The 81,453-nt window shown below is 47.6% G+C and carries 78 protein-coding genes, 1 tRNA gene and 1 other annotated feature (1 of these 80 cut by a window edge); of the genes, 52 read left to right on the top strand and 27 right to left on the bottom strand.

Going from position 1 to position 81,453, the window contains the following annotated elements:
* The first annotated feature begins 204 nt into the window (after positions 1–204).
* Genes phnD through A0U42_RS11140 form a run of 3 tightly spaced genes read left to right on the top strand, consistent with a single transcriptional unit; the run spans position 205 to position 3,170 of the window.
* Positions 205–1,125 carry a phosphate/phosphite/phosphonate ABC transporter substrate-binding protein gene (gene phnD, locus A0U42_RS11150; protein WP_065361030.1) on the top strand — a complete coding sequence of 307 codons (921 nt, stop codon included), beginning with the start codon at positions 205–207 and terminating at the stop codon, positions 1,123–1,125.
* 1 nt (position 1,126) lies between these two features.
* Positions 1,127–2,569: a sensor histidine kinase gene (locus tag A0U42_RS11145; RefSeq protein ID WP_065361029.1), complete on the top strand. Its 1,443-nt coding sequence runs from the start codon at positions 1,127–1,129 to the stop codon at positions 2,567–2,569.
* Entirely contained in the window at positions 2,550–3,170 is a 621-nt protein-coding gene (locus A0U42_RS11140; protein WP_065361028.1) for a response regulator transcription factor, read from the top strand. The genes A0U42_RS11145 and A0U42_RS11140 overlap by 20 nt, the downstream gene beginning before the upstream one ends.
* Positions 3,171–3,239: 69 nt before the next feature.
* On the opposite strand, the gene A0U42_RS11135 is transcribed toward A0U42_RS11140, so the two are convergent.
* The gene (locus tag A0U42_RS11135; protein ID WP_065361027.1) at positions 3,240–4,193 is read right to left on the bottom strand and encodes a LysR substrate-binding domain-containing protein; all 954 of its coding nucleotides are present in this window, start codon (positions 4,191–4,193) and stop codon (positions 3,240–3,242) included.
* Positions 4,194–4,417: 224 nt separating this feature from the next.
* On the opposite strand from A0U42_RS11135, the gene dinB reads away from it, so the two are divergent.
* The 3 genes from dinB to nagA all read left to right on the top strand — a co-directional run bounded on the left by dinB (position 4,418) and on the right by nagA (position 7,508).
* Positions 4,418–5,593, top strand: coding sequence for a DNA polymerase IV (gene dinB / locus A0U42_RS11130; RefSeq protein ID WP_044505281.1), 1,176 nt, complete (start codon positions 4,418–4,420; stop codon positions 5,591–5,593).
* A 16-nt stretch (positions 5,594–5,609) separates the two neighbouring features.
* On the top strand, positions 5,610–5,897 hold the full coding sequence (locus A0U42_RS11125; RefSeq protein ID WP_044505282.1) for a hypothetical protein: 288 nt from the start codon (positions 5,610–5,612) through the stop codon (positions 5,895–5,897).
* A gap of 453 nt (positions 5,898–6,350) precedes the next feature.
* A complete protein-coding gene (nagA, locus tag A0U42_RS11120) occupies positions 6,351–7,508 on the top strand; it encodes an N-acetylglucosamine-6-phosphate deacetylase (protein WP_065361026.1) in 1,158 nt (385 codons plus the stop codon).
* 72 nt (positions 7,509–7,580) lie between these two features.
* Here nagA and A0U42_RS11115 read toward each other — a convergent pair whose 3' ends face one another.
* Positions 7,581–8,459 carry an ROK family protein gene (locus A0U42_RS11115; RefSeq protein WP_065361025.1) on the bottom strand — a complete coding sequence of 293 codons (879 nt, stop codon included), beginning with the start codon at positions 8,457–8,459 and terminating at the stop codon, positions 7,581–7,583.
* A gap of 125 nt (positions 8,460–8,584) precedes the next feature.
* On the opposite strand from A0U42_RS11115, the gene A0U42_RS11110 reads away from it, so the two are divergent.
* Positions 8,585–10,429, top strand: a complete 1,845-nt coding sequence (locus tag A0U42_RS11110) for an alkaline phosphatase (RefSeq protein ID WP_176698869.1) — start codon at positions 8,585–8,587, stop codon at positions 10,427–10,429.
* 97 nt (positions 10,430–10,526) lie between these two features.
* Here A0U42_RS11110 and A0U42_RS11105 read toward each other — a convergent pair whose 3' ends face one another.
* The 3 genes from A0U42_RS11105 to A0U42_RS11095 form a co-directional block, all read right to left on the bottom strand.
* On the bottom strand, positions 10,527–11,363 hold the full coding sequence (locus tag A0U42_RS11105; protein ID WP_065361024.1) for an Mrp/NBP35 family ATP-binding protein: 837 nt from the start codon (positions 11,361–11,363) through the stop codon (positions 10,527–10,529).
* Positions 11,356–11,721, bottom strand: coding sequence for a DUF134 domain-containing protein (locus tag A0U42_RS11100; RefSeq protein ID WP_083122555.1), 366 nt, complete (start codon positions 11,719–11,721; stop codon positions 11,356–11,358). The genes A0U42_RS11105 and A0U42_RS11100 overlap by 8 nt, the downstream gene beginning before the upstream one ends.
* 157 nt (positions 11,722–11,878) lie before the next feature.
* Positions 11,879–12,646 carry an SDR family NAD(P)-dependent oxidoreductase gene (locus A0U42_RS11095; RefSeq protein ID WP_065361023.1) on the bottom strand — a complete coding sequence of 256 codons (768 nt, stop codon included), beginning with the start codon at positions 12,644–12,646 and terminating at the stop codon, positions 11,879–11,881.
* A 326-nt stretch (positions 12,647–12,972) separates the two neighbouring features.
* Between A0U42_RS11095 and A0U42_RS11090 the strand changes: the two genes are divergently transcribed.
* The 7 genes from A0U42_RS11090 to A0U42_RS11060 all read left to right on the top strand — a co-directional run bounded on the left by A0U42_RS11090 (position 12,973) and on the right by A0U42_RS11060 (position 19,035).
* On the top strand, positions 12,973–13,992 hold the full coding sequence (locus A0U42_RS11090; protein WP_218055551.1) for a TRAP transporter substrate-binding protein: 1,020 nt from the start codon (positions 12,973–12,975) through the stop codon (positions 13,990–13,992).
* Between the two features lie 14 nt (positions 13,993–14,006).
* A complete protein-coding gene (locus A0U42_RS11085) occupies positions 14,007–14,510 on the top strand; it encodes a TRAP transporter small permease (protein ID WP_065361022.1) in 504 nt (167 codons plus the stop codon).
* Between the two features lies 1 nt (position 14,511).
* Positions 14,512–15,786 carry a TRAP transporter large permease gene (locus tag A0U42_RS11080; RefSeq protein ID WP_044505289.1) on the top strand — a complete coding sequence of 425 codons (1,275 nt, stop codon included), beginning with the start codon at positions 14,512–14,514 and terminating at the stop codon, positions 15,784–15,786.
* Positions 15,787–15,807: 21 nt separating this feature from the next.
* Positions 15,808–16,584, top strand: a complete 777-nt coding sequence (locus tag A0U42_RS11075) for a 5-deoxy-glucuronate isomerase (RefSeq protein WP_218055550.1) — start codon at positions 15,808–15,810, stop codon at positions 16,582–16,584.
* Between the two features lie 17 nt (positions 16,585–16,601).
* On the top strand, positions 16,602–17,570 hold the full coding sequence (locus tag A0U42_RS11070) for a C-terminal binding protein (RefSeq protein WP_065361020.1): 969 nt from the start codon (positions 16,602–16,604) through the stop codon (positions 17,568–17,570).
* A gap of 21 nt (positions 17,571–17,591) precedes the next feature.
* The gene (locus tag A0U42_RS11065; protein WP_065361019.1) at positions 17,592–18,197 is read left to right on the top strand and encodes an AAA family ATPase; all 606 of its coding nucleotides are present in this window, start codon (positions 17,592–17,594) and stop codon (positions 18,195–18,197) included.
* A 139-nt stretch (positions 18,198–18,336) separates the two neighbouring features.
* Complete coding sequence (locus tag A0U42_RS11060; RefSeq protein ID WP_065361018.1) at positions 18,337–19,035, top strand: FadR/GntR family transcriptional regulator; 699 nt, start codon at positions 18,337–18,339, stop codon at positions 19,033–19,035.
* Positions 19,036–19,138: 103 nt separating this feature from the next.
* Here the strand turns inward: A0U42_RS11060 and A0U42_RS11055 are convergent, their stop codons facing one another.
* The 9 genes from A0U42_RS11055 to A0U42_RS11015 form a co-directional block, all read right to left on the bottom strand.
* Positions 19,139–20,584, bottom strand: coding sequence for a sigma-54-dependent Fis family transcriptional regulator (locus A0U42_RS11055; RefSeq protein ID WP_065361017.1), 1,446 nt, complete (start codon positions 20,582–20,584; stop codon positions 19,139–19,141).
* A 159-nt stretch (positions 20,585–20,743) separates the two neighbouring features.
* Positions 20,744–22,015, bottom strand: a complete 1,272-nt coding sequence (gene rpoN / locus A0U42_RS11050) for an RNA polymerase factor sigma-54 (RefSeq protein WP_044505295.1) — start codon at positions 22,013–22,015, stop codon at positions 20,744–20,746.
* A gap of 4 nt (positions 22,016–22,019) precedes the next feature.
* On the bottom strand, positions 22,020–23,444 hold the full coding sequence (locus A0U42_RS11045; protein WP_065361016.1) for an AMP-binding protein: 1,425 nt from the start codon (positions 23,442–23,444) through the stop codon (positions 22,020–22,022).
* An 11-nt stretch (positions 23,445–23,455) separates the two neighbouring features.
* Positions 23,456–24,643 (bottom strand): acyl-CoA reductase, encoded by a 1,188-nt coding sequence (locus A0U42_RS11040; protein ID WP_065361015.1) that lies wholly within the window; start codon positions 24,641–24,643, stop codon positions 23,456–23,458.
* A complete protein-coding gene (locus A0U42_RS11035) occupies positions 24,630–25,703 on the bottom strand; it encodes an acyl-protein synthetase (protein ID WP_255304180.1) in 1,074 nt (357 codons plus the stop codon). The genes A0U42_RS11040 and A0U42_RS11035 overlap by 14 nt, the downstream gene beginning before the upstream one ends.
* A complete protein-coding gene (locus A0U42_RS11030) occupies positions 25,687–26,391 on the bottom strand; it encodes an MBL fold metallo-hydrolase (protein WP_255304179.1) in 705 nt (234 codons plus the stop codon). The genes A0U42_RS11035 and A0U42_RS11030 overlap by 17 nt, the downstream gene beginning before the upstream one ends.
* Entirely contained in the window at positions 26,345–26,581 is a 237-nt protein-coding gene (locus A0U42_RS11025; protein WP_044505299.1) for a hypothetical protein, read from the bottom strand. Before A0U42_RS11025 ends, A0U42_RS11030 begins: the two co-directional genes overlap by 47 nt.
* The gene (locus tag A0U42_RS11020) at positions 26,578–27,303 is read right to left on the bottom strand and encodes a MaoC family dehydratase (RefSeq protein ID WP_065361013.1); all 726 of its coding nucleotides are present in this window, start codon (positions 27,301–27,303) and stop codon (positions 26,578–26,580) included. Before A0U42_RS11020 ends, A0U42_RS11025 begins: the two co-directional genes overlap by 4 nt.
* A gap of 3 nt (positions 27,304–27,306) precedes the next feature.
* The gene (locus A0U42_RS11015) at positions 27,307–27,606 is read right to left on the bottom strand and encodes a NifU family protein (RefSeq protein ID WP_065361012.1); all 300 of its coding nucleotides are present in this window, start codon (positions 27,604–27,606) and stop codon (positions 27,307–27,309) included.
* A 603-nt stretch (positions 27,607–28,209) separates the two neighbouring features.
* Between A0U42_RS11015 and A0U42_RS11010 the strand changes: the two genes are divergently transcribed.
* The 7 genes from A0U42_RS11010 (at position 28,210) to A0U42_RS10985 (ending at position 34,864) form a co-directional block, all read left to right on the top strand.
* On the top strand, positions 28,210–29,661 hold the full coding sequence (locus A0U42_RS11010) for a 4-hydroxyphenylacetate 3-hydroxylase family protein (RefSeq protein WP_065361011.1): 1,452 nt from the start codon (positions 28,210–28,212) through the stop codon (positions 29,659–29,661).
* Between the two features lie 152 nt (positions 29,662–29,813).
* Positions 29,814–31,118: an acetyl-CoA hydrolase/transferase family protein gene (locus tag A0U42_RS11005; RefSeq protein WP_065361010.1), complete on the top strand. Its 1,305-nt coding sequence runs from the start codon at positions 29,814–29,816 to the stop codon at positions 31,116–31,118.
* Between the two features lie 125 nt (positions 31,119–31,243).
* Complete coding sequence (locus A0U42_RS11000) at positions 31,244–32,692, top strand: hypothetical protein (protein ID WP_044505304.1); 1,449 nt, start codon at positions 31,244–31,246, stop codon at positions 32,690–32,692.
* Between the two features lie 33 nt (positions 32,693–32,725).
* A complete protein-coding gene (locus A0U42_RS10995) occupies positions 32,726–33,340 on the top strand; it encodes a hypothetical protein (RefSeq protein ID WP_044505305.1) in 615 nt (204 codons plus the stop codon).
* 82 nt (positions 33,341–33,422) lie between these two features.
* On the top strand, positions 33,423–34,103 hold the full coding sequence (locus A0U42_RS11875; protein ID WP_255304178.1) for an iron-containing alcohol dehydrogenase: 681 nt from the start codon (positions 33,423–33,425) through the stop codon (positions 34,101–34,103).
* An 8-nt stretch (positions 34,104–34,111) separates the two neighbouring features.
* The gene (locus A0U42_RS11870) at positions 34,112–34,513 is read left to right on the top strand and encodes an iron-containing alcohol dehydrogenase (protein WP_255304177.1); all 402 of its coding nucleotides are present in this window, start codon (positions 34,112–34,114) and stop codon (positions 34,511–34,513) included.
* A 9-nt stretch (positions 34,514–34,522) separates the two neighbouring features.
* Entirely contained in the window at positions 34,523–34,864 is a 342-nt protein-coding gene (locus A0U42_RS10985) for a CC/Se motif family (seleno)protein (protein WP_255304176.1), read from the top strand.
* A 102-nt stretch (positions 34,865–34,966) separates the two neighbouring features.
* On the opposite strand, the gene A0U42_RS10980 is transcribed toward A0U42_RS10985, so the two are convergent.
* Genes A0U42_RS10980 through yedE form a run of 3 tightly spaced genes read right to left on the bottom strand, consistent with a single transcriptional unit; the run spans position 34,967 to position 36,517 of the window.
* Positions 34,967–35,209, bottom strand: a complete 243-nt coding sequence (locus A0U42_RS10980) for a DUF3343 domain-containing protein (protein ID WP_065361036.1) — start codon at positions 35,207–35,209, stop codon at positions 34,967–34,969.
* Positions 35,210–35,217: 8 nt separating this feature from the next.
* Positions 35,218–35,427 carry a sulfurtransferase TusA family protein gene (locus tag A0U42_RS10975; protein ID WP_044505307.1) on the bottom strand — a complete coding sequence of 70 codons (210 nt, stop codon included), beginning with the start codon at positions 35,425–35,427 and terminating at the stop codon, positions 35,218–35,220.
* 13 nt (positions 35,428–35,440) lie between these two features.
* Positions 35,441–36,517 (bottom strand): YedE family putative selenium transporter, encoded by a 1,077-nt coding sequence (yedE, locus tag A0U42_RS10970; RefSeq protein ID WP_065361009.1) that lies wholly within the window; start codon positions 36,515–36,517, stop codon positions 35,441–35,443.
* 344 nt (positions 36,518–36,861) lie between these two features.
* Here yedE and A0U42_RS10965 point away from each other — a divergent pair, with 344 nt between their 5' ends.
* The 7 genes from A0U42_RS10965 to A0U42_RS10935 all read left to right on the top strand — a co-directional run bounded on the left by A0U42_RS10965 (position 36,862) and on the right by A0U42_RS10935 (position 44,919).
* Positions 36,862–38,010, top strand: coding sequence for an aminotransferase class V-fold PLP-dependent enzyme (locus A0U42_RS10965; protein ID WP_065361008.1), 1,149 nt, complete (start codon positions 36,862–36,864; stop codon positions 38,008–38,010).
* A gap of 438 nt (positions 38,011–38,448) precedes the next feature.
* On the top strand, positions 38,449–38,817 hold the full coding sequence (locus tag A0U42_RS10960; protein WP_065361007.1) for a nucleotidyltransferase substrate binding protein: 369 nt from the start codon (positions 38,449–38,451) through the stop codon (positions 38,815–38,817).
* 171 nt (positions 38,818–38,988) lie between these two features.
* Positions 38,989–39,873 (top strand): LysR family transcriptional regulator, encoded by an 885-nt coding sequence (locus A0U42_RS10955; RefSeq protein ID WP_065361006.1) that lies wholly within the window; start codon positions 38,989–38,991, stop codon positions 39,871–39,873.
* 311 nt (positions 39,874–40,184) lie between these two features.
* Positions 40,185–41,600, top strand: a complete 1,416-nt coding sequence (locus A0U42_RS10950; protein WP_065361005.1) for a GntP family permease — start codon at positions 40,185–40,187, stop codon at positions 41,598–41,600.
* Positions 41,601–41,634: 34 nt separating this feature from the next.
* Positions 41,635–43,176 (top strand): acyl CoA:acetate/3-ketoacid CoA transferase, encoded by a 1,542-nt coding sequence (locus A0U42_RS10945; protein WP_065361004.1) that lies wholly within the window; start codon positions 41,635–41,637, stop codon positions 43,174–43,176.
* Positions 43,177–43,200: 24 nt separating this feature from the next.
* Positions 43,201–43,617 carry a MaoC family dehydratase gene (locus tag A0U42_RS10940; RefSeq protein ID WP_044505314.1) on the top strand — a complete coding sequence of 139 codons (417 nt, stop codon included), beginning with the start codon at positions 43,201–43,203 and terminating at the stop codon, positions 43,615–43,617.
* Positions 43,618–43,959: 342 nt separating this feature from the next.
* Positions 43,960–44,919 (top strand): 3-hydroxyacyl-CoA dehydrogenase family protein, encoded by a 960-nt coding sequence (locus A0U42_RS10935; RefSeq protein WP_065361003.1) that lies wholly within the window; start codon positions 43,960–43,962, stop codon positions 44,917–44,919.
* 126 nt (positions 44,920–45,045) lie between these two features.
* Here A0U42_RS10935 and A0U42_RS11685 read toward each other — a convergent pair.
* A tRNA-Sec gene (locus tag A0U42_RS11685) sits at positions 45,046–45,142 on the bottom strand.
* 113 nt (positions 45,143–45,255) lie between these two features.
* Here A0U42_RS11685 and A0U42_RS10930 point away from each other — a divergent pair.
* Entirely contained in the window at positions 45,256–46,368 is a 1,113-nt protein-coding gene (locus A0U42_RS10930) for a 4-hydroxybutyrate dehydrogenase (protein ID WP_065361002.1), read from the top strand.
* Between the two features lie 58 nt (positions 46,369–46,426).
* Here A0U42_RS10930 and A0U42_RS10925 read toward each other — a convergent pair whose 3' ends face one another.
* The 3 genes from A0U42_RS10925 to A0U42_RS10915 all read right to left on the bottom strand — a co-directional run bounded on the left by A0U42_RS10925 (position 46,427) and on the right by A0U42_RS10915 (position 49,832).
* Entirely contained in the window at positions 46,427–48,586 is a 2,160-nt protein-coding gene (locus tag A0U42_RS10925; RefSeq protein ID WP_065361001.1) for a PTS transporter subunit IIABC, read from the bottom strand.
* A 261-nt stretch (positions 48,587–48,847) separates the two neighbouring features.
* Positions 48,848–49,261, bottom strand: coding sequence for a flavodoxin (locus A0U42_RS10920; RefSeq protein WP_044505318.1), 414 nt, complete (start codon positions 49,259–49,261; stop codon positions 48,848–48,850).
* Between the two features lie 13 nt (positions 49,262–49,274).
* Entirely contained in the window at positions 49,275–49,832 is a 558-nt protein-coding gene (locus A0U42_RS10915) for a DUF3793 family protein (protein ID WP_044505319.1), read from the bottom strand.
* A 198-nt stretch (positions 49,833–50,030) separates the two neighbouring features.
* Here A0U42_RS10915 and A0U42_RS10910 point away from each other — a divergent pair, with 198 nt between their 5' ends.
* From A0U42_RS10910 to A0U42_RS10900, 3 genes are read left to right on the top strand one after another with little or no spacing between them, the layout of a single operon-like run.
* Positions 50,031–50,429, top strand: coding sequence for a PaaI family thioesterase (locus A0U42_RS10910; RefSeq protein ID WP_044505320.1), 399 nt, complete (start codon positions 50,031–50,033; stop codon positions 50,427–50,429).
* 11 nt (positions 50,430–50,440) lie between these two features.
* Positions 50,441–51,085 carry a lactate utilization protein gene (locus A0U42_RS10905; RefSeq protein WP_065361000.1) on the top strand — a complete coding sequence of 215 codons (645 nt, stop codon included), beginning with the start codon at positions 50,441–50,443 and terminating at the stop codon, positions 51,083–51,085.
* A 30-nt stretch (positions 51,086–51,115) separates the two neighbouring features.
* Positions 51,116–51,529, top strand: a complete 414-nt coding sequence (locus tag A0U42_RS10900) for a SoxR reducing system RseC family protein (RefSeq protein ID WP_065360999.1) — start codon at positions 51,116–51,118, stop codon at positions 51,527–51,529.
* A 79-nt stretch (positions 51,530–51,608) separates the two neighbouring features.
* On the opposite strand, the gene A0U42_RS10895 is transcribed toward A0U42_RS10900, so the two are convergent.
* The 5 genes from A0U42_RS10895 to thiS form a co-directional block, all read right to left on the bottom strand.
* Positions 51,609–52,130: a cysteine hydrolase family protein gene (locus tag A0U42_RS10895; RefSeq protein WP_065360998.1), complete on the bottom strand. Its 522-nt coding sequence runs from the start codon at positions 52,128–52,130 to the stop codon at positions 51,609–51,611.
* A gap of 18 nt (positions 52,131–52,148) precedes the next feature.
* A complete protein-coding gene (locus A0U42_RS10890; protein ID WP_065360997.1) occupies positions 52,149–52,739 on the bottom strand; it encodes a thiamine phosphate synthase in 591 nt (196 codons plus the stop codon).
* Between the two features lie 219 nt (positions 52,740–52,958).
* On the bottom strand, positions 52,959–54,125 hold the full coding sequence (gene thiH, locus A0U42_RS10885; RefSeq protein WP_065360996.1) for a 2-iminoacetate synthase ThiH: 1,167 nt from the start codon (positions 54,123–54,125) through the stop codon (positions 52,959–52,961).
* Positions 54,126–54,139: 14 nt separating this feature from the next.
* Positions 54,140–54,910, bottom strand: coding sequence for a thiazole synthase (locus A0U42_RS10880; RefSeq protein WP_065360995.1), 771 nt, complete (start codon positions 54,908–54,910; stop codon positions 54,140–54,142).
* A gap of 50 nt (positions 54,911–54,960) precedes the next feature.
* Positions 54,961–55,155 (bottom strand): sulfur carrier protein ThiS, encoded by a 195-nt coding sequence (thiS, locus tag A0U42_RS10875; RefSeq protein WP_044505327.1) that lies wholly within the window; start codon positions 55,153–55,155, stop codon positions 54,961–54,963.
* A 257-nt stretch (positions 55,156–55,412) separates the two neighbouring features.
* Here thiS and A0U42_RS10870 point away from each other — a divergent pair, with 257 nt between their 5' ends.
* The 10 genes from A0U42_RS10870 (at position 55,413) to A0U42_RS10825 (ending at position 69,224) form a co-directional block, all read left to right on the top strand.
* Positions 55,413–56,684 carry a hexokinase gene (locus A0U42_RS10870; protein WP_065360994.1) on the top strand — a complete coding sequence of 424 codons (1,272 nt, stop codon included), beginning with the start codon at positions 55,413–55,415 and terminating at the stop codon, positions 56,682–56,684.
* A gap of 149 nt (positions 56,685–56,833) precedes the next feature.
* On the top strand, positions 56,834–58,231 hold the full coding sequence (locus A0U42_RS10865) for a PLP-dependent aminotransferase family protein (protein ID WP_065360993.1): 1,398 nt from the start codon (positions 56,834–56,836) through the stop codon (positions 58,229–58,231).
* 2 nt (positions 58,232–58,233) lie between these two features.
* A complete protein-coding gene (locus tag A0U42_RS10860) occupies positions 58,234–59,499 on the top strand; it encodes a DNA repair exonuclease (protein WP_065360992.1) in 1,266 nt (421 codons plus the stop codon).
* Between the two features lie 4 nt (positions 59,500–59,503).
* Positions 59,504–62,491: an AAA family ATPase gene (locus A0U42_RS10855; RefSeq protein ID WP_065360991.1), complete on the top strand. Its 2,988-nt coding sequence runs from the start codon at positions 59,504–59,506 to the stop codon at positions 62,489–62,491.
* Between the two features lie 205 nt (positions 62,492–62,696).
* On the top strand, positions 62,697–64,115 hold the full coding sequence (locus tag A0U42_RS10850) for a sigma-54-dependent Fis family transcriptional regulator (RefSeq protein ID WP_065360990.1): 1,419 nt from the start codon (positions 62,697–62,699) through the stop codon (positions 64,113–64,115).
* Between the two features lie 283 nt (positions 64,116–64,398).
* Entirely contained in the window at positions 64,399–65,757 is a 1,359-nt protein-coding gene (locus tag A0U42_RS10845; protein WP_065360989.1) for an acyclic terpene utilization AtuA family protein, read from the top strand.
* 4 nt (positions 65,758–65,761) lie between these two features.
* On the top strand, positions 65,762–66,082 hold the full coding sequence (locus A0U42_RS10840) for a hypothetical protein (RefSeq protein WP_065360988.1): 321 nt from the start codon (positions 65,762–65,764) through the stop codon (positions 66,080–66,082).
* 47 nt (positions 66,083–66,129) lie between these two features.
* Positions 66,130–67,389, top strand: coding sequence for a hydroxymethylglutaryl-CoA reductase, degradative (locus A0U42_RS10835; RefSeq protein WP_065360987.1), 1,260 nt, complete (start codon positions 66,130–66,132; stop codon positions 67,387–67,389).
* A gap of 18 nt (positions 67,390–67,407) precedes the next feature.
* Positions 67,408–67,851, top strand: coding sequence for a hypothetical protein (locus A0U42_RS10830; protein WP_065360986.1), 444 nt, complete (start codon positions 67,408–67,410; stop codon positions 67,849–67,851).
* Complete coding sequence (locus A0U42_RS10825; protein ID WP_218055549.1) at positions 67,848–69,224, top strand: tripartite tricarboxylate transporter permease; 1,377 nt, start codon at positions 67,848–67,850, stop codon at positions 69,222–69,224. Before A0U42_RS10830 ends, A0U42_RS10825 begins: the two co-directional genes overlap by 4 nt.
* Before the next feature lie 175 nt (positions 69,225–69,399).
* Here A0U42_RS10825 and ygiD read toward each other — a convergent pair whose 3' ends face one another.
* Positions 69,400–70,173: a 4,5-DOPA dioxygenase extradiol gene (ygiD, locus tag A0U42_RS10820; protein WP_044505332.1), complete on the bottom strand. Its 774-nt coding sequence runs from the start codon at positions 70,171–70,173 to the stop codon at positions 69,400–69,402.
* Positions 70,174–70,452: 279 nt separating this feature from the next.
* Here ygiD and folP point away from each other — a divergent pair, with 279 nt between their 5' ends.
* The 10 genes from folP to A0U42_RS10770 all read left to right on the top strand — a co-directional run.
* Complete coding sequence (gene folP / locus A0U42_RS10815) at positions 70,453–71,289, top strand: dihydropteroate synthase (protein WP_065360985.1); 837 nt, start codon at positions 70,453–70,455, stop codon at positions 71,287–71,289.
* 121 nt (positions 71,290–71,410) lie between these two features.
* Complete coding sequence (locus tag A0U42_RS10810) at positions 71,411–72,652, top strand: ATP-binding protein (RefSeq protein ID WP_065360984.1); 1,242 nt, start codon at positions 71,411–71,413, stop codon at positions 72,650–72,652.
* A 141-nt stretch (positions 72,653–72,793) separates the two neighbouring features.
* Positions 72,794–73,034, top strand: a binding site (T-box leader).
* A gap of 90 nt (positions 73,035–73,124) precedes the next feature.
* Positions 73,125–74,135 carry a ketol-acid reductoisomerase gene (gene ilvC, locus A0U42_RS10805; protein WP_044505335.1) on the top strand — a complete coding sequence of 337 codons (1,011 nt, stop codon included), beginning with the start codon at positions 73,125–73,127 and terminating at the stop codon, positions 74,133–74,135.
* A gap of 55 nt (positions 74,136–74,190) precedes the next feature.
* The gene (ilvB, locus tag A0U42_RS10800; RefSeq protein ID WP_065360983.1) at positions 74,191–75,888 is read left to right on the top strand and encodes a biosynthetic-type acetolactate synthase large subunit; all 1,698 of its coding nucleotides are present in this window, start codon (positions 74,191–74,193) and stop codon (positions 75,886–75,888) included.
* Complete coding sequence (gene ilvN, locus A0U42_RS10795) at positions 75,885–76,388, top strand: acetolactate synthase small subunit (protein WP_065360982.1); 504 nt, start codon at positions 75,885–75,887, stop codon at positions 76,386–76,388. The genes ilvB and ilvN overlap by 4 nt, the downstream gene beginning before the upstream one ends.
* Before the next feature lie 44 nt (positions 76,389–76,432).
* Positions 76,433–78,085, top strand: coding sequence for a dihydroxy-acid dehydratase (ilvD, locus tag A0U42_RS10790; protein WP_065360981.1), 1,653 nt, complete (start codon positions 76,433–76,435; stop codon positions 78,083–78,085).
* Positions 78,086–78,193: 108 nt separating this feature from the next.
* A complete protein-coding gene (locus A0U42_RS10785; RefSeq protein ID WP_065360980.1) occupies positions 78,194–79,207 on the top strand; it encodes a bile acid:sodium symporter family protein in 1,014 nt (337 codons plus the stop codon).
* A gap of 101 nt (positions 79,208–79,308) precedes the next feature.
* The gene (locus tag A0U42_RS10780; RefSeq protein ID WP_065360979.1) at positions 79,309–79,986 is read left to right on the top strand and encodes a DUF554 domain-containing protein; all 678 of its coding nucleotides are present in this window, start codon (positions 79,309–79,311) and stop codon (positions 79,984–79,986) included.
* Between the two features lie 63 nt (positions 79,987–80,049).
* A complete protein-coding gene (locus A0U42_RS10775; RefSeq protein WP_065360978.1) occupies positions 80,050–80,622 on the top strand; it encodes a uracil-DNA glycosylase family protein in 573 nt (190 codons plus the stop codon).
* Between the two features lie 129 nt (positions 80,623–80,751).
* On the top strand, positions 80,752–81,453 hold the 5' portion of the coding sequence (locus A0U42_RS10770; RefSeq protein WP_065360977.1) for a helix-turn-helix domain-containing protein. 180 nt of this gene lie beyond the right edge of the window; the window shows 702 of its 882 coding nt (coding positions 1–702); the start codon lies at positions 80,752–80,754; the stop codon falls past the right edge of the window.

The following is an 81,453-nucleotide window of genomic DNA, read 5'->3' as shown; positions in this document are numbered from 1 at the left end:
AATAGAATTGTGATTGCCAGACTTTTATTCAGTGCACTCTTTAGAGTGCAACCACAAGAGATAGGCCCTTATAGGGCCTGAGCAAACCACCAGTTAAACTGGTGGTTTTGATTCGCATAGCCTTGCGGCAGATTGTAAAACCCTACTCAGCCGGGCCGATTCAGGGTATAATAAATGATATAAATTATATGCAGGGGAGGCATTATGAAACGGGTTATTTCTATGATGCTGCTGACCTTAGCCTGTCTTTTCAGTGCGGCCTGCGCCCATCCTCAGGGCTATATCGACTTTACGCAGCCTGAGGGCGCTCGCCCGGCTGTAGAGCAGTCCGGTGTAAAACCGCTTCGCATCGCCTTTGCGTCGGTCATGTCGCCGAGGGAAACGCGGCAGGTATATCAGCAGATCGTTACTTATATTGCTCAAAAGCAGCAGCGGCCGGCTGTTCTCATCCAGCGCCGGACCTATGAGGAGTTGAATGCCCTCTTGGCCAATGGCGACGCCGATATTGCCTTTTCCTCGACAGGCGCTTATGCTGCCTATCAGGGGCAGGTTCCGATTGAACTGTTGGCTATGACCGAGACCAATGGCACGTCCCATTACCAAACGTATATTATCACGGCTGTTGACAGCGATATCCATGATTTTAGTCAGCTTCGGGGCAAGGTTTTTGCTTTTACGGACCCTTTGAGCTATTCTGGCTGTCTGGCCATTAAATTTTTGCTGGCCCGAGATGGAACGACGCCGGAAATCTTTTTCAACCGCTTTTTCTATACCCACGGTCATGACAAATCACTGTGGTCGGTCGCCAATCACTTGGCCGATGCAGCCGGTATCGACAGCCAAATTTATGAGCTCATGGCGGATACCAATCCGGCCCTTGCCAAGGAAGTCCGTATCATTGAAGCCTTGCCGGAAGCGCCGACCGGACCGATTGTCGTCCGCAGTGATTTGGATCCGGAGGAAAAAGAAGAGCTCCGCCATATCTTTTATACGATGCATGAAGATGCGGATTTAGCCAAGGCCATGAAGAACATCGTCATCGACCGGTTTATTCCGCCGGATTCTGAGGCCTATGAAGCGTTCAAACAGCAGTATCAGGCACAAAAACGATTGGCAGGAACGTAAGATGAGAAACTACACGCTATACGTAAAATTTAATGCCCTCATCGTCGGCACGATTTTTATCTGCGGACTGCTGACGGCGTCGCTGTTCCTCTATTCGACGAGTGAGTACATGAGCCACGAACTCGAGGCATCCGGGAAGGAACTGGCCGTGTCCATCGGACAGGTCGTCAGCAATGACATCCTCGTCGATGACCGTTTTGATATGACCGAGCAGCTGCTCCATGCTCAAAAGACGAACGACCAGGTCCGCTACATTCTGGTGACCTATCCGGACGGACGTATTCTGGCCAGTACTTTTACGGACGGACTGCCGAAGGGCCTTCCGGAACGCCGGGATATGACTACGGAAGGAGTCGGGCAGGCAGTGACTTTTGACAGCACTGAAGGCTATATCCGAGAAATTCTCGTTCCCATCGACGGCGGTTTAGTCGGATATTTTCGAGTCGGTCTGTCCGAGCGGCCCATGATGCAGCTCATGTGGAAGCGCTTTGTCGAGACGATGCTGATTATCCTGGCAATCTGTCTGGTGGCCTCTGCTTTGGCTACGCGATATGCCCGGGCTTTTCTGCGCCCCGTTCAAGCTTTGGCGAAAGCCATTCGTCAAATCGGCCGCGGGAATTACAATGTTCGCGTTTCCGTCGAAACGAAAGACGATGTCGGCCAGTTGGCTAAGGCGTTCAATGTCATGAGCAACCGTCTGTCGGTCAAGGATCGGGAAAACTCGAAACTTTTGACGGCCCTTCGGGAAAAGGAGAAGACTCGAGTTTGGCTCATCGATCAGCTGTTTTCGGCTCGTGAAGATGAACGGCGCCGTATTTCACGAGAGCTCCACGATGAAACGAGTCAGTCTATGGTATCGATCTTAGCCTACCTGCGGCTCATTCAGGACCGGACTGAAAGTCCCGACGTGCGGGAATTGGTGACCGGTGTCCGTGAATTGACGAGAGAGACTCTGGAAAGCCTGCGCCATTTGGCGGTTAACCTCCATCCGCCGCTCCTCGACGATTTAGGCCTCATCGTAGCCATTGAAAAATATCTCGATACGTATCGGCAGACCCAGCCAAATCTTTCCGTGTCTTTCTGTCATGACGGCGATATTGCTAAAGTGTCGCGGCCAGTTGCTTTATTTTGTTACCGCATGGTGCAGGAAGGGCTGACCAACATCGCTCGCCATGCCCAAGCTCATACAGTGACGATTGAACTGAACATTCTGCCGTCGTCCTTGTCGTTGCGCATTGCCGATGACGGCGTCGGCTTCAGTGCCGCCCGGGCTGAGCAGGCACGGCTTGATAATCACTTAGGGCTGGTCAGCATGCAGGAACGGACTGACGTGTTGAATGGCACTTTTTATATCGACGGCCGACCGGGGAAGGGAACGACCCTTACCATAATGCTGCCGTTACATCTGAGTGAGGAGATAGAAGATGAACATACTATTGGCTGATGACCACCGCATTTTGCGGACGGGCCTCAAATTATTGTTAGCTTCGCAGGATGACTGCAAGGTCGTTGCCGAGGCCTCGAACGGACAAGAAGTCCTCGATATACTGGAAGAGACAGACGTCGATGTCGTCCTCCTTGATCTATCGATGCCGGTCATGAACGGTATCGACTGTTTACGGGAAATCCGTCGCCGCCATTATGAAGTGAAGGTCCTGGTCCTTACCATGTACAGCGAGCAGGAGTACGTGACTGAATTGATGCAGCTCGGTGCTGACGGGTACTTGTGCAAAGATACCCTTGATGCAGAGCTCTTTAAAGGCCTTCGTGCCGTCGCTTCCGGCGAGCGTTATCTAAGTGAACGCGAAGCCCGGAGTCTCCTTAACGGAGTCTTAGCAGAGAAAAAAGATATGCCGACCTTGTCGGAACGGGAGCAGGAAGTCCTCGTCGCCTTAGTACACGGCCATTCGCTATCGTCTATCGGGGATACGCTGCACCTTTCGGTAAAGACCGTGTCGACGTATAAAACGAGGCTTATGCAAAAACTCAATTGTAAGACGAAGTCAGAGCTTGTAGATTATGCCTTAAAACACCACTTGATGTAAGTCTTTTGGGCATAAAGAAAGCATTGCCCGCAGGCAATGCTTTCTTTGTTGATATTTACGGCAGACAGCTCAGTCTTCACTAGGCGTGTCCGACAGGAAAGGCTGGTCGGCAGCTTCATTTTGAATCATCGTACTGGCATCTTTGAAATACTCTTTAAAGGATTGGACCCAGGTCCGGGACGGATGGGAGAGGTATCCCTTGCTTTTCCAAATGAGGGCCAGCGTCCAGTACAGGTGTGGTTTGACCAAGGGAACGGATACAGCAAGATCCGGCGAAATGCGCTGACAAATGGTGTGCGGCATGAGGGAAATGCCCAGCTTGCCCGATACCATCTGGGCCAGGAAGTCCCAGTTGCTGGAACGGCAGACGATTTTCGGATGGGCCATGATTTCCTGAAATGCTGAGCGCAGATAGGGATTCAGTGAGAATCCATTCGGATAAAAGACGAAGGTTTCGTCTTTGATATCGGATAGGGTCAGGGACGGACGGGAGGCCAGGGGATGATCCGGCCAGAGGACGACGTCGAGAGGCTCTTCATGGAAAATGAAGAATTCATAAGAGATTTCCGTCGTAATCGGCAGGGCGACGAAGCCGACCTGGATGAGCCCGTCGTCGATGGCTGAGACGACGTCTTGGGAGCCGACTTCCTTCATTTCCAATTCGATTTTGGGATAGGTATTGATGAAATGAGCGATAAACGGCGCGATGACGGAGGAGCCGATCATGGGCGGGACCCCGACGGACAACTTGCCGGAATTGAGGAGCTGCGGCGATTCCATTTCTTCATTCAACTGGGTAAAGCCCTTGATGAGTTCTTCGATTTTAGGAAGCAAATAGGAACCCGTTTCCGTCAGCTCTACATTTTTACCCTTGCGGTCAAATAATTGCACACCCCAATGTTCTTCCAGGGCCTTGATGCCCTTGCTGATAGACGGCTGGCTGATGTGCAGGGATTTTGAAGCTTTGGTAAAGCTCTTTTTGTGAGCGACTTCGATGAAGTATGTCAATTGGAATAAATCCATAATATACTATTTCACCTCTCTTTAGTATTCTTATAGTTTACCATATTACGGATTGAAAATCCAATGATGTGCAGTCTCGTTAATTAGCGTAATGACGCCATTTTTACAGAAAATTTGATTTCCCGCACCGGTCCCAAAGTCTTGCGGCCGAGCCGTACCGGGAAGCGCCGTATTTACAAGATGTCTCTCGTGTATCATAATAGAGAGTATAAAGGAGGGAGCTTATGGCAACGCGATGGATTATGCACGTCGATATGGATGCGTTTTACGCGTCTATTGAACAAAGAGACAATCCGGCCTTGAAGGGTCTGCCCGTCGTTGTCGGCGGCCTTATGGACCGCGGCGTCGTAGCAACTGCATCCTATGAAGCGCGGCGCTATGGCATCCATTCGGCCATGAGCATGAAGGCGGCACGGAGACGCTGCCCGAACGGCGTCTTTTTACCGGTACGGATGGCGGCTTATCGACGGGTGTCGCATCAGATTCGCTTGATTTTATCTCACTATTCCCCCTATATTGAGCCCTTGGCTCTGGATGAAGCTTTTTTGGACGTATCCGGCATGGAACGCCACTATCCTAATATCGTCGATATCGGAAAAGCCGTCAAAGATGAGATTTTTCGGACGACGGGCCTCGTTGCCTCGGCAGGGATTGCACCCAATAAATTTTTAGCGAAACTGGCCTCGGATTTACGAAAGCCTGACGGACTGGTTTGGATTCCCTATGGGACGGAACAAGCGGTATTGGCGCCGCTGCCGATCAGTCGATTATGGGGCGTCGGCAAGGTGACGGAAGAAGCTTTAAAGAAGGGCGGATACCATCGGATCGGCGATATTTCGGCGTCCAGCCCAGAGGCCTTAAAACCCCTCTTAGGCAATCAGGCCGAGCGCATTTACCGATTATCTCTCGGTCAGGATAAGCGACCTTTGGAGGTGCGGCGGCGGCCTCAGTCGGTTGGAAATGAGCATACGTACAGCCGTGATTTGACCCTGCCTTCTGAAGTCGATGAACAGTTCCGCCTCTTAGCCAATGAAGTGGCCTGGCGGCTGCGTCAGAGCCGGCTCATGGGACGGACGATTACGATCAAGATCCGCTATGCGTCCTTTAAGACCGTTACCCGGTCGCTGACTCTTAGCGATATGGGGACGGCGTCGGAAGAACAGTTATATTTTTCGGCAAAAAGATTGTATAATAAGGATAAAGGACATGAGCCAATCCGACTGCTGGGTCTCACCGTCAGCCAGCTTCAGCCGTATCAAGTCCAGGGCGATTTATTTTCCGAAGACGAGGAAACGAAGGAGAAAGTCATCGAGGCCATCGATAAACTGCAGCAGCGATTCGGCCGTACGGCCATTATGAAAGGGTTTTTGTGGGAAATGTCCCATGAGAAGGATACGTAAAAAAGGAGTTTTAGCCATGGCAATTTTTAAAGTCGTCGCCCATACCGGTGACAATAACAACGGGTATATCGAGTATAATACGGAAACGAAGGAACTGGGCGTTCATCTGAATGATGAAGCGGTCAATGAACGAGCCCGGGAGTATTTGACGACCGAGCGGGTTCTGCATCAGTATACGGACCTTTCGCAGTATAAAACCATCAGTGCCGTTCCGACGTCGAGCTTGGAAACGTTGAAATTGGCCATGTGTTATATGTGGCGGGCGACAGGTGTCCACATCGATTGGAGCCGTCCCGTCGAATAAGACAGCTTTAAAAGCATTCACAATGTATCCACATTTTCTGTGTACAACAGTGACAGAAATGTGGATATTTTTTTGGAATCCGCATAGTTGCGCTGATTTTTTTCAGTGGATACTTATATCAAGTGATGTTGGAAAATGTGGATAAGTCGCGTGGATAAATATATATCCCCAGAGGAAACACACCAATAACGGCATGGTTAAGCGATTGTACGTGGGAGAACAAATGAATAAAGTGATGTGTATAATTCCTGTAGAAATGTGGATAAGTCGATCCGGAGATTTACGCACAATATGTGGATAAATTGTGGAAAGATATCCACAGGAGGACAAAGCATAAAACCGCCATTTACGGACCTATTCACAAGTTATCCACTTTACATATCCACAATTTCCACAGATTTTACGTTTGTGGTATACTGGAAATAGTGAATACGATTTTAGGAGGAATTTATTATGAAAGCAATTTTCGACGGACTGATTGTCCTGCCGAATGAAATTGTCAACGGACATGTTATTCTGTATGAAAAGGATATATGGCGCATCGTCCCGCGTAAGCAGTTCAGAGCCGGCATGTGCTCGGAATTCATCGATGCCAACGGCGGCTTCGTCGTTCCCGGTTTTATTAATGAACACATTCACGGCTGTGCCGGTGTCGATGTCATGGATGACGATGAACAGGCCTTACCGGCCATGCAAAAGGCTCTGCCGGCGACGGGGGTGACCTCCTTTGTGGCGACGACGATGACTATGGAACAAGCGGCTATCGAAAAGGCCTTGCAGAGAATTAGAACGGCAAAGGAAAATTACGCCGGTGGAGCACAGGTCCTCGGAGCCCATCTGGAAGGGCCCTTCATTAGTCCCCTCTATAAGGGGTCACAGGCCGAGGAAAATATACAGAATCCGGATTTTTCCTGGTTGGAACCCTATGGGGACATCATTAAAATCATTACCCTGGCTCCGGAACAGTTAAAGAATAAGCAGTTCTTAAAGGCCTGTAAGGATAAGGGAATCGTCGTATCTCTCGGTCATTCTGGCGCTTCCTTTGAACAGGCCATGGATTGTATGGACACCATCGGAAACTGCCATGTCACCCATCTGTATAATGCCATGACCCCCTTCCGCCATCGGGAACCGGGCCTTGTCGGAGCGGCTCTTCTCCATAAAAACGCCTGCTGCGAATTGATTTGTGATGACCTCCATGTTCACCCGGCGGCACAGAAGTTGGCCTATCAGATGAAAGGCCGCGACGGAATCATCTTGGTCACCGATTCGATGCGGGCCTGTCTCCAAGGCGACGGTGAATCGAGTCTTGGCGGCCAGAAGGTCTTTGTAAAGAATGGTGAAGCCCGATTGGCTGACGGGACTTTGGCTGCTAGTGTGGCCCCCATGAACGAAGTTGTTCTCCATTTCCTTATCAATTCAGGGGCATCCCTTCCCGATGTCGTAGCTATGGCTACCATCAACCCGGCGAAAGCCCTCGGGGTATACGATCGGCTCGGCTCTCTGGAAGAAGGCAAACAGGCCGATATCGTCGTCTTGGACAGCAACGACTTCCATGTAAAATCGACGGTCGTCGCCGGTGAATTGGTTTATAACGAACCGATACAATAAAATCTATTATATGTAATGAAAAGAAGGCCAAGGTACTTTGTTCCCTTGACCTTCTTTTTTGTCGGAAAGAATCTATCCGAGCGCTGATTTTTTATTTTTCAATACATATAGAGCGCCTAACAAGCCGGCGTCGTTTTGGAGTCTTGCAAAGGCGAGGCCTTTTGGGGGAAGCATCCGTTCCGGCAGACGGTCTGACAGGGCCTGTTCAAGGGGCTGGCGGATGATGGATTCCCGGTTCATGATGCCGCCGCCGAGGATGATTCGTTCGGGATTGAAGAGACTGATGATATTGGTGAGGCCGTCGGCCAGATTCTGACAGAAGATATGAAAACAGCGAAGGGCCTGGGCATCGTCGCTTTCAATCAGTTGGAAGGCCCGGTAGCCGTCCATTTCTTTGGGAGGAATGCCTTTTTGGCTGGCGATTTCACGGCAGAGAAAGGACGCCGAGGCGACGTCGTGGAACCGGCCTGCCGGGAGGCACATATAGGCGATTTCTCCGGCAGCATGAGTGGCGCCGTGGAGTACTCGACCTTCTTCGATGATGGCTCCTCCGATGCTGGTGCCGACGGTTACGGCAAAGAACGACAAGACGTCTTTTCCGGCTCCGAGCCAATATTCGCCGAGGGCGGCACAATTGGTATCGTTTTCGACGCTGACCGGGAGTTTAAATTCTTCCTCTAACATCGTTTTCCAAGGCGTACCTGTATAGCCGGGGATGGAGAGGGCGTACTCTACCGTGCCGGATTCCGTATTTACAATACCTGCCGTCGACAGGGCGATGCCGGCAAGAGATACTTCTTTCTGCTGCTGTCGGACAAGGTTTCGGACCGCAGCGACGATGGAAGGGCCGTCTCCGGAGGGGATGAGACCTCTTTTGTGGAAGCGGCCCCCTTCATCGATGAGCCCGAATTTGATTGCCGTTCCGCCGACATCGAAGCAACTGTACATCATTATAGTTCACATCCTTTTTACGAGAGAAAGTTAACTTATACAAATATTATACATGGATTTGACAATTTCTATGTATAAGCCTCCTATACTGTTCTTATCAATGTAGTCTTTTAGGAGGTCATGATATGAAACGACAATGGTTAAAAAGAGCAATTCTTTCTATGGTAGCTTGTGGTTCCCTGTTGGGCGTCGTCCCGGGCGTACAGGCAGCCGATGTCCGGATTTTACCGGTAGATACGGCTAAATTCTTGGCAGGTGCTAAATTCGACTTTGATGTTGAAGTTTCTAACGCGAAAGACTTGAAGAACGTCGATATTACGATTAATGGTCAGAATGCCAATCAATTTTTCGGACAGAAAGTAGAAGGAAAAGATTTGGGCAACGGTGTTGTTTCTTATCGTGTCAATCAGGTAAATTTCCCGAAGACCGGTAAATATACGGTCCGTGTTTCGGCTACCGATGCTGACGGCACGAATTCTGCCGATGCACGCTATACGGTTGTTCAGGAAAAAGCTCAGAAACAGGCTAAAAACGTCATCCTCTTCGTCGGTGACGGCATGTCCTTGCAGGCTAGAGAAATGGCTCGTATCATTTCCAAAGGCCTGACCAACGGGAAATACAACGATCTCTTGGCTATGGAAAAAATGCCCCATAACGCACTGATCACGACCAGCGGATACGATTCCTTGACGACGGACAGCGCTAACTCGGCATCGGCTTATGCTACGGGTCATAAATCGGTCGTCAACGCCATGGGCGTTTATGAAGACTCGACAAAGGATCCTATGGATGATCCCCGCGTTGAAAACGTTGCCGAAATCCTGAAGCGTACGCGCGGCATGTCCATCGGTGTCATCACTCAGGCTGAATCTACAGATGCTACGCCGGCCGCTATGATTGGTCATACGCGCCGTCGTGCTAACCAGGATTTATTAGCTTCTCAGTACTTGGAAGACTATCATCGTCCGGACGTCATCATGGGTGGCGGTTCCAGCCGTTACATTCCGCAGACGGAAAAAGGTTCCAAACGCCATGACAATGAAAACGTCATCCAGGAATTCAAAAATAAAGGCTACACCTTCGTTACGAACTCGAAGGAAATGATGGCTGCCGACAGCAATAAACCGCTCTTGGGCCTCTTCCATCCGAGCACGATGAATGTTTATATCGATCGTGAAATGCTCAAGAATCCTGAAGTATTAGGTAAATATACGGATCAGCCGAACCTCATCAACATGACGAAAAAATCCTTGGATATCCTCAGCAAGAATCCGAAGGGCTTCTTCGCTATGATCGAAGGCGCATCCATCGATAAACAGCTCCATGCCATGGATTGGCAGCGTGCTACGTACGATACGATCGAATTCGATAAGGCGATCGAATATGCTCAGAAATGGAATAAAGAACACGGCGATAATACCTTGATCATCGTCGTTGCTGACCATGCTCACGGTGCTTCCATTACCGGTACCTACCATGAACACGACGGCAAGAAGGGCATTGAAGCTGTCCGCACCTATGCCGATTCCATCTTCCCGACCTTCAAGGATGCCGACCATGACGGTTTCCCTGACAATCCGGATCCCGATGTAACCTTGGCTGTTCAGTATGCTAACCATCCGGAATATTATGAAAACTACCACTTCCAGCAGAAACCGACCTATCCGACGATTTCGCAGACGGTTACCAAACAGGAAGCTCAGGTTGCCGGCGATAAGACCGAATACCATCAGGTTTCGACCGTCGTTGCGAAAGGCAATCCGGCTCGTCACCACGCAGGCGATCCCATGGAACTCGTTCCGGCCAACATCCCCGCTACCATTGGTGATGAAACTCACGCAGCCGATGATGTCCCGTTGAATGCAGAAGGCCCGGGTTCCGAATACTTCAAAGGTGTCATGGACAACACGGAAGTATTCTTCGGTATCATGCGTGCCCTTGGCGTCGACGCTACGAAAAACGCAAAATAAAAACGGACTACGATAGCAAGGCTTATCTTGCTCGGTTACACCGCCGTTTCATAAAAAATGCTGCCGCAATTCATATTGCGGCAGCATTTTTTTGTGGTTACTGACCGAGAACGCTGTCGAGGTAGGCAGCGGTATCCGATAAGAAGCTGGCCAGATAACCTTCGATATCGCCCTTATCGCAGTGGGCTGCGAATTCCGGATCGATGGGCAGTTTTGCCGTATGAGGAATCGAATATTTCTGGGCCGATTCTTCGACATGGCTGTGTCCGAAGATTTCGTGTTTTTCCTGGCAGCTGGGACATTTGAAGTAGCTCATGTTTTCAATCAGGCCCAAGACGGGAACGTGCATCATTTCCGACATGTTCAAGGCCTTTTCAACGATCATGGAAACGAGTTCCTGAGGAGACGTGATGACTAAGATGCCGTCGACGGGTAAGGACTGGAAGACCGTCAAGGGGACGTCGCCCGTTCCCGGCGGCATGTCGACGAACATGTAGTCGATGTCGCCCCAGATGACGTCGGTCCAGAACTGTTTAACGGCGCCGGAAATGACCGGTCCGCGCCATACGACCGGAGCCGCGACATCTTCCAACAGCAGGTTCATGGACATGACTTTGATGCCGGTCTTGGTCGTAACGGGGTTGATGCCGTCATCGTTGCCCGTGGCATGACCGGTCAAGCCGAAGACTTTCGGGATAGACGGGCCGGTGATATCGGCGTCGAGGATTGCAGTTTTAAAGCCGCGGCGCTGCATTTCTACAGCCATCAGGGACGTCACCAAGGATTTACCTACGCCGCCTTTGCCGCTGACGACGGCAATGACGTGCTTGATGTGAGAACCTTCGTGAGGCGCTGCCTGGAGGCTCTGAGGCTGGTTGCGCTGTGCGCAGGAGCTGCCGCAGCTGGAACAGTCGTGTGTACAATTTTCACTCATTGGGATCATTCTCCTTTGAACTTTTCTTTCCGGCACGGCAACAGTCGTGACGGCACGAGCCGGAACGTTCACAAACTTGAATATGGCCGCCTTCGATGACGAGGTCTTTGCCATGAATGAGGGCGTCGGCCAGTTTGTGGCGGGCCGAATTATAAATACCGGTCACCGTCGTGCGAGCTACATTGATCTGAGCGGCACACTCTTCCTGTGTCAGTCCGACCCAGTCGATGAGGCGGATGACTTCATATTCATCGATTCCCATGGCAACCGTATCATCCGACTGACGTCGGTCAACCGGTCCGAAGGCTGATGAAACAGGCAGTGAACAAACACGTCGGCACCGCGGTGGTCTCGGCATAAAATCCCTCCTTTACGCTATTTATTATAGTTAGATAGCTGACATATGTCAAATTATGTCAAGGAGGGATTTGGCGGCATCCGATGAGGAAAATAATCATAGGACGAACGTATTTAGTATTGTAAATAAAGGCTGAATCGACAGGTGATTTGGCTCCCTAGCGGACGAGATAAGCCCCGTCGACGGGGATGATGGCCCCGTTTAAATAATTCGAAGCGGCACTGGCCAGGAATACGGCAATACCCTTCATATCGTCGGCTGTTCCCCAGCGTTTGGCCGGGATGCGGTCTAAGATTTCCTTTTGACGGACTTCGTCTTCAATCAGCTTGGTGTTCATTTCTGTGTCCATGTAGCCCGGCGCGATGGCATTGATGTTGAGCCCTTTACCGGCCCATTCGTTGGCCAGGGCTTTGGTCAGCTGGGCGACGCCGCCTTTACTGGCAGCATAAGCCGGGACGGTGTACCCGCCAAAGAAGCTCAGCATGGAGGCGACGTTGATGATCTTGCCGGACTTTTGGGCCAGCATCTTGCGGCCGGCGAGCTGGCACAGTTGAAATACCGTGTTTAAATTGAGGTTCAGGACGTCATGCCAATCGCTGAGAGGGAATTCTTCACAGAAGTGACGGCGCTGCATGCCGGCGTTGTTGACCAGGATGTCGATGCGGCCGTCTAAGGCAGCCAGGGCCTTTTCGAAAATAACCGGGACCTGTTCCTGATCGAGTAAGTTGCCTTGTAAGGCCAGCATGGAAAGGCCTTTTTGCCGACATTCGGCAGCCGTTTTTTCGGCACTGGAACTCGAACCGATGATCAATACCGTAGCGCCGGCTTCGGCTAACCCTTCTGCCATACCGCGGCCTAGCCCGCGACCGCCGCCGGTTACAATAGCTGTTTTTCCTGTTAATGCGAAATCGTTTAAGATAGACATAAGATATTCCTCCTATAAATGATATGATGAAAATATTGGTTAATAATTGAAACATGATGTAATCATCATATGAATTATCAGCGCTTGTAACTCTATTTTATAAGATAATCGCAGAAAACTCAAGTGAAAATATGGCTTCATTTGATTCGATTCTCGGACATATAATGATATATTTAATAAATATAGGTGAAAATACAGATAAATCATAAAGTTAACAACGTCTATTACAATATAGCAAGAATTCTATCTTTATATTGACACCGTATATTCATCCGATGTATTATTAAAACACAGAGAGAAACGTCGGATGAAAAGGAGGGGTTCTTGTGAGAAAGTTTTTATGTATTTTTATTACCGGTCTGATGCTTATGACCTTGAGCGGATGTGCGGGACAAAAAGAAGCGCGGGTTTATACCAAAGAAAAGCCGTTGGTCCTTCGCATGTCTCTGACAGATGGTGAAGCTACTTGTTACTACCAAGGGGCTAAAGAAGTTTCAAAGCGGGTCTATGATAAGACGGGCGGCAGAATTCAGATTAATGTCATTCCCGGTGCTGCCTTAGGCGGTGAACGAGGGACTACAGAGTTGGCTATGAATGGGGATTTGGATATTGCTACTGCGGCAAACTCGGTCCTGAGCAACTGGATTCCTGAAATGGCAATTCTGGATCAGGCCTATCTTTGGAAAAACAGCAAAGAAGCCCATGCTGCTGTAGACGGAGATATCGGTAAGCTGATTGAACGGGAAGCGAAAGAACGGATGGGAATCCATGTTATCGGGTATATGGAATCGGGGTTCCGCGACGTATTTTCTGTGAAACCGATTGAAAAACCGGAAGATTTCAAGGGCGTAAAGATTCGGACGATACAGAATCGGTATCATATGGCGGCCTTTAAATCTTTTGGGGCTATGCCCATTGCCTTGCCGTTTGGTGAACAGTTTACGGCACTGCAGCAAGGCACCATCGACGCTTGTGAAAACGGTGTCAGCGGATGCTATACCAATGGTTTTTATGAAGTTACCAAGAATATCACCAATACACATCATGTCTTCGTATATATTTTGCTGTGCATGTCTGATAAATCGTGGAATGCCATTCCGGAAGATTTGCGCCAACCCTTCTTGGAAGGTGTCAAAGAAGGCTGTGATGCAGAACGACAATTCTTAGTTGAAGCCAATGCAGATGCAACGGAAAAACTGAAGGAAAAAGGCGTTGTCTTCCACGACATCGATCGGAATCAGTTGAAGGCTCTTTATCAGAAAGAAGCAGCCGCGGAAGGATTTACCTTCGATCCCGTATGGCAGCAGGCTGTTGACAAAGCCATCGAAGATGCAAAATACATGTAGGCGGAGGTGTGATCATGAATGGAGTATTGAAAAAGCTGCAATCTATTGAAAATTTGATTATCGTCATTTCTTTTGCCATAATGGTTATTTGTTCTTTTTCATCGGTCATCAATCGTAACTTTATCAAGCTGTCTCTGCCGTGGCTCGATGAACTGTCAACCTTTGCTATGATTTACATGGTTTTGCTGGGAACAGAAGCCGGTCTTCGTGATGGTTCACAGATTGCTGTCACTGCCGTGGTGAACCACTTCAGCGGCTTGTCAAAGGCCTTGATACAGATTCTTGCCAAAATCGTCACGACGATTTTTTCCGCTGTTGTGCTGTACTACAGCTGTTATATGACAGCCGTACAAGCCCAATCCGGTCAGGTAACGGCAGCCTTACACGTTCCGATGGCCATTCCTTATTTTGCACTGGTAATCAGCTTTGCCATCATTACCTGTGTACAGGGAGTCAGTGCTATTATAATGATTACCCGTCTCAGGGCCTCCGGCGCTGATGTGAAGGGAGGAGAATAATATGGTAACAGCCTTACTGTTTGGTGGGATGATTCTGTTTTTGGCCATGGGCGTACCTATTTCGTTTACCTTAGGCGCAGCCGTCATGGTGACGATTTTCTTGGCACCTGATTTTATGGTCACGCCGGGCATTATCCCTCAGCGTATTTTTGGCGGTCTTGAATCGACGTCTATCATGGCAATCGCCTTTTTTATACTGGCCGGCAATATCATGACGAAAGGCGGTATTTCAAGCTGTATCGTAGATTTCTGTAATTCTATTATTGGGAATATCCGCGGCGGCATGTCCTTTGTATTGGTCTTAGCCTGTGCATTTTTTGCGGCCTTGTCAGGATCGGCGCCGGCAACGGTCGTCGCCATTGGCGTCATGCTTTATGCCGACATGGTTAAACTGGGGTACCCAAAAGAACGCGTAGCCGGTCTCTTGGTTGTATCCGGCGGGTTAGGGCCGGTTATTCCGCCGAGTATCATCATGATTGTCTATGGTACGATTACCGGGGCCTCTATCAGCAAAATGTTTAAAGCAGGGTTAGGCATCGGTATCCTCATCATGGCTATTTTGATGGTCGTCTGTTTCGTATATTCCCATAAAGAAAAGTGGCCTAAAAATGCCAAGCGCGTCAGCTTGAAAGAAGTATGGGGGTCCTTTATCCATGCGATTCCGGCCTTACTGCTGCCGGCTATTATTTTAGGCGGGATTTATTCCGGCATTATGACGCCGACCGAATCGGCTTCAGTTGCCGTCGTCTGGTCCCTGATCGTCAGCTTCTTCGTATATAAAGAAATGACAATCAAAGACTTATGGCCCATTTTTCTGGATTCTGCAAAAGGGTCGGCGATGATTTTATTTATCATCGCGACTTCAACGGCCTTCTCTTGGATTTTTGCTTATTCCGGTATTTCCGGTGAGATGGTTGATTTTATCCGCAGCCTGAATCTCAATCCGACGTTGTTCTGTATTCTCGTTGCCTTGTTGCTGCTGGCATTCGGTACTTTTTTGGAAGGCACCGCTATTTGCGTCCTCTTAGTGCCTATCCTTTGGCCATTGGCCCATGTCGTAGGGGTCGACATCATTCACTTCGGCATGATTGTTTGCATTGCCAATGTCGTCGGCACGATGACTCCGCCTGTTGCCGTCAATATCTTTGCAGCGGCATCTGTAACCAAGCTTGATATGGGCAAGATTGTCAGTGGTGAAATTCCTTTCTTCATTGGCTATGTCGCGGTTTATTTTGCGGTCGTACTATTCCCTGTATTTACGACACTGTTTTTATAAGGAAAGGGGATTATAATGAATATGAATGAGATGATGTCTTGGCGTGTTCAATCGCCGGACTCGATGGGTTTCCATTCGGTTATTACACCGGATACGGCAGCTTGCCGGGTTGCCCAAATGTTTCGCTTGAACCTTCCTAAGGGGGCCTCCTATCATCTGAAGGATGATAAGCGGGAATTGCATGCTGTCTTGATCCAAGGTCGGGCCGTGATCGAACAAGAAATACTGGGAAAGGTGCAGTTGGAAAAATTAGATTCTTTCTATATTCCGGCGCAGCATTCCATTCAAATCACGGCGCTTGAAGAGTGTATTTTCTATATTGCCGGGGCTGTTTTTGATGGAATCGGTGAACCTCTCGTCCGTAAGTTCGACCGATCCCTTCCCATCGGCGATATACATCAGATTCATGGAGAAGGCCCGTGCCGCCGGGAAGTCATGTTTACCCTGGCTCCGACCGATAAGGCGTCACGGTTGATTTGTGGTCTCACCTGGGGCGGTGACGGTTCATGGACGAGCTGGCCGCCGCACCAGCATGAAAAATATTTAGAAGAAGTCTACTGTTACTTTGATATGCCGAAACCTAAATTTGGTTTCCATATCAGTTATAAGAACAGCGGCGACGTCGATGATATGGTCGTCCATCCCGTTTATTCGGGGACGATGGTCCAGGCGCCTTGCGGATATCATCCGACGGTCGGCTGCCCGGGCTGTCAAAATGCTTATTTCTGGGTTTTGGCAGCCTTTGACCCGATGGTACGCAAATATGATTTAGCAGAATCTGATCCTATGAGAGTTTAAGAAAGGGTGTTGAAATCATGGCATTTAAAGTGTATGTAACCGATTATGATTATGGAACGTTGGATCCCGAAAAAAACGAAGTCGCTAAAATCGGAGCCGTCTTAGTTCCGACTCAGTCTAAAACGGAAGACGCGATTATTGAAAACTGCAAAGACGCAGATGGCCTGCTCAATCAATATGCACCGATTACCCGTAAAGTTATGGAATCGCTACCGAACTTGAAGGTCGTCGGCCGCTATGGCGTCGGCGTCAATACCGTCGATCTTGAGGCTGCGACGGACCTGGGGATTCAGGTTGTCAATGTACCGGATTTTTGTATGGATGAAGTGTCGAATCAGGCGATTACCTTGATGATGGCCTGCCATCGGAAATTAAACATATTGAATCATCAGACTCGTCACGGCGGCTGGGACTACCAGATTGCCAAACCGATTCACCGCCTCAACGGACAGACACTGGGACTTTTAGGATTTGGTCGTATCCCCAGAATGGTTGCTCAAAAAATGAAGGCTTTTGGCTTGAAAATTTTGGCTTACGATCCCTATGTTTCCCCCGAAGCGGGAGCCAAGGAAGGCGTTGAAATACTGCCTTTGAAGGATGTTTTGATGCAGTCGGATATCGTTTCGGTTCATGTACCCTTGACGAAAGACACGGAAAATCTGTTGAATGACGAAACCCTTTCCTGGATGAAACCGACGGCCATTGTCGTCAATACGTCGCGCGGACCTTTGATTGATGAAGCCGCGTTGTATCGGGCTTTGAAGGATGGAAAAATCGGCTATGCCGGATTGGATGTTACGGTCCATGAACCGATTGAAAAAGATAACCCCTTGCTGACCTTGGATAATGTCATCATTACGCCGCACATTGCCTGGTATTCCGAAGAATCGGAAATCGATTTGAAAACGAAGGCTGCACGAGGCGTCGCCAAGGTTTTGAATGGCGAAAAGGCAAAGTATCTCGTCAACAAGGATGTTCTTAAATAACAGCCGGGAGGAGATGAGACCATGAATGCAGGTACGGTGATTGCCATCAGCCGCCAATATGGGAGCGGAGGCAGAGAACTGGCGCAGATTCTGGCAAAAAAATTGGGGATTCCCTTATACGACCGCCAATTGATTCATATCGCAGCTGCTAAAATTGGTATCGACGATATGAAAGAAGGGGACTTAAAACAGCTCGAAGAAGAAATCCCGCCCCTTTCCTTGAAATTTATGCCTTTCTATATCTTTGGCATGCAAGGCGAGAAGCCTTTAAATAATCAGATGTTTGAGGCTGAATCCGAGGCCATCCGGCAATTGGCCAGAGACGGGTCCTGCATTATTTTGGGACGGTGTGCAGACTACGTTTTAAAAAATTTCCCCAATACCTATTCCTTTTATATCTGTGCCGACGATGCTTATCGGGCCGAGCGCGGGAAAAGCATATATGATGGAAAGACGCTGCGGGAATTAAAAGAAGAAGACCGCAAGCGCGGTCAATACTATACGTACTATACGGGAAATCTGTGGGGCGATCCGGCCAACTATACGGCTGCCATGAATACCAGCCGCATTACCTTAGACAAAGGCGCGGATTTAATCATCAACTATATTGAGACCTTACAGCAATAAGGTCATATGAGAAAAAGCTGCCGCAAGGCAGCTTTTTTCACAAAGTCTATGGATTTTTCTTTTTCTACTGTTTTTTGTCTGATGTATCTGTTATCCTATAGATATTAATCAGTGAGTGCATGCCAGTAAGGAGTTTTATATGGTTAATTCTAAGTCCTCAAAATCTAAAATTGAAGAAACGGCTAACAATATCATCGATTTTATTACGTCGCGACAAATGCTTCCCGGGGATAAAATGCCGACGGAGCCGGTGTTGATGGAAGATTTGAATGTCAGTCGTTCGACTCTGCGGGAGGCGATTCGAGCATTAAGCGCCCGCAACATCCTGGAAGTACGTCAAGGTTCAGGCACCTTCATCGCCAAACGCTGCGGCGTTCCCCTGGATCCCCTGGGACTGACTTTTATCTATGATGATGACCGCCTGGCCATCGACCTGCTCGACGTTCGCTTGATGATCGAGCCCCAGACGGCCTTATTAGCGGCCCTCCATGCGACAGAAGAACAGTGCCGGGCATTAGTGGAACAGTGTGCCTTGGTTGAAGACCTTATCAAGGCCAATAAAGATTATGAAAAGGAAGACACAGCCCTGCACATGATGATTGCTGAGGCCAGTGGAAACCGGGTCCTGAGTAATTTATCCTATATCCTTCATACGTCCGTTAAAAAGAATATCGTATCGACGGAAGATGCCCTGAGGGATAATAATACCCTCGTTTACCATCGCCGTCTTGTCGATGCCATTGTCCGCCATGATGCAACCGGGGCTTATAACGCCATGACGATTCACGTAACGATGCTGTGGGAATTTATTTCGGCTAAATTAAATTCAAAGGAATAAATGGGCTTTAACTAATGATTAGCCGCCCTCAACTTTTTGAATCGGACAGACGGCCAGCGTTTTTCTTTTTACGATTGATTTTGTCATGGGAAGACCTCCTTTCCTAATGTTGATCCTCATATTGCTTTCGTTTTCTAACAAAGGTTGAGGGAGTTAATCCTAGGTTTTTGGACGCTGTTCGGACGTTTCCGAACATTTTATATGCATTTTGAATATAATTATATTCAATCTTTTCCAGTACCTCTTTTAAATTGATTGGAAATTGAATGGGCGGTGCGGCAAAGTCGGCTGGTTCATTTTCAACTTCCTTTTCTTTGATGATTACAATGGGTTTGCTGGCCGGGTGAATGTGGAGATCTTCTGGTTGTATGGCGTCGGAAGAACTGATGATGATGGCCCGTTCGACAATGTTTTTTAGTTCGCGAATATTTCCCGGCCAATCGTACTCATGGAGCAGCTGCATCGATAAAGGGGTCAAATACTTTTTCATTTGATACTTTTGATTCAGCTTTTCTAAAAACGATTTTGCTAAAGGCTCGATGTCTTTTTTTCGCATTCGCAGTGGCGGAATCGAAATTGGAAAAACGGTGAGTCGGTAATAGAGGTCTTCCCGGAATGTTCCATTTTTTACCATTTCTTCGAGATTTCTATTGGTTGCGGCAATGATCCGGACGTCGATAGTTATGGGCTTTGTGCCGCCTACTCGCATGATTTCCTGCTCCTGTAGGGCACGCAACAGCTTTACCTGCATATCTTTCGGGAGTTCCCCGATTTCGTCAAGAAATAAGGTCCCATTATTGGCGAGTTCGAAGAGGCCGATTTTACCACCTTTATTGGCACCGGTAAAAGCGCCGCCTTCATATCCGAATAACTCGCTTTCAATGAGGTTTTCCGGGATTGCGCCGCAATTTACCTTTATGAAACTTCCTTTTGATCGCAGGCTGTGCTGGAAGATATATCGCGCCATGACTTCTTTACCGACCCCGGTTTCACCGAATAGGATGACCGAGGTGTCCATTGAAGCGACTCGATTGGCCAGCAGCATAGCGGCTAAGGTTGTTTCATCTTTTGCGATGATTTCGTGAGTTTCTTCTGCCGTCGTCTGTAAATGTTCCAGCTCTAAAGCTAAACGGTCCATAGCGGCCGTTTTTTCTTGTACAACGGCTTTCAAATTGTAAATTTCGGTTAAATCTCGGACATTGGTCACGACCATGATAAAGTTTTCGTCTTTATCAAAAATGGGAGAGCTTGTTACCAGCGCTTCTTTTCCGGAACGAAAACATTGTTGCAAGGTAACGGGCTGCTTGGTTTTGATGACTTGGAGCGACCCGGACTGAGATATCAATTTATCGCGGACCAAGTCGGCCATATTTTTCCCGATGACTTCCTCTTGCTTTAATCCGGTAATGATTTCATAGGCATGGTTGATGCGGAGTACGTTGGCTTTTGCATCAGTAATGAATATACCGTCAAAGGAATGCTCTATAATTGCGTTTAAACGCTCCTGGGCCTCTGAGAGCGTGGAAAAAATTTTAGCGGTAGTTGTCATAACTATTGTCTCCTTTAAAATGGGTAATAAAGGAGTCCCAATGGGGCTTCTATAATTTACATGATAAATATGCAGACATGATATAATTATAACAATTTTTGGTTATAGTAACAAGGCTGATAGTATTGAGAGAATCAACGTCGATAGATGAAAAATGGACTATTGATGACGAGAATAGGAGTTAGAAATATGCAGTATTTCTCGATATTTTTGAATTAATCTTCTTGAAAAGGAGTATTCGAACTGGTCCGTCAACAGTGCAGTTAATTGGGCATCACTGTACGGATGTTTGACGTCTTCGTTTTCAATCAGCCGAGCGAGAGACTGTTGTACGGCATCTTTCGAAATGGTTTCTTTTGTCTTAGGAAAAGGACGCTGAAATAAATGTTTGAAGGAAATGGTTTTATGCGGCGTTTGTAGATACTTGTCTTTTATAGAACGACTGATGGTAGAGGGATGAAGGCCTACTTTTTTGGCAATATCTGACAGCGTCATCGGCTGCAGTGGTCCTTGGTTCTGTAAATAGTCTTGCTGACAGTTCCAAATGGCATCGGTTAAGGCATGCAGCGTTTTACGGCGGCGTTCAATATTATAAAACAGTAGGCGACAGCGCGTATATTTGGTTTGGAAATATTCCTTTACACTTTCGTCGGTCGTTGTCCGCATCATCCGGACGTAGTAATCGCTCATGGAATAAGAGGCTGACCAGGAGTCGTTTAAAATAACTTCGTGGTCGGTGCCCGTGAATTGAATGATGACATCGGGAATAATATAGGAGGCTTCTGCTTCGAAGATGCCGCTAAGTGGTGCCGGATTTAATTTCTTGATGAGAGCTATGGCGGCATCGATCTTTGTTTTGGGACCCTTTACAGATTGGTAAATTTGTGAGCGTTTTTGTTTTCCTATATCTGAAAGATGATGGTCAATCAGTTTTTCCAATAGCGGGGTTAACTTGTGATTGCGACGTAGCTGCAATTTTAGACAGTCCTTGAGTGACGTCGCGCCTATACCGGCAGGATCCAGTTCTTGGAGACGGCATAGGCAGAAGTCAAAAAGGCCTGCCGGCAAGGGCAATTTTTCGGTTATTTCTTCTTCGGTTATGGTCAAGTATCCTCTGCTATCGACATAGTCGGCCAAATACGAAAACAGGGCCCACTGGGGTTTTGTAAAATTCGCGGAATTTACTTGTTCCAAAATAAATTGTTTGACGCTGCGCTCTTCTGGAGCTGCTACAAAATCTAAAAAGGAAGTATCGTTGTGGGCTGACGATCTTTGATTTGGGCTATACTCCATGAAGGGGTTTTCTTCGGATTCTTTTTGAAGCAGGTTGTACAGAGATTCTGTGGATAAGGCGAGAATATTCAACGATTGAATTTGATTGGTTGAAAGTTTTTGAAGCTCTTTCTGACTCAGTGTTAAGTTGGTGTCCATTGTTTCACCTTCCGTCCTTTTCGGCCAGGTCGTTCAAAATTGGGTACTGGGTTTTCCCCGACGTATTTTTGGGGATTTGTTCTATTTGATGGATACTGAAGCAGTGGATATGAAGGCCGAGTTTTTCGATTAAGAAATCTTCTATTTCTGGTTGTTTGTCTGTGGTGCCCGTCATAAAAATATGCAGGTCATCATCTTTTCCGGTACAAGCAAAGTCGCTAACGTCAAAGGTGTTTTTTAAGAGTTCTTCTACTTCATCCATATTTACGCGCTTCCCCATTATTTTTAGGAAGCGTTTTTTTCGACCTGTAATATAGTAGTATCCGTCTTGATCGACATAGGCCATGTCTCCTGTATAAAGCCGTCCATGTCGTAAGTCTCCTAAGGATAAATCCTCTGCTTTTTGAGCGTACCCCATCGTTACATTCGGACCGTCATAACAAAGTTCGCCGGTTACCTTCGGCGTCGTGATTTCTGTTTTTTCATCTTCCATGATGTGGAAGGTCCCGCCCGGTATTGCGATGCCGATACTTCCCAATTTTTCCAAGGCTTTATCAAATGGCAGATAGGACATGCGTGCCGTTGCTTCTGTTTGACCATACATGACGATAAAACGCTTTCCTGTTCGGTGCGCAAATTCAAGATATTCCTTTTGCAGCCGTGTCGATAGATGGCCGCCGGCTTGAATCATCAGCTTCAATTTTGGTAAATCCATAGACATGATTCCGATACGCTTCAAACACTCAAAGGTGAAGGGAACACCTGCCAGTGAGGTGATAGATTCTTTTTTACAGATGTTCCAGAATTCTTTATCGAATACCGTGTTTTCTGTCAGACATTCGCAGGCACCTTGGAGGACATGGCTGTTTATTACTGACAGACCGAAGGTGTAGTGCATCGGGAGAGATGAAATCGGATGATCTCGCTCGGTGATTTTTAGATATTCGGCGATAGAGGTCGCATTTGATTGAATATTTTTATAGCTTTGTCGGACTAATTTCGGGCTTCCCGTACTTCCGGACGTCGTTAATAACAGGGCTAAATCCGGATGAATATGGTGGTTGATTTCATTACTATGGTATAGGCCGTAATCATATAGTGTATATATTGGTTCTTCTATATCATCTACGGGCTTAAACAGGTAGTTGGGCTGATAACGCATCAATAATTGCTGCTGTAATTCTTCATCCATATCGTGATCGATGAGAAGGGGGACGATATGGTTTTGCAGGCAGCAAAGGTAGGATAGTGCAGAGCCTATTGTGTTATGGCAGATAATGGCCGCTAATTGTTTGGGTTTATTTTCGATTAGTTGATGTACTTTTTTGCTGTGAACATACCAATCGCCATAGGTAATGGAATGGTCCATTCCATCAATAAATAAGAGATGATCTTGGTATTTCGGGTTTTCATCAAAGAAACACAACATATGTATCCCTCCTAACGAATGATGCGGGTCAGTGATTCCAGTAGATTGCGGCCATCCCAAATTATATCCATATCCATGGCTTGCCCGATTGGTACAACTCGGTCTACACCGGTTACCTGAGCTTGGATGAGCTGGTTTCGAACTTCAGTTGGGGATATATTTAAGGTCGTGATAGTCTGGACTTTAGCCGTAAGGTAGGGGAATATGTCCGATAAATCTTGTAATGGATATTGAAAAAATTGACCAAAAGTTCCTGATAATTGAGTTATATCGAAGGGCAAGTCAGATAATGTATAGACATAAAGTCGGTTGTTGTCATATGCGATGGATTGAATTTCAGCTTCATGCATTGCAAATTTCCAGGCTTCGGTGAATTTTCGACTTACTTTAATGGGCGCCAGGTCGTATTTCTGTATTTCATGGACAACGGCTTTCCACCATCGCTGCTGCGCATCGATGAAGGCGCTTTTTGGTCCAAGCCAAAAAATAAGTCTTGGAGAGGAGCAGGCATTTTGATCTACTTCATAGGTATCTAAATAAAAATGATGAACTTTTTCTTTTAATTCTTCATCTGAACAAGTAACGATATAATTGCTATCGAAGACCGACAGTGAGTAGCGATCGGGAAACGGAATGTCGATAGCCTTGGGAGATAAAGGGGATTTTCTGATTTCGAGAATTGTTTTGTCTCCGCCCCAAATTATGCGGCTGTCACAGTGTTTTGAAAACGAGTCTGTTACTTTTTTTTCGTGATCATAGGTGATGATTGCGTTTTGTTCCCATAGGCTTCGGTATGAAGGGGCCTGTAAAAGATGATCAAGCAGGTTGCAAATTGGGGTGATTGTCGGGAGGAGTTTGGGGGAAATCCGGACGATGTTGGCATTGCCGGCCAATAATGAGATAAATAAGCTGTATAAAAACATGACGGGCATGTTGGCTGGGGCAATATGAAAAGTTAAGCCGCGTCCCAATCGATTTTCGATGTAGGGGAGTAATTTTTTATATTCTTCTATTTTCCTTGGACGAAGCCAGAAGCGAAAAGCGGCCCATTCCGGATTGTCTTTTGTCAGCGGATGGTTTTGCAAATGGCGAGAGAAATCTTTACAGAATTGCACGATTAAAGGTGAAAATGGGGGGGACGGAATTATTTTTTCTGGAATCGTTCCTGCAATTGTTGTGACTTTTTTAGTTGTGCGCATCACTGCACCCCCTTATCTCCGCCTTGGCAATACGACCGTCAATGCGAAAATATTTGCCTAAACGACCACAAGGGCAATCATCAATGCCTAATAATGTCCCCATGTCTTCTGTCAGAATAGAATGCCCGGGATAGGATGTTGCCAGCGGCGTTAATACTTGAACTATTCCAGATTCACCAATGGCGCAAGGGGAAAAGTCCTCAGGGTTACGGATAATGATATCTGAAAAAATACTGGCATGAAGGTGCCCTTGTTCACACTCCATATAAATACATCCGGTTTGCTCAGCCATACCATAGTAATTGTGGACCTTGCTGATTTTAAACTGCTCGAATAGACGCTGCTTATAAACAGTGGGCGAAACGGCTCTATCTTGCATCTTTTTCCAGCCACCGCCATGGATGAGAATCGCATTGGATAAATCGAGCATGCCCGGGTAATCTGCCAGCGCTTCGCATAAATACTGCCAAATCATGAAAGTGAACCCGAAAATGAGCACCGGTTGATCATGATAGATTTGGATAAAGGTTCGGATGCTCTCTAGGTCTATCGATAAATCAGACTTTAGGGCATAATATTTTCGTTTGGCAAAGATAGAAAATCCTAAAACGGCAGCTCCTCTCGCATTGAAGGCATTGCGGTTTTTTAATAAGTCCGGCGTGTCGACAATGAGCATCGGCAATCGAGCGGAGCCGATAAAGTTTTCTACAATATGGTATAAGGCAAATTGTTGATTGCTTGCTGTTGTAGTATCGAGATATAGGTGGGAAGCTATACCGGATGTTCCGGACGAGGTAATCACTTTGAAAACGTCCTGGTCGCTGATGCTTTTTAACTCTTCTGTTTTAAAAAGAGCTATAGGGAGCATGGGAATGGTTGAAATTTGGTTATAACGATTGCGTTTGAGTCTTAAGGTGTTCAATGCCTGTCCGTACGGTGGGCAAGCCTTGCTGTGTTGAAGTGTTAATTCGGATAAGAGGTGTATATAATGGTGCTCTTTTTCGGATTGGGTCCAAGCAAATGGCGGCTGGTCAAGCCAAGTATTATAGTCCATAGGCATCCTTCACCTCCTTTGTCAATATAAAGGGTGCTCTGTGACCGGGATAGGTTTTTATTGGTGTGGGTAAACTCCGTAAAACGGGCTTACCCAATTTTTCATAGGCCTGTTCATCCCCGCCAGGGAGTCGTGTGATGACATTTTCGTTTGGAATGAAGTAGTCTCCTGAAAACAAGAGCGCTTCATCGACGATGATACAACTGCTGCCGGGAGTATGGCCGGGGGCGGATTGGCATAAAATTGTATGCTGTCGCCAGGTCGTCGTGTAACCTTTTTCAAAGGTAATATCTGCCGGTTGGCAAGTAAAAGGTGGGTATGAAACTCTCATTTTTCCATTGCTCTTAAAATATAAGTACGTTTCCATAATTCTTGTCATATTTAAGGTAGTACTTTGAATTCCCAGGCTGCAGGCGGCACTGCATAAAACTTTTACCGGATACTGTTTTCTGAGGTCGTTGAGGGCCGCTATATGGTCGCAGTGTTCATGTGTTAAAATGACAAGTTCCGGAGTTAGATTTTTCTCGGTAAGATAGGAATGGATTTTTTGAAAATTATTTGGATCGACGATGAGAACGCGATCCCCGGAGACTAACAGATAGCAGTTGCTGTCAGTCAGGGGATCGACAATTATTTTTTCGAGCATTTTAAATATCGACGCCGTATTTTCGTAAAATATCCATTCCCTTTTCATAAGAGCTGAATGCCAGCACATCGGGGGTATCAATGGAAATATCGAAGGTATCTTCCATTTCCTCCATTAATGTCATATGGCCCATAGAGTCCCATAGCTTAATACTGCGATACTTTAGACCGGGGAGGTCTTCTTTTTTTAGTTTGAAATTATTCATAAAAAGCTGTTCGTATTTTTCTAAGTTTGTCATGATTTATTCTCCTGTTCTGTGTTGTGATAGATAAATAATGTTTTCATCATCAATTGATGGATATTGCCTTCTACGACTATGGTTCCATCTGCTTTTTGGCAAATTCCTCGAAATTTGCCAATGTACCAGCGTTTTTTTTCTTCGACATGAATTAGTTCTATCGACGCATTAATGGTGTCGCCGGGATAAACGGGAGCGGTAAAGGATAATTGTTCATCCATTAAAATCGTTCCATCGCCCGGGAAAATAGTTCCCATGATAGAAGATAAGAGGCTGGCGGTCAGTACCCCGTGAACAACGGGGCGGCCAAATCCATGGAGGGCCGCAAAGGTCGGATCGGTGTGCAGCTTTCCGGAATCTCCGGTCAGTGCAGCGAATTGATAGATGTCTTCATCGGTGAATGTTTTGGTCATGGCGGCAGTTGTGCCTACCCGTATTTCTGTTTTTGCTGTTGGGTCCTGTTGAGATGAAGCCTCCATTTCTTTTGAAAAGTCTTTAAATTGTTGCGGTGTGAGGAGTTGGCGAAACTGTCGCGCTGCGATACCCGTTTTATCTGCACAGGCCGTCATACAGCCACACACGAGCAGACAGATATCACAGACTGTATTTTCCACATCATATGTAAACATATGTTGAGGAAATTTTTTTTTCAGCTTTTCTACTTCGCGGCTGCGATCGTAGCGAGGGTTGCAGCCTCCGCAATATTTTATGCCTATTTTCATAGCTTACCTCTGCATATGACGCATGCGTAATATATCCTTCGCTTGAGCAATGAGGGAGTCGCTGACCCCGGTTACCAGGATAATGTCTTGGACCTCGGGAATGGACTCACGAATCTTATTTCCGATGAGTTCTTCTGTCGTTAATTGGGCTGACGGACAGCCGCTGCATTTTCCGGTTAGGCGGATTCGTAAAATGTGATTAGTGTAGTCGACGATGGCGACATCCCCTTGGTGTTCGGCTAAGATGGGTCTAATTTCTTTTTCTAATACAGATTCAATTTGTTGTTTTATAGAATCATTCATTGTATTCACATCCTATCTGATTAATTTAATTATTTATATGAAATTATCGTGCCAAAATTAAAAAGGATAATGTGTGATAAATAATAGTTCTTAATTTCACGATTTTGAAGAGGAAAAATAGGTGTATAAGTGGATATATTTTTAAATATAAAATATATCCGATATAAGCAAATACATAATGCGCGTGTGTAATGTAATGAGACAAAAATAAGATAAAATGTTTTACTGACTAAAAGCAGGAAAATATAGAAATAAACCAAGATTAACAATGCGTTTTGACGAATTTGCTGAACCAAAAATGAAACAAAATAAATTTGTTCCAAAATTAAAACAACATACTGTTACAAATGTGCTAAAAGTGAAACGAATAAATGCTATAAATATAAGTAAAGCTAAATGTGAAATAGTGAACGATGTTGATTGAAAAAAATAAAAATTTATCTGGATGAGATAATTACTATGCTTTTAAAGAAATAAACGCTATATTTTTTTTCATGATCATTTACTTGGCATGATTTTTGCTCTTACTATAGGCAAAGCACGTTATCGTGTGAACCAATTACTCAAAATTTATTATAAGATAAGTAGAAAGGATGATTTATTATGGCATTAATGACAGGCGAACAGTATATCGAAAGTATGAGAAAGAAAAATTTACAGGTCTATATGTTCGGTAAGAAAGTTGCATGTCCTGCTGATGACCCGATTCTCCGTCCGTCCATGAATTCCGTTCGCATGACCTATGATCTGGCTCAGCAACCGGAATATCAAGAACTGATGACGGCCGTTTCTCCCTATACCGGTGAACGCGTTAACCGCTTTACCCATATTCATCAGAGCACAACGGACTTAATGAATAAAGTAAAAATGCAGCGCCTTTGTGGTCAGAAAACGGCTTCTTGCTTCCAGCGTTGTGTCGGGATGGACGCTTTTAACGCTGTATTCTCGACGACCTTTGATACGGACAAGAAATATGGAACAAAATATCATGAAAATTTCATAAAATTCTTGAAACGTGTACAGGAAGAAGACCTTACGGTAGACGGGGCTATGACAGACCCTAAAGGTGACCGTGGCTTGGCTCCGCATGCTCAGGCAGATCCTGATATGTATCTTCATGTTGTAGAACGTCGTCCGGATGGCATCGTCGTCCGTGGTGCTAAAGCACATCAGACTGGTTTTATTAATTCCCATGAAGTTATCGTCATGCCGACCATTTCCATGGGGGAAGATGATAAAGATTATGCAGTATGTTTCTCTTGCTCTACGGATGCTGAAGGCATTTTCATGATTGTTGGTCGTCAGTCTTGCGATACCCGTAAAATGGAAGGCGCTCCTATGGATACGGGCAATCCTGAATTCGGTGGGACAGAAGCTCTGGTCATCTTTGATAACGTATTTATCCCGAACGAAAACATCTACCTCAATGGTGAATATGAATTTGCCGGCGTCTTGGTTGAACGCTTTGCCGGATATCATCGTCAATCTTATGGCGGATGTAAAGTTGGTGTTGGCGACGTCCTCATCGGTGCCGCTGCCGTAGCAGCCGACTACAATGGTTGCCCGAAAGCTTCTCATGTTAAGGATAAGATTATCGAAATGCAGCACCTCAATGAAACCCTCTTTGCCTGCGGGATTGCCTGCTCGGCCCTGGGAACGAAAACTGAAGCTGGCAACTATCTTATCGATTTGCTCTTAGCGAACGTCTGCAAACAGAATGTAACTCGTTTCCCCTATGAAATCGTTCGGTTGGCTGAAGATATCGCCGGTGGTCTGATGGTTACGGCTCCGTCTGAAAAAGACCTTCGTGATCCGAAGATTGGGCCGTATGTCGACAAATACCTCAGAGGTGTCAACTCTGTATCGACTGAAAATCGTCTCAAAATTTTACGCCTGATTGAAAATCTCAGCTTAGGTACTGCTGCTGTCGGCTACCGTACTGAATCGATGCATGGCGCCGGTTCGCCGCAGGCACAGCGTATCATGATTTCACGCCAGGGCAACTTGCGCATGAAGAAAGAATTGGCTAAATCTATTGCACAGATCGAAGAATAATGCTTGATGAAAGCTGCTTACCATCTTTTCGATAAGGTGAACAGTTGGAATAATATAGTAGAGTAGATGAGATATTGACTGGTGCCTGCAACTGGGCTACTCCTCCTTCGTTGCAGGCCGTCAGTCGATTTATAAGAAAGTAGGTGTGTGTGATGGATTGGAGAAAAGAATATGCCAGCAAGATTGTATCTGCTGAAGAAGCGATAAGCCACGTCCAGTCCGGCAACCGTATTGTCTTTACCCATGCTTGTGGTGAATCACAAGTTTTAACCGAAGAATTGGTTCGCCAGGCCGATCGTCTTGAAAACGTAGAAATTGTCCACATGGTTGCAATGGGACAGGCTCCCTATTGTCAGCCGGAGATGGAAAAGCATTTTAAACATAATGCCTTGTTTGTCGGCGGTTCTACACGAAAAGCTGTTGAAGAAGGCCGCGCAGACTATACGCCGTGTTTCTTCCATGAAGCTCCTCAACTTTTTGCGGATGGAACATTGCCGGTCGATGTCGTTTTCCTGCAACTTAGCGAACCCGATGAAGACGGAAATTGCTCTTATGGCGTATCTGTTGACTATACGCAGCCGGCAGCAGAAGTTGCAAAGTTGGTTATTGCTCAGATTAATAAGAATATGCCTTATACTTATGGGAATGGCATCAACCTTAAAGATATTGACTATATCGTAGAGAAGGACGAAGATCTTATTGAACTCCAGCCGCCTAAAATTGGCGAAACGGAACGTAAGATTGGGCAATATATTGCTTCCTTGATTCACGACGGAGATACGTTGCAGCTCGGTATTGGCGCGATTCCGGATGCAGTACTGTCTTTCTTGGGCGATAAAAAGGATCTCGGTATCCATTCAGAAATGTTCTCTGACGGCGTCGTTGATTTAGCCCGTAAAGGCGTTATTACCAATAAAAAGAAGACGGTTGATCCGGGAAAATTCGTTTCTTGTTTCCTCATGGGGACCAAAAAACTATATGACTTTGTAAATAACAATCCGGATGTTTTGATGAAACCCGTCGATTATACCAATGATCCCTTTGTAGTCGCCAAAATCGATAATATTATTTCGATTAATTCGGCCGTGCAGGTCGACTTGATGGGCCAAGTAAATGCTGAAATGATCGGATATAAACAGTTCAGTGGTGTTGGTGGCCAGGTCGATTTTGTTCGCGGTGCATCGCGGGCTAAAGGTGGGAAGGCCATCATTGCGATGTCCTCTACTGCCGGTCACGGTAAAATTTCGAAAATTGTTCCATTGCTGGATGAAGGTGCTGCTGTCACAACGTCTCGTAATGATATCGACTATGTCGTTACTGAATTTGGCATTGCCCATCTTAAAGGGCGCACCTTACGGCAGCGTGCTATGGAACTCATTAAGATTGCCCATCCGGATTTTAAACAAGATTTAATTGCAGTATTTGAACAGCGGTTTCATTGTAAGTATGAAGGATAAAAACAATACTTCTTGACATCCATGCGCCATAGCAACGATTTGGGTTATCGATAATTTCATACCGAATTGCGTTGCTTTGGCGCTATTTTTGTCTAAATTTAAAAGAGAAAGAAGGGAACAAGCTTATGTTCGGTCCTGTTTATAAACGTAAAGAAGGCGAACTTCAACCAGGGATTAATTTGCATATCTTTAATTTGGTCCTGCGTTTGCCTTTTATCCACTATCGTTTTGAATGGCCTGATTATGTTCAGGGGTTACTCCTCTGTGCTGTTTGTCTCGGCATTATTCCGGTTTTACAGGAATATTTAGGGATGCCTTTTGAAATTGCGATTACTATCGTTATCATGAACGGCTTTTTGTATACTTGGCATGCTCATTTGGGGGACCCGGTTGTCCCTGGGTGGATTACACCGGCTATTCCTTTGCTTTTATTATGGTTAGGTGAATTTCCGAATGATACGGCAGAACGTATGCATGCACTCATTGCCTTTGAGTTTGAGTTGGGGTTGCTTACTTTCTTCTTAGGGGCGACTGGATTAGCTAAACGTGTTGTCGATTTAGTTCCAGATGCCTTAAAATCAGGGATTCTGATTGGCGCTGGCATTGCAGCTGTCCGATTAGTATTCAATACCGGCGGTAATTTTGATAAATATCCATTTACCATTGCTATTGCCGTAGGCTTTGCTTTCTATTGCTCTTTTAGCAATCATTTTAAGAGCATCATGAATAAGAATAAAGTTTTCCGTGTTATTTCTGATTTAGGTTTATTGCCGGCAATGGTCTTGGCGGTTATTATTGCTCCTATTGTAGGCGAATTACCGTGGCCTACGATTGAAATGGGCTTTACTCATCCTCACTTTGTAGAAGTCTTTACTCAGTGGAGTCCTTTTGCGGAACGAATTGGATTCCCTGCGATGTCTTATTATGTCCAAGCAATGCCTCTGGTTGTTGCTACCTATGTTGTTCTCTTTGGTGAATTGATTCAGGCAGATGCTTTGATTGATGAAGCCCGCGAATTTCGTCATGGGGACGAAAACATTCACTTTGATGCCAATCGTAACAACGTTATCGTTGGTGTTCGTAACATGACGATGGCTATGTTAGGTCCGGACCTGTCGATGTGTGGTCCGTTATGGGCTGCTATGCAGGTTGTTATTTGTGAACGATATAAACACGGGCGTGAAGCAATGGACAGCTTGATTGGTGGGGTAGCTTCCTTCCGATTGGGGACTTTTACCGGGTACTGGTTGTCGCCTATTGTAAGCTTCGTAAAACCTGTTCTGCCAATTGCCTTAGCTTTGACCATGTTGATTCAAGGCTATGTAGCTGTTCGCGTTGGCGTTCTTCGTGCTAAGACCTTTAATGATCTTGGTGTTGCCGGCATTATCGGTGGTGTCCTCGTATCTCGTGGTGCTGCAATGGCTTTAGGTGTTGGGATTGTTCTTTGCCTGCTTGTATTTGGTAAAAATTTCTTCAAACGTAAAATGTCCCTGTATAATACCAAAGCAGATCCGATTTTCAATACAGCTGCCTTGAAAGAGCTGAATATTGAAAAAGAAGGCGCAGAAAAATAAGTAGTAGAATTTTGATATCCGGAGGTTTGTGCTATGCAGTATTATGGCGATCTGTTACGGAAAATGACAAAATCGAATACAACAGAAGTTTGTGAGTTTTTTGTGAGAAAATGTTTGATGAATGCGAAAAGCAGATCGACAAATGAAGGCATGAAACGTTTTTTCATGATTTGCGGAGTATCAGCTAATGATGGAATCAAAAATCTTCTGGAAAAAAATGAATTGACTTTTAATGGATATTGGTCCCACCGGCGGTATTTTGCGAAAATTAAATCCCAGGTTCCATTGGTGGTAAAGTCATATTTATCCTGTTTACTACTTTTATTATCTTCTCAGAAAACCCTGATTTTTCAAAAGACAGGGTTGAATGAATCCGACCTTTTGGCATATTGGTGTACTATTTTTAAATACGATGACCAGGACAAGGTTTATTTTAATGATCTTCTAAAAACAGTCAGCCAAGATACGGACGGAATCCTAAAGGTCTTTGAAGATTTAAATCGCATTTGCCATGATAATTTGAATGGTGGGGTTGAAACGAATATCCCCTGTACAAATGCAAACCGGGATATGTTGATTTGTCAAATAGAGGAAGATGTATATGTTCTTGCTCGTAGATTGGCAGATTTGCCGGATTTGTATTCATAATTTAGTGTATATTTTTATAGGCTCTCTTTTTGCAAGGAGAGCCTAGTTTTTTCTATGGAACATTTAAAGGTGGGGATTATCTATGTCTATTGGCATTAAAGCTCCTGGATATTATGTTCAAGGAGCGGGAGAGTTAGGTAAGTTAGGGAAATATGCTAAAAAGATGGGAGATAATTTTTTAGTGGTAATATCTCCCAACAATAAAAAAAGAGTCGGTAAAATCATTGACACTGCATTGACAGAAATAAATAAAACCGTGTTTTATGCTGAATTTTCTGGTGAGTGTACCCCAGAAGTCATTGCAGATATCCAGAGTTTAGCAGTGGATCATGGGTGTGATGTCGTTGTTGGTGTAGGTGGAGGAAAAGCGATTGATACCGCAAAAGCGGTAGCCACTAATTTAGGTGGTTTACCAGTTATTATTATTCCTACGATTGCATCTAATGATGCGCCCTGTAGCAGTGTGTCTGTCATCTATAATAAACAGGGGATTGTTATCAAAGCACTGATGATGAAACATAATCCGGATCTTGTTTTAGTCGATACTGATATCATTGCGAAAGCGCCTAAAAAATATCTGATTTCCGGAATGGGGGATGCGTTGGCTACTTATTTTGAAGCCCGGGCTTGTCGTCGGAGTAACGCTAAAACTATGGCGCGTGGAAATTGTTCTATTACAGCGTTAGCATTATCGGAGCTGTGTTATAAAACCTTATTGCAATACTCTTTAGATGCGTTGAAAGCCGTTGATGCGAAAACGTGACACCTGCTTTGGACGCTGTCGTTGAAGCCTGTGTATACCTTAGTGGCGTTGGTTTTGAATCAGGCGGATTGGCAGCAGCCCATGCTATTAATGATGGGCTGGCTCATGTACCTCAAGCCCATCACGCTTCTCATGGTGAAAAAGTTGCATTCGGTTTATTGGCGCAGCTTCTTCTGGAAAAATCACCACATGATGAGTGGGAAACTGTATTGAATTATATTAAATCTGTAGGGCTCCCGTCTTGTTTAGCTGATTTAGGGATTGTTGAAGTAAACGCTGAAGAACTGCAGGCGGTAGCGGAAGCCGCAACAGTGCCGACTCAATTCACAAAAAATGTTCGTCCTGATATTACGGCTGATGATGTATATAAGGCTATTATGGAAGCCGATGCCTTAGGACGTAAGAAATGAGGAATCAAGATGTTTACTATAACGGGACAAGCTAAAAAGTATATTGAAACTAATGGCGGACAGGCTGTCGTCACCCTTGCTTTTGAACCGTCTGGCGGTTGTTGCTGCAAAGGAGATTTAATTTGGGGCAGCTATGTCCCTGAAGTTAGTTTAGGATCACCTATCAAACAAGATGGATATCCCTTCGAAAAAATTGATGATATCATTATCTGGTATCATCCTAAATTGCAGATTCAACAAGGTTATTCAGCTATTTCTATAAATTTGAAAAAGTTTTTATTTCAGCAATGGTTGACCATAGAAGGTGCACAAGGAGTTGCCATGACTCGTGATAAGGCGTTTGAACTGTAACTAGTATTCACCGACGGTAGTCCAACTTCTAATTTGATTATTCTAAAATAAAAGTATCGCATCTGCACGGTGTACAGATGCGATACTTTTATCATTCTCATGTTATTCTGATTGAAAGACGGTTATATAGCCATCCTTTGTTTCTTTTACGATTTGTTCGACTTCATGACTTTCGTTGACGGTAACGGTGTAGTCATCGGGCCCTTTAAAGCGGACGCAGGTTCCGCAGGATGCGCTTAGGGAGCGGGGGACAGGCATCATCCGCTTCTCGACAATGCTTTCGGGAAGGGAATTGATGAATCGAATGGCCCCGAAATGGGAATAAAATAAAGCGACGTAGTACATGGCTTTCACTACTTCCGTGTGATTTTCAGGAGAAAATCGTCTCCCTGTTCGGCCGATTCTACGGCGTATCCTTGGTGGGTGACGAAACGAGTGATGTTTTCAAGGGCAGCGTGGTTGTCTACCAGTACTTCACAGGTTTTGTCGTCCCTTTGTTGTTCTAAAGCTTTTTTTACCATAATAACCGGTTCCGGGCAGGAATAACCTCTGGCATCTATCATCATGTGGCTCACCTCAATTCATAGCTTTCTTTTGCGAATATGTGTTTACGATGGCAATGATTAAAACGACGATCAATCCGATGATAACTCCGTATTTACCGTTCATGGTCGGGCCATTTCCCGAAGCCGCTAAGGCAAAGTTATGGGCAAAGGCAGCGCCGGCAGCCAGGCCCAAGAAGGTAACGGCCGAATCGGTGTTGCCTTCGCCGGTTAAAATAAGCTGGCGCATGGGGCAGCCGCCGAGAAGGGCACAACCGAAACCGGCTAAGAGCATGCCTAAGAAGTTCCAAAGTCCGTCGGCATGGGCGATGGGCTGTCCTGTGAAACCAGGATGGAAATTGCCGACAGCCAGATTTACGGCAAAGGCGGCGACTAAGAGGGCGATAAAGCCGAGTAATAATTTTGTTTCACGGAATAAGATGAAATCACGGATTCCGCCAACCATACAAAAGCGGGTGTACTGCGCTAACGCGCCGACGATGAGGCCGGCTCCCAATGAAATCCAAACGGCAGCATGCTTGGCCCCGGGGCCTCCGCCGGCAGGGGTAAAGAGAATGAAGGCCGGTGCGAGAACTAATAAAATTAAAATGACGATTTGCACGGCCGGCATGATAAAGCCGTCGAGTTTGGTTTGCGTATAGGTTCTCTTTAAGGAGTAACCGCGATTCAAGAAGAAGACACCGGCACCGATGCCGCAGGCAAAACCGGCAAGGCCGACTAAGGCATTCCAGTCACCACCGGCAATTCGCAGAATCATTCGGAAGGGGCACCCTAAAAACATCAGGCAGCCTATCATGACGAAGAATCCTAAAATGAATCGGGTCACCGGAGAAGAACCACCGCGGGAGCCGTGTTCATGACGAATTAACGAGAGGATGAATGATCCCAGCAGCAGGCCGATGATTTCAGGTCGAATATACTGTACGGCACCGGCTCTATGCAGTCCCAACCCTCCGACTGTATCGCGGATAAAGCAAGCGATACAGAAACCCATATTGGCAGGATTTCCGGCAACGACTAAAAGACCGGCAATTACGCCAATGATGAGTCCTGAAATGATGATGATAATTTTTTCCCTTTCTAAACTCATTATCACTACCTCCTATGCATTTATTTTTTTACAAGACAACCTAACAAAAAAAAAGAAGGACTAATAATTAATTTGATTATATCATGCGCGTCAGAAAAAGTAAATTATTTCACAAATGCATAAAATTTTATTTTCGTGATTTTATTTGAGGAGATTTTGATTCTTACTGAAAGTAAAATGGGGATATACTGGTTGCATAGACTGTTTTTGCTGGCTATACTAATAGATAAATATACCGTTTTGCGCAAGAATGGATCATGGATAGGTTTTCTGACTCATGTTTTTTAGTGATGTATATCACCGTAGAATATATCCTGACTTGTTTTATTTGAAAGGAGTTCGTTATGAATACCATATATATGGACAATGCCTGTACGTCTTTTCCCAAACCTCCGACGGTAGCGAAGGCGGTAGGGGAGTTTATTGCACATTCAGGGGTCAATATCAATCGCGGGTCTTATGGCCCTGCCTATGAGACAGAAAATGTTGTGTACCATACGCGACTGGCGTTAAGCCATTTGTTTGGGAGTCCTGACTGTAAGAATGTTATCTTTACGACCAATGTCACGACGAGTTTGAATATGGTTTTAAAAGGGCTGCTTCGGCCGGGCGACCACGTTTTGGTATCCTCTATGGAACATAATGCCGTTATGCGTCCTTTAGTTCAATTAGCTCGTGAAGGGGTATCTTTTGATCGGATTCCCTGTACGCAGCAGGGGGAATTGTGCCTGCATGAAGCGGCAGCACTGGTTCGCTCCAATACCAAGGCGGTCGTTATGACTCATGCCTCTAATGTCTGTGGGACAGTCATGCCCTTGATGGAAGTCGGAGATTTTTGTCACCGCTATGGCTTGAAGTTTATTGTCGACAGTGCTCAGACGGCCGGAGTTCTTCCTATCCATATGGAAGATATGCATATCGATGCCCTTTGCTTTACCGGTCATAAAGGGCTTCTGGGGCCACAAGGCATCGGAGGATTTATTGTTACGGATGAGTTAGCGGATAGCCTGGTGCCTCTTATTAGCGGCGGGACGGGAAGCTTGTCTCACCGTGAAGAAGTTCCCGATTTTTTGCCGGATAAGTTTGAGGCGGGAACGTTAAACTTGCCGGGAATTGTAGGACTTCATGCTTCATTAACCTATTTAGCTGACAAGGGAATTGCGAAAATACATGAGAAGGAAATGGCCTTGACCAATCAATTTTTAGAGGGACTTACATCTATCCCCGATGTGTCGGTTGCCGGCAGAACAGATACCCATCAGCGGGTGGCCGTCGTTTCTATCTCTTCGAGGAGCAGGGACAATGCACAGGTCGCTTTTGAGTTGGAAAATCAATACGGGATTTTGACGCGAGTCGGTCTGCACTGTGCTCCGGGGGCTCATAAAACACTGCATACCTTTCCGGCCGGGACGACTCGCTTTTCCTTCAGTCACTATAACACGGAGGAAGACGTTGACCGAGCTATTGCTGCATTGAAAGCTATTTGTAAATAGGTGAATGTAAAGCTTTGATCCGGTGTGACAATACACGCCTCCTTTTACGGGCGGATACTTGAAAAAAAGAATGGCAGTGGTTTTGACAGGGACTAAACAGCAGTAATAACAATGAAAGACGGCGGTCACGGTGGTGACGTCGTCTTTTTTGCATCAGCCCACCCTCATGGTGCAATAAAAGGCAATTGAATTTTTCATTTATGCAAATACAGAGGGAGTGATTAATGGTATAATTACTATTGTTGCTTTATCACTTGCGATGTTATCATGGATAATCCGATGAAAATGGAATGGAGGGATAGGTCTTCGATTTTTCCGGATTCAAGATGGGTCATATGGATGAAAAAAAGTATAGCCGCTGATGAATTAAAGTCTTTTGCAATTATAACCTTTATTTTATACGATAAGTATATAAGATGGTTAAAAGGTGGTGAGTCTATGAAAACCATTGATCTGTTTTCACAAGGCTTGAACGATTTTTCTTCTTTACAGAAAGAGGATTTATCGAATGTATTTATTTTGCACGGCATTGTTCATTGGTTTATGGATGAGTTTGATCTGGGACAGCAGGTGTTTCGCGATTATCTTTCGGAAAGTAATCCCTCACTTGCCATTTCGTTGACCCCGAAGGAATTGATTTTGGATGCTTACGAACGGCATCTCTTTGTCGATGAATCGGTTTGGCTGTCCATGTTGAAAGATCGGTACCGTCCGGACTGTACGGAACCTGTAGAGGAGAAGGTACAGCGGATTACCCGCTATTATGTACCTGCTTTCGAGTCGATGATAGAAGCCCTTGAAAACTGATTAAAAGGCTGTCATCTCGGTGACAGCCTTCATTATATGGGGAGGATGAACTCTTTTCATGGAGCTGATGATTGTATTTGCGTCGACGGTTATACCGATGCCGGCTTTTCGGATGGGGAATTGTCAAAAAAATGATTTGATGACATATTTTATATAGAAGGAGGCATGCTTATGAATATCAATCACTTTTCCTATTTTATCGAGACCGTGCGGGAAAACAGTATTACCCGAGCTGCGGAATCTCTCTTTATCAGCCAATCGACAATCAGCAAGGCCATAAAAAATCTGGAACAGACGTATAATACGGAACTCATCGATCGAAAGGCCCGTAAGTTTAAATTGACATCTGCCGGCGAAATTTTTTACAATAGTGCCGTCAAAATCGTATCGAATTATCAGGCTGAAACGGAAGTGCTGGCGACTCTTTTGCACAGTCAGCGGGGAAAGTTGATTCTCGGGATACCGCCTGTTACGGTAACGGTCATTCATTCGCTTTTTCATCAATATCAGCAGATGTATCCCGAAATCACCCTGCAAATTACGGAAATCGGAGCCCAAACCGTTTTTTCACTGATACAGGCCGGTGCCGTCGATATCGGTATTATCATCGAGCCTTTTGACCATCCGGAGGTCAATAAAATCCCCATTATGGAGTCGGAAGCGGTTTGTGTCGTCTCAACGAGTCACCGCCTGGCTAATTATGATACCGTTTCTTTTTCCCAGTTAAAGGACCAGCCGTTTTTTTCGCTCGACAAATCTTTCATGCTTCACGACCGCATGGTGGAATCTTGCAAGGAAGCCGGATTCACGCCTAAGATTCAAATGGAGAGCGCACAATGGGACTTATTGGTAGAAGCCGTTTCTTATGGCGAGGGAGTCACCATCTTACCGAAGCCGATCATTCAAAAATTCTGCAGTAAGCGAGTAAAATCCCTGCGTCTCAGTAATCCGTCCCTTCCTTGGATTCCGTTAGCGGCGTACCATCAGGAGAAATTTCTGAGTACACCCATGAAACTCTTTTGGGATTTAGTTCAAAAATCGAAGCTGCACATCTGATTTTTTAAGCACTTGACTCTTCGGAGTCAGGTGCTTTTTTTACGTGAAATTTATTCATTACAGGGATGAAATCGATGTATTTTACAAAAGCATAGCAGCGATGATACGATGTAGGCAACAAAAGCATACGAGAAATGAATCTCAATTATTTACACGTGTGATAAACCAATGTAATGCTTTGAACCACATGAAGGTTCGTCCCTCCCGGTCCGTGTTCCCATCCTTTTATTTGGATATGTGAAATAAGGAACATTTATCTCGGACCAAGCTTAACAACAAAATGATTTAAAATTCGATAAGGAGTGATACGTATGGATTTTGGTGTAATCATTATTATTCTTAGTTTGCTGGGATTGATTGCCTTTGCGTACCGCGGTTTTTCCGTTATCATGATGGCTCCCATTATGGCTCTCTTGGCTGCCTCATTATCGGGGCTGGCCATTATGCCTTCCTATACGGAGTTGTTTATGGGCAAGGCCGTCACTTATATTAAGTCCTTTTTCCCGATTTTCCTGTTAGGCGCTATCTTTGGTAAGGTCATGGAAGACACGGGCCTGGCTAAAAGTATTGCCAGAGCTATCATTACCGGCCTTGGAAAAGAACCGCATAAAGCCGTCATGTCGATTGTCATTGCAGCCTCTCTCTTAACCTATGGCGGTGTCAGCTTGTTCGTCGTCGTGTTTGCCGTTTATCCTTTCGCGGCTGCTCTTTTCAAGGAAGCGAATTATCCGAAACGCTTACTTCCGGGTATCATCGCCCTGGGCGCCTTCACGGCGACGATGGACTGCCTGCCCGGGACACCGCAGATTCAAAATATCATCCCGACGGCCTATTTCGGAACGACCTTGTATGCCGCTCCTGTCGCCGGCATCATCGGTGCCTGCATTATCTATGGCGGCGGTCTGGTCTATCTGACCCGCTGCTTGAAACAGGCCATCGCCAATGGGGAAGGCTACGGGAATCATACCATCAATGAACCGGAAGACAATCCGGATGCCGTCTTGGTTTCTTGGAAATTAGCCTGTATTCCCTTGCTGGCGGTCTTGGTCATTAACTTCCTCATTACGGAAATCGTCATTTGGCATCCGGCCATTCTCGAACCCTTCCAGTCCATGAAGGGCGTGCCTCTCGTCGTGGCTCAGGTTAAAAATGTTGCCAGCATCTGGTCCTTGATTATCGCCTTGGTCGTCGGGATTTTCTTAGCCCTTATCATCGGTAAAGGGGAGATTAAATCAATCGACCGCCTGACCAAGATTCTCAATGCCGGTGCCATCGGTTCTCTCTTGGCCATCATGAACACGGCATCAGAAGTCGGCTATGGCAATGTTATTTCGCAGCTTCCGGGCTTTTCCCACGTAGCCCACGCTTTGATCAACATCCATATTGGCGGTACGCCGTTGGTATCGGAAGCGATCAGCGTCACGACCTTGGCCGGTATTACCGGATCCGCCTCGGGCGGTATGGCCATTGCCCTTGAATTGATGTCCCAAGACTGGCTGGCATGGGCCTCGTCTATCGGCATGGGTCCTGAAATCCTTCACCGCGTAGCCTCCATGGCGTCGGGCGGTCTCGATACCCTGCCTCATAACGGCGCCGTCATTACCTTGCTCGCCGTTTGCGGATTAACTCATCGGAGTTCTTATAAAAATATTTTTGCAATTACCCTCTTGAAGACCTTTGCCGTTTTTGTAGTCATCCTTATTTACTCGGTTACAGGGCTTCACTAACGGATAGATTAGTTACGATAAAGGAGATGTTGATATGGCACAATTTATAACAGCTGCTGAGGCTGTGCAAAAGATTGAAAATGGAGCTACCTTGGCTACAAGCGGTTTTGTCGGCGGGATTATCCCCGAAGCCGTATTGAAGGCCATCCAGGCTTCTTATCTGGAAACGGGTACGCCTCGAGATTTAAACGTCGTCTTTGCCGCCGGTCAAGGGGACGGCGGTGAACGAGGACTTAATCATCTGGGCGAAGAAGGGTTGCTGCGCTGCATCGTCGGCGGTCACTTTAACTTGACGCCGCGCATCGGTAAGCTGGTTATGGACAATAAAGTAGCTGCCTATAACTTCCCGCAGGGCACGATTTCCCAGTGGTTTCGGGATATTGCCGGCCAGCGGCCGGGGACGATTACCAAGGTTGGCCTGCGCACCTTCGTCGATCCCCGCTTAGAAGGCGGAAAATTAAACGCTCAGACGACGGAAGACTTAGTGGAAGTCGTCAATATGAAGGGCGAAGAATGGCTTTGGTATAAGCCCCTGTCCCTTAACGTGGGCATCATCCGGGGCACGACAGCGGACCAGGACGGCAATATTTCCATGGAAGAAGAAATCGGGACCGGCGAAGCCCTGTCCATTGCGGCAGCCGTCCATGCCTGCGGCGGAATCGTCATTGCCCAGGTAAAAAAAGTGGCTGCTCGCGGCACCCTCGATCCGAAAGATATTAAGATTCCCGGCGTACTCGTCGATTATATCGTTCAAAGCGATACAGCCGATCATCTCATGACTTGGGACCATGAATTCAATCCGGCCTTTAACGGCGATTTGAAAGTTCCCGTCGATTCACTGCCGGCCATGGAACTGACTAACCGCAAGATCATTGCCCGCCGCTGCGCCATGGAATTGATTCCCGATGCCGTCGTAAACCTCGGTATCGGTATGCCCGAAGGCGTTTCCTCCATCGCCGCGGAAGAAGGTGTTGAAGGCATGGTCTTGACGACGGAAGCCGGTACGATCGGCGGTGTTCCTGCCGGCGGTGGAAGCTTCGGGGCCGCGACCAATGCCCATGCCATCATCGATCAGCCCTACCAGTTTGACTTTTACGATGGCGGCGGCGTCGACCTGGCTATCTTGGGCCTGGCTGAAGCCGATGAGCATGGGAATATCAATGTCAGCAAGTTCAAAGGCCGTGTTGCCGGCTGCGGCGGTTTCATCAACATTACGCAGAACTCTAAAAAGGTCATTTATTGCGGCACCTTTACGGCCGGCGGCCTGAAAGAGTCGGTCCGGGACGGAAAATTGATCATCGATCAGGAGGGACGTAACCACAAGTTCCTGAAACAGGTCGAACAAATCACCTTCAGCGGCGATTATGCTAATTCTGTCGGACAGCCCGTGCTGTACGTTACGGAGCGAGCCGTCTTTAAATTGACGCCGGAAGGCATGGAACTGATCGAAATTGCACCGGGCATCGATTTAGAAAAAGATGTATTGGCTCACATGGAATTTAAGCCGATCATGAAGGATGTCAAATTGATGGACAGCCGTATTTTTGAAGATAAGCCCATGGGCTTAGATGTATAGATATTCTTTTAAGGAGGTGATATGATGGCAAGAAATATTGCGTACGATGACATCCATGTAGGCGACAGAGCCTCGGTGTCGAAGACGATTTCTGAACACGACGTGTATGCTTTTGCCGGGGTTACGGGCGATTTCAACCCGGTCCATGTCAATGCGGAATTTGCAAAGAATTCGCTCTTTAAGCAGCGCATTGCCCACGGTATGATTTCAGCCGGTCTCATTTCGGCTGTACTGGGAACCGAACTGCCCGGTATCGATACGATTTACATGAATCAGGAGCTCAGCTTTTTAGCGCCTGTATTGTATGGAGATACCTTGACGGCAACGGTTGAATGCATTGAAAAAGACGACGCCAAACATCGGATTGTATTCCGGACTACCGTTACCAACCAGCACGACAAGCTGGTAACTGACGGAAAAGCACGAGTTATGAAAAAATAAGTTTTGTCGGTCGGTTTCACACGCCGGCCTTCCTTTAAAAAGCTCATAGATAAAACCTGCTCATAGAAATAAAAGCCTTCGAATCTTGGAGAAACCGCCCTTTTACCAAGATTTGGAGGCTTCTATTTCTATAAAGGGGGGGCGGTAGTCTTCGGTGTAGCTGATTACGCTGTCTTTGTGTAGTGCAGCTATGCTTTAGGCGGTGTTCACTCATCTTTATATTGAGATTTACAGGCTGGTCCTTTATTATATATACTATAAGGCCGGTAAGATGGCGGCTTACCCGGTTTTGTGCGGTCCTGGCCCATTCACCGGCATATCACAGCGAACGGGAGATACGATATGAAACAAGTAAACGAGATTAAACGGATTTGCAATTTAGGCTGCGGCACCATGGGTTTTGGCACGGCCATTGACTTTGCCCGTCATGGCTATGACGTAAACATGTTTGGCCGCAAGGATGCCAGTATTGAACGGGCTATGGGGAATATTCGGGCCACGCTGGCTATCATGAAGGAAAACAGGTTATTGAATGACGAAGAGGAAGGTGCCCTGTTACAGCGCATTCACGGCGTTACGACGATTGAAGAAGCCGCCTGTGATGCCGATTTTGTCATTGAATCGGTGGCTGAAGATATGGTCGTTAAACAGCAGGTGTATCGTGAACTGGAAGGATATCTTCCGCCGGACGTCATTTTTGCGACCGATTCATCGGGCTTTTCGCCGACGAAGATATCGTCGGTCTTGGCCCATCCGGAACGGTTTGTCGTCGCCCATTTTTGGAACCCGCCCCACCTATTGCCCTTGGTGGAAGTCGTTCCCGGTGAAAAGACGAGTCAAGAAACAGTGGATATTACGTGGCAGCTCATGGAAAAAATCGGGAAAAAGCCGGCGGCTCTCTTAAAAGAAGCGCCGGGATTTGTCGGTAACCGCCTGCAGTTTGCCCTCCTTCGCGAAGCCCTTCATTGTGTGCAGGACGGGATTGCCACGGCAGAAACGGTTGATTTTATTTGTAAATACGGTATCGGACGGCGGCTCGGCGTTACGGGGCCTCTTGAAACGGCCGATCTTGGCGGTCTCGACGTCTTCTACAATATTTCCGCCTATCTGAATACCGACTTGGCCGACGATAAGGAAGGCGCGGCTCTCCTGAAACAGTGCGTCGATGAAGGCCGCCTCGGTGCTAAAACGGGGACCGGCCTCTATCCTTGGACGCCGGAAGAATTGAAAGGCATCGAGATGAGACGTGAAGAAGTCTTAATCGAATGGTTAAAGAAAGATAAGGCCGGTCAAAAATTTTGATTGCTCGATAACAGCGTCTGCCGTACAAACAAGCCCTTTCCGATTGTACCGGAAAGGGCTTGTTTACTGTCTTATTGGCTGTTTTAGCGAATCACAGGCCAGGACCTGTCTCGGAGGCCTTGATTATGGCGGGGAAGGGTGGGAATCGAACCCACCTGAGAAGCTGTTAACCCCTCACGCTGGTTTTGAAGACCAGAGGGAACACCAGAACCCGTCCTTTCCCATAATGTATTTATTATAGCACGAATGGCATGGAGCCGATACGGTTGAAAAACGCTTTGCAGTTTTGTACACTGTAGATAATAGCCATACTGCTTTTGAAAGGAGTCTGTTCGAATGATTGAATTACAGCTTAAACCGACGATTTACTCTTATGATACGTGCCGAGACTTTGCTTCCGATCTTCATCTGGGGGCAAATGATTTGATTATCACCAATCAGTATATTTTCGACCCGAATTTTAAAGCCTTGAACCTTCCCTGCCATGTTCTTTTTCAGGAAAAATACGGCAGCGGCGAGCCGTCTGATGAGATGGCCGAAGCCATTTACCGAGATATACCGGCTGATGTGAAACGAATTATCGGCATCGGCGGCGGCACGGTCATGGACCTTTGTAAGTTATTCGTTTTGAAACAAGTCAGCCCGATTCTCGACCTCTTTGACGGGAAGACGGCCATTGAAAAGGGCAAAGAACTGATCCTGGTTCCGACAACATGCGGCACAGGCAGTGAAGTGACCAACGTCTCGGTCATGGCCCTCATCAGCCGCCATACCAAGAAGGGGATTGCGAGTGACGCCCTTTATGCCGATAAGGCCGTCCTCATTTCTCAGCTCTTGAAGACACTACCTTTTCCGGTCTTTGCGACGAGTTCTATCGACGCGCTGGTCCATGCTGTAGAATCGGCCCTGTCGCCTGATTCCAGCGCCAGTTTCCGCGTCTTCAGCTATCAGGCCATTGAACGCATCCTCAGCGGTTATTTACAGATCCGCGACCACGGTCCGGAAGCCCGCATTCCTTTGATGAAAGATTTCCTCTTGGCCAGTACCTGGGCCGGCATCGCCTTCAGTGTTCCCGGTTGTGCTGCCGTTCACGCTATGAGTTATCCCTTGGGAGCGAACTACCACGTGCCCCACGGCGAATCGAATTACGCCATGTTTACCGGCGTCATGAAGCATTACATGACGATTAAATCGGACGGTGAAATTGCCCGGTTAAACGCCTTTATTGCCGGAATTCTGGGTTGTGATGCCGACTCTGTTTACGATGAGCTGGAAAAACTGCTCAACGTCATCCTGCCGAAGAAAGCCATTCATGAATATGGGGTCAAGGAAGAAGAACTGGCTGAATTTGCCAAGTCGGTTATGGAAAACCAAGGTCGTCTCATGGCTCATAATTTCGTTCCTTTGTCTTATGACGACGTTTATGAAATCTATAAAAAGCTCTATTAAGGGTATAAAAAATGAGATGCTCCCGAAGGGACATCTCATTTTTTGTTTAGCAATTATCTTAGAAGTAGACTGCCTGTTCGCCGGCTTTTACGTTTCCGGTTTTCACAAGGGTAACGTCCGATACTTGGTCGGGATCGGTGAAGATGCATAAGCAAGCGTCAGAAGGCGCGTTGGCTTTGATGTATTCATCATCGAATTCCATCAGTTTATCGCCTTTCTTGACTTCCTGACCGTTTTCGACGAAGACTTTGAAGCCCTGGCCGTTAAGGTTGACCGTGTCGATGCCGATGTGGAGCAAGTATTCGACGCCGTCGGCGGTGGTCATGCCGAGGGCATGTTTCGTATCGAAGACGAAGGTGACGGTACTGTCTTCCGGTGCATAGACTACGCCATCTTCCGGATAGACGAAGAATCCGTCGCCGGTCATTTTTCCGGCAAAGGCTTCATCCGGAGCTTCCGTAATCGGATGGAGGGTTCCCGTAAAGGGCGAGTTGAAGTAGCGTTTTTCAGCGTCTGATTTTTCGGGAGCTGTTTCTTTTTTCGGCTCTTCCACCGGTGCCGCTTCCGGGGCGGCTTCGATGGGGCCGTCCTGGGGATTGGTTGCCAGGTAATTTTCCAGATTGGACTTGATGACGGCGACCTGCGGACCGTAGACGACCTGAACGCCGGTACCTCTCTTGATGACGCCGACGGCGCCGGTTGCTTTCAAGGCTGCGTCGTTTACCAGAGCGGAATCAGCAACAGTGCAGCGCAGGCGGGTGGCGCAGGCATCGACAGAAGTGATGTTTTGGCTGCCGCCGAGGGCCTGAGTGATCGTTTGGCTGACGGCATCGCCGGAAGCCTTGCCGGCTGAGCTTTCTTTGGCTGCGGCATCGCGGGCCTTGACATCGGCTTTGGTGTAGAGCTTCGTTGCCGTATCATCGTCTTCACGGCCCGGTGTCTTTAAGTTAAAGCGCTTGATGAGGAAGGTGAAGATGAAGTAATACAGGAAGAAGTAGATGATGCCGACGGGGATGATGTACATCCAGCTCGTCTTGTCTTGGCCCTGCAGAATGCCGAAGATGAAGAGGTCGAGGAGACCGCCCGAGAAGGTAAGGCCTACGGCGATGTTCAGGATATGGGCAATCATGTAGGCTGCGCCGGCCAGGATGACCTGGACGTAGAACAGCATCGGTGCGACGAAGAGGAAGGAGAATTCAATCGGTTCGGTAATACCGGTGAACATGGACGTCAAGGCTGCGGATAAGAGCAGGCCGCCGGCGACCTTTTTCTTTTCCGGCTTTGCCGTGCGGTACATGGCAAGGGCTGCGCCGGGGAGACCGAAGATCATGAAGATGAATTCACCGGAGAAGTAGCGCGTTGCATCGGCACTGAAATGAGCGACGTTCGGCGAGGCCAGCTGAGCAAAGAAGATGTTCTGGCCGCCCTGGATGAGCTTGCCGTCGATCATCATGGAGCCGCCGACGCCGGTCTGCCAGAAGGGCAGGTAGAAGACATGGTGCAGGCCGAAAGGAATGAGGGCACGTTTGATGATACCGAAGATGAGGGTCCCGACATATCCCGTGCCGGTTACCAAGCCGCCGAGGGCAAAGATGCCGTTCTGGACGACAGGCCAGATGAAGTACATGGCAATGCCGACGAACATGTAGACGACGGTTGAGATGATCGGAACGAAACGGGAGCCGCCGAAGAACGATAAGGCATCAGGCAGGACAATCTTATGAAAGCGGTTGTGCAGGTAGGCGACGCCGATACCGACGATGATGCCGCCGAAAACGCCTTCTTGAAGGGACATGATACCGTTGATGTTGGCAATGGTACCTTCGAGGACGTCAGGGGAAACGGTATTGTCGGCGAGTACCTTGCCCGTCAATTTTAAGACGGAACTCGTCGATGCATGCATGACGAAAAAGGCAATCATAGCCGACAAGGCTGCGACTTCCTTTTCTTGTTTGGCCATGCCGATGGCGACGCCGACGGCAAAGATGATCGGCAAGTTGCCGAAGATGATGTTGCCGGCATCACTCATGATGGTGAGCAGGGAATGAAGGATGGTCCCATTCCCGAGAATGTTTTCCAATCCATAGGTCTGGATGGTTGTGGCGTTTGTGAAAGACGCGCCGATACCGAGGAGCAGACCGGCGATAGGTAGTATGGCTACAGGCAGCATGAAGCTGCGACCGACAGCCTGTAAAATAGAAAAGACCTGGTCTCTCATGCAATAAAGCCTCCTTTAAAAATAAAAAATGAGAATGAATGTAATCCGTTATTATTGTAGCATAGCCAGCGGGAATGCGTACCATGAAAGTAGAGAATGACTGTATCGATATCGCATGGGCACTTGACAAAAACGTATAAAATTGGGATCAAAAACGTTCCCAATCGAAAAAAACAGCTAAGACATGAGAAAAGGGACCGCATACTGTGTCGGGTATGCAGCCCCTTTCCTAGAGGAGAATGAATATGAAGTTAAAACAACTTATGCCTTAGCGGCAAGTTCGCCCAATTCTTTGCACTCGGGAGCATTATCCGGTGTTTCGTTGACGATAGCCGTCCCGATGATGGTGGCGCCAGCGTCTTCCGTACGCTGTTTCCAATTATCCATCCATTCGCCGGAGCCCCAGCCGTAAGAGCCGAAGAGGCCGACTTTCTTGCCTTTTAATTTGGGAGCGAGGTCTGCAAAGAATGGTTCGACAATGGAGTCTTCCAATTCTTCAGCACCCATGGCCGGGCAGCCGAGCAAAATAACGTCTTTACCGGCTACATCATCGACGGTTGTATCTTCGAAGCGAACCGATTCTACATCTGCACCGGCAGCTTTGACAGCTGCTTCAATTTCACTTGCCATTGCTTCCGTATTACCTGTTCCACTCCAATATGCGATTTCTACCATGATTAAATCCTCCTTATGCTACGATGAGCGATTCTAATGTTGTCCCAATTGCAAAGCGATTTAAATAATCCTGCCGGCAGCAGGTATAGCGCTGGAACGTGCGGGCTGCGGCGTGGACATCGCCGTAGACCTTCCATTCACCACAGAGTTTGGCGTGGTTTCCCCGATTGGTAATGAACCCGCAGACATCTTCCAGGGGATAGCCAAGAAAGATGCCTGCTTCGTGAGGAAAGCAGCCGTCTTCTGCAAAACGCGATGCGAGACGGTCTAAAAATGCCGATATATCCTGACAGTCTGCATAGCCGAATTGCTGCAAAAATGAAGAAATGTCTCGCCGCTGTATGTACCTTAAAACTACATTTGGACGGTATACATACAGCAAGGTGCGCTTAGGACAGGCATACAAGATGCGAAAATATAATCCTTTAGCATTATATTTATGATTGTAATTTTCAATTAATTCATCATAAGTTTGACCGTCCTCGAGCCGGGGGAGACAGAGAAGGGATGCCTGTTTAAGTCCCGCTAGAGTCGGAGAACAGTGATTAATTAGCACACAATCTAAATTCATATCGGTATGCCCTCCTTTCGCTTTGTTGCCTTTAGTATAGTTTATTTGAAATCGATTGTCAATATAAAGATGATAACCATTTTCGAATAATTAAACTTTTTGCAGCGGGTGAACCTGTTCACAATGCCTGCCGAATCTTTCACGAGACTTGCCAAATATAGTATAATAAAAGAGTATTAAAGTAGAGGAGGGTGTGTTATGGAAGGCGCTAGCGCTACGAATCATTGTTTCGGCTGCGGGCGTGATAACCCGATCGGCCTGAAACTGGATATGCATATAGAAGACGGCCGCTGTGTGGCTTATTTTACACCGAAGGCGGAGCATGAAAGCTATGGAGATCGGATGCATGGCGGTCTGACCAGTACCTTATTGGATGAAGTCATGGGTGACTATGTCTTTCGCACGGAGGGGAAACCGGCTTATACGGCACGGCTCGAGATACGCTTTCGCAGCGCCATCCGCATCGGCGAAACGATTAAAATCGAAGGTTGGCCGGAAGTACACCGTCGTCGCTTATTTATCATGAAAGGGCGTATAACCCATGCCGACGGCACGCCAGCTGCCGAAGCTACGGCAGAATTAATGCTGGCGAAATAGGAGGTTTTAGAATGGATAGAACGGATATGACCCATCGTATGTATGACATTAAAGGCCCGCTTGTTGCTAAAAAATTTGAAGCCCGCGGCTTTGAGGCGACATACTGTCCGACCGTAGAAGAGGCTTTGAAAAAGGCTGTTTCCTACATTCCGGAAACGGATGTCGTCTCTTGGGGCGGCTCGGCTTCGATTAATGAAATCGGCCTGCGTCCCTATGTCTTGGAACACAATCAGGTCATCGACCGCGACTCGGCCAAAACACCGGAAGAACGGGTCGAATTGATGCGCAAGGCCTTGCTCTGCGACACCTTTATTATGGGGACCAACGCAGCCATTCAGGATGGTCAGCTCATCAACATCGACGGCAATGGCAACCGCGTGGCAGCTCTTTGCTACGGCCCGAAACAGGTCATCGTCATCGTCGGCATGAATAAAGTCGTTCCGACGGTTGAAATCGGTATTGAACGGGCCCATACGGTAGCGTCGCCGAAAAATATCGGCCGCTTCCCCAATGCCGGGACGCCCTGTGCTAAAACGGGCATGTGTGCCCATTGTACGAACCCGGAAAGCATTTGTGCTCAAGTCGTTCGGACGCGGGTCTGTAAGCCCCAGGGCCGAATCAAGGTCATCTTAGTTGGAGAAGATCTGGGCTTTTAAGCCTTCATTACCTATCGAGGGGAGAGTTATATGAGAACAGGAACGGGTGTTATTGAAGAAGTTTGTGCCGACGGCTTGGTCAAGATCCAGACCAACCGCAGTAATCTGTACTCGCCGTGCAGTGACAGCATGTGCGCCGACAACGTCGTCATCGACGCGGTCAATCCGATTGGTGCTAAGAAGGGCCAGTTTGTGCAGTTTAATATTCCTGATGCCGGCATGGGGGTCAAGGGCATCGTCTGTTTCGGTGTTCCGCTGCTGCTCATTATCGTCTGCGGCATCATCGGCTACATCTTGGGCGGTCAGGTAAAGGCGACGCCGGAAATGACGGCCTTTGCCGGCATGATCATTGGCGGTATTATCGGCTGCCTTATTCTCAAAGGATACGAAAAGAAGATCAATAACAATCAAAACAAGGCGACGATTACAGGTATCATTGCCTGATTTCGCCGGGCCTATCTGTTTGATGGCCAAATGCAAAAAGGCTGCACACCGTGTGATGTGCAGCCTTTTACGTATGAAGTTATACGATATCGATTTGGCAACTCTGCATAATCTTTAAAGCCATTTCGTGGGCCTCCGGCGTTGAGCCGGCGCAGCAGGTGCTGTCGACGACGATTTCTTTTTCCGGATAATGGGCCTTCAATAAGATCGCATTGGAAACGACGCAAATATCGGTACAAAGCCCCATGAGGACGAGTCGGTCATAATCTTTGACTTCATCGACCAAGGCCGGGCAGCCGAAAGACGGCTTTTCAAAAATCTCCGCCATGAGCGTGTACGGAAGGAGCTGTTTGCAGATGCGCCAGCCCCGCGTATCTTTGATGCAGTGGGTAATGGGGAGTTTCTGTCCCTCCCGGGTTTCCAGATAATCGTTGTCGTGGGTATCCTGCGTGAAGATCAGATCCGTCTCTTGGTCGGTATCTTTTTTGCTGGCAACGATTTTTGCTTCGACATGGGGGACGATGGCTTGAGCCTCAGGCGTACCTAAGGAGCCGTCGATAAAATCATTTTGCATGTCGATGATGATATATGCTTGAGTCATTCTGCCCTCCCGTATTCTTTAGGAACGAAGTTCTTTTAAGTATTCCGGAACATCCGGGCAGGTCATGAGACCGGACATCAGGGCTACGCCTGTAACCTGGGAGTCCTGAAGCTGGGATACCGTCGTGGGGTTTACGCCGCCTAAGGCGTAGACAGGAATGTTTACGGCGTTGCAGATGGCCTTTACCGTATCGACGCCGATCGGTTTATCCGCCGGTTTGCAGTCTGTCGGGAAGACATGGCTAGCCATGATATACGTGGCGCCAAGTTCTTCGGCTCGGACGGCTTCTTCTACGGTATGGACGGAAACGCCAAGGGTTGTCATATAATACAATAAGGAAGAGTGGCTTTCAAGGTATGACAAGGAGCATTGGAAACGAGGAATGTGAAGTCGAATGGCGACTTTGCCAAAATGTTGAAGGATACACGTCTTTTGGTGAATGCTGCAGAGGCGAAGTGCCCGTTTGGCATAGTCCGTGTAGTCATCTTCAGAAAGCGTTTTTTCACGAAGGACGATGAAGTCTACGTCGGATGCAGCAATTTGTTCGAGCTGGTCCCAGTAGTTTGTCGCCGCAAGTTCGTGGTTTGTAATGGCAGCTACTTTTAACACAATTATCACCTGAATATTAGAGTATTTTATACTACAAATATACAGTAATCTCATACTAACGTCAATGATTATACCAATAGAATATAATGGGGCCCTCCTATGAGTTAAACGCTTTAGAACATGCGGGTTTACGACAAAAGCAGGTCGGGGTGGATTAGGTCCTGACCTGCTTTTGTCATAGTTCTATATAGGTATTTAATAGTGGATATCAGATAAGTATTACAAATAAATATACTCGCTCGTGAGGGGCTGGAGGCCCATGTTCTTGATGTCAGCGTACATCTGGTCGAAGGAACGGCCGTCGGTGATTTCAAACTGTTCATCACCCATTTCCGACCCGTCTTGATGCAGGTGGCCGCCGATGCCGACGCAGACACTGGCCGATACCTTGGTGGCTGCAATCTTCATGATGGCATTGCGGAAGGAAGCACTTTCACGGCTCGATACGACGATGTTGGCGTAAGGCATGAATAAGCGATAGGCACAGATGATCTGCGTCAGTTTCCGTTCATCGACATCTTTTGGATTGATTTTGTCGTTGTTGATGATCGGGCAGAGACGCGGACAGGACAGGGAGATTTCAGCGTGAGGGTACTTGCGCTGCATGAGCCAGGCGTGCATGCCCGTTGCCAGGGCGTCTTTCTGGTAGTCGTCGAGGCCTAAGAGGGCTGCGAAGCCGACGCCGCGCATGCCGCCGAGAATAGCCCGTTCCTGAGAATAGAAGCGGTACGGGAAGATTCGTTTATGGCCGGCCAAGTGGAGCGTTTCGTATTTGTCGGAATTGTACGTTTCCTGGAATACAGTGACATAGTCGGCGCCGCATTCGTGGAGATAGGTATAGTCCTTGGTGTTGGTCGGGTATATTTCCATGTTGATGACACGGAAGTACTGGCGAGCGATTTTGACGGCGTTGCCGATGTACTTGATGTCGCTCATCTTCGGACTTTCACCGGTCAGCATGATGACTTCTTCAATGCCCGAGTCGGCGATATTCTTGCATTCTTGGTGAAGTTCCTCATCGTTCAGACGGGCCCGTTTTATTTTGTTGTGCGAGTTGAATCCGCAGTAGATGCAGTGATTGTCGCAGTAGTTGGCAAAATAAATCGGCGTCATGATGGAAATGTTGTTGCCGAAGTGGCGGCGCGTGACCCAATGGGCTTTTTGAGCCATTTCTTCGAGGAACGGGGCAGCTGCCGTCGATAAGAGGGCCATGAAGTCCCGCGGGTCCAAGCGTTCTTTCGATAAGGCCATGCGGACGTCTTTATCGGTAAAGTCTTCATTGTTAAATGAATCGTGAATGGCGACGACTTGGTCGAGCATGTCGGAATCGAGGATTTCCATGCCCGGCAGGTAGGTCATATGGTCGATACGTTTTTCTTCTGTCATGATCGCATTCCTCCTCAGGCGCCTAAGAAACCGGTAAGCGGATCTGAAGCCGATGCCGTTTCACGGATGCGGCCGAGGCCGGACAGATAGGCGTTGCGGCCGGCACGAATGGCTTCGCCGAAGGCCTTGGCCATGAGGGGCAGGTCACCGGCCGTTGCGATAGCCGTATTGGCCATGATGGCAGCGGCACCCATTTCCATGGCTTCACAGGCTTGGGACGGACGGCCGATGCCGGCGTCGACGATGATGGGCAGATCGACTTCGTCGATGAGAATCTGGATGAAGTCCTTTGTCGATAAGCCTTTATTGGTGCCAATCGGAGAGGCTAAGGGCATGATGGCAGCGGCACCGGCATCGACGAGGGCCCGGGCTGCGTAGAGGTCGGGATACATGTAGGGCAGGACGACGAAACCTTCTTTTGCGAGGATTTCCGTAGCCTTGATCGTTTCGTTGTTGTCGGGCAGGAGGTATTTGGAGTCGCGCATGACTTCGATTTTGATGAAGTCGCCGCAGCCGATTTCCCGCGATAAACGAGCGATGCGGACGGCTTCTTCAGCCGTTCTGGCGCTGGACGTATTGGGCAGCAGGGTGACGTCTTTGGGGATGAAGTCTAAGATATTGTCTTTTTCACCGGCTTCGACACGGCGCAGGGCCATGGTGACGATTTGTGCGGCGCCTTGTTCGACTGCCGCCTTGATGAGGTCGACAGAAAATTTGCCGGAGCCTAAGATGAAACGGGACGTGAATTCATGGCCGCCAAGGACCAGTGTATCTTTCTTTTCCATTGGGAGACACTCCTTTTATATTGTGTAGGTTTTCTGCTTAGTCAGAAGGGTTAGCCCCCGCCGACAAAGTGGACGATTTCCATGGAATCGCCGTCTTTTAAGGTCACCGTGTCATAAGCTTTACGCGGTACGATCGTGCCGTTCAGTTCGATGGCGATGCGGTCTGTGCGATAAGCCTGGTCGGTAAGATAAGACAGCAGGTTCTGGCCGTCTGCTGCGATGTCCTTGCCGTTGATGCGTATCATGCTGGCCCTCCTTTCTATGCATTAAAAAAAGGCCGCACGAAGACTTACACCCAAGGTGGTGTACCCCTTCGTGCGGCCTTTTGTTTCGGTCTCACTCTACCTTTGATTATAGACGATTGCCTGAAAAAGTCAATCGTTTTATGCCAATCAGTACCAAACGGTATCCCTGACCGATATGGTCAAAATAGAGCAGACTGGCGGCGTGACAGGGAACATAGTATAATAAAATTATAAACTCACGAGAGGTGATGACTGTCATGAATGAACGGATGGATTGGACGGATATTGCCCGTTATTTTTACTTGCCTGATGAGCGGCTGCAGGCGATTTCCCGTGATTTCTCGGCCGATATCGACAGGGCCTTGGCCGGTGAGGCCGGAGCCACGGTTTCGGCTGAAAAATCGTATGCATCCCTGCCGGAAGGGGATGAAAAGGGCGTATTTTTGGCACTGGACTTTGGCGGGACTAATGTTCGAGCCTCGCGGATTCGCCTCTTGGGACGACATTGCTATATCGTCGAAAAAAAGGTATCCCGACCGCTGAAAGTGGCTGGTGAGTACGATTATTTGTCCTCTTCGACGACGGCGTCAGAACTCTTTGATTTCTTGGCCCGTCTTGTCGGCAAAGTAGCTCGCAGCGGCCAGTCTTATCGACTGGGGCACGCCTTTTCTTTTGCCTTGAAGCGGACCGGTATCGAGGACGGGCGCCTCCTCTCCTGGTCTAAGGAAATTGCCGTTTCCGGGGTCGAAGGCGAGAACGTAAATGCCTTGCTGAAAGCGGCGCTCCGGCGGCAGGGACTCAGCGACATCGAGCCCGTGGCCCTTGTAAATGATACGACGGCCCTCTTACTGTCGGCGTCTTATACGATGGAGAAGGTCCGTATCGGTATGGTCTGCGGTACCGGGTTTAATGCCTGTTATTATGAGCCGGAATGGAATATGATCGTTAACTTAGAGGCCGGCGATTACAACGGCGTTACGGGTCATCACTGGGATGAGGCCGTCGATGCCGGATCGTCTCAGCCGGGGCTGCATAAACTGGAAAAGATGATGAGCGGCGCTTATGCTTCGGAACTCTTTCGCCAAACGCTGTTGACCTACTTTGACACTCCGGAACTGCCTCCTTTTACGACGGAAGCAATGAATGATATCATTGGGAACGATGATGATCAACAGGGCCGGCTTACGATGGGGCGGCTGTGGAATCGCATCGTCTGCTTGGAAGATGTGCGCCCCATAAGGCATATCGGAGCGGCTATTTTTGTGCGTTCAGCTCAGCTTGTCGGCGCCGTCGGCTGTGGTATTCTGCATCATTTATATAAAGAGCTGCCCATTCCGAGTCAGACCATTGCCATTGACGGAAGTGTTTTAAAACACGTTCGAGGTGCCTTGGTTATGATGGAAGATGCCATGCAGGCCTGCCAAAATGAAGGTCCTAATCGGGAAAAACAGATTTCCGTCGATCCGATTCTCATCCAAGATGGGGTCTCCGTCGGTGCTGCGATTGCGGCTGCTATGAGCATACGATAGTTTTTATAAGAAAATATATGGATTTGCCAAGGAATCGCCGGGTATCCCCCTTTTCAGGAGGCGCATTTTTCGGTACAATATAATATTACAGAGACAACCATAGACATGGCGACGCCACAGAGGGGAGAAGGGGCCTTAGGCCGGATGCAATGCTGCAACTCGACAAATCTATCAGCAAACCATTTTATGTACAAATTTACGAATATTATCGCCAGGAAATAGAATCGAGCCGCATGGTAGCCGGTATGCGTCTCGATTCTGTGCGTGAATTGGCTCAAGCTGCCGGCATCAGCAAGATGACCGTAGAAAAGGCCTACTACCAATTGGCCAGTGAAGGCTATATCCTGCGCCGGCACAAAGCACGCTATGAAGTAGCCTCCTTGGGCCGGCGGGAACAACTGCCGGAAGAAGGCCGTCCAATGCGGGTGCAGGAAATCGTACACCAGCCGGTGTATGACTATGACTTCGCCAGCGGCGACATGGCCTTGGAGCGATTCCCCCTCGATATTTGGCGAAAGTACATGAATCGTGTTTTGTCAGAGCCGGATCGCCTGTTGGCGGCCAATGACGACCAGGGCGTCCCTGATCTGCGCCGTGCTCTGAGCCGTTACGTCTATGAAACACGCGGTGTCCATGCAGCGCCTTCACAGATTGTCATCGGCGCCGGTACGATTTCCCTGCTGGGCATATTGACGCACTTACTGCGCTGTAAATACGACTGCATCGGCGTTGAAGAGCCCGGATTCCGACTGGGGCGGGAAATCTTTCGCAACAGCGGCTATTCCATCGTTCCCATTCCTATTAAGGGCGGTCTCCTTCAGGTCGATGAGCTGGAGCAAAGCAACGTTCGCTTGGTCTACGTCAGTCCGTCCCATCAGTTTCCGACGGGAACGGTCATGCCGGCCGGCATTCGCCATCGTCTGCTCCAATGGGCAGGAGAGACTGACGGACTCATTATCGAAGACGACTACGACAGCGAGCTTCGCTATTACGGCCGACCGGTACCGGCACTTCAGGGACTGGACCGCAGTGGCCGCGTCATCTATATGGGGGCTCTTTCGAAGGTATTGCCTTTTTTTGTCCGCCTGAGTTATATGGTGCTTCCGCCGGAACTCATGCCGTTATACCATGCCCGGCGAGGTCTCTTTCGGCAGGGCGCTTCTGTGCCGGAACAGTGCGTGTTGGCGGAATATATCCAGAGCGGAGAACTTTCACGCCAAGTTCGCCGGCTGCGTAAGGATTATCAGGAAAAAGGCGAATTCCTGAGGAAACTCCTCGTGGAGGCCTTTGGCCAGGAAATCGTCGTCGGCCAACTCGTTTCCGGCATCTACTGTCACGTCCGCCTGCACAGCCCCTTGTCAGAATCGGATTTGCTTAAAAAAGCGGAACAGCAAGGCTGCCGCGTCTTATCCATGCAGTCTTTTTATGAAACACCCTCACAGGAAACGGACAATGAGTTTCTCCTGTCATTTTCAAAAATTCCCAGCTGTAAGCTCCGTGATGCCGTTGCGGCCCTGCATGCAGCATGGTCAGAGAAGGAAGGATAATAATGGCGAAAAATTTGCGGTTTATTCAATGCGGAGATCTTCATTTAGGAAGCCCGTTCCATAATCTGGCCGCCATCGATGATCGCTGGCAGCGTATCATCGGCAAAGCTCCGGTCCGGGCCTTTCAAAAAATCGTACAGCTGGCTATCGATAAACAAGTTCACGCCGTTTTGATTACGGGTGACGTCTATACCAGTGCCAATCACAATCTCACGGCTCAGCTCGATTACGTGCGGCTGCTTCATAAATTGGCCCAGCATCAAATTCAGGTTTTTGCCGTCCTTGGCAATCACGACCCTCTGGAAGCTTGGAAGGCAAAAATACCTTTCCCGCCCAACGTCCATGTCTTTTCGGCAGAGGCTGTCGAACGGGTACCTCTGCTCGTTGACGGCGAAGAAGCGGCTGCCGTTTACGGCCAAAGCTATGCTAAAGGCGAACAGCGGGAAAATCTGGCCTGGAAGTTCAACCGTGCCGCTGGAGATACCTTTTCTATCGGCCTGCTCCACACCCAAGTCGGCAGTCGTGAGTCGACGTATGCTCCGTGCACCCTTGACGATTTAAAAGAATGCGGCATGGATTATTGGGCCTTGGGTCATATTCATAAACACGAAATTTTATGTGAAAAACCGTATATCGTCTATGCCGGCAATCCCCAGGGGCTGGACTGCACGGAAAGCGGTCCTCGGGGCTGCTATTACGTTGAAGTCGGCCCTTATGGAACGACGAATATCGAGTTCGTCGATACCAGTATCGTCCGCTGGGAAAGCATTGATATTGCCATCGACGGCCTCGAGTCCGTATCGGAACTGCGCGGTGCCGTGCGCTTTGCTAAAGAAAAAGTGCGCCGTGATATCGGGAAACCGACGTTTTTGACCGTTAATTTTACGGGCAGCGGCAGTATGTACCATGTCATCAACAATCCGGAAGCGACACAGTACTGGCTGGAAAGCTGGCGTGAAGAAGAACAGGGAAAGTATGCCTTCGTCATGGTCGAACGGCTGCGCAACCTGGCCCGTCCGAAAATCAATATGGATGAACGGAGTAAATTGCCCGACTCCATTGGCGATTATTTAAATGTTTTCGACAATTTAGAAAAATTGGAGCCTGCTGAAAAAGCAAAGGCCCTGCGGGATATCCTCATGAATCGGCCCGAGTTCGAACGCCTCGGTGCGTATGGCCGGGCGATTTCTGATGACCGCCTGCTGGAAAACTTTGAAAAAGCCAAGTGGCTGGGCATGCAGCGCTTGCTGGAACATAGAAGAGGATAATGTCATGAAGATTATACAGATGGAATTAGCTGATTTCGGGATTTATCATGGTGTCAAATGGAATCCCCCGGAAAGCGGACTGATCGTCATGCACGGCCGTAATGAAAGCGGGAAGACGACCCTTATGAAGTATGTTCGCTCCATGTTCTTCGGCTACTTGCGGGGCGACTGGCACGGCTATTTCGGCAGTATGGATATCCGCCGGGAAGACGGAAAAGAATACCGGATCGTCCGCAATGAAAAAGAATATACCTTATCGAACGGCGACGAAAACCTTCAGGAAGAACCGGCCGATTTGTGGTGGCACGGGCTGGATCGTCAGACCTACGATAAGATTTTCGCCATGGGCCTTGAGGACCTTCAGGGCTTTAAAATCCTGTCTAACGAAGCCGTTCGCAATCACTTTTTCAGCATTGAAGGCGGCGTCGCCATGGGGCTGGCCCGCAGTGAAGTGGCCAAAGAGATGGGGGAACTTCTGGTCGCATCTCCCCAGGGGAAAAAGCCCATCAATGCCCTACTCAATGAACAGAAAGACTTCGACCGCCGGATCAGCAGCCTGGCCTTTGATGAAGATGAATTCGCGAACTTACAGGAAACGGAGCGGACGACGCATGAAATCGAAAACCGCATCCGCCTCGATATTGAAGAATCAAAGCAGCAGATCGAGCAGATTTCCATGCCCATCGCAGCTTGGGACGTCTATAAACGCGGTCAGGATGCTCTGCAGCAGATGCAGAATTTGGCTGACGTATCGCAGTTTCCCTTAGATGGCGCTCAAAAATGGGCCGATATGGATCAAAAGATCAAGGAAATCGACGAACAGATTAAGCACTTGAAAGAAATGAACCAAAAGGGACCGGCTTTTCAGGAATCATGGAAGCGCTGGCTCGTCTGCGGTCCTCAAATTGAGGATATTTACCGCAGTATTCCGGCTTGGAAGCAAGGCCTTGATGAATTAAAAGAACACGAAGATAAAGAAATAGACTGGGATTTTGAAAAAAACAAACAGGCAGAGGCCTTGAAAGAGTGGACTGTCACCGGTGAAATCCCGGAAACGGTCGACTGGCCGCGCGGAATGGCTGCAGCATCAGCTCTTGAACACAGCCGTCAGGAAATGGAAAAGTGGCAGGCTGCCAAGCCAAAGAACGTCTCGTCGCCGGAACTTGATGAAGAAGATACGGAAAAGTCGAAAGACGAGTGGAATACTGTTGGGACAGCCGTATCAGCCATCCAGTCGGCCGTTACGGAACGGCAGACCCTGCAAGAACAGCTCGATTGGCTAAAAAATGGAGCTACGGGTCCGTCGAAGGCCTTTATTGTATTAGGCGTGCTCTTTCTCTTAGCCGCGATCGCCTGCGTCGCTGCGGTATATCTGGCAGACTTTGACTCAACCCTTGGACTGGGTGCCGGGGCGGCCTGTGCCGTCATCGCCGTCATCTCCCTGGCCCGTCAAAAAACGGGGACCGATCGTATTCCCCGTAAAATTGCTGAAATAGAGAATCAATTAGGGAAGCTTAATCAGCAGATAAGCGACCTTTCAAAAGACGCTGAAATCAACTTAGATGTGGAGGCCGCCAACGATCGCTGGCAGCAGGAATTAGACGGCGTCCGCAAACAGTACATGGACTGGCAGACGAAGGAATCAAAGAATGCCTGGCAGAAAGAACAAAAAGTGATGTACGATGCCATCTATGGCACCTGGCAGGAAGAAGGAAATACCTGCAAGAAAAAACTCTTAGCTAGTGAAACGGCTTGGGAAGGCTGGCGCGATCAGTCGGGATTTACGAAACTTGAAACGGCGGATATGGCCAAAGCCAAAGAAGCCTGGGATATATGGAAACAGATGACGACGGCGTCGAACGATTGGAAGCGGCGTAAACTCGATGTCAACAGTTCCATTTCGCGTTGGACGGATACGGCAGAACAGATTTTCCGTGAAGTCGGCGTTAAAAAGCCGGTATCTCCCGACGAGGCAGAAGCCGTATATAAACAGTGGCAGGATATCCGCGTCCAGGCAGAAGTTGCCAAAGAGCAGGACCGTCAGCAGAAAGAACGGGAAACTCAGATTGAAAGCCTGGCCGAAGAACGGGAACATAAAGTTCAGATGCAGCGGGAACTGCTTAGCGCCGCCGGGGCCAAGACCGATGCGGAATTCCGCAGCAAATTATTGAAATTCCGTCAATTCCAACAGTATAAGGAAGTCTATGACCAAACGGAGGCTCATATCCGGCTCATCGCCAAGAATCCTAAAAAACTGTCGGAACTGCGCCATGAATTGAAGATACACACGCTGAAAAACTGGACCGACGAACGCGATTACTATCAGAAAAAAATCGCCGAGGCCGAAAAGAAACTGGCCGAAGTGGCTGAAAAACGAGGCAGTATCATTGAACGCCTGAGTCAGATGGCTAAGAGCGATGAATATGGGAAACTCTTGCAGACCCAGCAGAACCGCAAGGCCGATTTGGACCGCCACGTCGATGACTGGCTGACCTATATGTATACCCAGTACATGCTCGAACAGGCTCAGGATTACTACGAAAGAGTCCGCCAGCCCATCGTCATTCGTCAGGCCGGTGAATACCTCAATCTCATGACCCAAGGGCGTTATACCCTTCAGGCCAGCCTCGACGGAAAGCAGCTTTTCGCCGTCGACGGTACCCAGCGCCGCATACCGGAAAAACAGTGGAGCAGCGGATTAGGCGACCAGATTTACCTCGCCATCCGCGTCAGCTTGGCCATGGCCTTCTCGCGGCAGATCGAACCGATGCCGCTCATCCTCGACGACATCCTGGTCCGCTTCGATGAACAGCGCCAAAAAGAAGCCATTCACTTTTTAGCGTCCTTGGGTAAGAAAGAACAAATCTTCCTGTTCACCTGCTCGGCAGCGACCCAAAAAGTGGCCCAGGAAGTTCAGAAAGAACTTTCCGGAGAAACCGATACGATCCACATTTTTGAAATCGAAAAAGGAAATATCCAGACGGCTTCGTAACGAGATTATCGATACACAACAAACAGCTCGGTTTGCGCCGGGCTGTTTGTTGTAACTGGGGCTTTTAGTCGGTGCGTACGATAGATTCCGTCAGATGTTTCTTATAACCCACTGACTTTGAATTGGTCTGAGGACGAATGAATTCTATTGAAAATAGCATGTATAAGCAGGTATCAATCATATTGTTGGTAAGGTAGGTGATTTTATGAGTGTGTTGGCTGAAAATGACGCTATTGCCAGTGTCATGATGTGGGAGGCTATGGATGCTGTCAATGATGGAATCGTTATCGTCGATAAGACGTCGCGTATCCTCTATGTCAATAAGGCCTATACGAAGATTCTGGCTGTCTCGAAAGATAAGGTCCTGCATAAGCAAGTAAAAACGATTGAACCGGGAGCACTTATTTTGCAGGTTCTTCAGAATAGAGAACCGGTTCTTCATCAATTAGTGGAAGTCAAAACGCGAGGGAAAAAAATACGGGTAAACATTACGCCCATCATGAAGGACGAATCTCTCGTCGGGGCTGTATCGGTATTTAATGATATTACAGAGCTGTCTCGGAGTCAGGAAGAGTTAGAAAAGGCCCAGCGGCTGAATCAATCTATTTTTAAAGCGGCAGCCGATAGTGAAACCAATTTGCCTGTTGAATTTTCTCATGTCATTGGGCAGAGTCCTAACTTTTTGAGATGCCTTCGTTTGGCTGAATTAGTTGCCCCGACTGATGCGACGGTACTTATCGAAGGAGAAAGCGGTGCCGGAAAAGAAATTTTTGTCAATGCAATCTTAGCAATCAGCGGCAAACGACGGCAGCCTTATGTTAATTTGAATTGTTCGGCAATTCCTGAATCGTTAATGGAAAGTGAACTTTTTGGTTATACATCCGGATCTTTTACCGGTGCTGTCAAAGGTGGGAAGGCGGGAAAATTTGAGCAGGCCGATGGGGGTACGATTTTTTTAGATGAAATAGGCGAGATGCCGCTTTTCATGCAGTCAAAACTATTGCGGGTCCTGCAGTCCGGAGAAATCCAAAAAATAGGTTCACAAGTAGTTCAAAAAGCTGATGTCAGGGTTATTGCCGCGACGAATCGCGATTTGAAACAAATGGTCCGGGAAGGTAAATTCCGAGATGACTTATATTTCCGCTTAAACACATTTAAAATAACGATTCCGCCGCTGCGTGAACGTGGTGAAGATATTCTGTTATTGGCGGAATTCTTTTTAGAGAAATATGCACAAAAGTATGGGAAAAAAGTTACAATCTCTCCTGAAGTGAAACAGTATTTTTTAACCTTTCCGTGGAATGGCAACGTCCGCCAACTGCAAAGTTGTATGGAATATGCCGTCATTGTTTGTAATGAAGGAGAAATTCAGTTAGGGCATCTACCGGAAGATCTTCAATATGCCGAGCCGGTGCGAGATAGCGCTTCTTTTGATCTGTATAAGATGGAAGTGAGAAATGACTGCTCTTTGAAGTCAGGTTTTCAGATGATTGAAAAGCAAAGAATTCAGCAGGCCGTATTGGATGCTAATGGGAATAAAACGAAAGCCATGAAGACGCTAGGCATTAGTCGCCGTACCTTTTATAAGAAGTGGAAACAATATGAGCTTGATGAAGAAAAATGAAGTGTATACTATGTAAACAAACTGAACAAAGTTTATTGTATACTATGTAGACAATAAGAGCCATTTGGGTATACATTTGTATATCTAAATGGCTCTTATTATTTTTCCAAGCCAACTTTTAATTAATGGTAACTATTAGGATTATAGCTTGCTTTGGACCGCTGATTTGCCTTTGGTCAGGCTTTGATTTCTTCTTATTGGCATGAAAATTTCATATAAGAGATCATCTGAGTAAAATTACGATACTACATGTATACAATACAAAGAAAAGAGGTAAGTTCGTATGAAAACAATTCGAATCGGCGGTGGACAAGGCTTTTGGGGGGATTTAAGTGATGCCCCTATCACGATGGCTAGAGAGGATAATTTAGATTATATCTGCTGTGACTACTTGGCTGAATTAACCTTATCGATTATGAGAAGACAGCAGGAAAAGCGCCCAGAAGCAGGCTATGCACGTGATTTTATTACGGCCTTAAAAGGTATGCTGCCCTATATTACGCAGAAAGGAACGAAAGTCATCACCAATGCCGGTGGGATGAACGTTAAAGCCTGCGTTGAAAAGGCGAAGGAAGTTATTCGCGAAGGCGGATACAGCTTAAAAGTAGGTTACGTTTTTGGTGATGATGTGCGTGAAATGATTCCTCAGCTCAGAGAAAAAGGCATTACCATGAAACATATGGATACCGGCGAAGATATCGATCGTATTTTGCCGAATATGGTCAATGCGAATGTTTATTATGGCGTGGAACCCATTGTCAAATGTTTGGAAGACGGTGCCGATATCATTATTTTAGGCAGATCGACCGATACAGCTATGTTTGAAGCTCCGCTCATGTATGAATTCGGATGGAAATCAGACGACTGGACGGCTAAGGCAACGGGGATTTTAGCCGGTCATCTTTGTGAATGCGGTGCCCAAGCAACCGGCGGCAACTATGATTACGATTGGGAACATGTTCCCAGCCCGGAAAACCTTGGTTATCCTATTGTTGAAGTCAGTGAAAAAGGCAGCCTTATCTTGACGAAAACTAAGAACACCGGCGGCCTCGTTACACCCCAGTCCGTTAAGGAACAGCTGCTTTATGAAATTCATGATCCGTCAAAATACATTACGCCCGATACCGTTGCTGATTTCAGCAAAATTACATTGGAAGAAATTGAACGGGACCATGTGGCCGTCCGAGGCGTCACCGGGACCCCAGCCCCGGATACCTTAAAGCTCTGCGTAGGTTATCTTGAAGGGTACCGCACGATTGCTTATTTGCCATATTCCTGGCCGCGAGCTTTAGACAAAGCCAAAATGGCAGCTGATATTCTCGATAAGCGATTAGCGATGAAAAATGCGCATATTGTTCGTAAGCATATAAGTTATCTTGGTGTAAACGCTCTTCACGGCCCTCTGGCACCGGAACTTAATGCCGATCTCAATGAAGTGGTCCTTCGCTATGCCATCATGACTGAAAACAAGCAGGAAGGCTTGAAACTTACGCCGGAAGTCGCAGCTGTCAGCAACCTGAATGGACCGGCGCAGGGATGCTTCTTCGGAGGGCGCAGTCGTCCGAGTGAAGTCTTTGCTCTCTGGCCGACGTTAATCCCGAGAGATGCCATTAAGCTTACGACATATGTTGAGGAGGTATAAAAACATGAAAGTACAGTTAAAAGATATTGCTCACGGCCGTTGTGGAGATAAAAGTGATACATCTAATATTTGTATCTATGCAAGAGAACCTAAATATTATAAATTTATGGAAGCACAATTGACGCCGGAAAATGTTCGTCGCCATTTTGAGGGCTTGGTATTCGGAGATGTCATTCGTTATGATGTGCCTCAGTTGGACGGATTTAATTTTGTCATGCACCACGCTCTTGATGGCGGTGCTACACGCTCACTGCGCCTTGATACATTGGGAAAATGTATGGAAGCAGCTCTCCTGAGAATGTATATTGAGGTGGACGAGGACTAATCAATAAAGAGTTATAAATTTTAAACTTTAGTTAAGGAGAAATTATCATGAAAACAAATCAATATTCGGGATTTCACAAACTCACAATGGAACAACGGGCAATGGAAGTTGCGGAATTTTCTAATTTAACGGCTGATGAATTAAATACGATTACAAAGCCGGGAGCACTTTCCGATACAATAGCGGATCACTGCATTGAAAATGTAATTGGTACTTATCAACTGCCTATGGGCGTAGCTATGAATTTTATCATTGACGGGCAGGAACGCCTCATTCCTATGGTTGTAGAAGAAGCATCTATTGTCGCCGCAGCTTCAAATGCAGCTAAAATGGCAAGATCTAGTGGTGGCTTTCATACCAGCTATACGGGAAATATTATGATTGCCCAAGTCCAAGTTGTAGGGGTATCAAATCCGTATTTTGCATGTCAGTCTATTTTACACCATAAAAAAGAAATTATTGATCAAGCTAATGCAAAAGATCCAGTATTGGTGAAAATTACAGGTGGGGCTAAAGATGTGGAAGTCCGTGTTATTGACACGATTATAGGCCCGATGGTTGTAGTACACTTGATTGTTGATACGGGTGATGCTATGGGAGCTAATGCCGTTAATACGATGGCGGAAGCGGTAGCGCCATTGATTGAAAAAATTACTAAAGGAACGGTGAAGTTGCGTATATTATCGAATTTAGCTGCGTATCGCTTGGCACGAGCAACTGCTACTTTTTCCAAAGAGGCTATTGGTGGAGAATCTGTTGTTGATGGAATGATAGATGCCTATGCTTTTGCTGAAGCGGATCCCTTCCGGGCGGCTACCAGTAATAAAGGCATTATGAATGGAATGGATCCGGTTGTAGTTGCAACTGGCAATGATTGGCGTGGAATGGAAGCTGCAGCACACTCTTACATGTATTATAAATATGGAAAATATACCTCGATGACCCGGTGGGAAAAGGATGATGAAGGGAATCTGACTGGATCGATTGAACTTCCTATTATGGTGGGATTAGTTGGCGGTGCCACTAAAATTCATCCAGGGGCACAGACAGCTATTAAAATATTGGGTGTAAAAACGGCAGAAGAGTTAGCTCGTATTATTGCCGCGGTTGGTTTGGCACAAAATTTTGCAGCCATGCGTGCGTTAGCAACTGACGGAATCCAAAAAGGTCATATGAAACTTCATGCTAGAAATATTGCAACAGTCGCTGGAGCTACGGGAGATGTATTAGAAGCTGTCGTTGATAAAATGATTGCGGATAAAAACATATCTGTAGAATCTGCCAAAGACTTGATTACAAGAATGTAATTAAAGGAGGTTCCCGCAATGAAAAAGACGTGTTTGGCTGACATCTGGGGTGATACGGTTGATCTGTATGACTTAGGGAAGGGAATCGTCATAGGAATTGTTATAAGCATTAGTTGTTATTTAGGAGCCCATGAAATAATTATTACACAGGCTCCGGAAATAGCACCTAAATTAGTTTCTGCATATTCGTTACTATTCGGGATTGGTGGATGCGTTATTTCTGCCGTCGTATCTGCAAAGTTATTTAAGCCCAAACGGACTCTGAACGAAGAAGAATTTTCTGAAAAAGATCGGGACAGAGTATTGAACGAATTAAATGTTGATATAAGTAAGGAACAAGAAGAGTTAAAATATGCAGATGCCAAAGTATTGCAAGAAATGAAAGACTTGAAACTATATGAATTATTCTATGGACACGATAAAAATAAATCGTCGGAAGCCTTAAAAGGAGATGAAACATGATGGAGGGTTTTGTTGTCAGTGATTTATTGTGGGCTTTAGGGATGGCATTAGCTGGCGGCATCATTTTTTCCGGTGTCGGTTTAATTTCTGGCACGGATGAAACATCAACCATTGCTCCTCTTACCCTATTAATCGTTTTGTTAGGGGTCCCACCGGTAGCCATTTTTTCCTGGTTTATGGCCGCTGCGATTTCTAAACACATGGTACATGCCATCCCCACAGCTCTAATGGGGGTGCCGGGAGATACAATGGCCGTCCCAATGCTTGAAGATGCTTCTGTTTTGAGGAAACTGGGAGTTCCGCATATTGCTCTTCGTAAAATGATATCTGGCGGGATTATTGCTGCTTTTTTAGCCTTGCCAATCAGTGTGGGCTTTGCTTCTTTATTAGCACCCTTTGCAGATATTGTTAAAGCGTGGGCTCCCGTTGTATTTACTGTAGCAGCTATTATTATTGCCTATACTTCTCAAGGCAGATGGGCCAGTTTGTTTGCTCTGATTCCGTTCGCCTTCTTTGTCCAAGGGTTAAATAAAATGGCTATTGCAAGTATTGGGCATGGCGTATTTATTAGTATGTTTCTTGGGATTGCGATTGGTCCGATGTTTGCGGATTTAATGACCATATTATTCCCGGGATCGCGCCATCTTTTAGCAAGAAGTCAGGCACGAGAATTTTGGCTTGCTCCGGAGTTAAAAACATGGAAGGGATACTTTCCCAATCCGGTGAAAATTCTATCTAAGCATCAGATTTTATACAATGCGTTGACTGCGGCTGTTTCAGCACTTACATTTACGTTCAGCCCTGTTGGCATGACCGTTATGATGGGGGAATTTGTAGGTACCAGAATAAAAGGGTTATACCAACGGATGACGACAACGCTGGCAGTTATGAATGGCACGACAGAAGCCACTTATATTGCAGAAACGGTCATTCCTTTGCTTGCTTTTGGTATCCCACTCAGTCCCGTTGGATTGGGACCAGCAGCGCCATTGTTTAATGCACCGCCTGTTTTTTCAGCACAGCCGGTTCATAATTTACATAATTTTTTAACCCCTGTAGATTACTTGGTTTATGGTTATATTGGGTTGTTCGTTGCTTTTCTGGTTGCTTACCCTTTTTCGATGAACTATGCACGGAAAGCTAGTGCTTGGGTATTGAAACATGTTAGCCAGGAAGCTATTATCAGCATGTTTGCCGGTTTGATTGTCGTAATATCGTACTTTGAAGCAGGCCTGGTAGGTATTTCCATTGCTGTGACTATTGCTGTGTTTGGGGGCATTTTGAACAGATATTTTGGTGTCCATACAGGCGTGCAGTATATGGTCTATTATGCCTCGCCATGGCTTATGCTAACCTTGCTTGGAATAAAATAACCGGTCATATAAAGTTGGTTATTTTAAGAAAATCAAAGCGGCATTGATGATATTGCATTCCATATCATACTTACGGGAACGCTAAATTATATTTCACACATAAAAAGGCGGTTTACTCTGAAATAACAGAGTGAATCGCCTTTTGTATGATTAAGTCTTAAATATAGTTAAATCTTTAAGCCCACACGAAGCTGGCCATGGAGAGAGACCCCATGGTGCAGGTGTTGTTAAAGACCGTTGCCGAATCTTCTCCGGCAGCGCCGAGACAGTAAAGCAGCGGCATATAGTGATCCGGTGTAGGAACGGAGTAGGCTGCGTTTTCGTGTTCTTGGTAGTTGATGACGGCATCGATATTGCCGTTAAGGACGTTGTCTACGATGTATTGGCTGAAGTGTTCTGCCTGGTCGGAACCGCCGCGGTTGTTCCATTCGATTCGCCGCAGGTTGTGGACGATGTTGCCGCTGCCCCAAATCAGGTATCCCTGCTCGCGCAAGGGGGCTAGTTTTCTCCCGATTTCGACACACTGTTCCGTTCTCAGATGGCTGTTTACCGAAAGCTGTACGACGGGGATAGAAGCATCGGGAAACATATGAACCATGACGCTCCAGGTTCCGTGATCGATGCCCCAGCTGTCGTTGATAGAAACGTCGCTACCCAGGCGGTCACAGACTTCTTTCGTAAGGTCTGAACAGCCTCTGACGGGATATTTAAGCTGGTAGAGTTCTTCCGGGAAGCCGTACATATCGTATACTTGACGTGGTTTTTCGGCGCTTTGAATATATGTACCCGGCGCATACCAATGGGCGGATATGGCTAATATGGCTTTTGGCTTTTCCGGGCTGTTTAGAATGTCGGCGCCGATTCGCTGCATTTCGCGCGTAAGATCATTTTCATCGATGGCCAGCATGGGGCTTCCGTGTCCGATGAAGATAACAGGCGTCTTTTTCATATAACAAATCCCCCTTTGTCTTGTAATTCGTAAATATAAACCCCTTTTAGTATATCATATACATACTTTACGTCAACAAAGGGCCTTGTTTCATATATTCAATTGAGGAGAGTGTTTTACTGAAAAACAAGTGCCTTTTGAGAATGGCCTTATTGCCCGGAAGTCCTTATTTTGGTATACTACATAGTAACGTACAGGTTACGGACTTTTTTTTAGGGATAACGACTGTGCGTCCTTTTGGGCGCCCGAGTTATCTCTTTTTTTATAGGAGGATTTACCATGGAAATTCGTCACTATCGCTGGAATGATGGAAAAACGCTGACTGTCGGAGAAAGAACGCTGATTATGGGGGTATTAAATTATACGCCTGATTCTTTTTCGGATGGAGGCAAGTGGAATGATATCGACGCGGCCTTACGCCATATGGAAGACATGGTTGCCGATGGTGCCGATATTATCGATATCGGTGCTGAATCATCCCGCCCGGGCTTTACGCCGATTTCGGCGGCTGAAGAAATTGAACGATTGGAACGAATACTGCCCCGCCTCGTCGATGCTTGTCCGGTGCCCATTTCTGTCGATACGTATAAGGCCGAAACGGCAGACTATGCCATGAGCACGGGAGCCCATATCATGAACGACATTTGGGGCCTGCAGTATGGGCCGGAACCGGGAAAAATGGCTTCAGTTGCCGCAAAACACGGCATCCCCGTCGTCGTCATGCATAATCAAGACGGTACGGAATACGGTGACATCATAGGCGATATGAAGCGATTCTTTATTCGTTCGTCCATGATTGCTGACAAGGCCGGGATGCGTCAAGACCAAATCATTACCGATCCGGGCATCGGTTTTGGCAAGACTTTTGAACAGAACGTCTATGTCATGAAGCACCTGCGCGAATTGACGGCCCTGCCGTATCCCATGCTGCTGGGGACGAGCCGTAAGGGCTTTATCGGAAAGATCCTCGACCTGCCCGTAACGGAGCGGATGGAAGGGACGGGGGCGACATGTGTGGCCGGAGTCCTTTCGGGATGTACTATCATGCGTGTTCATGATGTAAAACCTATTGTTCGTATGTGCCGCATGGCCGATGCCTTAGTGGATAACATTTGATAAAAATAGTATTATTTATGCATAGATGGTGACTTGCTTCTTGACCAATGTCCATTCTGGAAGTATAATAGCCCAAATACTGCGGACGTCAAAAGCGGTGCCGCAAGGGGGAGATGGTTCTATGAAGTGTGAAAGTTTACGAGGCCTCGTCGTTTGCCGGGATTTTTTGAAGGATCCTGTCATCAAGGCCTTGATGGATGTTCAGGAAGATACGGATCAAGGGGCTTCGTTTTCACGGCGAGCCGGTGCGGCCGCCTTATTGGAAGCGGCTGAACGGTTGGGGCTTCAGGGCAATGTGCTGCGCCAGTATTTTTTATACCTTTTTTCTGAGGGACGTACGGTAGCTGCCGATGTTATGGAACGGGTCGGTACCGCAGGTACGGGACTGACTCGGGCTTTGGCTTTCGATATGAAACTGATATTTCCGTACTTACAGCGTCAGCCTTCTGACTTCTTTGATATCGAATTTTTAGATGATTATGAGCCGGCTTCCGTTACAAACGACGCCTGCATTCGGTCCTTAGAGAAAGCTTTTCAAGGGGCGGATACGCCGGAAAAAGCCACGGCCGTCCTGCTCGATTACTATGCCGTCTTCGGCCGCGGGAAACTTGCTCGTTTCATGGCCTTTCGGTTGTCTGATGACGGCCAGCTCATCGGGATTGAAAATTTCCCGCACCTCGATTGGAATGATCTCATTGGCTATGCTGCCCAGAAGGAAAAACTCATGGCCAATACAGCGGCTTTTGTCAGCGGGAAAGAAGCGAATAACGTTCTCCTTACGGGATCTCGCGGTACGGGTAAGTCGACGGCAGTCAAAGCCTTGGTCTCACGATATCATGAGCAAGGATTGCGCTTGGTTCAGCTTCAGCGTGACCAGCTTCAGGGACTACAGCCTCTGATGGAAACGTTGGGCGCTATCGGCAGCAAGCGTTTCATCTTGTTTCTCGATGACCTGTCTTTTGATGAAAATGAAGCGTCTTATAAGTACCTGAAATCGGCCATGGATGGTGGTGTTACGCCACAACCCAAAAATGTGGTTATTTATGCAACTTCTAATCGCCGTCATCTGCTCAAGGAGACCTGGCATGACCGCAATGATGAATGGGAAGAAGTCTACCGTGACGATAACACCAATGAAGCCATTTCTTTATCAGACCGTTTCGGCCTCATCCTTCATTACGCAGCGCCGACTCAGGATGAATATCTGGAAATCATTGGCCATGAATTGAAAAAAGCCGGCATTGATCTCGCTCCGGAAAAGCTGCGAATCGAAGGGCTGCGCTGGGAGATGGAACATTCCGGCCGCAATGGGCGGATTGCCCAGCAATTTGTGAAATGGTACCTCAACAATCGGGACTCCTAAAAATATTAGGAAGTCAAGCGTTTAACTAAAGAATTTCAAATTAATTTCAAAAAAATCATTGACAAACGAGGCGTCATTTTGTAGAATGTGTTCAAGCTTTTCAAACGAGCCGAACTGATAAGGGCTCGCAAAAGCATAGAGTAAAATCTGATGACGGGAAAGAGTAGGTCCTTCGGATACTTTCAGAGAGTCGGCGGGTGGTGCGAGCCGATAGTGAAGATCGATTGAAAATCATCCCTGAAGAGGAGTGCTGAAGTATACTAAGCACTGACGACTTTTCCACGTTATAGGAAACGCGTATGTTGGTACGTTGTAGAGAGCCTGGCGCAGCAATGAGCTGGGAATCAGGGTGGTATCGCGGAATAAAAACTCCGTCCCTCATAGGGATAGGAGTTTTTTTGTTACCTCTTTCGACGCATCTCTAAATTCCAACGAGAATAAATTATTTTATACTCAAAGGAGCGATGTTATTATGGCAAAGGTTTTTTATGATCAAGATGTAAATTGGGATGTCATGAGAGGTAAGAAGGTAGCTGTCGTCGGTTATGGCAGCCAGGGGCATGCCCATGCTTTGAATTTGAAAGAAAGCGGCGTAGACGTCGTCGTCGGTTTGTACGAAGGCAGTAAATCTGTCGAAAAAGCAAAAAAAGCCGGCCTTGAAGTCAAGACCGTTGCCGAAGCCGTTAAAGAAGCGGACGTTACCATGGTCCTCATTCCGGACGAAAAACAGGCGGATGTCTATGCTTCTGAAATCGCTCCGAATTTAAAATCCGGCAGTGCCCTTGCTTTTGCTCACGGCTTTAACGTTCACTTCAAACAGATTGTCCCGCCGGCTGACGTCGATGTCTTCATGGTAGCTCCGAAGGGCCCCGGTCACCTCGTTCGCCGTACTTTTGTAGAAGGCGGCGGCGTTCCGGACGTATTCGCTGTTGAACAGGATGCGACGGGAACTTGTTTTGATTTAGCCCTGGCTTATGCCCGCGGTATCGGCGGCACGCGTGCCGGCGTCATCCAGACGACCTTCCAGGAAGAAACAGAAACGGACCTCTTCGGTGAACAGGCTGTTCTCTGCGGCGGTATCTGCCAGCTCATCACCAACGGTTTTGAAACGCTCTGCGAAGCAGGGTATCAGCCGGAAATCGCTTACTTTGAAACCTTCCATGAAATGAAATTAATCGTCGACCTCATGTATGAAGGCGGCATGGCCAAGATGCGTAAATCTATCAGCGATACGGCTGAATATGGCGATTATACGGCCGGCCCCCGCGTCGTAACCCAGGCTTCGAAGCAGGCCATGAAAGACGTCCTCAACGACATCCAGTCCGGTGCCTTTGCCAAAGATTGGCTCCTCGAAAACAAGGCCGGCGGCCGGGCTCACTTCTTAGCTATGCGCCGTCAGCACGCGGAACATCCTCTCGAACAGGTCGGTGAAAAGCTCCGCGCCATGATGCCCTGGCTCCACAGCAACGATCAGAACGACTAATTTCTTCATGGTCCATAGACCATGCGCTTAATGACATGATAACGAGGTGAATAGAATGAACATGACCGGCGCACAAGCTGTCCTTGAATGCTTACAGCGAGAAGGTGTAGATGTCGTATTCGGCTATCCCGGCGGAGCCGTCCTAACCTTATACGACGAATTATATAAAGCGGAGTTCCCTCATATTTTGACGGGACATGAACAGGGGGCTGTTCACGCTGCCGACGGTTATGCTCGAGTGACGGGGCGCACCGGAGTCTGCTTTGCAACTTCCGGCCCGGGAGTCTGCAACATGGTGACCGGCATTGCGACGGCCAATATGGATTCTATTCCCTTGGTTATCATCAGCGGTCAGGTCGCGACGCCACTCATCGGCCGTGACTCCTTTCAAGAAGCTGACATTTCCGGTATCACGACGCCCATTACCAAGCATAATTATCTCGTAAAGGACGTCAAAGAATTGCCGCGGGTCTTGAAAGAGGCCTTCTACATCGCTTCGACAGGACGGCCGGGACCGGTCCTGGTCGACATTGCCAAAGATGTCTTCGACACGTCCTTTGAATTTGAATATCCAAAGGATGTTCACCTTAGAGGTTACAGCGGCAATCAGGAAGGCTGCCAAGACGATGTGGTCCGTGCCGTTAAGTCCCTGGCTAAGGCAAAACGGCCGGTCCTCCTCACCGGCGGTGGTGTCATCTTATCGGAAATGGCAGAAACCCTGCGCACTATCGTGCAGCCGCTCGGGATACCGGTCGTAACGACGCTCATGGGGAAGGGCAGTATCCCTGATGATTGGGATTGCCACTTGGGAATGGTCGGCATGCATGGCTCTTACGCCGCCAATATGGCCGTTACCCAGTGCGATTTGCTCCTTGCCGTCGGCGTCCGTTTTGATGACCGCGTTACCGGAGACGCTGCGAATTTTGCGCCGCAGGCAACCATCGTCCACTTCGATATCGATAAGGTTGAAATCAATAAGATCGTCCATGCCGATATCAGTGTCAACGCCGATCTTCGCTGGTCTCTGCCGCGGCTGTGTGAGGGACTGAAACCTTATGGACAGTCCCTTTATGAAAGATATGAAGGGTGGCGGCACGTCGTTTTGTCCATGAAGAAGGCCCATCCCTTTGCGACCCGTCATCTGGAGGGAACCATCTCTCCGCAGGCGATTTTTAATGCCGTTCAGGCTGCGACCGATGAGGATACTATCATCGTTACCGACGTCGGCCAGCATCAAATGTGGTCGGCTCAGTTCTTCAACCTGAATAAACCGCGGCACTTCGTTACCTCCGGGGGATTGGGGACGATGGGGTACGGTCTTCCGGCAGCCATGGGTGCTAAAATCGGCTGTCCTTCATCTACGGTCGTCCTCTTTACCGGCGACGGCAGCATCATGATGAACTGTCAGGAATTTGCCACACTCCATAAGTACGGTGTCGACGTCAAAGTCGTCGTTCTCCACAACAACGTCTTGGGCATGGTCAATCAGTGGCAGCGCATGTTTTACAGTGGTCACTGTTCGCAGTCGGTCATTGCCGACAATCCGGATTTGACGGCCATCTCAAGAGCCATGGGGGTTCCCGGCTCCTGTGTCCGCAGTCCGGAAAAATTGGATGATGCCGTATCCTGGTTATTCCAAACGGAGGGACCGGCCTTGCTCGATGTATTCATTCCGCCTGATGAAAATGTGTATCCTATGGTTCCCGGCGGAAAACGATTGGATCAAATGGTATTGGGAGGTGAAGGCCAGTGACGAAACAGCACCTGGCACTACTTTGCGACAATAAGCCCGGCGTACTGACACACGTCGCCGGCCTCATCAGCCGCAGAGCCATTAATATTGAATGCATTAACGCCGGGTACACGGAGGAATCCGATGTGACCCGCATCAATATCGTCGTGTCCGTCGAAAACCGATGGGAACTCGATCAGGCAGTCAATCAACTGGCAAAACTCATCGACGTCATCAAGGTGGTAAACCTTGATGACGCCCCCTTTGTCAGTTATGAACTGGCCATGATCAAGATACGGAGTCTGACGCCCGAAATCCGGGAAGAATTGACCAATATTGCGAATTTGTTCAAGGCTAAGATTGTCGATGTCCAGCGACATTCGCTGACCATGCGCATTACAGGTCGGGAAGATCGTATTGAAGCCTTGCTTGAAATGCTGAAAGACTATGAAATCATTGAAATTGCCCGGACGGGCCAGATTTCTCTCTCTCGAGGGGAAACGGCCGTGAAGGATATGTAATAGATATGCCGCTGCCAGTACGGCATAAAGAGAGGATGGATATTATGCGCAGTGATGTTGTAAAAAAAGGGGTTACCCGAACGGCCCATCGGAGTTTGTTCCATGCCATGGGCTATAGTGATGAGGATTTGAAGAAGCCTTTGATCGGCATCTGTAATGCCTTTAATGAAATTATTCCGGGCCACGTCCACTTAGGCGAAATTGCCCAGGCCGTTAAACTTGGGGTAGCCGCTGCCGGCGGTACGCCTATCGAATTTCCGTCTATCGGCGTCTGTGACGGCATCGCCATGGGTCATCGTGGCATGAGTTTTTCCCTTTCGAGCCGCGAGTTGATCTGCGACTCCATCGAAGCCGTAGCGACGGCCCATGCTTTCGACGGCTTAGTCCTCATCCCGAACTGCGATAAAATCGTGCCGGCCATGCTCATGGCTGCGGGCAGACTCAACATCCCGACTGTCGTCGTCAGCGGCGGTCCCATGCTGGCCGGTCGCTATAAGGGCCGCAATATCAGTGTCAGCACGATGTTTGAAGCCGCCGGTAAGGTCGAATCCGGCCAGATGACGGCTGAAGAAATGCATGAAATGGAATTTCACGCCTGCCCGGGCTGCGGTTCCTGCTCCGGCTTATTTACGGCCAATACGATGAACTGTATGACCGAAGTCTTGGGTATGGGCCTTCCCGGCAACGGGACGATCCCGGCTGCTTATACGGGCCTTCGCCGCATGTTGGCCAAAAAAGCCGGAGAAGTCGTCCTGGACCTTGTTCGCCGCGACGTCAAGCCTCGGGATATCATGACCCTCGAAGCTTTTGAAAACGCCATTGCCGTCGACATGGCCATCGGCGGTTCTACCAATACGGCCCTGCACCTGCCGGCCATTGCCCATGAAGCGGGGGTACAGCTGTCCCTCGACGAGTTCGATGCCATCAGCCGCAAGGCTGCCTATATCTGCAAGATGAGCCCCGGTGGGACCTACCATATGCAGGATCTCGACGAAGCCGGCGGTATCTGCGCCGTCATGAAGGAAGTCTCGAAGTTGGGCTTGATTCACACCGACGCCAAGACCATTACCAGCACCGTAGGCGACCGCATTAAAGATGCGGAAGTCCTCAATCGGGATGTCATCCACTCCGTCGACAATGCCTATATGAATAAAGGGGGCATTGCCGTCCTCAAGGGGAATTTAGCCCCCTTAGGATCGGTTATCAAAGAAAGTGCCGTCGATGAAGACCTCTTGGTCTATAAGGGAACGGCCAAGTGCTACGATGCCGAAGAAGACGCTATCGAAGCCATCATCCGCGGCGACATCAAAGAAGGGCACGTCGTCGTCATCCGCTATGAAGGTCCGAAGGGTGGGCCCGGCATGCGAGAAATGCTCAATCCGACGGCAGTCATCACCGGCATGGGCTTGAAAGTCGCCCTCTTGACCGACGGCCGCTTCAGCGGTGCCAGCCGCGGTGCCTGTATCGGCCACATTTCACCGGAAGCGATGGAAGGCGGTCCCTTGGCCTTAGTTCACGACGGCGATACGATTTCTATCGACATCCCGAATCGTAAACTGGAACTGGAAGTCAGCGATGAAGAACTCGCTAAACGCCGAGCTGCTTGGAAGCAGCCGGAACCGAAGGTCAAGACGGGCTACCTGTCACGGTATGCTAAGCTTGTTACGTCGGCCAATACCGGCGCTGTCATGCAGTAAGACTGAATGTTATCTCCTGCTTCCGTGCCCTTCGCCTATGCTGCGCAGGGAATGGGGGCAGGAGATTTATTTTATCTGAATATAAAATGATATGAAAAGGGGCTTATTATGAAACAGGTTTGTGCTCTCATCGGTAAGTTTTTTGGCGTCATCGCCATCATCTTTCTCATCATCGGCCTTACGATGCCGACGAGTTTTTCTTGGGTTTTAGGCCATGTCGGCGGCATTTCCGTCTTGTCGGTTCTCTTGGGCATCATCATGTTTGGCATGGGCATGACCATGAGCGCCAGCGATTTCGTCCTCGTTTTGAAGCAGCCTAAGGACGTATTTTTCGGCGTTTGTGCCCAGTATTTCGTCATGCCGTTCCTGGCCTTCGTCCTGGCGACCGTATTTCGCCTTGATCCGGCTCTGACGGCAGGCGTCGTCCTCGTCGGGACCTGCCCGGGCGGTACGTCGTCCAATGTCATCACCTTCATGAGTAAAGGCGACGTTCCCTTATCGGTCACCATTACCAGTATTTCGACCTTATTGTCTCCGGTCTTGACGCCCCTCTTGACGTATCTGATCATCGGTCAGCGTATTTCCTTTAATCCTGTCAGCATGTTCTTATCCATCGTACAGATCGTCATCGTTCCTATCGCCCTGGGGCTTTTAGTCAAGCGCTTTCTGCCGAAGCTTGCCGGAGCTGCTCTCGACTATCTTCCGGCCGTGTCAGCCATGGCTATTTCCTTCCTCATCGCCGGTATCATCGGTGCCAGCCGCGATTCCATCCTCAACAGCTCGGGCCTTATCCTGCTCGTCGTCATCTTGCATAACTGCCTCGGCTATGCCCTGGGATTCTTTATCGGCCACCTCTGCGGCATGAGCTGGAAAAAGATGGTTGCCGTATCCATCGAAGTCGGTATGCAGAATTCGGGCTTGGCCACGGGGCTTGCCAAAACCCATTTTGCCGCCCTTCCCATGGCAGGGGTCCCCGGCGCTATCTTCAGCGCTTGGCACAATATTTCAGGCGCAGGCCTTGCTTATCTTTATGTCAATTATTTAAATAAACGCTTTGATAGTGACTATCAAGCCGACGACGAACAGGCATCAAGCAGTGTCTTATCGGCGGCTCATAAGTAGTGAACAAGTTCGTTTGGTTGTGGAAAAAGGTGTTGTCTTTATGTTCGGCAGCACCTTTTTTTGCTATAATAAACGTAGTTTAAAAGTCAGGAGGCAAGTTTATGATCGGTGTTATTGTCAACGCAGTGACCTCATCTTTGGCGGCCGTTATTGGAGTCGGATTAAAAAATCGGATATCTGAGCGATTTACGACTCCCGTTCTGTGGGTCATCGCCCTGGGACTGGCGGCTATGGGGATTCAAGGGGCCGTCCAAAGTCAGAATATGCTCCTCGTTTTGGCCAGTATGATTATCGGCACGGTCCTCGGGACGGCCATCCGAATTGAAGACCGGATGAATCAATTCGGGGAATTCCTTAAAACACATTTGAGCCGCGGCGACGATTCTAAATTCGTCAAAGGGTTTGTGACCTTGTCCATGATGGAGACCATCGGTGCCATGGCTATTATCGGACCCATTCAGGCAGCCTTAGGGAGCAATGACTTGCTCTATTTTAAAAGCGCTATCGACGCCGTATCGTCTTTTATTTTCGGCGCCTTATACGGACTTGGCGTCGTTCCCGTTGGGATTGTACTTTTTGTTTATGAAACGATATTCTATGTATTAGCGACCTTCTTGCTGCCGCTGATGACAACCGATGTCGTCCGCGAACTCAATGCTGTCGGCTGCCTCATGATCTTGGCCATTGCCCTCAATATGCTTCAACTGACGAAATTTAAGGTCGCCGACTTTTTGCCGGCCTTATTCATACCCATCATATACTACAGCTTTTTGATATAATCCTTTGTGGGCAGAGATCTGGAATCAGATTTCTGCCTTTTTATCGAATGGAGGGAATATGTTATGAACTTGCAGGACATCATGGATAAACTTCGCCAAGATGAACGGAACAAAGACTATACAGAACGGGGGATTGACCCCATTTTTCAGATTCACGAGGAAGCCAAAATCTTGATCATCGGCCAGGCTCCGGGGCGAAAGGTAGAAGAGTCGGGCATTCCTTTTCATGATAAGTCCGGGGAAACCCTGATGGAATGGATGGGAATCGACGCTTCTGTTTTCTACTCAACCGCCGTTTCCATCATGCCCATGGACTTCTACTACCCCGGCAAGGCGAAAACAGGCGATAAGCCGCCGCGCAAATTCATTGCCGCTGAATATCATCCTGATATTTTATCTCTCATGCCCAACCTGTCCCTGACCTTACTGATTGGGAAATACGCCATGGATTACTATTTAAAAGGCAGGAAAGGGCGCAACCTGACCGAGACGGTAAGAAACTTCGAAGCCTATTTGCCCGATTACTTCCCACTCGTCCATCCCAGCCCGCTGAATTTCCGCTGGCAGGCGTCTAATCCCTGGTTTAAAGCCGATGTCGTGCCGGTGTTAAGAACGTGTATCTCTAAACTTTTATGAGGAAGAACACAAACTGCCGGCTCTTGATTGTTTTTTTGTTTATCGGTTACTATTATACATATTGATGATTTATATCGTCATAAAAAGGAAGCCTTTTGTGATAGGGCTATGGGTGAAGGAGGCAGGCAGATGGATGAGAAGTCATTGCATGAAGTGAATCAGTATAACGATGTAATCTTCCCCGTCGGTCTTTATGAAGTTACGCGCGACAGTATTGTCCCTAAAGGGCGTGGACATTTAGATTTACATTGGCATGAAGAATTGCAATTTACCGTCGTCTCTTCCGGGACTATGGTGATGCAGGTTGACGGCAAGTTATATGATTTAAAGCAAGGGGATGCCATTTTTATTAATCAACGTCTCTTGCATGTATCTCGAGATCTTAGTGAAGGTGGCCGATATTTCAGCATCGATTTACCTTCAAGATTATTAGGCTTTTTTTCGGGAAGCCGGATGGAAAAATCCTATGTTTTTCCCTATACGAGCGATTATCTTTTTCAGACCGTCGTCTTTCAATCGGGAATAGCGTGGCAGCGTGGGATTGTAAGCCACTTGAAAGAGATTGAAACGTTGCTCAAGGAAAAGCGGCAAGGATTTGAATATAGAGTTGCCGTGATATTAGTGACTATTTGGGGAGAAATGCTGCAATATCTTAAGAATGACGTTAGGATTCCCCCAAAGTCATATTATCGCCGTCAGGAACGAATGAGAGCCATGCTTTCTTTTATTCATGAACACTATGCCGAAACTATTCAGTTAGCGGATATTGCGGCTCATGTCGGAATTAGTGTCGGTGAATGCTGTCGATGCTTTAAACAGTTTATTCGCGAG

Source organism: Megasphaera sp. DISK 18 (assembly GCF_001682955.1).
GTDB lineage: Bacteria > Bacillota > Negativicutes > Veillonellales > Megasphaeraceae > Megasphaera > Megasphaera massiliensis.
Note: the sequence above shows the minus strand (reverse complement) of the source record. Positions and strands in the feature narration are given on the sequence as shown.

Bases quoted from the DNA above. Each gene is read 5' to 3' on its own strand.
- phnD (WP_065361030.1), top strand. From the start codon at position 205: ATGAAACGGGTTATTTCTATGATGCTGCTGACCTTAGCCTGTCTTTTC.
- A0U42_RS11145 (WP_065361029.1), top strand. From the start codon at position 1,127: ATGAGAAACTACACGCTATACGTAAAATTTAATGCCCTCATCGTCGGC.
- A0U42_RS11140 (WP_065361028.1), top strand. From the start codon at position 2,550: ATGAACATACTATTGGCTGATGACCACCGCATTTTGCGGACGGGCCTC.
- A0U42_RS11135 (WP_065361027.1), bottom strand. From the start codon at position 4,193: ATGGATTTATTCCAATTGACATACTTCATCGAAGTCGCTCACAAAAAG.
- dinB (WP_044505281.1), top strand. From the start codon at position 4,418: ATGGCAACGCGATGGATTATGCACGTCGATATGGATGCGTTTTACGCG.
- A0U42_RS11125 (WP_044505282.1), top strand. From the start codon at position 5,610: ATGGCAATTTTTAAAGTCGTCGCCCATACCGGTGACAATAACAACGGG.
- nagA (WP_065361026.1), top strand. From the start codon at position 6,351: ATGAAAGCAATTTTCGACGGACTGATTGTCCTGCCGAATGAAATTGTC.
- A0U42_RS11115 (WP_065361025.1), bottom strand. From the start codon at position 8,459: ATGATGTACAGTTGCTTCGATGTCGGCGGAACGGCAATCAAATTCGGG.
- A0U42_RS11110 (WP_176698869.1), top strand. From the start codon at position 8,585: ATGAAACGACAATGGTTAAAAAGAGCAATTCTTTCTATGGTAGCTTGT.
- A0U42_RS11105 (WP_065361024.1), bottom strand. From the start codon at position 11,363: ATGAGTGAAAATTGTACACACGACTGTTCCAGCTGCGGCAGCTCCTGC.
- A0U42_RS11100 (WP_083122555.1), bottom strand. From the start codon at position 11,721: ATGCCGAGACCACCGCGGTGCCGACGTGTTTGTTCACTGCCTGTTTCA.
- A0U42_RS11095 (WP_065361023.1), bottom strand. From the start codon at position 12,646: ATGTCTATCTTAAACGATTTCGCATTAACAGGAAAAACAGCTATTGTA.
- A0U42_RS11085 (WP_065361022.1), top strand. From the start codon at position 14,007: ATGAATGGAGTATTGAAAAAGCTGCAATCTATTGAAAATTTGATTATC.
- A0U42_RS11080 (WP_044505289.1), top strand. From the start codon at position 14,512: ATGGTAACAGCCTTACTGTTTGGTGGGATGATTCTGTTTTTGGCCATG.
- A0U42_RS11075 (WP_218055550.1), top strand. From the start codon at position 15,808: ATGAATGAGATGATGTCTTGGCGTGTTCAATCGCCGGACTCGATGGGT.
- A0U42_RS11070 (WP_065361020.1), top strand. From the start codon at position 16,602: ATGGCATTTAAAGTGTATGTAACCGATTATGATTATGGAACGTTGGAT.
- A0U42_RS11065 (WP_065361019.1), top strand. From the start codon at position 17,592: ATGAATGCAGGTACGGTGATTGCCATCAGCCGCCAATATGGGAGCGGA.
- A0U42_RS11060 (WP_065361018.1), top strand. From the start codon at position 18,337: ATGGTTAATTCTAAGTCCTCAAAATCTAAAATTGAAGAAACGGCTAAC.
- A0U42_RS11055 (WP_065361017.1), bottom strand. From the start codon at position 20,584: ATGACAACTACCGCTAAAATTTTTTCCACGCTCTCAGAGGCCCAGGAG.
- rpoN (WP_044505295.1), bottom strand. From the start codon at position 22,015: ATGGACACCAACTTAACACTGAGTCAGAAAGAGCTTCAAAAACTTTCA.
- A0U42_RS11045 (WP_065361016.1), bottom strand. From the start codon at position 23,444: ATGTTGTGTTTCTTTGATGAAAACCCGAAATACCAAGATCATCTCTTA.
- A0U42_RS11040 (WP_065361015.1), bottom strand. From the start codon at position 24,643: ATGCGCACAACTAAAAAAGTCACAACAATTGCAGGAACGATTCCAGAA.
- A0U42_RS11035 (WP_255304180.1), bottom strand. From the start codon at position 25,703: ATGCCTATGGACTATAATACTTGGCTTGACCAGCCGCCATTTGCTTGG.
- A0U42_RS11030 (WP_255304179.1), bottom strand. From the start codon at position 26,391: ATGAAAAGGGAATGGATATTTTACGAAAATACGGCGTCGATATTTAAA.
- A0U42_RS11025 (WP_044505299.1), bottom strand. From the start codon at position 26,581: ATGACAAACTTAGAAAAATACGAACAGCTTTTTATGAATAATTTCAAA.
- A0U42_RS11020 (WP_065361013.1), bottom strand. From the start codon at position 27,303: ATGAAAATAGGCATAAAATATTGCGGAGGCTGCAACCCTCGCTACGAT.
- A0U42_RS11015 (WP_065361012.1), bottom strand. From the start codon at position 27,606: ATGAATGATTCTATAAAACAACAAATTGAATCTGTATTAGAAAAAGAA.
- A0U42_RS11010 (WP_065361011.1), top strand. From the start codon at position 28,210: ATGGCATTAATGACAGGCGAACAGTATATCGAAAGTATGAGAAAGAAA.
- A0U42_RS11005 (WP_065361010.1), top strand. From the start codon at position 29,814: ATGGATTGGAGAAAAGAATATGCCAGCAAGATTGTATCTGCTGAAGAA.
- A0U42_RS11000 (WP_044505304.1), top strand. From the start codon at position 31,244: ATGTTCGGTCCTGTTTATAAACGTAAAGAAGGCGAACTTCAACCAGGG.
- A0U42_RS10995 (WP_044505305.1), top strand. From the start codon at position 32,726: ATGCAGTATTATGGCGATCTGTTACGGAAAATGACAAAATCGAATACA.
- A0U42_RS11875 (WP_255304178.1), top strand. From the start codon at position 33,423: ATGTCTATTGGCATTAAAGCTCCTGGATATTATGTTCAAGGAGCGGGA.
- A0U42_RS10985 (WP_255304176.1), top strand. From the start codon at position 34,523: ATGTTTACTATAACGGGACAAGCTAAAAAGTATATTGAAACTAATGGC.
- A0U42_RS10980 (WP_065361036.1), bottom strand. From the start codon at position 35,209: ATGTACTACGTCGCTTTATTTTATTCCCATTTCGGGGCCATTCGATTC.
- A0U42_RS10975 (WP_044505307.1), bottom strand. From the start codon at position 35,427: ATGATAGATGCCAGAGGTTATTCCTGCCCGGAACCGGTTATTATGGTA.
- yedE (WP_065361009.1), bottom strand. From the start codon at position 36,517: ATGAGTTTAGAAAGGGAAAAAATTATCATCATCATTTCAGGACTCATC.
- A0U42_RS10965 (WP_065361008.1), top strand. From the start codon at position 36,862: ATGAATACCATATATATGGACAATGCCTGTACGTCTTTTCCCAAACCT.
- A0U42_RS10960 (WP_065361007.1), top strand. From the start codon at position 38,449: ATGAAAACCATTGATCTGTTTTCACAAGGCTTGAACGATTTTTCTTCT.
- A0U42_RS10955 (WP_065361006.1), top strand. From the start codon at position 38,989: ATGAATATCAATCACTTTTCCTATTTTATCGAGACCGTGCGGGAAAAC.
- A0U42_RS10950 (WP_065361005.1), top strand. From the start codon at position 40,185: ATGGATTTTGGTGTAATCATTATTATTCTTAGTTTGCTGGGATTGATT.
- A0U42_RS10945 (WP_065361004.1), top strand. From the start codon at position 41,635: ATGGCACAATTTATAACAGCTGCTGAGGCTGTGCAAAAGATTGAAAAT.
- A0U42_RS10940 (WP_044505314.1), top strand. From the start codon at position 43,201: ATGGCAAGAAATATTGCGTACGATGACATCCATGTAGGCGACAGAGCC.
- A0U42_RS10935 (WP_065361003.1), top strand. From the start codon at position 43,960: ATGAAACAAGTAAACGAGATTAAACGGATTTGCAATTTAGGCTGCGGC.
- A0U42_RS10930 (WP_065361002.1), top strand. From the start codon at position 45,256: ATGATTGAATTACAGCTTAAACCGACGATTTACTCTTATGATACGTGC.
- A0U42_RS10925 (WP_065361001.1), bottom strand. From the start codon at position 48,586: ATGAGAGACCAGGTCTTTTCTATTTTACAGGCTGTCGGTCGCAGCTTC.
- A0U42_RS10920 (WP_044505318.1), bottom strand. From the start codon at position 49,261: ATGGTAGAAATCGCATATTGGAGTGGAACAGGTAATACGGAAGCAATG.
- A0U42_RS10915 (WP_044505319.1), bottom strand. From the start codon at position 49,832: ATGAATTTAGATTGTGTGCTAATTAATCACTGTTCTCCGACTCTAGCG.
- A0U42_RS10910 (WP_044505320.1), top strand. From the start codon at position 50,031: ATGGAAGGCGCTAGCGCTACGAATCATTGTTTCGGCTGCGGGCGTGAT.
- A0U42_RS10905 (WP_065361000.1), top strand. From the start codon at position 50,441: ATGGATAGAACGGATATGACCCATCGTATGTATGACATTAAAGGCCCG.
- A0U42_RS10900 (WP_065360999.1), top strand. From the start codon at position 51,116: ATGAGAACAGGAACGGGTGTTATTGAAGAAGTTTGTGCCGACGGCTTG.
- A0U42_RS10895 (WP_065360998.1), bottom strand. From the start codon at position 52,130: ATGACTCAAGCATATATCATCATCGACATGCAAAATGATTTTATCGAC.
- thiH (WP_065360996.1), bottom strand. From the start codon at position 54,125: ATGACAGAAGAAAAACGTATCGACCATATGACCTACCTGCCGGGCATG.
- A0U42_RS10880 (WP_065360995.1), bottom strand. From the start codon at position 54,910: ATGGAAAAGAAAGATACACTGGTCCTTGGCGGCCATGAATTCACGTCC.
- thiS (WP_044505327.1), bottom strand. From the start codon at position 55,155: ATGATACGCATCAACGGCAAGGACATCGCAGCAGACGGCCAGAACCTG.
- A0U42_RS10870 (WP_065360994.1), top strand. From the start codon at position 55,413: ATGAATGAACGGATGGATTGGACGGATATTGCCCGTTATTTTTACTTG.
- A0U42_RS10865 (WP_065360993.1), top strand. From the start codon at position 56,834: ATGCTGCAACTCGACAAATCTATCAGCAAACCATTTTATGTACAAATT.
- A0U42_RS10860 (WP_065360992.1), top strand. From the start codon at position 58,234: ATGGCGAAAAATTTGCGGTTTATTCAATGCGGAGATCTTCATTTAGGA.
- A0U42_RS10855 (WP_065360991.1), top strand. From the start codon at position 59,504: ATGAAGATTATACAGATGGAATTAGCTGATTTCGGGATTTATCATGGT.
- A0U42_RS10850 (WP_065360990.1), top strand. From the start codon at position 62,697: ATGAGTGTGTTGGCTGAAAATGACGCTATTGCCAGTGTCATGATGTGG.
- A0U42_RS10845 (WP_065360989.1), top strand. From the start codon at position 64,399: ATGAAAACAATTCGAATCGGCGGTGGACAAGGCTTTTGGGGGGATTTA.
- A0U42_RS10840 (WP_065360988.1), top strand. From the start codon at position 65,762: ATGAAAGTACAGTTAAAAGATATTGCTCACGGCCGTTGTGGAGATAAA.
- A0U42_RS10835 (WP_065360987.1), top strand. From the start codon at position 66,130: ATGAAAACAAATCAATATTCGGGATTTCACAAACTCACAATGGAACAA.
- A0U42_RS10830 (WP_065360986.1), top strand. From the start codon at position 67,408: ATGAAAAAGACGTGTTTGGCTGACATCTGGGGTGATACGGTTGATCTG.
- A0U42_RS10825 (WP_218055549.1), top strand. From the start codon at position 67,848: ATGATGGAGGGTTTTGTTGTCAGTGATTTATTGTGGGCTTTAGGGATG.
- ygiD (WP_044505332.1), bottom strand. From the start codon at position 70,173: ATGAAAAAGACGCCTGTTATCTTCATCGGACACGGAAGCCCCATGCTG.
- folP (WP_065360985.1), top strand. From the start codon at position 70,453: ATGGAAATTCGTCACTATCGCTGGAATGATGGAAAAACGCTGACTGTC.
- A0U42_RS10810 (WP_065360984.1), top strand. From the start codon at position 71,411: ATGAAGTGTGAAAGTTTACGAGGCCTCGTCGTTTGCCGGGATTTTTTG.
- ilvC (WP_044505335.1), top strand. From the start codon at position 73,125: ATGGCAAAGGTTTTTTATGATCAAGATGTAAATTGGGATGTCATGAGA.
- ilvB (WP_065360983.1), top strand. From the start codon at position 74,191: ATGAACATGACCGGCGCACAAGCTGTCCTTGAATGCTTACAGCGAGAA.
- ilvD (WP_065360981.1), top strand. From the start codon at position 76,433: ATGCGCAGTGATGTTGTAAAAAAAGGGGTTACCCGAACGGCCCATCGG.
- A0U42_RS10785 (WP_065360980.1), top strand. From the start codon at position 78,194: ATGAAACAGGTTTGTGCTCTCATCGGTAAGTTTTTTGGCGTCATCGCC.
- A0U42_RS10780 (WP_065360979.1), top strand. From the start codon at position 79,309: ATGATCGGTGTTATTGTCAACGCAGTGACCTCATCTTTGGCGGCCGTT.
- A0U42_RS10775 (WP_065360978.1), top strand. From the start codon at position 80,050: ATGAACTTGCAGGACATCATGGATAAACTTCGCCAAGATGAACGGAAC.